At 70.8% G+C, this 114043-nt stretch carries 101 protein-coding genes, 2 tRNA genes, 3 rRNA genes, 2 pseudogenes and 1 riboswitch (1 of these 109 cut by a window edge); of the genes and pseudogenes, 31 read left to right on the top strand and 77 right to left on the bottom strand.

All coding sequences use genetic code 11. From position 1 onward, the window contains the following. The 4 genes from GE115_RS13650 to eno form a co-directional block, all read right to left on the bottom strand. Positions 1 to 626, bottom strand: the beginning of a protein-coding gene (locus GE115_RS13650; protein ID WP_312855174.1) for a S8 family serine peptidase. Its footprint begins 634 nt before the window's first position; 626 of the gene's 1260 nt are visible here — the first part of the coding sequence; the start codon lies at positions 624 to 626; the stop codon falls past the left edge of the window. Continuing rightward, positions 623 to 1153, bottom strand: coding sequence for a DUF501 domain-containing protein (locus GE115_RS13645; protein WP_153685330.1), 531 nt, complete (start codon positions 1151 to 1153; stop codon positions 623 to 625). The genes GE115_RS13650 and GE115_RS13645 overlap by 4 nt, the downstream gene beginning before the upstream one ends. After that, positions 1150 to 1824, bottom strand: coding sequence for an FtsB family cell division protein (locus tag GE115_RS13640; protein WP_153685329.1), 675 nt, complete (start codon positions 1822 to 1824; stop codon positions 1150 to 1152). The genes GE115_RS13645 and GE115_RS13640 overlap by 4 nt, the downstream gene beginning before the upstream one ends. Positions 1825 to 1906: 82 nt before the next feature. Next, positions 1907 to 3187 (bottom strand): phosphopyruvate hydratase, encoded by a 1281-nt coding sequence (gene eno / locus GE115_RS13635; protein ID WP_312855173.1) that lies wholly within the window; start codon positions 3185 to 3187, stop codon positions 1907 to 1909. 180 nt (positions 3188 to 3367) lie between these two features. On the opposite strand from eno, the gene GE115_RS13630 reads away from it, so the two are divergent. Beyond that, positions 3368 to 3601 carry a hypothetical protein gene (locus tag GE115_RS13630; RefSeq protein WP_153685327.1) on the top strand — a complete coding sequence of 78 codons (234 nt, stop codon included), beginning with the start codon at positions 3368 to 3370 and terminating at the stop codon, positions 3599 to 3601. Between the two features lie 22 nt (positions 3602 to 3623). Here GE115_RS13630 and hisS read toward each other — a convergent pair whose 3' ends face one another. From hisS to GE115_RS13615, 3 genes are all read right to left on the bottom strand, one after another. Continuing rightward, positions 3624 to 4913 (bottom strand): histidine--tRNA ligase, encoded by a 1290-nt coding sequence (gene hisS / locus GE115_RS13625; protein WP_153685326.1) that lies wholly within the window; start codon positions 4911 to 4913, stop codon positions 3624 to 3626. Positions 4914 to 4978: 65 nt separating this feature from the next. After that, complete coding sequence (locus GE115_RS13620) at positions 4979 to 5416, bottom strand: DUF6841 family protein (RefSeq protein ID WP_153685325.1); 438 nt, start codon at positions 5414 to 5416, stop codon at positions 4979 to 4981. A 67-nt stretch (positions 5417 to 5483) separates the two neighbouring features. Beyond that, a complete protein-coding gene (locus GE115_RS13615) occupies positions 5484 to 6188 on the bottom strand; it encodes a nucleoside triphosphate pyrophosphohydrolase (RefSeq protein ID WP_153685324.1) in 705 nt (234 codons plus the stop codon). Positions 6189 to 6330: 142 nt separating this feature from the next. Here GE115_RS13615 and nhaA point away from each other — a divergent pair, with 142 nt between their 5' ends. Together nhaA and GE115_RS13605 are read left to right on the top strand one after the other, a co-directional pair. Beyond that, positions 6331 to 7536, top strand: a complete 1206-nt coding sequence (nhaA, locus tag GE115_RS13610) for a Na+/H+ antiporter NhaA (RefSeq protein WP_153685323.1) — start codon at positions 6331 to 6333, stop codon at positions 7534 to 7536. Positions 7537 to 7561: 25 nt separating this feature from the next. After that, positions 7562 to 7855: a hypothetical protein gene (locus GE115_RS13605; RefSeq protein WP_153685322.1), complete on the top strand. Its 294-nt coding sequence runs from the start codon at positions 7562 to 7564 to the stop codon at positions 7853 to 7855. A gap of 39 nt (positions 7856 to 7894) precedes the next feature. Here the strand turns inward: GE115_RS13605 and mfd are convergent, their stop codons facing one another. Further along, on the bottom strand, positions 7895 to 11596 hold the full coding sequence (gene mfd / locus GE115_RS13600) for a transcription-repair coupling factor (RefSeq protein ID WP_312855172.1): 3702 nt from the start codon (positions 11594 to 11596) through the stop codon (positions 7895 to 7897). 83 nt (positions 11597 to 11679) lie between these two features. Here mfd and GE115_RS13595 point away from each other — a divergent pair, with 83 nt between their 5' ends. Further along, positions 11680 to 12393, top strand: a complete 714-nt coding sequence (locus GE115_RS13595) for an RNase H family protein (RefSeq protein ID WP_153685321.1) — start codon at positions 11680 to 11682, stop codon at positions 12391 to 12393. A 49-nt stretch (positions 12394 to 12442) separates the two neighbouring features. Here GE115_RS13595 and pth read toward each other — a convergent pair whose 3' ends face one another. The 3 genes from pth to GE115_RS13580 form a co-directional block, all read right to left on the bottom strand. Beyond that, positions 12443 to 13072 carry an aminoacyl-tRNA hydrolase gene (pth, locus tag GE115_RS13590; RefSeq protein WP_376765720.1) on the bottom strand — a complete coding sequence of 210 codons (630 nt, stop codon included), beginning with the start codon at positions 13070 to 13072 and terminating at the stop codon, positions 12443 to 12445. Positions 13073 to 13174: 102 nt separating this feature from the next. Further along, complete coding sequence (locus tag GE115_RS13585) at positions 13175 to 13813, bottom strand: 50S ribosomal protein L25/general stress protein Ctc (RefSeq protein WP_153685320.1); 639 nt, start codon at positions 13811 to 13813, stop codon at positions 13175 to 13177. Positions 13814 to 14054: 241 nt separating this feature from the next. Continuing rightward, positions 14055 to 14579: a gluconokinase gene (locus GE115_RS13580; protein ID WP_216648842.1), complete on the bottom strand. Its 525-nt coding sequence runs from the start codon at positions 14577 to 14579 to the stop codon at positions 14055 to 14057. A 96-nt stretch (positions 14580 to 14675) separates the two neighbouring features. Between GE115_RS13580 and gnd the strand changes: the two genes are divergently transcribed. From gnd to GE115_RS13560, 4 genes are all read left to right on the top strand, one after another. Next, positions 14676 to 16136, top strand: a complete 1461-nt coding sequence (gene gnd / locus GE115_RS13575; protein WP_312855171.1) for an NADP-dependent phosphogluconate dehydrogenase — start codon at positions 14676 to 14678, stop codon at positions 16134 to 16136. An 84-nt stretch (positions 16137 to 16220) separates the two neighbouring features. Beyond that, positions 16221 to 16574: a YidH family protein gene (locus tag GE115_RS13570; RefSeq protein ID WP_153685319.1), complete on the top strand. Its 354-nt coding sequence runs from the start codon at positions 16221 to 16223 to the stop codon at positions 16572 to 16574. After that, on the top strand, positions 16574 to 16912 hold the full coding sequence (locus GE115_RS13565; protein ID WP_153685318.1) for a DUF202 domain-containing protein: 339 nt from the start codon (positions 16574 to 16576) through the stop codon (positions 16910 to 16912). The genes GE115_RS13570 and GE115_RS13565 overlap by 1 nt, the downstream gene beginning before the upstream one ends. Before the next feature lie 10 nt (positions 16913 to 16922). After that, a complete protein-coding gene (locus tag GE115_RS13560; protein ID WP_153685317.1) occupies positions 16923 to 17294 on the top strand; it encodes a hypothetical protein in 372 nt (123 codons plus the stop codon). Between the two features lie 29 nt (positions 17295 to 17323). Here GE115_RS13560 and GE115_RS13555 read toward each other — a convergent pair whose 3' ends face one another. From GE115_RS13555 to GE115_RS13535, 5 genes are all read right to left on the bottom strand, one after another. Next, positions 17324 to 17800, bottom strand: coding sequence for a hypothetical protein (locus GE115_RS13555; RefSeq protein ID WP_153685316.1), 477 nt, complete (start codon positions 17798 to 17800; stop codon positions 17324 to 17326). Between the two features lie 3 nt (positions 17801 to 17803). Further along, positions 17804 to 19510, bottom strand: a complete 1707-nt coding sequence (locus tag GE115_RS13550; RefSeq protein ID WP_312855170.1) for a long-chain-fatty-acid--CoA ligase — start codon at positions 19508 to 19510, stop codon at positions 17804 to 17806. An 8-nt stretch (positions 19511 to 19518) separates the two neighbouring features. Continuing rightward, positions 19519 to 20496, bottom strand: coding sequence for a ribose-phosphate diphosphokinase (locus GE115_RS13545; protein ID WP_153685314.1), 978 nt, complete (start codon positions 20494 to 20496; stop codon positions 19519 to 19521). A 36-nt stretch (positions 20497 to 20532) separates the two neighbouring features. Then, entirely contained in the window at positions 20533 to 21978 is a 1446-nt protein-coding gene (gene glmU / locus GE115_RS13540; protein WP_153685313.1) for a bifunctional UDP-N-acetylglucosamine diphosphorylase/glucosamine-1-phosphate N-acetyltransferase GlmU, read from the bottom strand. Between the two features lies 1 nt (position 21979). Further along, positions 21980 to 22051: transfer RNA gene (locus tag GE115_RS13535), tRNA-Gln, on the bottom strand. 88 nt (positions 22052 to 22139) lie between these two features. On the opposite strand from GE115_RS13535, the gene GE115_RS13530 reads away from it, so the two are divergent. Together GE115_RS13530 and GE115_RS13525 are read left to right on the top strand one after the other, a co-directional pair. Next, a complete protein-coding gene (locus tag GE115_RS13530; RefSeq protein ID WP_312855169.1) occupies positions 22140 to 22631 on the top strand; it encodes a MarR family winged helix-turn-helix transcriptional regulator in 492 nt (163 codons plus the stop codon). Positions 22632 to 22823: 192 nt separating this feature from the next. After that, positions 22824 to 24215, top strand: coding sequence for an HNH endonuclease (locus tag GE115_RS13525; RefSeq protein ID WP_153685312.1), 1392 nt, complete (start codon positions 22824 to 22826; stop codon positions 24213 to 24215). Between the two features lie 200 nt (positions 24216 to 24415). Here the strand turns inward: GE115_RS13525 and GE115_RS13520 are convergent, their stop codons facing one another. The 11 genes from GE115_RS13520 to rsmI all read right to left on the bottom strand — a co-directional run bounded on the left by GE115_RS13520 (position 24416) and on the right by rsmI (position 36225). Further along, positions 24416 to 25075, bottom strand: a complete 660-nt coding sequence (locus GE115_RS13520; protein ID WP_153685311.1) for a methionine ABC transporter permease — start codon at positions 25073 to 25075, stop codon at positions 24416 to 24418. Further along, complete coding sequence (locus tag GE115_RS13515; RefSeq protein WP_153685310.1) at positions 25075 to 26103, bottom strand: methionine ABC transporter ATP-binding protein; 1029 nt, start codon at positions 26101 to 26103, stop codon at positions 25075 to 25077. The genes GE115_RS13520 and GE115_RS13515 overlap by 1 nt, the downstream gene beginning before the upstream one ends. A gap of 126 nt (positions 26104 to 26229) precedes the next feature. Continuing rightward, the gene (locus GE115_RS13510; RefSeq protein WP_153685309.1) at positions 26230 to 27138 is read right to left on the bottom strand and encodes a MetQ/NlpA family ABC transporter substrate-binding protein; all 909 of its coding nucleotides are present in this window, start codon (positions 27136 to 27138) and stop codon (positions 26230 to 26232) included. Between the two features lie 184 nt (positions 27139 to 27322). Further along, positions 27323 to 29179 (bottom strand): ABC-F family ATP-binding cassette domain-containing protein, encoded by a 1857-nt coding sequence (locus tag GE115_RS13505; protein WP_153685308.1) that lies wholly within the window; start codon positions 29177 to 29179, stop codon positions 27323 to 27325. 48 nt (positions 29180 to 29227) lie between these two features. Beyond that, positions 29228 to 30172: a 4-(cytidine 5'-diphospho)-2-C-methyl-D-erythritol kinase gene (locus GE115_RS13500; RefSeq protein WP_153685307.1), complete on the bottom strand. Its 945-nt coding sequence runs from the start codon at positions 30170 to 30172 to the stop codon at positions 29228 to 29230. Positions 30173 to 30200: 28 nt separating this feature from the next. Next, on the bottom strand, positions 30201 to 30752 hold the full coding sequence (locus GE115_RS13495; protein ID WP_153685306.1) for a hypothetical protein: 552 nt from the start codon (positions 30750 to 30752) through the stop codon (positions 30201 to 30203). Positions 30753 to 30776: 24 nt separating this feature from the next. After that, positions 30777 to 31649 (bottom strand): 16S rRNA (adenine(1518)-N(6)/adenine(1519)-N(6))-dimethyltransferase RsmA, encoded by an 873-nt coding sequence (gene rsmA / locus GE115_RS13490; RefSeq protein WP_312855168.1) that lies wholly within the window; start codon positions 31647 to 31649, stop codon positions 30777 to 30779. Next, positions 31630 to 32604, bottom strand: coding sequence for a TatD family hydrolase (locus tag GE115_RS13485; RefSeq protein ID WP_376765719.1), 975 nt, complete (start codon positions 32602 to 32604; stop codon positions 31630 to 31632). The genes rsmA and GE115_RS13485 overlap by 20 nt, the downstream gene beginning before the upstream one ends. Beyond that, positions 32601 to 34160 (bottom strand): methionine--tRNA ligase, encoded by a 1560-nt coding sequence (gene metG / locus GE115_RS13480; RefSeq protein ID WP_153685304.1) that lies wholly within the window; start codon positions 34158 to 34160, stop codon positions 32601 to 32603. The genes GE115_RS13485 and metG overlap by 4 nt, the downstream gene beginning before the upstream one ends. 43 nt (positions 34161 to 34203) lie before the next feature. Next, complete coding sequence (locus tag GE115_RS13475) at positions 34204 to 35292, bottom strand: NADP-dependent oxidoreductase (protein ID WP_153685303.1); 1089 nt, start codon at positions 35290 to 35292, stop codon at positions 34204 to 34206. 111 nt (positions 35293 to 35403) lie between these two features. After that, on the bottom strand, positions 35404 to 36225 hold the full coding sequence (rsmI, locus tag GE115_RS13470) for a 16S rRNA (cytidine(1402)-2'-O)-methyltransferase (RefSeq protein ID WP_153685302.1): 822 nt from the start codon (positions 36223 to 36225) through the stop codon (positions 35404 to 35406). Positions 36226 to 36254: 29 nt separating this feature from the next. On the opposite strand from rsmI, the gene GE115_RS13465 reads away from it, so the two are divergent. Next, the gene (locus GE115_RS13465; protein ID WP_153685301.1) at positions 36255 to 37904 is read left to right on the top strand and encodes a dolichyl-phosphate-mannose--protein mannosyltransferase; all 1650 of its coding nucleotides are present in this window, start codon (positions 36255 to 36257) and stop codon (positions 37902 to 37904) included. A gap of 14 nt (positions 37905 to 37918) precedes the next feature. Here GE115_RS13465 and GE115_RS13460 read toward each other — a convergent pair whose 3' ends face one another. The 6 genes from GE115_RS13460 to GE115_RS13435 all read right to left on the bottom strand — a co-directional run bounded on the left by GE115_RS13460 (position 37919) and on the right by GE115_RS13435 (position 41512). Continuing rightward, on the bottom strand, positions 37919 to 38887 hold the full coding sequence (locus GE115_RS13460) for an NAD(P)-dependent alcohol dehydrogenase (RefSeq protein WP_153685300.1): 969 nt from the start codon (positions 38885 to 38887) through the stop codon (positions 37919 to 37921). Beyond that, complete coding sequence (locus tag GE115_RS13455; protein ID WP_153685299.1) at positions 38884 to 39939, bottom strand: NAD(P)-dependent alcohol dehydrogenase; 1056 nt, start codon at positions 39937 to 39939, stop codon at positions 38884 to 38886. Before GE115_RS13455 ends, GE115_RS13460 begins: the two co-directional genes overlap by 4 nt. Positions 39940 to 39952: 13 nt before the next feature. After that, on the bottom strand, positions 39953 to 40171 hold the full coding sequence (locus GE115_RS13450; protein ID WP_312855167.1) for a helix-turn-helix transcriptional regulator: 219 nt from the start codon (positions 40169 to 40171) through the stop codon (positions 39953 to 39955). Next, the gene (locus GE115_RS13445; RefSeq protein ID WP_216648841.1) at positions 40165 to 40632 is read right to left on the bottom strand and encodes a hypothetical protein; all 468 of its coding nucleotides are present in this window, start codon (positions 40630 to 40632) and stop codon (positions 40165 to 40167) included. The genes GE115_RS13450 and GE115_RS13445 overlap by 7 nt, the downstream gene beginning before the upstream one ends. Before the next feature lie 113 nt (positions 40633 to 40745). Next, positions 40746 to 41075, bottom strand: coding sequence for a DMT family transporter (locus GE115_RS13440; RefSeq protein ID WP_153685298.1), 330 nt, complete (start codon positions 41073 to 41075; stop codon positions 40746 to 40748). Between the two features lie 16 nt (positions 41076 to 41091). Then, a riboswitch (guanidine-III (ykkC-III) riboswitch) is annotated at positions 41092 to 41159 on the bottom strand. Between the two features lie 41 nt (positions 41160 to 41200). Then, positions 41201 to 41512 (bottom strand): antibiotic biosynthesis monooxygenase family protein, encoded by a 312-nt coding sequence (locus GE115_RS13435; RefSeq protein WP_153685297.1) that lies wholly within the window; start codon positions 41510 to 41512, stop codon positions 41201 to 41203. 84 nt (positions 41513 to 41596) lie between these two features. Here GE115_RS13435 and GE115_RS13430 point away from each other — a divergent pair, with 84 nt between their 5' ends. The 4 genes from GE115_RS13430 (at position 41597) to GE115_RS13415 (ending at position 45281) form a co-directional block, all read left to right on the top strand. Next, complete coding sequence (locus GE115_RS13430) at positions 41597 to 42157, top strand: cysteine hydrolase family protein (protein ID WP_153685296.1); 561 nt, start codon at positions 41597 to 41599, stop codon at positions 42155 to 42157. Between the two features lie 33 nt (positions 42158 to 42190). After that, positions 42191 to 43303 (top strand): DUF4232 domain-containing protein, encoded by a 1113-nt coding sequence (locus GE115_RS13425; RefSeq protein WP_153685295.1) that lies wholly within the window; start codon positions 42191 to 42193, stop codon positions 43301 to 43303. Between the two features lie 77 nt (positions 43304 to 43380). Next, positions 43381 to 44676 (top strand): O-acetylhomoserine aminocarboxypropyltransferase/cysteine synthase family protein, encoded by a 1296-nt coding sequence (locus GE115_RS13420; protein ID WP_153685294.1) that lies wholly within the window; start codon positions 43381 to 43383, stop codon positions 44674 to 44676. Next, positions 44673 to 45281, top strand: coding sequence for a CoA-binding protein (locus tag GE115_RS13415; protein ID WP_153685293.1), 609 nt, complete (start codon positions 44673 to 44675; stop codon positions 45279 to 45281). Before GE115_RS13420 ends, GE115_RS13415 begins: the two co-directional genes overlap by 4 nt. Here the strand turns inward: GE115_RS13415 and GE115_RS13410 are convergent. Beyond that, positions 45256 to 45852, bottom strand: a complete 597-nt coding sequence (locus tag GE115_RS13410; protein WP_153685292.1) for a GNAT family N-acetyltransferase — start codon at positions 45850 to 45852, stop codon at positions 45256 to 45258. The two genes, GE115_RS13415 and GE115_RS13410, sit on opposite strands and share 26 nt — an antisense overlap. A gap of 148 nt (positions 45853 to 46000) precedes the next feature. On the opposite strand from GE115_RS13410, the gene GE115_RS13405 reads away from it, so the two are divergent. Next, complete coding sequence (locus GE115_RS13405) at positions 46001 to 47389, top strand: L-serine ammonia-lyase (protein WP_312855166.1); 1389 nt, start codon at positions 46001 to 46003, stop codon at positions 47387 to 47389. Positions 47390 to 47422: 33 nt separating this feature from the next. Here GE115_RS13405 and GE115_RS13400 read toward each other — a convergent pair whose 3' ends face one another. From GE115_RS13400 to GE115_RS13390, 3 genes are all read right to left on the bottom strand, one after another. Next, positions 47423 to 47956: a rhodanese-like domain-containing protein gene (locus tag GE115_RS13400; protein ID WP_153685290.1), complete on the bottom strand. Its 534-nt coding sequence runs from the start codon at positions 47954 to 47956 to the stop codon at positions 47423 to 47425. A 126-nt stretch (positions 47957 to 48082) separates the two neighbouring features. After that, on the bottom strand, positions 48083 to 49399 hold the full coding sequence (locus tag GE115_RS13395; protein ID WP_153685289.1) for a M18 family aminopeptidase: 1317 nt from the start codon (positions 49397 to 49399) through the stop codon (positions 48083 to 48085). Between the two features lie 59 nt (positions 49400 to 49458). Then, positions 49459 to 50397: a DnaJ domain-containing protein gene (locus GE115_RS13390; protein WP_153685288.1), complete on the bottom strand. Its 939-nt coding sequence runs from the start codon at positions 50395 to 50397 to the stop codon at positions 49459 to 49461. Between the two features lie 193 nt (positions 50398 to 50590). Here GE115_RS13390 and GE115_RS19375 point away from each other — a divergent pair. After that, positions 50591 to 51020, top strand: a pseudogene (locus GE115_RS19375) (DUF1761 domain-containing protein). A 13-nt stretch (positions 51021 to 51033) separates the two neighbouring features. Here the strand turns inward: GE115_RS19375 and GE115_RS13380 are convergent. Beyond that, positions 51034 to 52689: a DUF7059 domain-containing protein gene (locus tag GE115_RS13380; protein WP_153685287.1), complete on the bottom strand. Its 1656-nt coding sequence runs from the start codon at positions 52687 to 52689 to the stop codon at positions 51034 to 51036. A gap of 165 nt (positions 52690 to 52854) precedes the next feature. Between GE115_RS13380 and GE115_RS13375 the strand changes: the two genes are divergently transcribed. After that, positions 52855 to 53187 carry a hypothetical protein gene (locus tag GE115_RS13375; RefSeq protein ID WP_153685286.1) on the top strand — a complete coding sequence of 111 codons (333 nt, stop codon included), beginning with the start codon at positions 52855 to 52857 and terminating at the stop codon, positions 53185 to 53187. Here the strand turns inward: GE115_RS13375 and pnuC are convergent. From pnuC to GE115_RS13355, 4 genes are all read right to left on the bottom strand, one after another. After that, positions 53171 to 53842, bottom strand: coding sequence for a nicotinamide riboside transporter PnuC (gene pnuC / locus GE115_RS13370; protein WP_312855164.1), 672 nt, complete (start codon positions 53840 to 53842; stop codon positions 53171 to 53173). The two genes, GE115_RS13375 and pnuC, sit on opposite strands and share 17 nt — an antisense overlap. Beyond that, positions 53839 to 55725 (bottom strand): thioredoxin domain-containing protein, encoded by a 1887-nt coding sequence (locus tag GE115_RS13365; RefSeq protein WP_153685285.1) that lies wholly within the window; start codon positions 55723 to 55725, stop codon positions 53839 to 53841. The genes pnuC and GE115_RS13365 overlap by 4 nt, the downstream gene beginning before the upstream one ends. Beyond that, positions 55698 to 55940 carry an aggregation-promoting factor C-terminal-like domain-containing protein gene (locus GE115_RS19380; RefSeq protein ID WP_446678401.1) on the bottom strand — a complete coding sequence of 81 codons (243 nt, stop codon included), beginning with the start codon at positions 55938 to 55940 and terminating at the stop codon, positions 55698 to 55700. Before GE115_RS19380 ends, GE115_RS13365 begins: the two co-directional genes overlap by 28 nt. Positions 55941 to 56789: 849 nt before the next feature. Continuing rightward, positions 56790 to 58631 (bottom strand): cation:proton antiporter, encoded by a 1842-nt coding sequence (locus GE115_RS13355; RefSeq protein ID WP_312855163.1) that lies wholly within the window; start codon positions 58629 to 58631, stop codon positions 56790 to 56792. Positions 58632 to 58745: 114 nt separating this feature from the next. Between GE115_RS13355 and msrB the strand changes: the two genes are divergently transcribed. From msrB to GE115_RS13340, 3 genes are all read left to right on the top strand, one after another. Continuing rightward, the gene (msrB, locus tag GE115_RS13350) at positions 58746 to 59222 is read left to right on the top strand and encodes a peptide-methionine (R)-S-oxide reductase MsrB (protein WP_216648845.1); all 477 of its coding nucleotides are present in this window, start codon (positions 58746 to 58748) and stop codon (positions 59220 to 59222) included. A gap of 1 nt (position 59223) precedes the next feature. Continuing rightward, positions 59224 to 59775: a peptide-methionine (S)-S-oxide reductase MsrA gene (gene msrA / locus GE115_RS13345; RefSeq protein WP_153685283.1), complete on the top strand. Its 552-nt coding sequence runs from the start codon at positions 59224 to 59226 to the stop codon at positions 59773 to 59775. A gap of 74 nt (positions 59776 to 59849) precedes the next feature. Further along, positions 59850 to 60416, top strand: a complete 567-nt coding sequence (locus GE115_RS13340) for a flavin reductase family protein (protein ID WP_312855162.1) — start codon at positions 59850 to 59852, stop codon at positions 60414 to 60416. A 38-nt stretch (positions 60417 to 60454) separates the two neighbouring features. On the opposite strand, the gene GE115_RS13335 is transcribed toward GE115_RS13340, so the two are convergent. Next, entirely contained in the window at positions 60455 to 62824 is a 2370-nt protein-coding gene (locus GE115_RS13335; protein ID WP_153685282.1) for an arylsulfatase, read from the bottom strand. 153 nt (positions 62825 to 62977) lie between these two features. On the opposite strand from GE115_RS13335, the gene GE115_RS13330 reads away from it, so the two are divergent. From GE115_RS13330 to GE115_RS13320, 3 genes are all read left to right on the top strand, one after another. Beyond that, a complete protein-coding gene (locus GE115_RS13330; protein WP_216648839.1) occupies positions 62978 to 63892 on the top strand; it encodes an NAD-dependent epimerase/dehydratase family protein in 915 nt (304 codons plus the stop codon). A 70-nt stretch (positions 63893 to 63962) separates the two neighbouring features. After that, positions 63963 to 64481 (top strand): macro domain-containing protein, encoded by a 519-nt coding sequence (locus GE115_RS13325; protein ID WP_153685281.1) that lies wholly within the window; start codon positions 63963 to 63965, stop codon positions 64479 to 64481. A gap of 506 nt (positions 64482 to 64987) precedes the next feature. Beyond that, a complete protein-coding gene (locus tag GE115_RS13320) occupies positions 64988 to 65191 on the top strand; it encodes a cold-shock protein (protein WP_153685280.1) in 204 nt (67 codons plus the stop codon). 52 nt (positions 65192 to 65243) lie between these two features. Here GE115_RS13320 and GE115_RS13315 read toward each other — a convergent pair whose 3' ends face one another. Further along, positions 65244 to 66356, bottom strand: coding sequence for a sensor histidine kinase (locus tag GE115_RS13315; protein ID WP_153685279.1), 1113 nt, complete (start codon positions 66354 to 66356; stop codon positions 65244 to 65246). A gap of 14 nt (positions 66357 to 66370) precedes the next feature. Continuing rightward, the gene (locus GE115_RS13310) at positions 66371 to 67102 is read right to left on the bottom strand and encodes a response regulator transcription factor (RefSeq protein WP_153685278.1); all 732 of its coding nucleotides are present in this window, start codon (positions 67100 to 67102) and stop codon (positions 66371 to 66373) included. Positions 67103 to 67189: 87 nt separating this feature from the next. Between GE115_RS13310 and GE115_RS13305 the strand changes: the two genes are divergently transcribed. Continuing rightward, positions 67190 to 67825, top strand: a complete 636-nt coding sequence (locus GE115_RS13305; protein WP_153685277.1) for a M15 family metallopeptidase — start codon at positions 67190 to 67192, stop codon at positions 67823 to 67825. Next, on the top strand, positions 67822 to 68328 hold the full coding sequence (locus GE115_RS13300) for a VanZ family protein (protein WP_312855161.1): 507 nt from the start codon (positions 67822 to 67824) through the stop codon (positions 68326 to 68328). The genes GE115_RS13305 and GE115_RS13300 overlap by 4 nt, the downstream gene beginning before the upstream one ends. Here GE115_RS13300 and GE115_RS13295 read toward each other — a convergent pair. From GE115_RS13295 to GE115_RS13285, 3 genes are all read right to left on the bottom strand, one after another. Then, complete coding sequence (locus GE115_RS13295; RefSeq protein WP_153685276.1) at positions 68283 to 69698, bottom strand: APC family permease; 1416 nt, start codon at positions 69696 to 69698, stop codon at positions 68283 to 68285. The two genes, GE115_RS13300 and GE115_RS13295, sit on opposite strands and share 46 nt — an antisense overlap. Before the next feature lie 66 nt (positions 69699 to 69764). Beyond that, complete coding sequence (locus tag GE115_RS13290) at positions 69765 to 72926, bottom strand: hypothetical protein (protein ID WP_153685275.1); 3162 nt, start codon at positions 72924 to 72926, stop codon at positions 69765 to 69767. 173 nt (positions 72927 to 73099) lie between these two features. Then, positions 73100 to 74971: an alkyl/aryl-sulfatase gene (locus GE115_RS13285; RefSeq protein ID WP_153685274.1), complete on the bottom strand. Its 1872-nt coding sequence runs from the start codon at positions 74969 to 74971 to the stop codon at positions 73100 to 73102. A gap of 108 nt (positions 74972 to 75079) precedes the next feature. Here GE115_RS13285 and GE115_RS13280 point away from each other — a divergent pair. After that, positions 75080 to 76059 (top strand): annotated as a pseudogene (locus tag GE115_RS13280) (epimerase). A 202-nt stretch (positions 76060 to 76261) separates the two neighbouring features. Here the strand turns inward: GE115_RS13280 and GE115_RS13275 are convergent. The 6 genes from GE115_RS13275 to GE115_RS13250 form a co-directional block, all read right to left on the bottom strand. Then, a complete protein-coding gene (locus tag GE115_RS13275) occupies positions 76262 to 77512 on the bottom strand; it encodes a Wadjet anti-phage system protein JetD domain-containing protein (RefSeq protein ID WP_153685273.1) in 1251 nt (416 codons plus the stop codon). After that, positions 77509 to 80904, bottom strand: coding sequence for an ATP-binding protein (locus tag GE115_RS13270; protein ID WP_153685272.1), 3396 nt, complete (start codon positions 80902 to 80904; stop codon positions 77509 to 77511). Before GE115_RS13270 ends, GE115_RS13275 begins: the two co-directional genes overlap by 4 nt. Before the next feature lie 2 nt (positions 80905 to 80906). Further along, entirely contained in the window at positions 80907 to 81692 is a 786-nt protein-coding gene (locus GE115_RS13265) for a DUF4194 domain-containing protein (RefSeq protein WP_153685271.1), read from the bottom strand. Then, positions 81685 to 83238: a DUF3375 domain-containing protein gene (locus tag GE115_RS13260; RefSeq protein ID WP_153685270.1), complete on the bottom strand. Its 1554-nt coding sequence runs from the start codon at positions 83236 to 83238 to the stop codon at positions 81685 to 81687. Before GE115_RS13260 ends, GE115_RS13265 begins: the two co-directional genes overlap by 8 nt. 696 nt (positions 83239 to 83934) lie before the next feature. Further along, complete coding sequence (locus tag GE115_RS13255) at positions 83935 to 84174, bottom strand: helix-turn-helix transcriptional regulator (protein WP_172979920.1); 240 nt, start codon at positions 84172 to 84174, stop codon at positions 83935 to 83937. Between the two features lie 187 nt (positions 84175 to 84361). Beyond that, a tRNA-Pro gene (locus GE115_RS13250) sits at positions 84362 to 84438 on the bottom strand. A gap of 225 nt (positions 84439 to 84663) precedes the next feature. Between GE115_RS13250 and GE115_RS13245 the strand changes: the two genes are divergently transcribed. Continuing rightward, the gene (locus tag GE115_RS13245) at positions 84664 to 86418 is read left to right on the top strand and encodes a pyruvate dehydrogenase (protein ID WP_312855160.1); all 1755 of its coding nucleotides are present in this window, start codon (positions 84664 to 84666) and stop codon (positions 86416 to 86418) included. 75 nt (positions 86419 to 86493) lie between these two features. Then, the gene (locus tag GE115_RS13240) at positions 86494 to 87948 is read left to right on the top strand and encodes an MFS transporter (RefSeq protein ID WP_376765718.1); all 1455 of its coding nucleotides are present in this window, start codon (positions 86494 to 86496) and stop codon (positions 87946 to 87948) included. A 38-nt stretch (positions 87949 to 87986) separates the two neighbouring features. Here GE115_RS13240 and GE115_RS13235 read toward each other — a convergent pair whose 3' ends face one another. Beyond that, positions 87987 to 88724 carry a hypothetical protein gene (locus GE115_RS13235; protein WP_312855159.1) on the bottom strand — a complete coding sequence of 246 codons (738 nt, stop codon included), beginning with the start codon at positions 88722 to 88724 and terminating at the stop codon, positions 87987 to 87989. Beyond that, entirely contained in the window at positions 88721 to 89200 is a 480-nt protein-coding gene (locus GE115_RS13230) for a MarR family winged helix-turn-helix transcriptional regulator (protein ID WP_153685267.1), read from the bottom strand. The genes GE115_RS13235 and GE115_RS13230 overlap by 4 nt, the downstream gene beginning before the upstream one ends. Positions 89201 to 89306: 106 nt before the next feature. Here GE115_RS13230 and GE115_RS13225 point away from each other — a divergent pair, with 106 nt between their 5' ends. Beyond that, positions 89307 to 89930, top strand: a complete 624-nt coding sequence (locus tag GE115_RS13225) for a GNAT family N-acetyltransferase (RefSeq protein WP_172979918.1) — start codon at positions 89307 to 89309, stop codon at positions 89928 to 89930. 54 nt (positions 89931 to 89984) lie between these two features. On the opposite strand, the gene GE115_RS13220 is transcribed toward GE115_RS13225, so the two are convergent. The 18 genes from GE115_RS13220 to GE115_RS13135 form a co-directional block, all read right to left on the bottom strand. Next, the gene (locus GE115_RS13220; RefSeq protein WP_246190790.1) at positions 89985 to 90644 is read right to left on the bottom strand and encodes a DUF4166 domain-containing protein; all 660 of its coding nucleotides are present in this window, start codon (positions 90642 to 90644) and stop codon (positions 89985 to 89987) included. Positions 90645 to 90727: 83 nt separating this feature from the next. Then, on the bottom strand, positions 90728 to 91339 hold the full coding sequence (locus tag GE115_RS13215) for an SRPBCC family protein (protein ID WP_312855158.1): 612 nt from the start codon (positions 91337 to 91339) through the stop codon (positions 90728 to 90730). A 10-nt stretch (positions 91340 to 91349) separates the two neighbouring features. Then, on the bottom strand, positions 91350 to 92861 hold the full coding sequence (der, locus tag GE115_RS13210) for a ribosome biogenesis GTPase Der (RefSeq protein ID WP_153685264.1): 1512 nt from the start codon (positions 92859 to 92861) through the stop codon (positions 91350 to 91352). 64 nt (positions 92862 to 92925) lie between these two features. Further along, the gene (cmk, locus tag GE115_RS13205; protein WP_153685263.1) at positions 92926 to 93618 is read right to left on the bottom strand and encodes a (d)CMP kinase; all 693 of its coding nucleotides are present in this window, start codon (positions 93616 to 93618) and stop codon (positions 92926 to 92928) included. Beyond that, the gene (locus GE115_RS13200) at positions 93615 to 94754 is read right to left on the bottom strand and encodes a prephenate dehydrogenase (protein ID WP_153685382.1); all 1140 of its coding nucleotides are present in this window, start codon (positions 94752 to 94754) and stop codon (positions 93615 to 93617) included. The genes cmk and GE115_RS13200 overlap by 4 nt, the downstream gene beginning before the upstream one ends. Continuing rightward, the gene (locus GE115_RS13195; RefSeq protein WP_246190795.1) at positions 94699 to 95487 is read right to left on the bottom strand and encodes a pseudouridine synthase; all 789 of its coding nucleotides are present in this window, start codon (positions 95485 to 95487) and stop codon (positions 94699 to 94701) included. The genes GE115_RS13200 and GE115_RS13195 overlap by 56 nt, the downstream gene beginning before the upstream one ends. Positions 95488 to 95611: 124 nt before the next feature. Then, a complete protein-coding gene (gene scpB / locus GE115_RS13190) occupies positions 95612 to 96379 on the bottom strand; it encodes an SMC-Scp complex subunit ScpB (protein WP_153685261.1) in 768 nt (255 codons plus the stop codon). Further along, positions 96366 to 97178, bottom strand: a complete 813-nt coding sequence (locus tag GE115_RS13185) for a segregation and condensation protein A (protein WP_312855156.1) — start codon at positions 97176 to 97178, stop codon at positions 96366 to 96368. The genes scpB and GE115_RS13185 overlap by 14 nt, the downstream gene beginning before the upstream one ends. Before the next feature lie 22 nt (positions 97179 to 97200). Further along, a complete protein-coding gene (locus tag GE115_RS13180; RefSeq protein ID WP_153685380.1) occupies positions 97201 to 98076 on the bottom strand; it encodes a ParA family protein in 876 nt (291 codons plus the stop codon). Between the two features lie 51 nt (positions 98077 to 98127). Beyond that, positions 98128 to 99075, bottom strand: coding sequence for a site-specific tyrosine recombinase XerD (xerD, locus tag GE115_RS13175; RefSeq protein WP_153685260.1), 948 nt, complete (start codon positions 99073 to 99075; stop codon positions 98128 to 98130). A 23-nt stretch (positions 99076 to 99098) separates the two neighbouring features. Further along, entirely contained in the window at positions 99099 to 99830 is a 732-nt protein-coding gene (locus GE115_RS13170; protein ID WP_153685259.1) for an NUDIX domain-containing protein, read from the bottom strand. Next, positions 99827 to 101602, bottom strand: a complete 1776-nt coding sequence (pyrG, locus tag GE115_RS13165; protein ID WP_153685258.1) for a CTP synthase — start codon at positions 101600 to 101602, stop codon at positions 99827 to 99829. Before pyrG ends, GE115_RS13170 begins: the two co-directional genes overlap by 4 nt. 20 nt (positions 101603 to 101622) lie before the next feature. Beyond that, positions 101623 to 103335 carry a DNA repair protein RecN gene (recN, locus tag GE115_RS13160; RefSeq protein ID WP_153685257.1) on the bottom strand — a complete coding sequence of 571 codons (1713 nt, stop codon included), beginning with the start codon at positions 103333 to 103335 and terminating at the stop codon, positions 101623 to 101625. Positions 103336 to 103342: 7 nt separating this feature from the next. Then, entirely contained in the window at positions 103343 to 104257 is a 915-nt protein-coding gene (locus GE115_RS13155; RefSeq protein WP_153685256.1) for an NAD kinase, read from the bottom strand. Further along, on the bottom strand, positions 104254 to 105063 hold the full coding sequence (locus GE115_RS13150) for a TlyA family RNA methyltransferase (protein ID WP_153685255.1): 810 nt from the start codon (positions 105061 to 105063) through the stop codon (positions 104254 to 104256). Before GE115_RS13150 ends, GE115_RS13155 begins: the two co-directional genes overlap by 4 nt. A gap of 1 nt (position 105064) precedes the next feature. Next, the gene (locus GE115_RS13145; RefSeq protein ID WP_153685254.1) at positions 105065 to 105283 is read right to left on the bottom strand and encodes a hypothetical protein; all 219 of its coding nucleotides are present in this window, start codon (positions 105281 to 105283) and stop codon (positions 105065 to 105067) included. Positions 105284 to 105361: 78 nt separating this feature from the next. Beyond that, the gene (locus GE115_RS13140; protein WP_153685253.1) at positions 105362 to 106387 is read right to left on the bottom strand and encodes an HAD-IIA family hydrolase; all 1026 of its coding nucleotides are present in this window, start codon (positions 106385 to 106387) and stop codon (positions 105362 to 105364) included. Beyond that, entirely contained in the window at positions 106362 to 107834 is a 1473-nt protein-coding gene (locus GE115_RS13135) for a hypothetical protein (protein ID WP_153685252.1), read from the bottom strand. Before GE115_RS13135 ends, GE115_RS13140 begins: the two co-directional genes overlap by 26 nt. A gap of 172 nt (positions 107835 to 108006) precedes the next feature. Between GE115_RS13135 and GE115_RS13130 the strand changes: the two genes are divergently transcribed. Then, complete coding sequence (locus GE115_RS13130; RefSeq protein ID WP_153685251.1) at positions 108007 to 108342, top strand: hypothetical protein; 336 nt, start codon at positions 108007 to 108009, stop codon at positions 108340 to 108342. A 20-nt stretch (positions 108343 to 108362) separates the two neighbouring features. On the opposite strand, the gene rrf is transcribed toward GE115_RS13130, so the two are convergent. From rrf to GE115_RS13115, 3 genes are all read right to left on the bottom strand, one after another. Continuing rightward, positions 108363 to 108479 (bottom strand): 5S ribosomal RNA (rrf, locus tag GE115_RS13125). 214 nt (positions 108480 to 108693) lie between these two features. Beyond that, a 23S ribosomal RNA gene (locus tag GE115_RS13120) occupies positions 108694 to 111797 on the bottom strand. Between the two features lie 466 nt (positions 111798 to 112263). Further along, positions 112264 to 113794, bottom strand: a 16S ribosomal RNA gene (locus GE115_RS13115). The 16S, 23S and 5S rRNA genes sit together here, the layout of an rRNA operon. Positions 113795 to 114043: the final 249 nt, after the last annotated feature.

Here is a 114043-nt window from a genome sequence, read left to right as displayed (position 1 = left end):
GGGGCCCCGACCTCGGTCGTGCCGCTCCCCCGGTTGCCGGCGGCCGCGACGACCACCACGTCGTTCTCGAACGCGTGCATGAACGCCGCGTCCCAGCTCTCGGGCCAGTCGCGGGTGTTGCGCGTGAGCGACATGTTGATGACGTCGGCGCCGTTGTCGACGGCCCACGTGATCGCCTGCGCGATCTGGTCGTCGTTCGAGATCGCGGCGCCCGTGTCGGTTCCGAACGCGACCGACGCGGAGAGCAGGGATGCCTCGGGCGCCACCCCCAGCACGCCGTCGCCGGGGGCGCTGCCGCGGCCCGCGAGCAATGAAGCGACCATGGTGCCGTGCTGGTCGTCGACCCCGACCGGCGTCTGGCCGTCGGGCGTGCCGATGCCCGAGGCATCCGTGCCGCCGACGACGACCCCGCGCAGTTCGGCGACGTTGCCGTTCACGCCGGTGTCGATCACCGCGACCTTGACGCCCGAGCCGCGGCTCGTGTTCCACGCGGTGGTGAAGCCGTACTCGGTGAGCCAGTACTGGCGGTCGCGGACGAGGTCGGCGTGCGCGGGCGCCGTGCCGAGCGCGAGCAGCGCGACCGTCGCGGCGACGGTCGCGACCACGCGCGCGGCACTCCGCCTCACGCGGTCGGCTCCTCGTCGACGCCGTAGTCGGGGCACTGGCACACGTCGGGGCTCCAGCTCGATCGCTCGAGCGCGAGGTCGCCGATGGGATTCTCGCCCGGACCCGCGGCCAGCGCGTGAGCCGCGAGAGCGTGCAGGCACTTCACGCGCGTCGGCATGCCGCCCGCCGAGACGCCCGCGATCTCGTCGACATGGCCGAATTGCTCGCGATCGGCGAGGTAGTCGGCGTGCGCGCGCCGGTAGGCATCGGCGACCTCGGCATCGGCGGCGAGCAGCTCGGTGCACTCGACCATGACCTGCGCGGCTTCGAGGTAGCTCATCGCCGCGGTGGCGACGGGGTGGCTCAGGTAGTAGAACGTGGGGAACGGCGTGCCGTCGGACAGCCGCGGCTTCGTCGAGACCACGGTCGGCGCACCGCACGCGCAGCGCGCGGCGATGCCGACGACATCGCGCGCCGGGCGGCCCAGCTGCGCCGACACGATGCGGATGTCGCGCTCGGTCACGGGCTCGAACGGCGGGCGCGTCATCGGCCGGCTCCCGCGGCGTCGGGTGCGAGCCCCGCCGTCATCACGGAGGTGAGCAGGGTGCGCATCCAGTCGCCCTTCGTCTCGGTGACCTCGGCCGACACCGCTGCGCCGCTCTCCGCCTTGGCGGCCTCGGTGCGGTCGTCGATCACGAGGTAGCTGACCTCTCCGGGCAGCACGTAGGAGAGGCGCTCGCGCGCCTGCGTGATGATGTACGTGTCGTCGTTCCAGCGTTCGCGCTGGTCGCGGAGGTCCTGCAGGCCGGCCTCCTGGGCGGAGACCGCGGCCCGCAGTTCCGCGATGTGGCGCCGCTGCTCGGCGAACGAGGCGATGGTGGGCGCCAGCACCACGACCGCGAGCACCAGCACGCCGATCATGATGAGCGAGAAGCCCGAGAACCGGATGCCGCTGAGCCAGCCCGCGCGGGCGGCTCGGGCGTCGTGCTCGGCGGGATTCGAGGGCTTCGAAGACCTCGGTGATTTGACGGGCTTCGCGGATGCGGCGGTCTTCGGGGGCTTCTTCGCGGCGGCCGACTTCGCGGATGCGCCGGCCTTCGCCGGGGTCGACTTCGCCGACTCGGCGCCCGCTGCCGGCTTCGCCGCGGCCGCGCTCGCCTTCGACTTCGGAGCCGCGGGACGCGAGGGGTCGGACGGACGCCGGGGTGCCGCACTCATCTCGCCTCCTCCGCTCGTCGGTCCGGGACGACGAACGGGGATGGCCCACAGGCCACCCCCGTCCGCCCTGCTTCGTGCGGGGTTACGCCGTGAAGCGAGGGAACGCGGAGCGGCCCGCGTACACCGCGGCGTCGCCGAGCTCTTCTTCAATCCTCAGAAGCTGATTGTACTTGGCGACCCGCTCGCTCCGGGCGGGCGCGCCCGTCTTGATCTGGCCGCAGTCCGTCGCGACCGCGAGGTCGGCGATCGTCGTGTCCTCGGTCTCGCCGGAGCGGTGCGAGAGCACGGCGGTGTAGCCGGCGCGCTGCGCGAGCTTGACGGCGTCGAGGGTCTCGGTCAGCGTGCCGATCTGGTTGACCTTCACGAGGATCGAGTTGCCGGCGTGACGCGCGATGCCGTCGGCGAGGCGCTTCGGGTTGGTGACGAACAGGTCGTCGCCGACGAGCTGGAGCTTCGTGCCGAGCGAGGCGGTGAGCTCGGCCCAACCCTCCCAGTCGTCCTCGGCCAGGGGGTCCTCGATGGAGATGAGCGGGTACGCCTCGGCGAGCTCGGCGTAGTACGCGTTCATCTCGGCCGAGGTGCGGTCCTCGCCCTCGAACCGGTAGACGCCGTTCTCGAAGAACTCGGTCGCGGCCACGTCGAGGCCGAGCGCGATGTCGGTGCCGAGCGTGAAGCCGGCCTTGCCGATCGCCTCGGAGATGAAGTCGAGCGCGTCGCGGTTCGAGGCGAAGTCGGGGGCGAAGCCGCCCTCGTCGCCGAGGCCGGTCGAGAGGCCCTTGGCCTTCAGCAGGCTCTTGAGCGCGTGGTAGGTCTCGACGCCCCAGCGCAGGCCCTCGGAGTAGGTCGGCGCGCCGATCGGCAGGACCATGAACTCCTGGATGTCGACGCCGGTGTCGGCGTGCGCGCCGCCGTTGATGATGTTCATCATCGGCACGGGCAGCACGTGGGCGTTCGGGCCGCCGAGGTAGCGGAACAGCGGCAGGTCGGCCGAGTCGGCCGCGGCCTTCGCCACGGCGAGCGAGACGCCGAGGATGGCGTTGGCGCCGAGGCGGCTCTTGTTCTCGGTGCCGTCGGCCTCGATGAGGGCGGCGTCGACGAGCCGCTGGTCGGCGGCGTCGAGGTCTTCGATGGCCGGGCCGAGGTCGTCGAGCACGGCGTCGACGGCCTTCTGCACGCCCTTGCCGAGGTAGCGGTCGCTGTCGCCGTCGCGCAGCTCGTACGCCTCGAACGCACCGGTCGACGCGCCCGAGGGCACCGCGGCCCGTGCGAGCGATCCGTCGTCCAGCAGGACCTCGACCTCGACGGTCGGGTTGCCGCGCGAGTCGAGAATCTCGCGAGCGCCTACAGCTTCGATGAATGCCACAGTGAACTCCTCTGTGATGGGAATGGCTTTCGGACGACTCCGTCGTGATCCGCAGGCAAGTCTAGGGGTGCTCCGCCGCCGCCCGCGTCCTCGCGTCAACCCCCTGTCGCGGCGCCCGCGCCGTGCGTAGCGTCGGCCTCGGGTCGCGCGACCGCGGGCCCGCAGAGGATGGAGGGACCCATGTCGGATCGACTCACGCCCGACGGCGAGTACACGGACGCCGATATCCCCGGCGAGCCCGAGACCGTGCCGCCGCTGACCGAGGGCGAGTACACCGATTCCGAGCTCCCGGTCGACGCCGTGGTGCCGAAGGACGACGACGTGGACGTCGAGGAGGTCGACGTCGAGTTCGTCGAGGTCGAGGATCCGGGGCTCGACCCGGGCGGTCCGGGCGACACCGGCCTGCGGCGCTGATCGGTCGCCGAGTTCGCGGAGCTCAGGCGCCGAGTTCGCGGAACGCCAGGCTCGAGGCATCCGTCGTCGCGGCGGTGACGGTCGCGAACGCATCGAACCCGTCGGCCGTCACGCGGTCGAGCAGGGCGCGCAGGTTCTTCACGCGCCGCTCGAGTCGCACGCGGGCTCCGGATGCCACGAGCTCGGCCTTGAGGGCGAGCAGGGCGCCGTGCGGCACGTCGGCGTCGTGCACGAGCACGAGCGCGCGCGGTCGCTCGCCCTCGGCCTCGCCGAGCAGGTCGACGATGCGCTCGAAGCCGATGGAGAACCCGCAGGCCGGCACCTCGCGGCCGAGGAACCGGCCGACCATGTGGTCGTACCGGCCGCCGCCGCCGAGCGAGTACCCGAAGTCGGGGTGCGCGATCTCGAAGATCGTGCCGGTGTAGTAGCCCATGCCGCGCACGAGCGTCGGGTCGAACTCGATCGCCGCGCCGGGCAGCGCCTCGCGCAGCGCGAGGAGGTCGCGGTACGCCCCGAGGTCGAGCCAGGTCGGCGGCGGCGCACTCGCCCCGGTCGGCGACGACTGGCGATCGTCCAAGTGCCAGTCGGCCGCGGCGAGCGCGCGCAGCTCGGCCGCGACATCCGAACCGCCGTCGACGATGCCGAGCTCGCGGAGTTCCGCGGCGACCCCGTCGGGGCCGATCTTGTCGAGCTTGTCGATGGTGATCAGCGCGCGTTCCCGGAGTTCCTCCGCCACGCCCCACGAGGCCAGGATCCCGGCGAGGATGCGCCGGTCGTTGATGCGGATGACGCAGCCCGCGAGTCCGAGCTCATCGAGGGCGGCGACCGTCGCGGTCAGCAGTTCGAGCTCGGCGAGCGCTCCGGACTCGCCGATGATGTCGATGTCGCACTGCACGAACTGCCGGTAGCGGCCCTTCTGGGGGCGCTCCGCACGCCAGACCGGCGCGATCTGGATCGCGCGGAACACCGGCGGAAGCGCGGCCTGGTGCGTCGCGTAGAACCGGGCGAGCGGCACGGTCAGGTCGTAGCGCAGGCCGAGATCGGCCAGCGACAGCGCATCGCCGGATGCCGCGGCCGAGGCCAGGTCGTCGCTCGTGAGGCCGCGTCGCATCACGGCGAACGCGAGCTTCTCGTTGTCGCCGCCGAGGCCCGCGTGCAGGCGCGACGCGTCCTCCATGACCGGCGTCTCGATCTCGTCGAAGCCGTGCGAGCGGTACACCCGACGGATGACGCCGAGCGCGTGCTCGCGCCGGGCCTTCTCAGCGGGGAGGAAGTCGCGCATGCCGCGCGGCGGGGTGACGGAAGCGGCCATGCCGACCATTCTTCCAGTCCCGCGCGGCCGCGCCGTGCGCAGCGCGTGCTCGCCTGCGCGCACAGTCAGCTCGGCAGGTCGACGCCCTTCCGCCGTGCGAGATCGGCGAGCTGCTCGGCGTCGTCGATGCCGAACGAGAATCGCGCCGTGAGTTCGCCGTCCGCGTCCTGGAGGTAGTACTCGTAGTCGCTCCGGCTCATCCGCTCCCCCGCGTCGTCGAGGAAGTGCCAGCGCACCCGGAGGCGCGTGGTCCGGTCGGTGAGGGCGACCGACTCGAGCACGTCGAACTCGACACCGGCGAGCCCGAGGGCGCGGTACAGCGGGTACGACGACTCGAGACCCGCCACGAGCTCGTCGTCGCTGCCGAGCGCGCCGCCGAAGTCGTCGGTGAGCAGGGCCCGGGGCGGACCCCAGAGCGCGGCGCTCGCCCGGGCGTCGAACGCGGCGAGCAAGCCTCCGTAGCGGCGGAGGAAGTCGTGGATGCGGGATTCGTCGATGGCCATGCCGCGACGCTACGCCGAGGCCGACGGCTCCGGCAGGGGTTGCGGCGGGCGCGCACCCGGCCTCGCGTCAGTCCGTGCGGCCGGCGCCGGCCCGTCCGCGGTCCTCGACGGCGCGGACGTCGGCCTGGAACCCGCGGATCGCGCCGCGCAGCGCGCGTTCGGCGTCGAGGCCCCGCGCCCGGGCGGCAGCGACGACGGCGAGCAGCTCGGCACCGAGCGCCTCCTCGTCGTCGACCTGCGCGACGAGGCCGGCGGCCATGGCCGAGGCATCCGGTGCCACGCCCGCCTTCTCGGCCTTGCCGATCACCTTGTCGGCGAGCGCGAGCGCGGGCATCCCGGCCGGTACCCCGTCGAGCACGCTCGTGCGGTGCGGCTTCTCGTCGGCCTTGAGGTCCTCCCAGAACGCGACGACGTCGGCCGCCGTCTGCGCCTCGCGGTCGCCGAAGACGTGCGGATGCCGCGACACCATCTTCGCCGTCATGTGGCGCGCGACGTCGTCGATGTCGAACGGCTCGCCGTCGGTGTGCGCCGCGAGGTCGGCGTGGAAGAGCACCTGGTAGAGCACGTCGCCGAGCTCCTCGATCATCTCGGCGCGGTCGCCCGACTCGATCGCCTCGACGAGCTCCCAGCACTCCTCGACGAGGTAGCGCACGAGGCTCTCGTGGGTCTGCTCCGCGTCCCAGGGGCATCCGCCCGGCGCACGCAACCGTGCGACCATCGCGACCAGTTCCTCGAGGCCCTCGTGGGTGCGTGGCGCGGTGTGCTCGCTCATGCGCCCAGCCTAGGCACGCCACCGGCTCGGCATGGGTGCCCGATAGGATTCCGTGAGGAGTGCCGGGAAGTCTGGTCGGCCGACGCGAGTCGTCGCCATCGAACGCGCCGCGCACACGCGCCGTCGCCGACAGGGGAACCGTATGCACCTGCTCCGCTCCGAACGCCTCTCGGCCGTCCTGCTGCTCATCGCGGCCGCGCTCGGCCTCCTCCTCGCGAACCTGCCCTTCGGGCCGGCGCTCGTCGACCTCAAGAACGCCCACCTCGACCTGCCGGCGCTCGGACTCGACCTCTCCGTCGGCCACTGGGTCAGCGACGGCCTGCTCGCGATCTTCTTCTTCATCGTCGCGGTCGAACTCAAGCGCGAGCTCGTCATCGGCGAGCTCAACTCGCTCTCGAAGGCGCTGCTGCCCGCCATCGCGGCGCTCGGCGGGGTGATCGTGCCCGCGCTGATCTTCCTCGCGTTCACCTTCGGCACCGACACCGCGAACGGCTGGCCCATTCCGACGGCCACCGACATCGCGTTCGCGCTCGGCATCCTCGCGGTCTTCGGTCGCTGGCTGCCGATGCGGGTCCGGGTGTTCCTGCTCGCGCTCGCCGTCATCGACGACCTCATCGCGATCCTGCTGATCGCCTTCTTCTTCACGACGGACGCCGACCTCGCGGCGCTCGGCTTCGCGACGATCGCGATCGCGCTGTTCGGCGCGGTGAGCCGCGTGATGAAGCCGCGCTCGGCGTGGATCCTCGCGCGCAAGCCGCAGTGGCCGATCATCGTGGTGCTCGTCGTGCTCGCGGTGCTCGCGTGGTACTTCGTCTACCGGTCGGGGGTGCACGCGACCATCGCGGGCGTCGCGCTCGGCTTCGTGATGTCGCGGCGCCCCGGCGGACGGGCGGCGCACGCGCTCGAGCCGTGGTCGAACGGCGTCATCCTGCCGCTGTTCGCGCTGTCGGCGGCGATGGTCGCCGTGCCGCAGGTGCGGCCGAGCGAGCTCGACCCCGCGTTCTGGGGGATCCTCGTGGGGCTGCCGGTCGGGAAGATCATCGGTATCACCCTGATCGGCGTGCTCTCGATGCTCGTCGTGCGCCGCAGGTCCGGCGCGACGCCCCTGACTCCCGTCGACCTGCTCGTGATCGGAGCACTCGGCGGCGTCGGCTTCACCGTGTCGCTGCTCATGAACGAGCTCGCCTACGCCGGCCAGCGCGAGGTCGCCGACGAGGGCACCCTCGCCGTGCTGCTCGGCTCGGGCATCGCCATCGTGGTCTCGGCGATCGCCGTCAGCCTGCGCTCGCGGTGGTACCGCGAGCAGCGTCGCTCGCGCGAGGGCGTGGGCGGCGCGTTCTCGCGCTGATGCGCGGCGTGGAACACTGGAGCACGTGCCGACGACCGAACCCGCCAGCCGACACCTGACCGCCGAGCTCCAGCTCGTCCGCCACCGAGGCGTGCGAAAGGCGCTGCACCTCGTCGTCCTCACCCTCGGTGAGGCCACCGGCCTCAGCGGCCCCTCCGTCGCCGACCTCGTGGTCGCGCGGCGTGACAGCGGGCTGCCCGTGATCCGCACGAAGGCAGGCTCGCTCGACGAGGCCGACGCACTCCTGCGCACGATCAACGCGGACCTCGACCGGTTCAGCGTCGAGGAGTTCCTCGCCGAGTGGGGACACCTGGGCTGAGCCGGCGGCGCGCGAGCGCAGGCGGCCGGGCAGCCGCGTTCAGCGCGCGGATGCCCCCGTCGCCGTGCCGGGCGCCGGCTGCTCGGGCTCGGCGGGGGCCGCGGGCGGCTCGACCGGGAAGATCGCGGTGAGCAGGCGCGACACCCACTCGATGAGGTCGGCGTCGCCGGGGGCCTCGCCGCCAGGGGTCGGGAACGGCACGAGGATCACGTCGTTCTGCGCGAACAGCTTCGACCCGGGATACAGCCGCTCGAGCCGGACGCGTCGCGAGTCGGGGATCTTCGCGGGCGCGATGCGGAGCTTCGTGCCCGTGGCGATGAGGTCGCTGAGCCCCGCGAGCTGCGCCTGGCGGCGCAGCCGCGAGATCGACACGAGATGCTCGACCGGCTCGGGCGGCTCGCCGTACCGGTCGACGAGCTCCTCGACGACGAGGTCGATCTGCTCGTCCTTCGCGGCGGGGCCGCTCGCGGCCGACAGCTTCTGGTACGCCTCGAGGCGCAGCCGCTCGCTGCCGATGTACTCCTCGGGGAGGTGCGCGTCGACGGGCAGTTCGAGGCGCAGCTCGGTCTGGCCCTCGGCGACCTCGCCGCGGAACGCCGAGACGGCCTCGCCGATCATGCGCAGGTACAGGTCGAACCCGACACCCGCGATGTGGCCGGCCTGTTCAGCGCCGAGCAGGTTGCCCGCGCCGCGGATCTCGAGGTCTTTGAGGGCGATCTGCATGCCGCCGCCGAGCTCGTTGTTCGTGGCGATGGTCGAGAGCCGGTCGTGCGCCGTCTCGGAGAGCGGCTTCGCCGGGTCGTAGAGGAAGTACGCGTAGGCGCGTTCGCGGCCTCGGCCGACACGGCCGCGCAGCTGGTGCAGCTGCGAGAGCCCGTACTTGTCGGCCCGGTCGATGATGATCGTGTTCGCGTTCGAGATGTCGAGCCCGGTCTCGATGATCGTCGTCGAGACGAGCACGTCGTACTTGCGCTCCCAGTAGTCGTTCACGATCTGCTCGAGCACGTGTTCGTTGAGTTGCCCGTGCGCGACGGCGATGCGGGCCTCGGGCACGAGCTCGGCGATCTGCGCCGCGACGCGGTTGATCGACGACACGCGGTTGTGCACGAAGAACACCTGGCCCTCGCGCAGCATCTCGCGGCGGATCGCGGCGGCGACCTGCTGCTCGGTGTACGGGCCGACGTAGGTGAGGATCGGGTGGCGGTCTTCGGGCGGCGTCGCGAGCGTCGACATCTCGCGGATGCCGGTGACGGCCATCTCGAGCGTGCGCGGGATGGGGGTGGCGCTCATGGCCAGGATGTCGACGTTGGTCTTCAGTTTCTTGAGCTGGTCCTTGTGCTCGACGCCGAAGCGCTGCTCCTCGTCGATGATGAGCAGCCCCAGGTCTTTGAACCTGACCTGCTCCGTGAGGATGCGGTGCGTGCCGATGAGCATGTCGACCGTGCCGTCGGCGAGGCCCGCGACCGTCTCTCGCACCTCTTTGTCGGTCTGGAACCGGCTGAGCGCGCGCACGTGCACCGGGAAGCCGGCGTAGCGCTCGGAGAACGTCTCGAGGTGCTGCTTGACGAGGAGGGTCGTCGGCACGAGCATCGCGACCTGCTTGCCGTCTTGGATCGCCTTGAACGCGGCGCGCACCGCGACCTCGGTCTTACCGAAGCCCACGTCGCCCGCCAGGAGGCGGTCCATGGGGATCGGCCGCTCCATGTCGGCCTTCACCTCGTCGATGGTCTGCAGCTGGTCGTGCGTCTCGGCGTACGGGAACGCCTCTTCGAGCTCGTGCTGCCACGGCGTGTCGGGGCCGAACGCGTGACCCTTCGCGGCCATGCGCGCCGAGTACAGCTTGACGAGCTCGACCGCGATATCGCGCACGGCCTTGCGCGCCCGCCCCTTGGCCTGCGCCCAGTCGCTGCCGCCCATCTTCGACAGCGACGGCGCCTCGCCGCCGACGTACCGCGAGAGCAGGTCGAGCTGGTCCATCGGCACGAACAGCCGGTCGCCGGCCTGGCCGCGCTTCGAGGGCGCGTACTCGAGCACGAGGTACTCGCGCACGGCGGTCGGTGCCTGCGCGATGCCGGCGGTGCGGCTCGGGCCCTTAGGGCGGGTGCCGGTCGCGACCTCGCGCTGCACCATCTCGACGAATTTGCCGATGCCGTGCGTCTGGTGCACGACGAAGTCGCCGGCCTTCAGCTGCAGCGGGTCGACGACGTTGCGCCGGCGGGTCGCGAGTTTCTTGCCCTGCCGCGCGTCGTACCCGGCGCTGCGGCCGTAGAACTCGGCCTCGGAGATGAGCCCGAGCTTGACCTCGGGCACCTCGAACCCGCGTGCGGCGTCGGCCTGCACGAGGTAGGCGACGCCCGGTTCGAGCTCGGCCGGCACGTCGTCGACGATGCGGCCGGCGAGGCCGTGCTCGGCGAGCACGTCGCGCGCGCGTTCGACGAGGCCGATGCCCGCGGCGGCCATGACGAGGCTCCAGCCGTCGCCCAGCCGCTGCGCGACGTGCTGCACGGCACCGTCGACGTTGCCCTGGAAGCTCGGCATGGCGGACGCCGCGACCCGGACGTACGAGCCGTCGGGCCCGGCGTCGGCGGCCGCGTCCTCAGCGGCCTCGCCCGCGTCGAACGCCGACAGGGTCCACCAGACCCGCTGCGGATCCGGCTGGCCGGGGGCGCTGAAGAGCACCGCCTCGCGGAGCTCGCGAACCGTCAGGAAGTCGCCCGCGGCCAGGTCGATCGGCGCCTCGGCGCCGAGCGTCGCCGCGCTCCACGCGGCGCCCAGGAACTCGCGGTTCGTCTCGCCGAGGCTCGCCGCACGGCTCGCGACGCGTTCGGGCTCCACGACGGCGACCGCCGCGCCGACCGGCAGGTAGTGCGCGACCGAAACGAGCCGGTCGAGCAGGGCGGGTGCGAGGGATTCCATGCCCTCGACGGGAATGCCCTCGCCGAGCTTCTCGAGCATGCCCGCGAGCGTCGGGAACTCGTGGCGCATCTCTCGTGCGCGCTGGCGCACGCCGGGGGTCAGCAGCAGCTCACGGCTCGGCGCGAGCCTGACCCGTTCGACGGCGTCGGGCAGCGACCGCTGGTCGGCGACCGAGAACGCCCGCAGCTCTTCGACCTCGTCGCCGAAGAACTCGACGCGGACGGGGTGGTCGGCCGTGGGCGGGAACACGTCGAGGATGCCGCCGCGCACGGCGAACTCGCCGCGACGCGACACCATGTCGACCCGCGCGTAGGCGAGGTCGACGAGCTGCTCGGCGATGCGCGCGAGGTCGTAGCCGCGGCCGCCGGGCACGAGCTCGATCGGCACGAGGTCGCCGAGGTTGTCGGCCAGCGGCTGCAGCGCCGCCCGCACCGACGCGACGACGACGAGCGGATGCCTCGGCCCCTGCTGCTCGGACCACTCGCGCATGCGGCGGAGCGCGTGGAGCCGGCGGCCCACGGTCTCGGCCGACGGGCTCAGCCGCTCGTGCGGCAGCGTCTCCCACGCGGGGAACTCGAGGAGCTCGGCGTCGGGCAGATACGGGGCGAGCGCCGCGCGCAGGGCGTCGCCCTCGCGGCTCGTGGGCGTGACGACGAGCAGCGCCGGCGCGAGGCCCGCGGCGGCACGTCGCTCGAGGAGCCCGGCGAGCAGCACCGGGTCGATTCCCGTCGGCGCGGAGAAGTCGGCGTTGCGCTGCGCCTCGGCGAGCGCCCGGTCGACCGTCTCGGCGCGCGACAGCGCGGTGGAAAGACCCTGCAGACTCACCGGAGCAGTCTACGCGCCGCCGCCGACACGGCCGGCGCCGGTAGCATGGGCGCCGCATCCCGCCCACGCCGAGAGGACCCTGCATGATCATCGCCGCCGCCGACGGATCCGCGCTCGGCAATCCCGGCCCCGCCGGCTGGGCCTGGTACGTCGACGAGGAATGCTGGGCCGCGGGCGGCTGGAAGCGCGCCACGAACAACCAGGGCGAGCTGAAGGCCGTGCTCGAGCTGTTCCGCGCCACCGCACACCTCGACGACGAACTGCTCGTGCAGTGCGACAGCCAGTACGTCATCAACTGCATCACGAAGTGGATGGCCGGGTGGAAGCGCAAGGGATGGCGCCGGGCCGACGGCAAGCCCGTGCTGAACCGCGACCTCCTCGAGGAGCTCGACGAGGCGATCGCCGGCCGCCGCTACCGCTTCGAATGGGTGCGCGGCCACGCCGGGCACCCGGCGAACGAGGCCGCCGACCTGCGCGCCCGCGCGGTCGCGACCGCCTACCAGCAGGGGCTCGCCATTCCGGCCGGCCCCGGCTGGACGGGCGGCTGCGAGGAAGCGCCCGCCTCGCCCGAAGCATCCGTCTCCCCCGAGGCAGCCGTCTCGCTCGCGGCGCCCTCGCCCGTGGCAGCCGCAGCCGACGACCGCGCCGACGACGCGACGCTCTTCGACTTCGACGACCCGGCCGCCGACTGGCTCACCATGACGCTCGAGCTGACGACCGAGGAGCACACGCGCCTCCTCGAGCGCGCGCGCGAGGCCGGCCGATCGCCCGAGGAGTTCCTGCGCGGCCTGATCTGAAGGCGGGGCGGCCTGGTCGGCCGCACCTGGGCGCCGACGGGCCCGACGCTCAGCTCGGCGCGTGGAACTTCTGCTGCGCGGCGACGAGGCCCTGCTCGACGACCGCCTCGACGGCGTCCGCGGCATCCGACAGCAGCATCGGCAGAGACTGCCGCTCGGCGCCCGCGAAGTCCTTGAGCACGTAGTCGGCGGGATCCTGGCGCCCGGGCGGACGCCCGATGCCGACCCGCACGCGCGTGAAGTCGGGCGATCCCGTCGCCTTCTGGATGTCGCGCAGCCCGTTGTGGCCGCCGTGGCCGCCGCCGGCCTTCAGCCGGATGGTGTCGAACGGGATGTCGAGCTCGTCGTGCACGACGAGCAGCCGGTCGGTGCCGAGCGAGTAGAACTTCAGCAGCGCCGACACCGGGCCGCCCGAGGTGTTCATGTACGTGTTCGGCTTCGCGAGCACGAGCTTCGGCCCACCGGGTCGCACGAAGCCCTCGGCCACTCGCGACGGCGTCTTGTGGGTCTTGAACGTCGCCCCGATGCGCGACGCGAGTTCGTCGAGCACCATCTGGCCGACGTTGTGCCGGTTGCCGGCGTACTGCGCACCGGGGTTGCCGAGGCCGACCACGAGCCAGGTGTTGTCGGGCACGGCCTCGTCCTTCCGGCGGTGCAGGAGGCGGTCGATGAGGTTCACGGATGCCTCCGGGCGATGGGTGGGTGGAAACGGCGGAGGGCCCGCGGCCCCGCGATCCGAGCGTACCCGGATACGGCGCCGCGAGCCCTCGCGGAACCGGCCTTACTCGGCCGACTCGCCGGCGGCCTCCTCGGCGGGCGCCTCTGCGCCGGCCTCGGTCTCGGCCTCGGCTTCGGTCTCGGGCTCCTCGCCCAGGTCGACCTTCTGCGGCGTGTGCACGTTGACGACGAGCGCCTCGGCGTCGCCCACGAGCGTCGCGCCCTTGGGCAGCTCGACGGCGCCGGCGTGGATCTGCGTGCCCTCCTCGAGGCCCTCGACCGAGACGACCACGTTCTCGGGGATGTGCGTGGCCTCGACCTCGAGGGTCAGGGTGTGCGCGTCGAGGTCGGCGATCGTGCCGGCGACGGGCTCGCCCTCGAGGTGCACGGGCACCTCGACCTGGACCTTCTCGCCCTTCTTGATGACGATGAGGTCGATGTGCTCGATGACCTGGTGCACCGGGTCCTTCTGCACGTCCTTGACCAGCGCGAGCTGGCTCTTGCCCTCGACCTGGAGGTCGAGCACCGCGTTGGCCTTGCGGATGAGCAGGGCGGTCTCGTGCGCGGGCAGCGTCACGTGCTTGGGCTCGGTGCCGTGACCGTAGATCACCGCGGGGATCTTGCCGGCGGCGCGGAGCTTGCGCGCCGCACCCTTGCCGAACGACTCGCGCAGCTGCGCGTCGATCTTGTTGTCCTCGTCCATGTCGGACCTCCTTCAGGGCTCACCGGCCCGGTTGCTGGTATCAGTCGCTTCAACTCGAACGCGCGGTATGAGCGCTACGTGAGGAACAGCCGGGAGCCGTTCACCGCGTCGATCACGGATGCCCCGCCGAACGCACGGCGCCCGGCGCGAGGCATCCCTCGCCGAAGTATCGAGGGTCAAGTGTACCCGATGCCGGCGCGGCGTCAGGCCCGGCCCCGGGCGGCGGGGCCGTCGCCCGTCGTCAGCCGTGCTCGACGGGCGACGCCAGCCGCCGGCGCACCTCGTCGACGATCTCGGCCGGCGTGCGCCGCACGTCGACCCGGAACCCGTGCTCGTCGGGCTCGAGCGGCTCGAGCACGTCGAACTGCGACGCGAGGAGGCTCGTCGGCATGTACTCGTGGACCCGGCCGCGCTGGCGCTCGGCGATGAGGTCGGAGCCGCCGTCGAGGTGCACGAACACGGTGGTCGGCGCGAGCGCGGCGATGCGGTCGCGGTAGGTGCGCTTGAGTGCCGAGCAGGCGACCACGATCGGATGCCCCGCCGCCAGCTCGTCGGCGATGCGGCGGGCGATCGTGTCGAGCCAGGGCGCGCGATCCTCGTCGTCGAGCGGCACGCCGGCGGCCATCTTCTCGCGGTTCGCGGCCGGGTGCAGGTCGTCGCCGTCGATGAACTCCACGCCGAACTCCCCGGCGAGCTTCGACCCCGTGGTGGACTTGCCCGAACCGGACACGCCCATGACGACCAGGGGGACCTCGATGGCACTCATGCGCCCACTCTCGCATCCTCACCGCAACACCGCGCAACCGTGAGCCCCTCACGACTACGCTGAGTGACATCCCTTCCCAGTTCCGAGGAGCTCGCTGTGCCTGAATCCGCATCCGCCAACATCGGGGTCGTCGGCCTCGCCGTCATGGGTTCGAACCTCGCCCGCAACCTCGCCAGCCGGGAGGGCAACACGGTCGCCGTGTTCAACCGCTCGCCCGAGCGCACGCGCACGCTCGTCGAGGAGCACCCCGAGGCCGGATTCATCGCCGCGGAGAGCTACGACGAGTTCGTCGCCTCGCTCGCGAAGCCGCGCACGGCGATCATCATGGTGCAGGCCGGCAAGGGCACCGACGCGGTCATCTCCGAGCTCGCGAGCCGGTTCGAGCCGGGCGACATCATCGTCGACGGCGGCAACGCGCTGTTCACCGACACCATCCGCCGCGAGCGCGAGGTGCGCGAGACGGGCATCAACTTCGTCGGCGCCGGCATCTCGGGCGGCGAGGAGGGCGCGCTGAACGGCCCGTCGATCATGCCCGGCGGCTCCGACGAGTCGTGGATCACGCTCGGCCCGATCCTGAAGTCGATCGCCGCGGTCGCCGAGGGCGAGCCCTGCGTCACCCACGTCGGCCACGACGGCGCCGGCCACTTCGTCAAGATGATCCACAACGGCATCGAGTACGCCGACATGCAGCTCATCGCCGAGGCCTACGACCTCATCCGCCGCGGCACCGGCAAGTCGCCGGCCGAGATCGCCGAGGTCTTCGCCGAGTGGAACCGCGGTGAGCTCGAGAGCTACCTCATCGAGATCACCGCCGAGGTCCTGAAGCAGGTCGACGCCTCGACCGGAGAGCCCCTCGTCGACGTCATCCTCGACGAGGCCGGCTCGAAGGGCACCGGCGTCTGGACCGTGCAGACCGCGCTCGCGCTCGGCACCCCCGTCTCGAACATCGCCGAGGCCGTCTTCGCGCGCGGCCTCTCGTCGCACCCCGAGCAGCGGGCGGCGGCCAAGGGCCTCGCCGGCCCCGACGAGGCCGAGCGCATCCCCGCCGACCAGGTCGACGCCTTCATCGAGGACGTGCGCCTCGCCCTGTACGCGTCGAAGATCGTCGCGTACTCGCAGGGCTTCGACGCGATCCGCGCTGGTGCGGCCGAATACGACTGGAACATCGACCTCGGTGCGATCTCGAAGATCTGGCGCGGCGGATGCATCATCCGCGCGCAGTTCCTCAACCGCATCGCCGACGCCTACGACGAGAACCCGAACCTCGACCTGCTGCTCTCGGCGCCGTACTTCGCCGAGGCGTTCACGCGCGCCCAGGCGGCGTGGCGGCGCGTCGTCGTGCGCTCGGTCGAGGCCGGCATCCCGGCGCCCGCGTTCTCGTCGTCGCTCGCCTATTACGACGGCCTGCGCGCCGACCGCCTGCCCGCCGCCCTCGTGCAGGGCCAGCGCGACTTCTTCGGCGCGCACACCTACAAGCGCATCGACAAGGAGGGCGTGTTCCACACCCTCTGGTCGGGCGACCACACCGAGATCGAGACCACGCCCTCGTCGCACTGAACCCGGGCCGAGACCGTCGAGGGGCGGGCGGGCATCGCTCGCCCGCCCGCCCCTCGGGCTAGGATTCCCCGCGAGGAGGTGCGCATGGCGGAGCCGAAATGGCGGACCGAGGGCGAAGACCCCGACTACCGGTTCACGCTCGCCAACGAGCGCACCTTCCTGGCGTGGATCCGCACCGCGCTGGCCCTGCTCGCCGGAGGGGTGCTGCTGCACGAGTTCGCCCCCGAGATCGGGCCGCGCGTCGCGGTCGTCGTGCTTTCGGTCGCGCTCGCCGTCGTGTCGGCGGTGCTCGGCACGGTCGCTTACACGCGCTGGCGGGGCAACGAGATCGCCATGCGCCACGGCCGCCCGCTGCCGTTCAGCTGGGTGCTGCCGGTGCTGTCGGGCGTGTGCCTGCTGACCGCCGCCGTGCTCGCCGTGTTCCTCGTCCTGCCCTGATGTCGCCGTATCGCATCGCGGCCGACGCGGATCCCGGGCTCCAGCCGCAGCGCACGGCCCTGTCGTGGACCCGAACCGCCCTGGTGATCGCCGTCAACGCCCTGCTCGCGCTGCGGTCGGGCCTCATCCACGGGGAGCCCTGGCTCGTCGGGGTGGGCGTGGCCCTGTTCGCCGCGGGCGCGGCGGTCGTCGCGATCGGCACGGTCCGCCGTCGGCAACTCTCCGGCGACACCCTCGACATCACACCCCCGCCCGGGGCCATCGCGGGGGTCGCCGCGGCGACCGTGCTGGCCGCTATGGCGGGCGTCGCCTCGATCCTCGTGGCTACGGCGTCGTGAGGATGGCATCGTGACCGGCCTGCCCCCCGAACTCGCCCCCGGCGGCCCCGACGACGGCGACGCCGGCTCCGTGTACGGCGAACGCCGGCGGCGGGTCATCCGATGGGTCGTCGTGATCGCGCTCGCGGCGATGGTGCTGCCGCTCGTGCTCTCGCTGATGTCGGTCGCGCAGAGCTCGGCGGTCAACGCCTGCCGGGTCACGGTCGCCCGCTTCGACGACGAGGCGGTCGGCGCGCGCGCATCGTTCGAGCTGTTCGGCCCGGGCGGGCCGGGCTGGCTCTGCTACGCGGAGCGTCCGAGCGGTGGCGACCGCCTGCTCGCGAACCTCGGACTGATCCCGAGCGCCCCGCACGTGCTCATGCCCGACGAACGCCCGGCCTGAGGCCGGCCGGCGGCGCCTTCGCGAGGCGCCTACTCGTCGGGGAACACGCGCTTGTAGGTTCGCCCGTCGGGCAATTCGACCGTCTCGGCGCGCATCAGCCCGCGCGCGACGCGCTGGTAGATCGCCTGCGGCGTCACGCCGAGCTCCTTCGCCGCCTCGGCCACCGAGCGCCCGGGCAGGTCGGTCGGCCGGCTCGACGGCCGCTCGCGCTTGCGCCGCCGGCTCGCCTCGTGGCGCTCGGCGATGTCGGCGTCGTCGCCCGACCAGCGGTACTTCGCGGCCGAGGCGCTGAGGCCGGCGGCTTCGGCGATCGCGTCCCAGCCGGTGCCCTCGTCGAGCGCCTCGCGAACGGCCGCGAGCGCGGCCGGGTCGGCGTCGAGCGCGACCACGAGCGAGCGGATGCCACGCAGCCGGTCGAGCGGCGAGGCATCCGGCCCGCCCTCCTCGAGGGCCACGAGCCGCGCGAGCGCGTCGCGGGTCGCGGGTCCGAGGAAGCCGGGGTCCAAGGCTCAGCCGTTCAGGAGTCCGTTGCGCACCTCGCGGCGCAGCACCTTGCCGATGAGCGATCTCGGCAGGTCGTGGGCCTGCACGACGCGCTTGGGAACCTTGTACGCGGTGAGCACGTCGCGGGCGAAGGCGCGGATCGCCCCCTCGTCGAACGACGCGCCCTCGCGCAGCACCACGACGGCCACGACCTGCTCGCCCGAGTGCTCGTCGGGCAGGCCGACGACCGCCGCGTCCTCGACGTCGGCGTGCTGGCGCAGCGCCTCCTCGACCTCGCTGGGCGCGACGTTGAAGCCGCCCGTGATGATGAGTTCCTTGATGCGGTCGACAATTCGCACGAAGCCGGCGTCGTCGATCGAGACGATGTCGCCCGTGCGGAACCAGGGTGCGCCGCCGTCGGGGTCGGCCACGAAGACCGCCTCGGTCTCCTCGGGCTTCTTCCAGTACCCCGAGAACACCTGGGGTCCGCGAACGATCAGCTCGCCCTCGGCGCCGGGTGGGACATCCGTCATCGGATCGTCGGGATCGACGACGCGCGCCTCGGTCGACGGCAGCGGCAGGCCGACGGTGCCGGCGCGCCGGTTCGGCGCCACCGGGTTCGCCATCAGCACCGGCGAGCACTCCGAGAGGCCGTAGCCCTCGACCAGGTAGCCGCCCGTCGCGGCCTCCCATGGCTCGACGACCTCGGCAGACAGCGGCATGGCCCCCGAGATCGCGATCTCGATGCCCTCGAGTGAGACGCCGGCGGCCGCGGCCGCCTTCGTCAGCCGGTCGTAGATGGGCGGCACCGCCGGAAGGAACGTCGCCGGATGGCGCTTCACGACCTTCAGCACCAGGTCGGGCTCGAACTTCGGGAACAGCACGAGCCGCGCGCCCATGCTCATCGCGAACGTGAGGCACAGCGTCAGCCCGTACGCGTGGAACATCGGCAGCACGGCGTAGACGACCGCCGAACCGCGCGGCACCTGCGGCACCCACGCGCGCGCCTGCGCCGCGTTCACGAGCAGGTTGGCGTGCGTGAGCGCCGCACCCTTCGGGCTGCCGGTCGTACCGCTCGTGTACTGGATGAGCGCGACATCGGATGCCTCGGGCGCGATGATGTGCGGATCGATCGGCTGCGCCGAGGTGAGCTGCTCCCACTTCGTGGTGCCGCGCACGCTCGTCGTGAGGGCCGCACGGGACTCGCGGGCCTTCGCGATCGGCAGGCGCAGCGCGAAGCGCGTGGCGAACGGCATCGCCCGGGTGACGTCGACCGACACGATGGCCTGCACGGCGACGTCGTCCGGGAAGTCCTGGATCGTCTCGACCACCTTGTCCCACGCGATGACGACGCGGGCGCCGTGATCCTCGAACTGGTGACGGAGCTCCCGCGGCGTGTAGAGCGGATTGTGCTCGACCACGATGGCGCCGAGCCGCAGCACCGCGTAGAACGCGACGATGTGCTGCGGGCAGTTCGGCAGCACGAGGCCGACGGGGTCGCCCTTCTGCACGCCGAGGATGCGAAGTCCCTCGGCGACCCGCTCGATCTCAGCGCCGAGCTCGGCGTACGAGGTGGTGCGCCCGAAGAACTCGAGCGCGACGTGTTCGGGGTAGGTGTCGACCGATTCGCGGATCAGGTCGTAGAGCGATCCGGTGGGGTCGTCGAGGTCATGCGGCACGCCCTCCGCATAGCTCGCGAGCCACGGGCGGGGCGTCGTGATCGCGTCGCTCACGGCGTCGCCTACGCTGCTCCGTCGAACATGCTCGTGACCGAGCCGTCTTCGAAGACCTCGTGGATGGCGCGGGCCAGGAGCGGCGCGATCGGCAGGACGGTGAGGCGGTCCCAGCGTTTCTCCTCAGGGATCGGCAGGGTGTCGGTGACGACGACGCGGTCGATCACGTCGGACTGCAGGATCTCGGTGGCCGGGTTCGAGAACACGGCGTGCGTCGCCGCGACGACGACGCCGATCGCGCCGTTCGCCTTCAGCGCCTCTGCGGCCTTCACGATCGTGCGACCGGTGTCGATGAGGTCGTCGACGAGCAGGCACACGCGACCGTTCACGTCGCCGACGATCTCGTGCACCGAGACCTGGTTGGGCACCAGGGGGTCGCGGCGCTTGTGGATGATGGCCAGCGGCACGCCGAGCTTGTCGCTCCAGATGTCGGCCACGCGCACGCGGCCCATGTCGGGCGAGACGACGGTCAGCGTCGACGGGTCGAGCGAGTTCTTGAACTCCTCGAGCAGCACGGGCATCGCGAACAGGTGATCGACTGGCCCGTCGAAGAAGCCCTGGATCTGCGCGGCGTGCAGGTCGATCGACATGATGCGGTCGGCGCCGGCCGCCTTGTACAGGTCGGCGACGAGGCGGGCGGAGATCGGCTCGCGGCCGCGGCCCTTCTTGTCTTGGCGGGCGTACGGGTAGAACGGGGAGACCACCGTGATGCGCTTGGCGGACGCGCGCTTGAGCGCATCGATCATGATGAGCTGCTCCATGAGCCACTCGTTGATCGGCGACGTGTGCGACTGGATCACGAACGCGTCGGAACCGCGCACCGACTCGTCGTAGCGCGCGTAGATCTCGCCGTTCGCGAAGGTGCGCGCGTCGGTCGGCACGAGCTCGGAGCCCAGCTCCTCGGCGATCTCCGCGGCGAGCGCCGGGTGCGCACGCCCCGACACGAGGACGAGCCTCTTGGATCCGGTGGTTTCGATTCCCGACATGTGTGCTGTCCTTTTCCCACCGGCCCGCGCCTGGTGTCAGTCGAGGTCGGCTTGGTCTGCCTCGCCGGCCGCCTCGGCCGCTTCCGCGGCCGCGGTGCCCGGGCGATGCTGCCCGACCCAACCCTCGATGTTGCGCTGCGGCGCGACGTTCACCGCGAGTGCGCCGGCCGGGACGTCTTTTCGGACGACCGTGCCGGCGCCGGTGTACGCGCCGTCTCCAATCGTAACGGGCGCGACGAACACGCCGTGAGACCCGGTGCGCACGTGCGACCCGATGGTCGTGCGGTGCTTCGCCACGCCGTCGTAGTTCGCCGTGATCGATCCGGCGCCGACGTTGGAGCCGTCGCCGATCTCGGTGTCGCCGATGTACGACAGGTGCGGCACCTTGCTGCCGGCGCCGATGCTCGCGTTCTTCGTCTCGACGAAGGTGCCGATCTTGCCGTCGACGCCGAGCACGGTGCCCGGGCGCAGGTACGCGAACGGGCCGACCGAGGCCCCCTCGCCGATGACGGCGAGCGTGCCGTCGGTGCGCTTCACCTCGGCGTCGGCCCCGATCTCGCAGTCGACGAGGGTGGTGTCGGGCCCGATGATCGCCCCCGTCGCGACGGTGGTGGCGCCCTTCAGCTGCGTGCCGGGGCGGATCGTGACGTCGGGCTCGATGCGCACGGCGAGGTCGATCCAGGTCGTCGCCGGGTCTTCGACCGTCACTCCGTTCAGCTGCCAGCCGCGGATGATGAGCGCGTTCAGCCGCGCTGCCGTCTCGGACAGCTGCGCGCGGTCGTTGATGCCGGCGACCAGCCACGGCTCGGAGACCGGCAGCGCCGACACCTCGGAGCCCGCGGCCCGCAGCAGCCCGATCACGTCGGTGAGGTACTTCTCGCCCTGGGCGTTGTCGGTCGTGAGGTTCGCGAGCTGGTCGCGCAGCGCCGCCGCGCCGAACGCGTACACGCCGGCGTTGATCTCGTCGAGGGACAGCTCGTCGGCGGAGGCATCCTTCTGCTCGACGATGCGATCGAACGCGCCGTCGGCGGCGCGGACGATGCGCCCGTACCCGGTCGGGTCGGCGTAGTGCGCCGAGAGCACGGATGCCGCGACCCCGGTGTCGCGATGCTGCGCGACGAACTCCGCGAGCGTGTCGGCGTTCAGCAGGGGCACGTCGCCGTTGAGCACGAGCACCTCGCCGTCGAAGTCGTCGGCGAGCGCCTCGACCGCCAACTCGACCGCGCGGCCCGTGCCGGGCACGTCGTCCTGGTCGACGATGATCGCGCCCGGCAACTCGGTCTCGACCGCCGCGGCGACGAGGTCGCGCTCGTGGCGGACGACCGCGATCACACGCTCGGCGTCGAGCGCACGCGCGGTCGCGAGCACGTGCGCCACGATCGGGGCGCCGGCGAGGGGATGCAGCAGCTTCGGCACGGCGGACTTCATGCGAGTGCCCTGCCCCGCGGCGAGGACGACGATCGCGAGCTTCTCATCGGTCATGCTCCGCCACCAGGATTCGAACCTGGTCCTCACAGCTCCAAAGGCTGTCGTGCTGCCGTTACACCATGGCGGACCGCGCACGGATGACTCGCCGCGCGCGGCATCAAGTCTGCCACGACGCGTCACGTCGTTCAGGACGGCCGGGCGCCCATAATGATCAGGTGGCCGAAGCAGACGAGGTGGACCGGATCGTCGAGGACTGGGAGCGCGAGCGTCCCGACCTCGACTTCGCGCCGCTGCAGGTGCTCTCGCGCGTGGCCCGGCTCGCGAAGCACCTCGACCGCGCGCGGAAGCAGGCGTTCGAGCGGTCGGAGCTCGACTCCTGGGAGTTCGACGTGCTCTCGGCGCTGCGTCGCGCCGGCGCCCCGTACCGGCTCTCGCCGAAGGCGCTGCTGCAGCAGACCCTCGTCTCGAGCGGCACGATGACGAACCGCATCGACCGGCTCGTCGAGCGAGGGCTCGTGACCCGGCAGACGGATCCGAAGGACGGCCGGGGCATCCTCGTCGAGATGAGCGCCGCCGGCCTCACGCGCGTGGATGCCGCGATCACGCGGCTCGTCGACGCGGAGTCCGAGCTCCTGCAGAGTCTGCCTCCGGCGGAGCAGCGGCGGCTGTCGGCGCTGCTGCGCAAGCTCAGCCTCGGCTTCGACTGACTTCGGTCGAACAGCGGCGCGCGCCTGAATCGGAACTACCCGAGATCCCGAACGAGCTGACCGGCGTCGGCGAGGCGGGCAGCCACTGAGCGGCAGCCATGGCATGCCGGCCGCGACTGAGAAGGGTGACGAGATCGCGGCGAATCGCCTTCCCGGACTCGAACATACCTTCGAATCTTGGTAGGATGGGCTATGCCTTCGAGCCTCGCCCTCGCACCGCCGCCGGCCGGCATGACGCCGTCGCCCGAGGCCGCGCGCGAGGTTGCGCCATCGATGCCACGACGGGCCGAGCGGTCTTCGCTCGGCCCGTTGGCCCAGGCACGCGAGGGGCTGTCAGCCCTGGTCGACGCCTCCATCGAGGCTCAGCGTCTCGAGTCCATGCACGCGGCGATGCAGGTCGATCTCATCTACCTGACGGTGAGTCACGCCGTCCGCTGCGCCGATGCTTTCGTCGCTGCTTCCGCGTCGCCCGGTCGCCGGCACGAGCTGATCCGGAGAAGCGTCGTGGCCGAGCTGTCGGCGGCGCTGCGCGTGGCCGAGCGAACGATGCAGCGGCGCATCGACGACGCTTGGTCGCTCACGACGGAACTGCCGGCGACGTTGGCTGCGCTGCGAGCGGGCCATCTCACGCTCCAGCATGCGCGCGTCGTGATCGACCACACGCTCGACCTGCACGACGATCCGAGGCTCCGTGCCGAACTCGACGAGCGGCTGGCGTCGTTCGCCGAGACGACGACGCCGGCGCGATTGCGGGTCAAGGCCAGACGGTTGCGCGAACAACTGACGAGCGAATCGATCGCCGAGCGTCACAGTGCCGCACGTGACGGCCGCCGAGTCGAGCTCGAGCCCGCCGCCGATGGCATGGCCTGGCTGCATTGTCTGCTTCCCGCGGCCGACGCGCTGCGCATCACCGCACGCCTCGACGCCGCCGCGCACGCGTCGGCCGCCGATCAGCACGGCGACGCACCGCGACGCGGCGCCGACCAGACCCGCGCCGACCTCGCGCGCGACCTGCTGCTCTACGGCCGGTTGCCCGAAGGTGCAGATCTCGCCGAGGCGCTCGCGGCCGCTCGGGCGTCGGTGCACGTGACTGTGCCGGTGCTCACGCTCCTCGGCGACCCGGCGCCCGGAGATCTCGACGGCTACGGCCCGATCGACGCCGACACCGCCCGCCGGTTGGCCGCCGACGCGCCCTCGTTCGTGCGCCTGCTCACCCATCCGGTGACGGGAACCGTGCTCGACGTCGATCGCACGAGATATCGGCCACCGGCCGACCTCAAGCGCTGGCTCCAGGTGCGCGACGGCACCTGCCGGTTCCCGACCTGCGCGCGTCCTGCGGCCCGCAGCGACCTCGACCACACCGAGGATTGGGCGGACGGCAACCGCACGTCGCACGACAACCTGGCGCACTGTTGCCCGGCACATCACCACCTCAAGCACGAGACCGCCTGGTCGGTTCGGCAATCGGGCGCGGGCGTGCTCCGATGGCGCTCCCCCGCCGGCCGGGAGCACGTGACCCATCCGGCGCAGCAGGTGCCCGCCGGCAGACGCCTGACCCCGTACCCCGACCCGCCGCCGTTCTGATCGACGGGATCACGCCCGGCCACTGACCCGCATCAACCCTCGCGACTCGGGTCCACAGCGGCGTGTCGCACACGGCCACGCGCAGGCACCGGTCGTGAGACGGCTGCGCGCCTGAATTGCGGACCCGCACCTGCGACGGAAGCCCGCGGCGTGTGGTCTGCTGCCCGAGCCCCGAGCCGCCAGCCACGCAGTCCGACGCGCTAGCGCCGCAGCACCCGCCGCGCGAGCCAGTTGCCGAGGAACTGCAGGCCCTGCACGAAGATCACGATGAGCAGCAGCGCGGCCCAGGTGATCGCGGGCTCGAACTGCCGGTACCCGTAGACGAGCGCGAAGTTTCCGAGCCCGCCGCCGCCGATGAATCCGGCCATCGCGGTCATGTCGACGATCGCGACGAGCACGAACGTATAGCCGAGGATGAGGGGCCCGAGCGCCTCGGGGATGACGACGGTCCGCAGGATCCGGAACGGCCCGGCGCCCATCGCCCGAGCGGCCTCGACGACGCCGGGCGGCACCGTGATGAGGTTCTGCTCGACGATCCGGGCGATCGCGAACGACGACGCGATCGACAGCGAGAAGATGAGCGCGTTGTTGCCGATGCCGATGCCGATCACGTACCGCGCGAGCGGCTGCACCGCGGCGAGGAAGATGATGAACGGGATCGGCCGGAAGAAGTTGATCACGACGTTGACGACCGTGAACACGGCGCGGTTCGACAGCAGGCTGCCGGGCCGGGTCGCGTAGAGCACGATGCCGAGCAGGAGTCCGAAGAACCCGCCGATCAGCAGCGTGAGCGCCACCATGTACAGCGTCTCCGCTGCGGCGACCCAGAACTCGGGGCCCAGTTCGAGCAGGCGATCCATCAGCGGGCCTCCGTCACTTCCACGCGCGACCCGATCGTCGCGAGCGCCGCATCGATCGAGGCATCCGCCCCCCGGATCGCGAGCGTCAGGTGACCGAACGCGCGCCCCTGGATGTCGTTGATGCCGCCGTACACGAGCTCGAAGTCGAGCCCGGCGTTCGCGAGCTCGAGGAAGACCTGCGCCTGCGACGCGTCACCGTCGCGGAACGAGATCGTCACGATGCGGCCGGCGTGACGTTCACGCAGCACGGCGAGTTCGGCCGGCGACGGCACGCCCTTGACGACCGTCGACACGAACCGCTGCGACGACGGGTTCTGCGGGTCGGAGAACACGTCGAACACGTCGCCGTTCTCGATGACCCGGCCGGAGTCCATGACGGCGACCTTCGTCGCGATCGACTGGATCACGTCCATCTCGTGCGTGATCACGATGATCGTCACGCCGAACTCGCGGTTGACGCGCTTGAGGAGCTCGAGCACCTCGTGCGTCGTCTCGGGATCGAGGGCGCTCGTCGCCTCGTCGGCCAGCAGCAGCCGCGGCGAGGTCGCGAGCGCGCGCGCGATGCCGACGCGCTGCTTCTGGCCGCCCGAGAGCTGGTCGGGGTAGTTCCTGGCCTTGTCGGCGAGCCCGACGAACTCGAGCAGTTCGGCCACGCGCGCCGTGATCTCGGCCTTCGACCAGCCGGCCACCTGGAGCGGGTATGCGACGTTCGCGTGCACGGTCTTCGAGTCGAACAGGTTGAACTGCTGGAAGATCATGCCGATGCCGAGCCTGATGCCGCGCAACTCCCGCTCGGGCAGGCCGACGAGTTCGCGCCCGTCGATCGTGATGCTGCCCGAGCTCGCCGGCTCGAGCGCGTTGACCAGGCGTACCAGCGTCGACTTGCCGGCGCCGGAGTAGCCGATGATGCCGTACACGTCGCCGGGTTCGACCTCGAGCGTGACGTCGTCGACGGCGACGACCGCCCGCCCGCCCTTGGCCTGGGGCGGGTAGGTCTTGGTGACGTTCTTCAGGGCGACGAGCGCCATTCGGATGCTCCTTCGTTCACGCGGACCCGGCGCATGCGGGCTCCGCTCACGCACCGACGGGCGGTGGGACCGGAATCCGGCGCCCACCGCCCGCGTGCGACGATCGCTCGTCGAGCGATCGTCGGGTCAGCGCTTCGCGTCCTCGGTGTCGGACTGGACCTTGGCGAGCGAGTCGCGCAGGTCGGCGACGGGCGTCGCGACCGGCACGGCCGTGCCGCCGGATGCCTCGAGGAGGCCGGCCTGCACTTCGGGGTCGGTCTGGAAGATCTCGACGAGCTTCGCGTAGGTCTCGTTGTCCTGGTCTTCGGCGCGCGTCGCGAAGATGTTGACGTAGGGCAGCGCGTTCGGGTCCTCGGGGTCGTCCTGCGCGATGGCGTCCTCGAACGAGAGGCCCGCGTCGGCGACGAAGTCGTTGTTGATGATCGCGGCGGCGAGGTCGGGCAGCGAGGTCGGCGTGAGGGATGCCTCGAGCGCGGTGACCTTGACCTTCGACTTCGCCTCGTCGACGTCGGCGAGGTCGGAGAAGATCGTGCCGCCGCTCTTCAGCTCGATGAGGCCGGCCGACTGGAGCACGAGCAGGCCGCGGGCCTGGTTCGAGGCGTCGTTGGGCACGGCGACGGTCTCGCCCTCGGGGATGTCCTTCACCGAGTCGTACTTCGTCGAGTAGAGCCCGAGCGGGTAGATCGCGGTCGAGCCGATCGGGGTGAGGTCTTCGCCCGCTGACACGTTGTAGTCGGCGAGGTAGACGATGTGCTGGAACTGGTTGAGGTCGAGCTCGCCCTCGGTCGTCGCCGGGTTCGGCTGCGCGTAGTCGCCGAAGTCGACGATCTCGATGGTGATGCCCTCGTCGGCCGCCGCCTCCTCGAACGCCGCCCACTGGGGGTCGCCCTTGCCGACGACACCGATGCGCACGACGTCGTCGGAGCCCGAGGCATCCGACCCTCCGGCGGCGGGCGACGCGCACGCGGCGAGCGCGGCGACGAGCGGCACCACGGCGAGCGTGGCGATGAGTGACGTGGAACGGCGGCGTGACATGGGTGATTCCTCTCTCGGTGGCACCCCGTTCGGGCCGCTGGTCGGCGTATGAGGGCATGGCTGCGCCACTCGATGATGTCGGGTGGGGCGTCGATGCCGCGAACGCGGGTGCTCACTCACCATACGTGAAGAATCTGCGCCCCTCGGCACGCCGGGGTTACGTTCCGTCACAGATCCTTCGAGGTCAGCCCTCCAGGAGCTCGGAAACTTCGAGCCAGCGCGTTTCGAGGTCGGCCACGGATGCCTCGAGCCCCGCGAGCTCGTCACCGAGGACCCCGAGGCCCACGTAGTCGGACTGGTCGTGGCGCGCGAGCTTCTCGTGCTGCGCGCGGATGTCGGCCTGGAGCTTCTCCAGCTTGCGGTCGATCGCGGCGAGCTCCTTCTCGGCGGCGCGGCGGTCGGCACCCGCGAGGGCGGGCGCGGCCGCGGGGCCTGCGGTGCCGGGGTCTCGATACGCTCTTTCGTCACCACTCGACCGCCGGGTCGCTGCGGCGCCGGTTCGAGACCCCTCCCCCGCCCTGCGCAACTCGAGGTACTGGTCGACGCCGCCGGGCAGGTGGCGCAGGTGCCCGTCGAGGATCGCGTACTGCTGGTCGGTGACGCGCTCGAGCAGGTACCGGTCGTGGCTGACGACGAGGAGGGTGCCCGGCCAGGAGTCGAGCAGGTCCTCGATCGCGGCCAGCATGTCGGTGTCGAGGTCGTTCGTCGGCTCGTCGAGGATCAGCACGTTCGGCTCCTGCAGCAGGATGAGCAGCAGCTGGAGCCGCCGCTTCTGCCCACCCGAGAGCTGCTTGACGGGCGTCGCGAGCTGCTGGCTCGAGAAGCCGAGGCGCTCGAGCAGCTGCCCGGGCGTGAGTTCCACGGCCTTCGAGCCCGACCCGATCGTGTAGCTGCGCTGCTGGGCGGCGACGACCGCGCTGACGCGCTCGTCGGCCCACTCGGCGAGCTCGGCGAGCTCCTGGCTGAGCGTGGCGATGCGCACTGTCGAACCGCGCTTGACCCGACCGCTCGTCAGCTTCACCGCTCCGGTGACGAGGCCGAGCAGGGTCGACTTGCCCGCGCCGTTGACGCCCAGGATGCCCGTGCGCTCTCCCGGGGCGATGCGCCATTCGACGTCCCGCAGGACGGTCCGCGTGCCGCCCTCGGGGTGCGGGTACTCGACGCCGGTGCCGAGGAGGTCGACGACGTCCTTGCCGAGCCGGCTCACCGCGAGCCGGTTGAGCTCCACGGGGTCGCGCACGGGCGGCTCGTTCTCGATGAGCTGCGTCGCCGCGTCGATGCGGAACTTGGGCTTCGACGTGCGTGCCGGCGCGCCGCGGCGCAGCCACGCCAGCTCCTTGCGCATGAGGTTCTGGCGCTTCGCCTCGCTCGCTGCGGCCATGCGGTCGCGCTCGACGCGCTGCAGCACGTACGCCGCGTAGCCGCCCTCGAAGGGCTCGACGATGCCGTCGTGCACCTCCCACGTGTCGGTGCACACCTCGTCGAGGAACCACCGGTCGTGCGTCACCACCGCGAGGGCGCCCTGGCCCTGCGCCCAGCGCCGCTTCAGGTGCTGCGCGAGCCAGGCGATGCCCTCGACGTCGAGGTGGTTGGTCGGCTCGTCGAGGAACAGCACGTCCCAGTCGCCGACGAGCAGGGCCGCGAGCCCGACGCGCCGGCGCTGCCCGCCCGAGAGATCGCCCACGCGGCCCTGCCACGGCACGTCGGCGAGGAGCCCGCCGAGGATGTCGCGCACCTTCGGGTCGCCGGCCCAGACGTGCTCCTCGATGCCGCCGACGACCGCGTCGGCGACGAGGGTCGACGGTTCGACGGTGTCGGCCTGGTCGAGCATGCCGATGCGGATGCCGCGCCGCACGGTGACCCGCCCGGCATCGGGTTCGAGCCGGCCGGCGAGCAACTTCAGCAGGGTCGACTTGCCGTCGCCGTTGCGGCCGACGATGCCGACCCGGTCGCCCTCGTCGAGCCCGAGGGTCACCTCGTCGAAGACGGTGCGGGTCGGGAACTCGAGGTGCAGGCGCTCGGCGCCGAGGAGGTGTGCCATGACCGGACGAGCCTAGCCGTTCCGGCTGGGCGCACCCGGGCCCGGCTGCTACACCGACATGATGCGTGCGCCGTGCACGGGCCCGTGCGCGTGCACGGCCTTGATGCGTGCGGCCGACAGGGCGACCTGCAGCGCGATCGCCTCCTCGCTCGTCGCCGCGAGGAACGCGACCGTCGGCCCCGAGCCCGACACGATGCCGGCGAGTGCGCCCGCCTGCTCCCCCAGGTCGATGAGCTCCGCGAGCTCGGGGGCGAGCCGCACGGCGGCGACCTGCAAATCGTTGTGCAGTGCGCCGGCAAGTTGCGCGGCGTCGCCCGCGCGCAGCGCCTGCAGCACCGAGTGGTCGACGGCGGGCGGGCCGCCGGGCGCCGTCCAGGGGCCGGGCTCGCCGACGTGCTCGAGGCGCAGCGCGTCGAGCTCGCGGTAGACGGCGGGCGTCGAGAGCCCGTGCTCGGCGATCGCGAGCACCCAGTGGAACGAACCGGTCGCGAGCGCGGGGCTCAGCCGGTCGCCGCGCCCGGTGCCGATCGCCGTGCCGCCGGTGAGCGCGAAGGGCACGTCGGCCCCGAGCTTCGCGGCGAGCCCGTGCAGGTCGTCGCGCGACAGCGCGGTCCCCCAGAGCGCGTCGCACGCGACGAGCGTGGCCGCGGCATCCGCCGAGCCCCCGCCCATGCCGCCCGCGATCGGGACGTGCTTGGTGATCTCGAGTCGCGCGCCGCCGGGCACTCCCGCGGTGCGGGCGAGCAGCTTCGCGGCCTTGATCGCGAGGTTCGAGGAATCGGTGGGCAGGCCGCTCGTATCGACGGTGCCCGTGAACGAGACGGTGATGCGGTCGTCGGGCCAGACCCGCACGTCCTCGTACAGCGAGACCGCCTGGTACGCGGTCGCGACGTCGTGGTAGCCGTCGGCGCCGGCGTCGCCGACGCGCATGAAGAGGTTGATCTTGCCGGGCGCCCGAACGTGCACCGACTCGTCGGCCGCGGCGATGGTCATGCTTCCACGCTATCCGACACGGTCGCGGCTACCCGACACGCTCGAGCCACTCGCGAAGCTGCGCCTTCGACTCGGCCAGTTGCGACCCGTCGGGCATCCGCCCGCGGGTGAGCGAGATCGTCGCGCGGCCGTCGGCGCGCGGGCTCGCGGCGGCGAGCACGAACTCGCCGTCGTCGAGCGGGAAGCGCGCGGTCGGATGCTTCGCCGTGGTGTTCAGCGCGAGCGGCGGCGAGCCGAGCTCGCCCTCGACGACCGCGGCGAGCAGTTCGAGCGCCCGCACGGCGCGCAGGCCGACGGTCCGGGAGACGCTCGTCTCGAACGTGCCGTCCTGCCGCTGGCCGGGGGCCCGGATGCCCCGGGCCTGCTCGTACGACACCGTGACCGACTGCGCCCACCACGGATCGACGCCCTCGCCGACGAGCCATGCCGCGATCTCGCGGTGCGGCCATTCGGTGGCCTCCTGCTCGTCGAGCGCCGCGAACCATTCGTCGCGTTCGCGACCCGTCGCCTCGCGCACGGCATCGTCGCCCGCCTGCTCGGTCGACCCCGAAACCTGCGATCGCTGCCCGTCATCCCCCATCCGGCAACCGTAGCGCGGTGCGGGTCAGGCGCGCACGACCGCCCGGGAGATCCGGATGAAGTCGTCGATCGACAGCTGCTCGCCGCGCGCCTGCGGGTCGACGCCCGCTCGTTCGAGCACCTCGGTGGCCGCTGCCGAGCCGCCGAGCACGCCCGAGAGCGCCTGCCGCAGCATCTTGCGCCGCTGGCCGAATGCCGCGTCGACGATCTCGAACGTCGCCCGGCGCTCGGCCTCGTCGCCGGGCTGCTCGTGCCGCTCGAAGCCGACGAGCACGGAGTCGACGTTCGGCACGGGCCAGAACACCATCCGCGACACCTGGCCCGCGATGCGCCAGTCGCCGTACCAGGCGGCCTTGACGCTCGGGCCGCCGTAGACCTTCGAACCGGGGCCGGCCGCGAGCCGGTACCCGACCTCGGCCTGCACCATCACGATGCCCGACCGCAGCGACGGCACGTGCTCGAGCAGGTGCAGCAGCACCGGAACCGAGATGTTGTACGGCAGGTTCGCGACCAGCCGCACGGGCTCGCTCGGCAGGTCGACGACCTGCATCGCGTCCTCGTGGAGCACGGTGAGCTCGGTTCCGGGCTGCATGAGCGTCGCCGTGTGCGGCAGCTGCGCGGCGAGCCGGCCGTCGATCTCGACGGCGACGACGGAGGCCCCGGCCTCGAGCAGTCCGAGGGTCAGCGAGCCGAGCCCCGGTCCGATCTCGAGCACCGTCTCGCCGGCCTCGACGCCGGCGGTCTGCACGATGCGACGGACCGTGTTCGCGTCGTGCACGAAGTTCTGGCCGAGCTTCTTGGTCGGCGTGACGCCGAGCAGCTCGGCGAGGTCTCGGATCTCGGCAGGGCCGAGCAGCCTCGGCTGCGAGGGCGCGGGCTCAGCCTCGTGGCGATGCACCGTCGGGCCCACTCGCTTCGACGCCGCTGCCGGTGGCGGTGGCTGGCGCATCGCTGATCACGGGGTCATCCTGCCACGAGCCGTACACGCGAACGGTGTTCGACGCGAGGTCGGCGCAGAGTTCGTCGAGCGGGGCGTCCAGCACCTCGGCCATGAACCGCACCGTGACGGGCACGAGATAGGGCGCGTTCGGGCGACCGCGCAGCGGCGCGGGCGTCAGGTACGGGGCATCCGTCTCGACCAGGATCCGGTCGCGCGGCAGCACGCGCAGCGCCTCGCGCAGGTTCTCGGCGTTCTTGAACGTCACGTTGCCGGCGAACGAGCAGTACCACCCCTCGGATGCCGCGAGCCGGGCGAGCTCCGCACCGCCCGAGAAGCAGTGGAACACGGTGCGTTCGGGCGCGCCGACCCTCCTCAGGGTCGCCACGACGTCGTCGTGCGCGTCGCGGTCGTGGATCTGCAGCGCCAGCCCGTGGCGCTTCGCGATGTCGATGTGGGCCTCGAACGAGCGGAACTGCGCGGGCCGCCCCTCCTCGCCCGTGCGGTACCAGTCGAGCCCGGTCTCGCCGATCGCGCGCACGCGGGGTCGCGCCGCGAGCTCGTCGATGACGGCGAGCGCGTCGTCGAGGGCTCCGGATGCCTCGAGCCCCGGTGCCTCATTTGGGTGCAGCGCGACCGCCGCGAGCAGGCGCGGGTGCCGCTCGGCGACCTCGGCCGACCACCGGCTGGTCGCGAGATCGGTGCCGACCTGCACGGCGCCCGCGATGCCGACGGCGGCCGCGCGGTCGAGGTGCTCGTCGACCGAGAGCGGCAGCGCGCCGTCGGCGATCTCCAGGTGGGTGTGGTTGTCGTACACCGCGACCGGTAGCGCCTCGGGGGCCGGCGGGTAGTCGGCGGCGCCGCCGTCGCGCCCGTCGCTCCGGGTGCGCAGGTGCTCGGAGGGGGCCGCCGTCACTCGGCGACCTCGACGCGCGGGAACAGCGCCTCGAGCGCCGACACCCGTTCGCCGAGCGTCGCCTCGTGCGCACGGTCGATACGCTGGCCCTGCACGGTGCCGGGCGCGCCGAGCGCGGTCCACAGCTTCGCCGTCGCCTTGGGCAGCACCGGCGAGAGCAGCACGGCGAGCGTGCCGAGGCCGTGGTACGCCACGGCGAGCACGGTCTCGAGACGTTCGCGCTTCGCGGGATCCTTCGCCAACGACCACGGCTCCTCGGCCGTGAGGTAGCCGTTCAGCGCGTCGACGAGCTCCCACGCCGCAGCGATCGCCTCGTGCACCGCGAGCCGCTCGATCGCGGCCCACGAGTCCTCGGTCGCGCGGCGCTCGATGGCGGAGATCTCGAGGTCGGCCTCCGTGAGCGCGCCGGCGGACGGCACGACGCCCTCGCAGTAGCGCGTGACCATCGCGATCACGCGCGACGCGAGGTTGCCGAAGCCGTTCGCGAGCTCGGCCTGGTAGCGCGCGGCGAGGTCCTCCCATGAGAAGGAGCCGTCCTGGCCGAACGAGATCGCCGAGAGGAAGTAGTACCGGAACGCGTCGGAGCCGAAGACGTCGGTGATCTGCTCGGGCGCGATGCCCGTGAGCTTGGACTTCGACATCTTCTCGCCGCCCACGAGCAGCCAGCCGTGCCCGAAGACGCCGCGCGGCACCTCGAGCCCGGCGGCCATGAGCATGGCCGGCCAGATCACGGCGTGGAAGCGGAGGATGTCCTTGCCGACGATGTGCTGCGCGGGCCAGCGGCGGGCGAACTCCTCGTCGTCCTGTCCGTAGCCGACCGCGGTGATGTAGTTCAGCAGCGCGTCGAACCAGACGTAGACGACGTGGGTCTCGTCCCACGGCACCTTCACGCCCCAGTCGAAGGTCGACCGCGAGATCGACAGGTCGGCCAGGCCCGAGCGCACCCAGCCGAGCACCTCGTTGCGCGCCGACTCGGGCTGCACGAAGTCGGGCCGCTCCTCGTAGAGCGCGAGCAGGCGCTCGGCGAACGCCGACGTGCGGAAGAAGTAGTTCTTCTCGTGCAGCAGTTCGACCGGCTTCGAGTGGATGGCGCAGACGAGCTGGCCCTCGTACTCGCCGGTGCCGGCGACCAGCTCTGACTCCTGCTTGTACTCCTCGCAGCCGACGCAGTAGTAGCCCTCGTACTCGCCGGTGTAGATGTGGCCGTCGTCGTAGAGCTTCTGCAGGAACTTCTGCACGTTCTGCTCGTGCCGCGGCTCGGTCGTGCGGATGAAGTCGTCGTTGGCGACATCCACCGTTTCGAGGAGCGGGACCCACGCGTCGGCGACGAGCTTGTCGGCCCACTCCTGCGGGGTCACGCCGTTGGCCGTCGCGGTGCGCAGGATCTTCTGGCCGTGCTCGTCGGTGCCCGTGAGCGACCACGTGTCCTCGCCGGCCTGGCGGTGCCACCGGGCGATGACGTCGGCCGCCACCTCCGTGTAGGCGTGACCGATGTGGGGCACGTCGTTGACGTAGAAGATGGGCGTGGTGATGTAGAACGAGGAGCCGTCGGCCATGCCGACAATCCTACGGGCGCGCGAATGGGCGAGCCGCCGTATGTCACCCGTGCTCGCGGGCGTCCCGCTCCTCGCGGTGGCGCCGGCGCACGCTGCCGTCGCCGATCGCCGACGGAACGGCCTCCTCGACGCCGACATGCTCGTGCGGGGTGGGCACCCCGAGCGTGACGTCCTGCTCCTTGATCGCGGGCTCGCGCACGCGCTGCCCTGCGTACTCGACCGTTCGCACCCCGAGCACGATCTTGCCCGGCGCATCGCGCCGGTCGAGTGCGCGGTACGCGTCCACGACGTCGTCGAGCGAGAAGACGTCGGCGATCGGCAGCCGCACGCGCCGCGCCGCGACCTGCTGCGCCACCCGCGCGAGCAGGACCGGGTCGCCCGGCTCGACGAGGATCGCCCCGTGCTCGGCCACGGCGTCCCAATCGAGCGTCGTCAGGATGCGCGGCCCGGGCACGCCCAGTTCGATCGCGACGGATGCCTCGCCGCCGAGGAAGTCGAGGAAGGCGGTGACCGGCCTGCCGCCGGCCGCGAGCCGCACCCGCTCGGCGAGACCGGGCCCGTAGGCGAGCGGGATCACGCCGAACTGGCGCAGGAAGTCGAAGCGGGCGTCGGCGCTCGTGCCGATCACGGTGGCGCCGCGCAGCCGGGCGAACTGGGCGGCGAGGCATCCGACCCCGCCTGCCGCCGCGGTGATCACGACCGTGTCGTCGGGCGTGAGCCTGAGCCCCTCGACGGCCGACCACGCGGTCGTGCCGGCGATGTGCAGCGAGCCGGCGACCTCCCAGCCGACACCCGCCGGACGCGGCACGAGATCCGCCGCGCGCGCCACCGCGTGCGTGGCCTGTGCGCCGCCGTCGACGAAGCCCATCACCTCGTCGCCGCGCGAGAACGCGTCGACGCCGGGTCCGACCCCGGCGACGACGCCGGCGAGTTCGCGGCCGACGCCCGCCGGCAGGTCGACCGGCCAGCGGTCGGGATGCGAGCCGCGTCGCAGGACCGAGTCGACCGGGCTGAGCCCGGCGGCGAAGACCTCGACCAGCACCTCGCCCTGGCCGGGCTCGGGATCGGGGATCTCGACGACCTCGAGGACCTCGGGGCCGCCGTGGCGGGAGAACCTGACTGCTCGTGACATGTCGCACCTCCACCGCTGACGCGCGTGTGCGCCCATTGTCCCGCGAACGGGGGGATGCCGGGAACCCCTTGACGGGTCGACGGAGCGGACGCCCCGGTCCGAGTCGATTCCTCAGCCCTTGCGCGCCGCGAGCGCCGCCTCGTAGAGGTCCCGGCGCGAGAGTCCCGTCTCGGCGGCGACGAGCGCCGCGGCGTCCTTCAACCGGGTTCCCGACGCGGCGAGTTCCTGCACGCGCTCGAGCGCGGTCGCCGGGTCGGATGCCTCGGCCGACGCTCCCCCGACGACGATGCAGATCTCACCGCGCACCCCGTCTTCCGCCCAGCGGGCGAGTTCAGCGAGGGGGCCGCGGCGCACCTCCTCGTGCAGCTTCGTGAGCTCGCGGCACACCGCGGCGGGACGATCGGCGCCGAAGGCCTCGGCGAGCGCGGCGAGGCTCGCCGCGAGCCGCGTGGGCGCCTCGAAGAAGACGAGCGTGCGCCGGTCGCCCGCGAGTTCGACCAGCCGCCGATCGCGCTCCCCCGCCTTGCGCGGCAGGAACCCCTCGAAGGCGAACCGGTCGGTGGGCAGTCCCGAGACGGCGAGCGCGGTGACCACCGCCGAGGGACCGGGCACGACCGTCACGTCGACGCCGGCCGCGACCGCCGCCTGCACGAGCGGAAACCCCGGGTCGGACACCGTCGGCATGCCCGCGTCGGTGAGCAGCACGAGGTCCTCGTCGCGTGCGAGCGCGACGAGTTCGGCGGCCCTCTGCCGCTCGTTGTGCTCGTGCAGGGCGATCAGTCGCGGCCGGTTCGCGATGCCGAGTCCGGCGAGCAGGCGCTGCGTCACGCGCGTGTCCTCGGATGCCACGAGCCGCGCGTTCTCGAGCGTCTCGCGCAACCTCGCCGACGCGTCGCCGAGGTTGCCGATCGGTGTGGCGGCGAGGATGATCATGCGCTCCAGTCTGGCTTAGTGTGGGGCGCATGACTGCGGATCCGGCCACCGAGGCGCGCGAGCCCCAGGCTGGGTCCGACGCCGACGCCGACGCCGAACCCGCGCCCGAGGCGCCGCCCGAGGCATCCGAACCGCGCGGCACGCGTCTCGACGCCTGGTGGGCGGGCGTCCTCGCCGACCCGCGCCGCCGCGCGCTCTGGTACTGGGGCGGGCCGATCCTCGTCACGCTGCTCGCAGCGGCGCTGCGCTTCTGGGGTCTGGGGCATCCGCAGCAGGTCGTCTTCGACGAGACCTACTACGTGAAGGACGCGTGGACGCTCTGGCAGAACGGCTACGAGTCGACCTGGCCCGAGGGCAGCGACGAGGCCTTCGCCGACGGCGACTCGTCGGGCTTCAGCGACGACCCGAGCTACGTCGTGCATCCGCCGCTCGGCAAGTGGCTGATCGGCCTCGGCATGGCCGCGTTCGGCACCGGCGACGCGTTCTGGTGGCGCGCTTCGACGGCGCTCGCGGGCACCATCGCCGTCTTCGTCGTCACCATGCTCGCGCGCCGGTTCACCGGCACCACGGTCGTCGCCGTGATCGCGGGGCTCCTCTTCGCGGTCGACGGCAACGCGATCGTGATGTCGCGCGTCGCCCTGCTCGACAACTGGCTCATGCTCTGGTGCCTGCTCGGCGTGTGGTTCGTCGTGCTCGACCGCGACCGGTCGTGGCGGCTGCTCGAGCACCGGCTCGCCTCGGCGGCGGCTGAGGGCCGCGAGCCGGGTTACGGCCCGGCGCTCTGGGCACGGCTGTGGGTGTTCGCCGCCGGCGCGGCCTTCGGCGCGGCCACGGCCGTGAAGTGGTCGGGGCTCTGGTTCCTCGCGGCGTTCGGCCTGTACCTCGTGGTCGCCGACGCGCTCGCGCGTCGGCGTGCCGGCGTGCCGTTCTGGATCACGGGCGCGCTGCTCAAGCAGGCGCCGATCTCGTTCCTCCTGCTCGTGCCGGTCGCCGGCGCCGTCTACCTCGCCTCGTGGGCCGGGTGGATCCTCACCGACGGCGGGTACGCCAGGGACTGGGCCGACGACCCGGCGAACCGGGCATCCGGATTCTTCGAATGGGTGCCCCTGTGGGCCCAGAGCCTGTGGCACTACCACCAGTCGGCGTACTCGTTCCATATCGGCGTGCACGGCGACCATCCGTGGCAGTCGAACCCGCTCACGTGGTTGTTCATGATCCGCCCGACGAACATGTACTACCGCGACGTCGAGGGCTGCGGCGACACGTGCGCCGAGTCGATCATCGGCCTCGGCAACCCGCTGATCTGGTGGGCGGCCGCGGTCGCGGTGATCTACCTCGTCATCCGCCTGGTGCGCTTCCGCGAGTGGCAGGTCGGCGTCGTGCTGCTCGGCCTCGCGGCCGGGTACCTGCCGTGGCTCGGCTACCTCGACCGTACGGTGTTCCAGTTCTACTCGATCGTCTTCCAGCCCTACCTCGTGCTGGCCCTCGCCATCGCGATCGGGATCGTGCTGGGCCGCCGCGACGACGCGACCTGGCGGCGCGAACGCGGCATCGCGACGGTCGCGGTGTTCCTCGTCGGGGTGATCGCCGTGTCGGCGTGGTTCTACCCCATCTGGACCGGCATGCCGATCGACCCCGTGTTCCGCCGGCTGCACTTCTGGCTGCCGAGCTGGGGGTAGGCCGCCCAGCGCCCTCAGCGCACGGCGAGCACGAGCTTGCCGCGCACGTCGCCGGCCTCGAACCGGCGGGCGGCGTCGGCGGCGCGCTCGAGCGGGAACACCTCGTCGACCACCGGGCGCACCTCGCCCGCGTCGATGCGCCGCGCGAGCTCGGCGAGGTCGTCGCCGTCGCGCTTGGCCGCGAGCGGGCGCAGCCGCTGCGGCACGAACGGCGAGACGACGGATGCCGCGGCGATGCGCCCCATCGGGCCCAGGTTGCGGCCGCCGCGACCCGACGACAGCACGAGCGTGCCGCCCCGTTTCAGGGCTCGGCGGGTCCGGCCGAGCGGGTGGTCGGCGACCAGGTCGAACACGACGTCGTACCGACCCTCGTGCGCGGTGAAGTCGTCACGCGTGTGATCGATCACGTGGTCGGCGCCGAGTGCCCGGACGTGGTCGGCCTTCCAGCCGCGGCACACGCCCGTGACCTCGGCGCCCATGGCCTTCGCGAGTTGCACGACGAAACCGCCGACCCCGCCCGAGGCGCCGTTCACGAGCACGTGCTGCCCGGCGTCGAGCCCGGCCAGTCGCAGGCCCTGCAGCGCGGTGACGGCCGAGACCGGGACCGTGGCCGCGTGCACGGCGTCGATCGACCGCGGACGGGCCGCGACGTACTGCTCGGGCACCACGGCGTACTCGGCCCAGCCGCCCTGCTCCGACTCGGCGAAGACGGCATCTCCGACGGCGAACCCGGTCACGCCCTCGCCGACCGCGGCGACCTCGCCCGCTACATCCCGGCCGATCACCGGCTGCCGCGGCCGGCGCAGGCCGAACGCGAGTCGCACGAGGTGCGGTTCGCCGCGCATCACGAGCACGTCGCCCGCGCTCACCCCGACGGCCTCGACCCGGATCAGCACCTCGCCCGGCGCCGGCCGCGGCGTCTCGACCTCGGCGAGCGCGAGCCGTTCGGGTCCGCCGTAGCGCGGCAGCACGACGGCCCTCATGCGTCGGCGCTCCCGGCCCGCCGCAGCCCGAGGTCGCCCGCCGCGAGACGGGGATCCACCGCGAGACGGGGATCCACGGCGACCACGACCGTGCCCACTTTGCGCCCGGTGCCGGCGCGCCGGTGCGCTTCGACGATGTCGGCGAGCCCGTCGACCCGGTCGATGACGGGTGCGAACGCGCCTTCGGCGTGCAACTGCGGCAGCAGCGCCAGGTCGGCCCGCTTCGCGGCATCCGACCGGAGGCCCGTGAACGCGATCGCCGCACGCCGCCGCCCGAGCACGCGCGTGATCGGCATGAGCAGCAGCACCGAGGCGCTCGGCACCGTCGTCGCGTACACGCCGCGCGCGGCGAGCAGGCGTCGGCACCTGCGGAACGACGAACGGCCCACCGCGTCGAACACGAGGTCGAAGGGGCCCGGCAGGTCGGTGAATCGCTCGGCCGTGTAGTCGATCACGTGTGCCGCGCCGAGCGCGCGCACGAGCGCGACGTTCGGCGTGCTGGTCACCGCGGTGACCTCGGCACCCATCCAGCGCGCGAGCTGCACGGCGGCGGAGCCCACCGCGCCCGAGGCGCCGTTCACGAGCACCCGGGAGCCGGGCCGGACGCCGCCGACGTCGCGGAGGAACGGGAGTGCCGTCAGCAATCCGTCGAGCATCGCGACCGCCTCGACGTCGTCGACGCCGTCGGGCACGTGTTGCACGGCACCGTCGCCGGCGACGACCACGAGCTCGGCATGCGTCCCCGAGGCGACGCCCGTGACGCCGTGCACCCGGTCGCCGACCGCGAAGCCCGGCGCGCCGGCACCACCGGGGCACACCGCGTCGACGACGCCGGCGAAGTCGGTGCCGAGCACCGGCCGCCTCGGCCGCCGCAGCCCGGTGAAGAGCCGGGCGAACCAGGGCGAACCCGCCCGGAACGCGACGTCCGATGCCCCGACGCTCGTCGTGCGCACGCGCACCCGCATCTCGCCGGGGCCGGGCACGGGGTCGGGCCGTTCGGCGACGTGCACGACCTCCGGAGGGCCGTATCGTTCGACCACTGCTGCGAGCATGGGCCCGCTCCTCTCACTCGTCGGGGTACTGGAACACGTCGTCGAGCGGCACGCCGAACACGCGCGCGATCTGGAACGCGAGCTCGAGCGACGGCGAATACCGGCCCTGCTCGATCGCGATCACGGTCTGGCGGGTCACCCCGATGCGCGCCGCCAGGTCGGCCTGGGTCATCTCGCCCGCGGCGAACCGCAGGGACCGGATCGCGTTCGTGACGCGCGTCGGCTTCACCACGACTGGAACCCGCCCTGCCGGTAGGCCGCGAGCTTCGCGAACGACGAGAGCACGGCGGCGACGACGAAGCCGAGGTACAGCGTGTTCGCGACCCAGAAGCCGTCGAGGCCGAACCACGTGAGCACGAGCGCGCCGAGCGCGCCGATCGTGATGAACGAGCCGCCGATGCGTTCGCCCATGCGGTCGATCTCGGTGTCGCGCACGTCTCGTTCGCGCGTCTCGCTGGGTGAGACGATCTCGATGACGATGCGTCCGACGATGCCCGCGACGATCGCGCCGCCGATCGTCCACACCATCGGCCAGACGTAGTCGACCTCGTCGATCGGTGCGCCCATCAGGCGCGGGATCACGAGCGCCAGGTAGACGCCGTACCCGACGACCGCGATCGCCAGGAACGACCAGACGCCCTTCTCTTCGTACGACATCGCCGCCCTTCCCGTCAGGTCAAGAATTCTTGACATGCACAAGGTAAGCGATTCTCGACATCGCGTCAAGAATTATTTACATCAACGTCGATGATCCAACGGATGCCCCGGCCGGCGCCGCACGCAACAGCCGAGGTACGGCGCGCCCCCTAGTGGCCGGCGCCGCCGTCGACGAACTTCAGGCCCACCACGCAGCCCACGAGGCCGACGATGAGGGCGAGCTTGACCCACGAGACATCCGTTTCGCCCGTTATCATCGCCCAGACTACGGTGAGGGCCGCGCCGATGCCGACCCACACCGCGTACGCGGTGCCCGTGGAAATGTCGCGCATCGCCCATGCGAGCCCGCCCATCGACAGCGCGAGCGCGCCGAAGAAGACGACCGACGGCCAGAGCTTCGTGAAGCCCTCGGACTTGCCGAGCGCGGTGGCCCAGACGGCCTCGAGGATTCCGGAGACGATGAGGATGACCCACGCCATGACTGTTCACTCCCTGAGTGCCAGTCTTGTCGCGTTCCGGGTACTGGGTTCCCTCGTCCGGAGGCCGCCCTTCGACGACCTTGCGTCAAGGATACCGAGCCTGCCTGATCAGGCCCTGTGCACGATCAGGCCCTGTGCACCTCGGCGAAGTGCTCGACGACCGGGAACGGCTCGTAGAACTCGTGCAGCAGCGCCCGCCACTGCGCGTACTGCGGCGAACCGCGGAATCCGACCTCGTGCGCCTCGACCGACTCCCAGTGCACGAGCAGCAGGTACTCGTTCGGCGTCTCGAGCGATCGCGACAACCGGAGGTCGATGAAGCCGGGCATCGACGAGATGATCGTCTTCGCGTCGGCGAACGCCGCCTCGAACGCCGCCTCGCGGCCGGGGACGACGGGCAGGATCGCGTGCTCCAGGATCGGGTACCGGGTGGTCATCGGGCGAGCCTATCGGCAGGAACTCGTCGCACGCCGACCGACGACACCGGTGCCGCCCGCGCCGCGCAGGAGCAGGATGGTGCCATGGACCTCTCCCCCGACGCCGCCCTCATCGTCATCGACGTGCAGCAGGGCTTCGACGACCCCGCGTGGGGTCCCCGCGACAACCCCGATGCCGAGTCGAACATCGGCCGGCTGATCGAGGCGTGGGCGGATGCCTCGCGCCCCGTCGTGCTCGTGCGCCACGACTCGCGCGAGCCCGGTTCGACGCTCGCGCCCGGCGCACCGGGCAACGCCTTCAAGCCCGTCGTCGCCGGCGCCGCACACGAGCTGCTCGTCGCCAAGCACGTGAACTCCGCCTTCTACGGCGACCCCGACCTCGACGGATGGCTCCGTGCGCGGGGCATCCGTGAGCTCGTGGTGTGCGGCATCCAGACCAACATGTGCGTCGAGACGACCGCGCGCATGGGCGGCAACCTCGGCTACCGCGTGATCGTGCCGCTCGACGCGACGCACACCTTCGACCTCGAGGGGCCGGGCGGCCTGCGCCTGGCCGCCGGCGAACTCGCCCGGGCGACGGCGGTCAACCTCGCCGGCGGCGGCTTCGCCGAGGTCGTGACGACCGACACGGTGCTGGCCGGCTGACGCCCGGCGCCTTCGGCGCCATAGGCTGCCCGGATGCGCCCCTCCCGCGTCCTCGCCGTCGCCGTGCCCGCTCTCGTCGCCGTCGCGGCGTGGTTCGCGTCGGACGCGCTGTCGCAGCTCCCGCTGTCGACGCCGTCACCGACCATCTCGAAGGCGCTGCGCCTGGCCGCCCCGGCCACGATCCAGGCGCCGCTCGACGCCCCCGAGCCGTGGGGCGCATGGGTCGCCGCGGCGAGCGTGCTGGCGGTGGCCGGCGGGTACGCGTGCTTCGCGGCGGTGTTCCGCACCGGGCGGGGCGCCGCCGGATTCGCGGCCGGATGGCTCGCCGCCGTGCTGGCAGGCGTCGTCGCGGTCGGCATCCCGACCGGCGTGCAGGTGGCGGGCGCGGTGCTCGACCGGCAGCTCCAGGCCTTCCCGAGCGTCGAGGTCGTGGGGGCGGCGGCGTACTGGGGCGTCGTGTGGGGATGGATGCCAGCGCTCGCGGGTGCGCTGCTCGCCAGAGCCAGGGCAACCCCCGCGACGCGAGCGCCAGGCCGGGGCCGGGGCATCCTCATCGCGTCGTCCGCCACCATCGCCGTGCTGGGCCTCGGCGCACTCGCGATCGCGACGCCGCTCGCCCTCGAGGCGCAGCGGGCCGTCGACCAGGCGGTGATCGCGCAGTCCGAGCCGGCACCGCCCGAGCCAATCGGCGTGCCGATCCCCGAGATCGCGCCCGGCGACTGGCAGGTCGATCCCTCGTGGTGCACCGAGAACCAGCTCGATTTCTCGGCGTCGCGACCGGATGCCGCTGCCGGGCACCGCGGCATGCGGATCACCGCGACGAACACGAGCACCGCCCCCTGCGTCATCGAGGGATACCCCGATCTCGCCTTCAGCGATCCGGTCACGAACGGCTTCGAGACCCGCGTGCTGCACGGCGGCGGCATGCTGGCCGAGCCCGACGCCGGTCCCGTGCGCCTCGATGTCGCGCCCGGTGCCTCGGTCGTGGCCGACCTGTCGTGGCGCGCGCCGGCCCGCAGCGACCGCGACCCGGCCGGCTTCGTGCACGTGGCGGCGTACCCGGGCGCCGTCCGCCAGTTCGTGCAGGTCGACACCGACATCACGGGCGGCGAGCTCGAGGTCACCGCCTGGCGTGCGGCGGGCTGACTCCCAGCGCGTGGCGCGGATTGCCTCGTGTGACGGATGCGCGCCCCCCGGGCACCGGGCCTGACTAGCGTTGAGCCATGGCAGACCGCGAATACGGCTTCAAGACGCGTGCGATCCACGCGGGGAACATCCCCGACCAGGTGACGGGCGCCCGCGCCCTGCCGATCTACCAGACGAGCGCGTTCGTCTTCGACGACACGGCCGACGCGGCGGCCCGGTTCGCCCTGCAGAAGTACGGCAACATCTACTCGCGCCTCGCGAACCCGACGGTCGCGAGCTTCGAGGAGCGCGTCGCGAGCCTCGAGGGCGGCCTCGGCGCGGTGGCCACCGCGAGCGGACTGTCGGCGCAGTACATCACCTTCGCGTCGCTCGCCGGCGCGGGCGACCACCTCGTCGCCTCGGCGAACCTCTACGGCGGCTCGATCACGCAGCTCGACGTGACCCTGCGCCGCTTCGGCGTCGAGACCACGTTCGTGCGCTCGGCGAACGCCGAAGACTACGCGGCCGCCATCACCGACCGGACGAAGGCGCTCTTCGTCGAGACGATCGCGAACCCGTCGGGCGAGATCGCCGACCTCGAGGCGCTCGCCGACGTCGCGCGAGCCCACGGCATCCCGTTCATCGTCGACTCGACGATCGCGACGCCCTACCTCAACCGCCCGATCGAGTGGGGCGCCGACATCGTCACGCACTCGGCCACGAAGTTCCTGGGCGGCCACGGCACCACGCTCGGCGGCGTCGTCGTCGAGTCGGGCCGGTTCCACTGGCACTCCGACAAGTTCCCGCTGTTCGGCGAGCCGGTGCCCAGCTACGGCGGCCTGCAGTGGTCGGGCAACTTCGGCGAGTACGCGTTCCTCACGCGCCTGCGCGCCGAGCAGCTCCGCGACATCGGCCCGTCGCTGGCGCCGCACTCGGCGTTCCTGCTCGCACAGGGCGTCGAGACGCTGCCCTACCGCATCCAGGCGCACGTCGACAACGCGCGCAAGGTCGCCGAGTGGCTCGAGGCCGACCCGCGCATCGAGCGCGTGTGGTGGGCGGGGCTCGAGAACCACCCGCACTACGACCGCGCGCAGAAGTACCTGCCCAAGGGCCCGGGCTCGGTCTTCAGCTTCGAGGTCAAGGGCGGCCGCGCGGTCGGGCAGCAGCTGATCGAGTCGGTGAACCTCGCCAGCCACCTCGCGAACATCGGCGACGCGAAGACGCTGATCATCCACCCGGCCTCGACGACCCATGCGCAGCTCACCGAGCAGCAGCTCGTCGACGCGGGCGTGCTGCCGGGCGTCGTGCGGCTCTCGGTCGGCATCGAGGACGTCGACGACATCGTCTACGATCTCGACCAGGCCCTCGCGGCCGCGACAGGAGGCGCAGCATGACCGACACCCTGACGGCGGATGCCGCCGGCGCTCCCGCCGCCGACGACCTCGAGACGGTCCGCTTCGCGAACGGCCTGTCGTGCTCGCTGCCCGCGAGCTCGCCCCTCGCGAAGCTGCTGCACTCGCAGCGCACCTGGACCGGGCCCGATGCCCGCCAGCGCCTCGGCATCCTGCGTGCCGCGAAGTCGGTCGCGATCGTCGGCGCGTCGCCCAACCCGGCGCGCTCGAGCTACTTCGTGGCCACCTACCTGCAGCAGTCGAGCGACTACCGCCTCTACTTCGTGAACCCCAACGCGACCGAGATCCTCGGCGAGCCGGCCTATGCGAGCCTCACCGACCTGCCCGAGGTGCCCGACATCGTCGTGGTGTTCCGCCGCGGCTCCGACATCCCGCAGGTCATCGACGAGGTCGTGGCCGCCGGTGCCAAGACGATCTGGGTGCAGCTGGGCATCTGGAACGAGGAGGCCGCCTACGCCGGCGAGGAGAAGGGCCTCACCGTCGTCATGGACCGCTGCATCAAGGTCGAGCACGCCCGCTTCCACGGCGGACTGCACCTGCTCGGATTCGACACCGGCCAGATCAGCGCGCGCAAGACGCTGCGCTGAGCGCTGCTCCGGGTGCGGTCGGTTCGGATGCCCCGTCGCCACGGTCTTCGTCGGTGACGTCGCGCCCGTACCCCATCATGAGGAACCCCGACCCGTCGGCGCGTTCGAACCGGTACTCGCGCTCGTGCAGCCGCACGAATCCGAGCCGCTCGTAGAGCCGGTGCGCCGCGACCATGTCGGGCCCGGTGTTGAGCACGACGCGGCCGAGGCCGCGCTGCCGCGCGAGCGCGACCACGTGCTCGACGAGGATCTCGCCGATGCCGCGCCGCCGGGCGGCGTGCGCGACGCCCAGGAAGCGGAAGTCGAGTTCGCCCCCGCGCGCGACAGGTGACATCGTGCCGCCGGCCCTCGGCGTCGAGACCGTGCCGAGCAGCGTTCCATCGACCGCGTCGACCGCGACCCACACCTCGTGCCGCGCGGCCCGCTCGGCGACGGCCGTGATGTCGGCGCGGTACCCGTCGGCGAGTTCGAAGTCGCCGGCGTACGCCGCGAGCACGAGGTCGACGACGACTTCGGTCTCGTCGTCGTGCATGAGACGGACGCGGACGGGTGCGCGATCGGTTCCGGGCATCCGTCAAGCCTACGTCGGCCGCGCTGGGGGCCCGCTCAGCGGGCCATCCGGGCCGACTCCACCGATCGTGCGCCGTCGGCGCACGAGACGCAAGGAACCTGCGGCCGAACGGGGTAATCGTGCACGAGCCGACACGTACCCTTGAATGGTGACAGCGTTCGTCTCGGCCCTCGACCTGTTCTCGATCGGGATCGGCCCGTCGAGTTCGCACACCGTCGGCCCCATGCGAGCCGCCCGGGCCTTCGCCGACCGCCTCGCGGCCGAGGGCGTGCTCGACCGCGTCGCACGCGTGACCTGCTCGCTCTACGGATCCCTCGGCGCGACCGGCCTCGGCCACGGCACGCCCGACGCGGTGATCGCGGGTCTCGCGGGGCTGGCCCCGCACGACTGCGACCCCGACCTCGTGCGGGGCGCCTGGGACCGGCTGGGCGACGACGGCGCGCCGGTCCGGCTCGCCGGCACGCACGAGATCCGCATGCGCCGGGCGGATGTCTCGCTCGAGCCGCGCACCCGGCTGCCGGGGCACCCGAACGCGTTGACGCTCCAGGCCTGGGCCGACGGCGAGGCGCTTCCCATCCTCGAGGAGACCTACTACTCCGTGGGCGGCGGCTTCATCCGTCGCGACGGCGACGCGCCCGAGGCATCCGAGGCCCTGCGACACCCGCTGCCCTACTCGACCGCCGCCGAACTGCTCGACCTCTGCGACGCGCACGGCGTCTCGTTCTGCGACATCGCGAGGTACAACGAGGTCGCCGTGCACGGCGAGGCCGGCATCGACGCCGGGCTCGACGCGATCTGGGACGCGATGGCCGAGTGCGTCGCCCACGGACTCGAGACCGAGGGCACGCTGCCCGGGGGCCTCAAGGTCAAGCGCCGCGCTCCCGACGTGCGCCGCCGCCTCGAGGCGTACGACCACGATGAGCTCGAGAGCCCCGGCCACCGCGACACGTCGACCGAGTGGCTGCACGCCTTCGCCCTCGCCGTGAACGAAGAGAACGCGTCGGGCGGCCGTGTCGTGACCGCGCCGACCAACGGCGCCGCCGGCATCATCCCGGCGGTCGGCCACTACTACCTGCGGTTCGTGCCGGGCGCCGACCGCGCCGGCATCCGCCGGTTCCTGCTCACCGCGTCGGCGATCGCGAGCCTCGTGAAGCGCAACGCGTCGATCTCGGGGGCCGAGGGCGGATGCCAGGCCGAGGTCGGCTCGGCGTGCGCGATGGCCGCCGGCGCGCTGTGCGCGGTGCTCGGCGGCACCCCCCGGCAGGTCGAGAACGCCGCGGAGATCGCGATGGAGCACCACCTCGGCCTCACCTGCGACCCGGTCGGCGGCCTCGTGCAGGTGCCCTGCATCGAACGAAACGCCATCGCCTCGTCGACGGCCGTGTCGGCCGCGCGGCTGGCGCTGCACGGCGACGGCACGCATCTCGTCTCGCTCGACACGGTCATCGAGACGATGCGCCAGACCGGCCTCGACATGATGACGAAGTACAAGGAGACCAGCGAGGGCGGGCTCGCGGTCAACGTCATCGAGTGCTGACGGTCTCCGTCGCCGAAGGTCGAGCCGGTGACCTCAGCAGGCGCAGCTGATCGGGCCGTTCGGCGCGCCGCCGTCGGGCAGCGCCGCCGTCGACACATTGGTCAGCGGGTCCGCCACCGCCTGGGTGCGGCCCGATGCCGACTCGACGGGGAAGCCCTCGCGCACCCAGTACTCGAAGCCGCCGATCATCTCCTTGACCGGGTGCCCGAGCGACGCGAATTCGAGCGCCGCACGCGTCGCCCCGTTGCATCCGGGACCCCAGCAGTAGACGACGACCGGCGTGCCGGGCGCGACCGTCGCGGCCGCCTCGTCGCGGATGCGCCGGGTCGGCAGGTGCGTCGCACCGGGCACGCGGCCCTGCGCCCAGGAGGCGTCGTTGCGCGTGTCGATGAGCACGAAGCCGAGATCGTCGCGATCCGCCTCGCCCGACTCGACGCGCTGCAGCTCGGCCCAGACATCCGAGACATCCGTCTCGAAGCCGAGTCGCCCGCGGAAGTGGCGAACGGCCTCGTTGGCCGAGGCGACGTGTTCGAACAGCGAGCTGGTGACGGTGGCGGCATCGGTCATGAGCCGATCGTCGCAGCCGCGCGCGGGCGTCGGGTGCGGAATTCGGGTCAGGATGCCGCGAGATCGTGCCATTCCGCCGCCGCGCCTCCCGTGCTCGGCGTCGCAGCGGCTGGACCGCCGGACCGCTCAGTGCCCGGACAGGAACTCCTCGACGGCCCGGCCCAGGGCGACCAGGTCGTCGACGTGTGCGAGCTCTCGCGCCGAGTGCATCGACAGCAGCGGCACGCCGACGTCGACCGTGCGGATGCCAAGGCGAGTCGCCGAGATCGGGCCGATGGTCGAGCCGCACGGCACGGTGTTGTTCGACACGAACGGTTGGGTGCGCACACCGGCGCGCCGGCAGACGGCCTCCCACAGGGCGGAGCCCAGTGCATCGCTCGCGTAGCGCTGGTTCGCGTTGAGCTTCAGCAGCGGCCCTTCGCCGAAGAGCGGCCTCGTCACGGGGTCGTGCTTCTCGGCGTAGTTCGGATGCACCGCGTGCCCCGCGTCGGCCGACACGAGCCAGGATGCCGCGAAGGCTCGGCGTCGCTCCTCGTCGGTCGCCCCGAGGCCCGCGCCGACGCGGGCGAGCACGTCCTCGAGGAACGGCCCGGCCGCCCCCGAGCGCGACTCCGAACCGAGCTCCTCGTGGTCGAACGCGGCGAGCACGCTCACGTGCCCGGCCTCCTGCCATCGCTCGTCGTCGGCGGCCGCCTCGATGCCGACGAGCCCGGCGTAGACCGATGTGAGGTTGTCGAGCCGCCCCGACGCGAAGAACGCGCGGTCGCGGCCGAACCGCTCGGGCGGCGTGGTCGCTGCGACCAGCACGTCGAAGCCAGCGATCTCCGCGGCGTCGACACGACGACCCGAACCTGCGCCCGCGCCCGCGCCCGCGCACTCGGCGAGCAGTTCGAGCACGTCGCCCGGTTCCCCGGCCGCCCAGACGGGCTGCACGTGGCGCTGCCGATCGATCGTGAGCGCCTTGTTCGCCTCACGGTCCAGGTGCACGGCGAGCTGCGGGATTCGCAGCATCGGTCCCGTGCGCACGAGGTGCTCGGCGCCGTCGACCGTGACGATCCGGCCGGCGAGCTCGAGTTCGCGGTCGAGCCAGGAGTTCAGCAGCGGCCCGCCGTACACCTCGACCTGCGCTTGGCTGAACCCGGCCGCCTCGCTCGACGGCGTGGGCTTCAGCTTGAAACCGGGTGAATCGGTGTGGGCGCCCAGGATCCGGAACGGCGTGGTCGCGGTCGCGGCCGGCGGCTGCACCCACGCGATGACCGCGCCATCGCGCACGACGACCCGGCGACCGGGGCCGGTCGGCCACGCCTCGCGCTCGTCGAGCCGTTCGAATCCGGCAGCCTCCAGCCGGCGGGCGACCTCGGCCGCCGCGTGGTACGAGGAGGGCGACGCCTCGATGAAGCTCGCGAAGTCGGACACGTAGGCATCGGTCGTGGTGACGGGCATGCATCGACCCTATGCGAATCGCCGGAGGCGAACCGCGCACCGGCCTACGGGCACCGCCCCTACGCGAACCGCACCACGGCCTGCAGCCGCGCGCGCACCTCCATGACCTCGGTGCCGCCGAGGTGCGCACTGCCCGGCAGTCCGTCGCGGAGCGCGCTCACGAGGCGCGATCGGCGCACGAGCGCCACGGTCGCGCCGCGGAGGCTCCCGCCGACCTGCAGCGACTCGGCCGCGTGCTCATCGGGCACGACCACGACGAGCGCGGTGGGCTTCACCCGGGCGGCCCGGCCGATCGCCTTCGCCCGGGCCCCGAGGGCCCGGAACGGCCGCTCGCCGGCGAGTCCGTCGCCGATGAGCTCGCCGCGCTTGAACGAGACGGGGGCTCCCCAGTCCTCGGACTGGATCGCGAACAGCCCGGTGGGCCCCAGCACGAGGTGGTCCAGCTTGGGCGGCAGGCCGGGGCCCGCGGCATCCGTCGCGAGGTCGTGCCAGATCGTGTACGCGATGCCGAGGTTCGGCAGCGCGCGTGCCGTCGCCTCCTCGGCGAGCGCGTCGGCGAGGATGTGCCGGAGCTCGCGCGGGGCGCTGCGCACGAGCGCCGGATCGTACGGGTCGCCGAGTTCGACGCCGCGGCCGGCCCACTCGCGCACGAGGGTGAGGTACCGCTCGCGCGAGAAACCGCCCGGGTGCCCGTGCGACCGCGCCAACGGCCGCGAGTCGCGCCGCGGCCGGGGCGGTGCCGGCGCCCACGCCTCGCGCGTCGGCGCGCCGTCGGCGCCGAGGCCGCCGCGGCCGCGGTCGAACGCCGCGCGCGCGTCGGGCGTGCCGAGCAGCATCCAGGCTCGTTGCACCGCGTGGAACGCCGCCTCGCTGCCCCCCGTGTCGGGATGCGCCCGCCGCAGCGCCCGGCGGTACGCCAGGCGGAGGGTCGCCTCGTCGGCGTCGATGGAGACGCCGAGGATCTCGTACGGGGACTCGGAGAGCGGACTGTCGGGCATGGGCTCGCTTTCAGGATGCCCCAAGAGACTATCGGCGCGAACCGGGACCGCACCGCCAACCGACCGGGAACCACCTGCGCGTCGGGCGCCGCTCGCGGCGGCCCACGCCATGAAGACTGCTCGCCTCCCGTTCTCGAGGCATCCTCGCCGATAGACTCCGCTCAACGGCGCACTGCCGACGAGGAGGACTCGAATGTTCGTCGATGTCAACTACTGGGCCGTCGTGCTCGCGACCCTCTCGACCCTCGTGATCGGGTCCGTCTGGTACACGCCGAAGGTGTTCGGCACACGGTGGGCCGAACTCGCGAAGGTCGACCTCGAGAACACGAGCAATGCGGTCGGCGCGATCATCACGACCGTCATCGTCAGCTTCGTGAGCGCGTGGGTGCTGGCCATCGCCACGCAGACCTCGTGGCTCGCGTTCGAGGGAAACTACCTGCTCACCGGCGATCACGGTCGGCACGATGCTCTGGGCCGGCTTCACCGCGGCGCGCTTCATCACGCACGACGCGTTCGAGGGGCGGCCGCCGGCGCTCACCCTCATGAACATCACGCACGAGCTCGTCACGGTGCTCGTGATGGCGCTCATCATCGGAGTGTGGCCGCCCGCCGGCACGGTCTGAGCGAAGCGGCCGGTCACGCGGTCGGCAGCAGCATCCCGGCGCGCACGAGGCTCCGCACCTGCGGTGCGAGCTCGGCCCACAACGCGTCGGCATCGACGTCGAGCAGCCCCGCGATCGCGTCGCTGAGCACGCCGAGCGGCAGGTCGCCGTCGGCGGCACCGACCAGCGCGACGAGCGCGGTGCCGGCGTCGATCGCTCGCCCGAAGCCACCGCCCTGGCGCAGCAGGATGGCCGTCGGCGACTCGGCACCCGGCAGGTGGTGGCGCTCCTCGGTGACGTCGGGCGCCGCCACGGCGACGAGCGCGCGCAGGCCCTCGTCGTCGAGCGCGTCGACCAGGTCGGATGCCTCGAGCACCGCCTCGAGGTGGGCGCCGAGCCCGCCGGGGTTCGCGCCCGAGGCACCGTGCACGCGCTCGAGGCGGCGCATCCGCGGCGGTTCGCCGTCTACGGGCCGCCGGAGCAGGACGTACCCGAAGCCGACGCCCGCAACCCCGCGAGCGGCGAAGTCGTCGAGCCACGCGCCGTGCAGCGCCTCGAATCCGGCCGTTCCCGGCCTGGTGCCGCCATCGCGGATCCAGGTCTCGGCGTACTCGCTCGGGTCGAGCCGCTCGCGCTCGACGATCCAGTACTCGGCACCGATCGGATCGAGCCACCCCGCGACGCGGTCGAGCCCGCGATCTTCGTCATCGGCGCCGTCGGTCTCGGCCGGGATCTCCCAGTTCGCCAGGAACTGCGCGATGCCGCCGGGCTCGAGGTGCTCGAGGGCGCCCGTGAGCACCTCGCGCACGAGCGCGTCGCCGACGAGTCCGCCGTCGCGGTACTCGTAGGCGGGCACGTCGTCGCCGCGCGGCGTGATCACGAACGGCGGGTTCGACACGATCCGGTCGAACCGCTCACCCGCGACCGGTTCGTAGAGGCTCCCCAGCCGGAACTCGATCGTGTCGACGCCGTTCAGCCGTGCGGTGAACCGCGCGAACGCGAGCGCGCGTGCGGAGACGTCGGTCGCGACCACGCGCTCGCTGAACCGGGAGGCGTGCAGCGCCTGGATGCCGCTGCCCGTGCCGAGATCGAGCGTGCGCCGGGCCGACCGCTGCAGCAGGATGCCGCTCAGCGTGGTCGACGCGCCGCCCACCCCGAGCACGTGGTCCTCGGGCAGTGCTCCGCCCATCGCGAGCTCACCCGGGTCGGACGCGATCCACCACCGTCCCTCGCCGGCCGCGTCGGCGAACGCGTACGGTCGCAGGTCGACGAGCGGGCGCACGCGGGCGGCGGCATCGCCGGCCGCCCCCGTTTCGGATGCCACGAGCCCGAGCGCGAGCGCGCCGTCGAGCCCGAGCGCGGGCAGAGCCTCGTCGAGCGCGGCCGCGGGTTGCGGCATCCCGAGCAGGAACGCGCGCACGAGCGCAGCGAGGGGACGGTCGTCCGCCGGCACGTCCGCGAGGGCGCGAAGCGCCGGAACGCGATGTCCACGCGCGAGTGCGTCGCCCGGATGCGTCGACGCCGCGGCCGCGCGCCGCGACCACAGCGCCTCGATGCCCGGCACCGTGTAGCCGGCCGTCTCGAGGTCGGCGCGCAGACGTTCGACGAGCGACGCGGTCTCGCCGTCGGGCTCGTCCCGTGCCCACCTCGACGGGAAGACCGCGTGGTCACGCAGCGTCGATCCGGCCATTCGCGTCACCTCCGCCGCCATTCAACCAGTCCGAAGGGTGCTCCCGACCGTCGCGCGTCATCCGCCCGTCACGCGATGGACACCGGGAGACGCCCGCCGTAACCCCCGCGTCATACGTCACCCATAGGTTGGGTAGCATCGACACCAGCGAGAGGGGAGGTCTCGATGCCAGAGGCGACGACACTGGAACGGCTCCGCCAAGACGCCCGCGACGAGCTCGCCGCGCTCATCGAGTTGCGATGCCGGCTCGGTGAAGACCCGTGGGTCTTCCTCCCCGACATGCCCTCGGTCGATGAGCAGGTGGTCGCGACCCTTCGCGAGGAGCGGCTGCTCGCCGACCGCTGGAGCCTCGCTCGCGCTCGCGCGCACCACCCGACCGCGCGCAAGGGCGACGCCGAACGATTCGAGTACGAGATCCTGCGCGACATCGCGCTCGACCACCCCGAGCTCTCGACCGCGGTCTGGGCGATGCTCGATCGGCTCACCCCGCCCTGGTGATCTCGGCCGCTGCCGCCGAACGGCGCTGCACGCGCATCCAGGTGAGGAACCCGATGAACGTGAACACGCCGTAGAACGCGTAGAGGAGCGCCGACGCGTAGTAGCCCGCGCTGATCAGCAAGGGCACGCCGACGAGATCGACCGCGATCCAGATCAGCCAGAACTCGGTCCAGCCCTTCGCCATGCCCCATGTTGCGAGGAACGAGCCGACGAAGATCCAGGCGTCGGCCCACACCGGCTCGAACGAACCGAGCGCCCGGAAGATCGGCGTGAGCAGCAGCGTGCCGCCGATCATGCCGAGGCCGAGGGCGATCCGCACCTTCCAGCCGGCCCACCGCGGTTCCACCGCGTTGCCGTCGCTGCGACGGTGTCGCGCCCACGAGATCCAGCCGTAGATCGAGACGCCGATGAAGAGCAGCTGGCGACCGGCCTGCCCGAGGAGGTTGACGGGGTTGGGCGTGTCGAACACGGCGCCGAGGAAGACCGTGAACAGCAGGGCGTTGCCGATGATGCCGACGGGCCAGGCCCACACCCTTCGCCGGAGCCCGCCGAGTGCGCTCGCGAGGCCGAACCCGTTGCCGACGATCTCACGCCAGAGGATCTGCTGGTCGCCGATCGTGAGCGTGGCGTCGAAGAGCCACTCGAAGGGGTTCACCCGGCACCTTTCTCGAGGGCGCGCGCGTCGGCGACGGGCAGTGCGCAGACGAACGCCTCGCAACGATACGCCATCGCGCGACCGCCCCGGCTGGTGCGCGCTTCGAAGAGCTCGAATCCCGCGTCGGCGAAGGCGCGCGCCTGGCCGTCGGTCACGACCACGGCGACGGATGCCTCGGCCCGCCGGGTCGCGTCGACCAGCTCGGCGGCGGCGTCGTCGACGGCGGCCATGTCGGGCAGGACCGTCACGACCTGCACGAGCGGTGCCGCAAGTTCGGCCATCAACCGCAGTGCGCCGCCGAAGGCGATCGGGCGCTGCCGGGCGATCTCGGCGACGCCTGCCATCGCCTCGCGGGCGGCGTCGAGGTAGCGCGTGCCGGCACCGAGGGCGTGGAGCAGCCGGGCGGCCCGCGCGGTCGTGGTGAGCCCCGATGGTGCGGCGCCCTCGGCCGGGTCGGCCGGCATCGCGAGCCCGTGCGCCGCGAGCACCGGGTCCGCTCCGTCGGGCGCTTCGAACACCGCGCCGGAGCCCGCGGCAGCGGCAGCCGCGAGCGCCCGGTCGACGAGTCGCCGCGCCTGCACCGCCCACTCGACCTCGCCGGTTGCGATGGCGAGCTCGAGCAGGCCCTCGGCGAACATGCCGGTGTCCTCGAGCGCGGGCCGAGCCGCGGAGCGGACGCCGTCGCGCGACGCCCGTGCGAGCGCGCCCGGCCCTTCGACGTGTTCGGCGAGGAGCATGCGAGCCGCGTCGCGCGCCGAGTCGATCGCCCGCCGGCCGTCGTCGCCGCCGAGCGCGGTGCCCGAACGCGCGAGCGCACCGATGGCGAGCCCGTTCCAGCCGGTGAGCACCTTCTCGTCGAGCGCCGGCGGCGCGAGGTCGGCGCGAGCGGCCGCATCACGCCGGTAGTACCCGCCCTCGGAGCGTTCGCCGTCGATGATGCTCTCGGAGTCCTGCGCGCTCGCGAATCCGCCGGACGGCAGTCGCATCACGTCCAGGAGGAAGTGGATGAGGCCCCGCTGCAGGTCGCGGAGGAAGCCGTCGTCGGCATCGCGGGAAAGCTCCGCGGCGACGCCCAGCAGGAGCGCGTTGTCGGAGAGCATGCGCTCGTAGTGCGGCTCGGTCCAATCCGCTCGCGTCGCGTACCGGAAGAACCCGCCCTCGACCGGGTCGCGCAGGGCCGAGGCGCCCATGCGCCGCATCGTGCGCAGCGCCACCGCCCGAGAAGCGGGTCCGGTCTCGGCGAGGAACGCGAGCACCGGGGCGACGGGGAACTTCGGCGCGCCGCCGAAGCCGCCGTGCACGGGATCCTCCTCGGCTGCGAGGCGGCCGGCGATCTCCCGAAGCGCCTCCGCGTCGGGCAGGGGCTCCCCGTCGGGCATCACGGATGCCGCCGAGATCGCCTCGGCCACGGCGTCGGCGGTCTGCTCGAGCTCGCCTCGTCGCTGCCGCCAGGCCTCGGTCACCGCTCCGAGCACCTCGGCGAACGACGGCATGCCGGGAGCCGCGCGCGGTGGGAAGTACGTGCCGGCGTAGAACGCCCGCCCGCGCGGATCGGTGAAGACGGTGAGCGGCCAGCCGAGCTGCCGCGTGAAGGCGCTCGCGGCCGCGAGGTAACTGGAGTCGACGTCGGGGTGCTCTTCGCGATCGACCTTGATCGCGACGAATCCGGTGGAGAGGATGGCGGCGATCGCGGGATCGCTGAAGCTCTCACGGGCCATCACGTGGCACCAGTGACAGGTCGCGTACCCGATCGAGATGAGCACGGGCACGTCGCGTTCGGATGCCACGCGGAACGCCTCGGGTCCCCACGGGTACCAGTCGACGGGATTGTCGGCGTGGGCTCGCAGGTACGGGCTCACGGCGTCTGCCAGGCGTTCGGCCATGCATCCACGCTAGCCGTGACCGGTCCTCGTTGCGCCGAGAACCTCGACCGGTGAAATCGNCAGTCGGCGCCGGCGGTGGCCATCTTCGAGCCGGGCAGGGCCTGCGGGATGCCGTAGGCGCCGCTCGAGCCGTTGGAGGCGTAGACGTTCCAGCCGGACTCGTGGTTCCAGAGCTCGACGAGGCATCCGAACTGGTCGTCGCCCCAGCCGTACATCGACGCCATGAGGTCGCGCGCGATCGCCTGCGCGCCGCTCGGGTTGGCGGGACCGGACGGACGCGACGAGGTCGACGCCGACCCGGCGGAGGCCTCGGCGGCAGCTGCGGCCTCCTCGGCGGCCTTCGCCGCTGCGGCCGCGGCTGCGGCCGCCGCCTGCTCGGCCTGGACGCGGTCGAACTCGGCGACCTGTCCCTGCACGGACGCGGCCTGCTCGCTCGCCTGCTTGGCGAGCACGAAGACCCGCGACGGCGAGAGCCGCTCGTAGTCGTCGAGGTTCGCGACGGACGCGGCGAGCGCGGAGGCGTCGGCCTTGCCGTTCGCCGCGGAGAGCACGGCGCGTGCGGGCTCGAGCGTGTCCTCGGCGGCCTTGGCGGCACGTGCATCGAGGATCGCGCTGTGCGCCTCGGTCTGCGTGACGTCGGGATTGGCCGCGCTGGTCAGCGCGGCGGTCTCCGCGACGCGGTCGTTCTGCGCCGCGACGGCGGAGTCGACGGCGAAGCCGGTTCCGACGACGGCGCCGACGGCGACGACGGCGCCCGCGCTGAGCAGGAATCGGTTGCGCTGCCGTCGATCGAGCCGCGCCTGCGCACGGTCGCCGACGCGGCGGTCGGGGGTCTCGGGGGTGGGGGTGCTGGATTCGGGGGAAGTCAGGTTCTGCATAGATTCACATGCCGGGCGCACCGGTGCTGTCCGGAGGCTGGCGGGTCGGTGTCACTTTCGATGCTGGGCTCGCCGAGGCGAAGTCGACAGTCTGCACACGGTTTCTCCACGACTCCTCACCTTTCTCTGTGAAAGTCGTGTGCGCCGATGCGGCGAGGCGGAACGCCTGATATTCGCGAGGATGCCTCAGGCTGCGGCGCCGGCGTCGCCCTCGGCGCGCAGCTCGACCCGGATCTGGTCGGCGTCGAGGCGATCCAACGCCTCGGCGAGCATGGCCGAGCTGTACAGGCCGTCGTCGCGAGCGGCGAGCAGGGCCTCCCGCTGCGCGCTGATGATCTCGAGCCACAGCTCGTGCGGCTTCCGGCCGTCGCCGCCGTCGGCAGGGCCACCGCCGTCGACGTCGCCGGCCCGGTCGGCCCGCACGCGCTCGTCGACCTCGCGGAGCAGGCCCCTGATCGCGGCCCGTTCCTGCTCGATCGCGGCGGGGTCGATGGTCGCCGGCTTCACGAGCCGCACGAGCCACGGCAGCGTGCCTCCCTGCAGGATCAGCGAGATCGCCGCGACGAAGAAGGCGGCGAGCACGAGCAGCGACCTCGCGGGCGTCTCGGCGGGCAGCGTCTGCGCGGCCGCGAGCGTGACCGCGCCGCGCATGCCCGCCCACACGATCACGGTGCCCTCGCGCCATCCGAGCGGCACCGCGAGGAAGTAGTCCAGGTCGGCGACCTTGCGCCGGACCCTCGTGCGGAACCTGGCGACGCGCTCCACGCTCGGCGCGCGTGCGCCACGGCCCGGCGCGCCGGGCCCGCCACGGGCACGTGGCCCGCCTCGGCCACCGCGCCCGCCCGGCGGGCGGCCCGCGACGCGCTCCGCGATCTGTCTCGTCAACTGCTCGAGGTCCTTCGACTCGAGGCGGTCCTGCATGGCGGCGAGCCGCGGCTTCAGCGCGGCCGCGCGACGGGACCGGCGCGCGAACCAGGCGAGGGTCGGGAACACGTACGCGGCGCGCACGACGAGCACCGCGGCGAGCGCGAGCAGGGCCAGGAGCACCCCGTGGTGCACGCCGTACGCCTCGTTCGAGAGGTCGTCGAGGATGGCCGACATCTCGAGGCCCATGACGAGGAAGACGGCCCCCTCGAGCACGAGTTCGACGGTTCGCCAGGTCTGCACGTCGGAGACGCGGTGCTGGGGCGAGAGGCTGCGGATCGCGCCGCGGCCCGTGACGAGCCCGGCGACGACCGCAGCGACGAGTCCCGAGCCGCCGAGGGCCTCGGCCGGGAGGCTCGCGAGGAAGGGCACCGTGAGCGAGATGACCGTGTTCACCGTGGCATCCGTCACCCGGGCACGCAGCCACAGGTTGGCCTTGCCGACGACGTAGCCGAGCACGACGGCGACGGCGACCGCCCAGGCGAAGTCGCCCGCGACGCTCCAGAACGAGACGGATGCCGCGCCGGCGGCGATCGCGGAACGCAGCAGCACGAGCGCCGTGGCGTCGTTGAGCAGGCTCTCGCCCTCGAGCACAGTGACGATCCTCGGCGTCACGCCGACCCGCTTGACGATCGAGGTGGCCACCGCGTCGGTGGGGCTCACGATCGCGCCGAGGGCGATGCCTCCGGCGAGCCCGAGCCCGGGGACGACGAGCGAGAAGACCACGCCGAGCACGAGCGAGCTGATCACGACGAGGACGATCGAGAAGCCGCTGATCGCGCTGAACTCGCGCCGGAACTCCATCGAGGGCATCGCGACCGATGCGGAGTACAGCAGTGGCGGGAGCACGCCCGCGAGGATCCACTCGGGGTCGACGACGACGTCGGGCACGAACGGGAGGAAGCTGACGAGGACGCCGACGACCACGAGCAGCAGCGGCGCGGAGACGCCGAGGCGCGGACCGATCGCGGTGGCCCCGGCGATGCCGAGCAGGCCCAGCACGAGCACGACGAGCAGTTCCACGTCGTCCTCCCGCCTGCCGAGCGCTCCCCCGGTCGCCCGGCCCGCGCACCAGTCTGCACCGACCTGGCGCCCGAACGCCACGATGCGCTCACAGCGAACCCACAGCGGGCCGGCCGTATCGGCGGAACAGCCGCCCGCACCTCGCTGTTGTGCCGAGTGACGCAGCAGCCGGCTGCGTCGACCGAGGAGGATTCCGTGACCCACGACTACCGCACGACTCCCGAGGCGCTCGACCGCCTCACTCCCCTGCAGCGCAAGGTCACCCAGGACGACGCGACCGAGCCGGCGTTCCGCAACGAGTACTGGAACCATCACGAGGACGGCATCTACGTCGACGTGGTTTCGGGCCAACCGCTGTTCAGCTCGACCGACAAGTACGACAGCCGCTCGGGCTGGCCGAGCTTCACGCGTCCGATCGATGCGCACTCGCTGACCGAGAAGGTCGACCGCTCGCTCTTCATGAAGCGCGTCGAGGTGCGTTCGGCGGGAGCCGACAGCCATCTCGGTCACGTCTTCGACGACGGCCCGGCCGACGACGGCGGCCTGCGCTACTGCATCAACTCCGCCGCCCTGCGCTTCGTCCCGGTCGACCGGCTCGAGGCCGAGGGGTACGGCGAGTACCGGCGGCTCTTCGAGCGGTCCGACGACACCACGACTCCGAAGGAGCACTGACATGACCGAAACCGGAGCCATCACCGACGTCCCGGGCACCGAGACCGCCGTCCTCGCGGGCGGCTGCTTCTGGGGCATGCAGGACCTGATCCGCAAGCGGCCCGGCGTCGTGCAGACGCGCGTGGGCTACACCGGCGGGCAGAACGCGAACGCCACGTACCGCAACCACCCCGGCCACGCCGAGGCGATCGAGATCGTCTACGACCCCGAGCGCACGACGTACCGCGACCTGCTCGAGTTCTTCTTCCAGATCCACGACCCGAGCACCCTGAACCGGCAGGGCAACGACATCGGCACGAGCTACCGCTCGGCGATCTTCCCGACCAGCGACGAGCAGGAGCGCGTCGCGCGGGACACCATCGCAGACGTCGACGCCTCCGGCCTGTGGCCGGGCACGGTGGTCACGACGATCGAGCCCGCCGGCCCGTTCTGGGAGGCCGAGCCCGAGCACCAGGACTACCTGGAGCGCCTGCCGTGGGGGTACACCTGCCACTTCGCCCGAGCCGACTGGAAGCTGCCCCGCCGCGAGGCCGCCGGCGAGGCGACCGCCTGATCGACGAGTCGACGAGGTGACGAGCGGCCTGCCCACGACGTAGCGTGGGCAGGCCGCCGATCCGAGGAGCACGAGTGACCGAGTCCGACCCCACGCCGCCCAGCGCACCCACGCCTTCCGCCGATCCGACGCCGTCCACCGCGCCGACGCCGACTCCGGTGGGCGAGACGATGAAGCACGCGTTCCGGATGCATCCCGCCGGCATCGCGCTCATCGCCGCGGCCACCGCGACCGGGCCGGTCGGATTGACCGCGTCGAGCGTGGCATCCGTCGCGGTGGACCCGCCGGTGATCTCGTTCTCGGTCACCCGCGCGACCGGCACCGCCGGTGCGCTCCTCGCGACCCCGACGTTCGCCGTCAACTTCCTCGCGGTGCAGCACGCCGAACTGGCGCGGGTCTTCGCGCGGTCTGGTGCTCCCCGGTTCACGCCCGAGCAGGGATGGCGCCGCCTGCCGACCGGCGAGCCCTACCTGCCCGACGCGACCGCGGTGCTGCGATGCACGGCGATGGAGCGGGTGCCGGTCGGCAGTTCGACCCTCGTGCTCGCCCAGGTGCTCGAGGTGCGCCTCGGTGCGGATGCCCCGCCCCTGCTCTTCCGCGACCGCCGGTTCCTGCGACTGGATCCTGCCGTCGAACTCTGACCTGCGCCAGAGCGCCCGGGGCGCCTGGGCACGAGGCCTCACTGGCGCGCCATGGCGATCCGCATCCGCTCGTCGGGGTCGATGAAGTGGTCGTGGTCGTCGTCGCCGAGGTCGATCTGCACCCATTCGATGCGACCGGTGAAGCGGCTCGTGGCGGCCGTGTAGTCGGCGCTGACCGTCGTGCCCGACTCGTAGCCGATGTCGGTCGTCTCGTCGGCTGAGAACACCATGGCCTGGGTCGCCTCGACGCGGCCCGAACCGACCGGGTCGCCGTCGACGTACAGCGCGACGCCGCCGCCCTTGGCCAACCCGCCGCCGTCGTACGAGAACTCCATGCGCACCTGGTGCGATCCCGCGGCGACCGGTTCGTCGGCCCGCGTGGCGAAGGTGTGGATGCCGAGCACGTTGTAGAGGAAGGTCGCGCGCCCCTCGTGCAGGTAGAGGCTCCACCCGCCGAACCGCCCGCCCTGGGCGATCAGCACGCCGTTCGCACCCCCCTCGGGGATGTGCACCTCGGCGGTCACCGACCACGACTTGTTCTTGATGTTGACGACGCTGTTCTCGGACAGGCGTCCCATGCCGGGGAAGAACTGCTGCGAGGTGCCGTGCACCAGCGTCGGGCGACCGGCGATGTCGGCGTTCAGGCGGTCGGCCGTCCGGTCGTCGATCGGCAGCACCTGGTACTTCACCGCCTCGATGAGCCAGAGTCGCTGCAACTCGTGCAGGCGCTCGGGCTGCTCCCGCGAGAGGTCGCGCGCCTGGCTGAAGTCGCCGGCGGCGCCGTCGTAGAGCTCCCAGACATCGTCGTCGAACGCCGCGAGCGTGCCGCCGACCATCTCCCACGGCGTGCGATGCTTCGTGACCGCGCTCCAGCCCCGGTGGTAGATGCCGCGGTTGCCGAACATCTCGAAGTACTGCAGGTCGTGTCGCTCCGGGGCATCCGGTTCGTTGAACGAGTACCGCATCGAGGTGCCCTCCATCGGCGACTGCTGCACCCCGTTGACCATCGTGGGTTCGGGCAACCCCGCCACCTCGAGGATCGTCGGGGCGACGTCGATGCAGTGCGTGAACTGCGTGCGCAGCCCGCCCCGCTCCGTGATGCCGTTCGGCCAGTGCACGATGGTGCCGTTGCGGGTGCCGCCCCAGTGCGAGGCGACCTGCTTGGTCCACTGGAAGGGGGTGTCCATCGCCCACGCCCACCCGACGGCGTAGTGGTTGTACGACGACTCCGACCCGAGCTCGTCGAGCTTGGACCTCATGAACTCGGGCGTCTCGAGGGCGGCCATGCCGTTGAAGTTCGCCATCTCGTTGAAGGCGCCGTTGACGGTGCCCTCGGCGGATGCCCCGTTGTCGCCGATGATCACGTAGATGAGGGTGTCCTCCAGGATGCCGAGTTCGTCGATCGCCTCGAGGACCCGGCCGACGTGGTGGTCGGTGTGCTCGAGGAATCCCGCGTAGACCTCCATCTCGCGCTCGAGCACCGGCCTGAGCTCGTCGGGCATGTCGTCCCACGCCGGGATCTCGACGTGCCGGGGCGTCAACTCCGCGTCGGCGGGGACGACGCCGAGCTCCTTCTGGCGGGCGAAGGTCTTCTCGCGTTGCGCGTCCCAGCCGTCGGCGAACTCGCCGGCGTACCGGTCGGGCCACTCCTTCGGCACCTGGTGCGGCGCGTGCGTGGCGCCCGGCGCGAAGTACACGAAGAACGGCTTCTCGGGTGCGAGCGCCTTCTGCATGCGGATCCAGCCGATCGCATGGTCGGCGAGGTCTTCCGTCAGGTGATAGCCCTCGGCCGGCGTCTTCGGCGGTTCGACCGGCGTGGTCCCGTCGTACAGCGCCGGATCGTATTGGTTGTTCTCGCCGCCGATGAAGCCGTAGAACGTCTCGAATCCGCCGCCCGCCGACGGCCACGCGTCGAACGGCCCGACCGGCGAGGTCTGCCAGACGGGCACCTCGTGGCACTTGCCGAACTGCGCGGTCGAGTAGCCGTTGAGCTTGAGCGTCATCGCCAGCGGCGCCTTGGTGTTCGGGCGCAGCGAGCTGTTGCCAGGTGCCGAGGTCGCGGTCTCGGTGATGCTGCCCATGCCGACCGAGTGGTGGTTGCGACCCGTGAGCATCGCCTGTCGGGTCGGCGCGCACAGCGCCGTCGTGTGGAATCGGTTGTACTTCAGTCCGCCGGCGGCGAGCTTCTCGAAGTTCGGGGTCCGGCACGGACCCCCGAAGGCGCTCGACGCCCCGAAGCCGACGTCGTCGAGCAGCACGACCAGCACATTGGGAGCCCCATCCGGCGGGAGCAGGACCTCGATCGGCGGATACGACGTCTGCGGATCCTTGGCGTCGTACGTGGTCAGGCCCGGGGCCGGCCGATCAGGGATCGGCAGCATCGTTCGGGCATGGCGGTCTGGCTGCATGGTGTTCCTCCCCCGTGGTGGCGCTGCGATGCGCCCTCGGCACCAGTGTGGCCCTCGCGGCGACCGGGCGCACCATCCGATCCGAATGAACCCTCCGCGCGTGCGCGGCGGACTGGCTAGGCTCGTGCGGGGCGTGCGAAGGAGGTCGACCGGGTGAGGATCGCGGTCACGGGTGCGAGCGGGTTCATCGGCGGCGCGATCGCCACGGCACTGGCCGACGACGGGCACCGCGTGGTCGGTTACGGGCGCCGCCCCGTCGGGTGGTCGCATCCGTCGGGCACCTACCGGGTGTGGGACCTCGCGCGCGGGCCCTTGCGCGAGCCCGACCGGGTCGACGCGGTCGTGCACTGCGCGGGCCTCAGCGACCCGTGGGCCGGCTTCGAGCGGGCGCTGCTCGCGAACCGCGGCGGCACGCGCTCGGTGGTGCGCACGTTCCCCGGCCGGCGCATCGTGCACGTGTCGACGTCGGCGGTCTACGACGCGGCGTCCGCGAGTGTGCAGGTCGCGGAGGACGCGCGCATGCCCGAACGCCACCTCAGCGCGTACGCCGCGACCAAGGCCCTCGCCGAGGCCGAGCTCGGCGGGCGCGACGCGGTCATCCTGCGACCGCACCTCGTCTACGGACCGGGCGACCCCGCGCTGCTGCGGCGATTGCTCGCCGGCATCCGCGGCGGTCGCCTGCTGCTCCCGGCCGCCGCCGAGGTGCCGCACGCGCTCACGCACATCGACAACCTGGTCGACGCGGTTCGTCGCGCCGCCATCCCGTTCGGCCCTCGCGGCACGTTCAACGTGACGGATGCCTCGCCCGTGCTCCTCTCGGACGCCATCGGCGAACTCCTCGAACGCCGCCGCGTCGAGGCGCGCATCGTCGGCATTCCGACCCCGGCGGCGCTGCGCATCGCGCACGCGCTGGAACGGACGGCACGCCTGACGGGCACGCGTCCGGTGCTCACCAGGGACACCGTGAGCCGACTGGGGTACGAGCGCACGTTCGACCTCGCCGCGGCGCGCGAGCACCTCGACTACCGCCCGCGCGAGACGTCGTTCGAGGGTGCCGAGCACTGGTGAGCATGGGCACGCGCCACGCCGATCGCCGTGGGGCCTCGCTTCCGGCCCGCCGCACCGGCAGAATGGCGCCATGCCGAACGTGACCGCCGTGCTGGGCGACCTCGCCCAGCAGCACGTCGACGTCATCGTGAACGCGGCGAGTCGGGCCATGCGAGGCGGGGGCGGCGTCGACGGCGCCATCCACCGCGCCGGCGGCCCGGCGATCCTGCGCGACTGCATCGCGCGGTTCCCGCACGGGCTCGCCACCGGCGACGCCGGCTGGACGACGGCGGGCGACCTGCCGGCGCGATGGGTCGTGCACGCGGTCGGTCCCGACTTCACGGCGGGCCAGCGCGACCGGTCGCTGCTGGAGTCCTGCTACCGGCGGGCCCTCGAGGTCGCCGACGAACTGGATGCCACGAGCGTCGCCTTCCCGTTGATCAGCGCCGGCATCTACGGATGGCCCCGCGAGGACGCGATCGACGCCGCCGTCGACACGGTCACGACGACCCCGACGAGGGTCGCGGAGGTGCGCCTGGTCGCCAGGGATGCGGAGATCTTCGAGGCCATCCGGGCGGCGATCGAACGTCGCGAAGGAGCTTCGCGATGAGGGTGCGCAACTTCGGCCGGTCGTACGCTAGGCTGGGTGTCGGAGCATGCCGTGACGCCATCCCGCCAGGCTCTTCGCGCAGGACACATCCCGCAGCGACTTCGAACTTGAATAACCGACCGCCCAGTGACGCCCGGTCGCTTCCCCGAACGAATCGAATTCCCATCACCTCCGCAGTACCCGCTCTTCTCCCACCGAACACCCTCTGCTGGCAGCAGGCCGCCGACGACGTCCACGTCGCGACGATGCACGGCGAGTTCGCCGGCTACCTCTCCGCCGAAGACGGCACCCATCTGGTGCACGACCCCCACGGCATGCTCGTCGCGATCGCGACCACCGTGGAGAGCGCCCGCGCGGCGCTCGAATCCCATCACCTCGAGCCCGAGGCATCCGGCAGCGGTCGGAAGCACACGGCGACGGGTGCTCGCAATCGTCCGCGGCGACGCCGTCGTCGCGGCCACACGGATCACACCCGTGGTCCAAGACACAGAAGAAGGAATAACGTCATGGCCACTGGCACTGTCAAATGGTTCAACTCCGACAAGGGCTACGGATTCATCGCTCCCGACGACGGCAGCGCCGACGTGTTCGCGCACTTCAGCGCGATCGCCGGTAGCGGACACCGCAACCTCGAGGAGAACCAGAAGGTCGAGTTCGACACGGAGGCCGGTCAGAAGGGTCCCCAGGCGACCAACATCCGGCCGCTCTGAACTCGCTGAGCCTCGCAGGGCGCTGAGCCCTGCACGTGCGGGCCGGCACCGATCAACCGATCGGCGCCGGCCCGTTCCGCGTCTCCGGACGCACGCCCTCTGCCCCCACCGCGGCCGGCAGGCGCACGGCGACGCGGAGGCCGCCGCCTCGGCGCGGCGCGATCGACAGCGTCCCGTCGTGCGCCTGCGCGATGCTCTTGGCGATCGCCAACCCGAGCCCGACGCCGGCATGGTCGGTGCGGATGCGCTCGCCGCCGCGTTGGAACGGCTCGGTGAGCGTCGCGATCAGCTGCGGCGAGAGATCGGCGCCGGTGTTCTCGACGGTGAGCACCGCGGATGCCCCGTCGAGAGCGGTGCCGACCAGCACCGTGCCCCCTTCGGGCAGGTTGTGCACGATCGCGTTGTGCACGAGGTTCGTGGTCAACTGCAGGAGCAGGGCCGGCGATCCGATGACGGGCGCGACGTCGCCGGTCGTCTCGAGGGCCACCCCGCGGGCCTCGGCGATCGGCAGGAGCGTCTCCGCGGCCTCCTCGGCCAGCAACGACAGGTCGACGCGCTCGCGCGAGAACGCCCGCTGATCGGCGCGGCTGAGCACGAGCAGCGCCTCGGTCAGCTCGATCGCGCGCGCGTTGACGGCGTGGAGGCGGTCGAGCAGCTCGCCGGTCACGCCGTTCGGATCGTTTCGGGCGACCTCGAGGAGCGTCTGCGTGATCGCCAGCGGCGTGCGCAACTCGTGCGACGCGTTGGCGGCGAAGCGCTGCTGCTCGGCGACATGCGCCTCCAGCCGCGCGAGCATCGCGTCGAAACTGTCGGCGAGCTCGCGGAACTCGTCGTTCGGCCCCTCGAGCTCGATGCGGTACGACAGCGACCCCTTCGCGGCGCGGCGCGTGGCATCAGTGATGCGGGCGAGTGGCCGGAGCATCCGCCCCGCGAGCAGCCACCCGCCGGCGAGCCCGAGCACCAGCAGGGCGACCAGCGCCCAGCCCGCCGCCGGCGCGAACGCGCGGACCAGGTCGTCGCGCCCCGGGACGAACCCCTCGATCGTCTGGATCGCCCTGGCGGGCACGTACCGCAGCAGGAACAGCCACACCGCGGCGAGCAGGAGCACGCTCGCGAGCATCAGGAACCCCGCGTAGCTGAGCGTGAGCTTGAGCCGAGCGCTCATCCCGGGCGGTCTCGTCACGCGCGGCCCGGTTCGTGGGGTGATCGGTCGGTGTCGGTCGCGGCGTCGGGAGCGACGTCCTCGACTGCGCCGGGGTCGATGCGGTAGCCGACGCCCGGCACCGTGGTGATGAGCCACGGCTCGCCGAGCCGCTTGCGCAGCGCCGAGACCGTGATGCGCACGGCGTTGGTGAAGGGATCCGCGTTCTCGTCCCAGGCCCGCTCGAGCAGCTCCTCGGCGCTGATCACGCCGCCTTCGGCACCGACGAGCACCTCGAGCACGGCGAACTGCTTGCGGGTGAGCGCGACGTAGCGGCCGTCGCGGTACACCTCGCGGCGGAACGGATCGAGGCGCAGGCCCGCGATCTCGCGGACCGGCGGCCGGTGGTGGGCGCGACGGCGGTCGAGCGCTCGGAGCCGGAGCACGAGTTCGCGCAGCTCGAACGGCTTCGTGAGGTAGTCGTCGGCTCCGAGCTCGAAGCCAGACGCCTTGTCGTCGAGCCGGTCGGCGGCGGTGAGCATGAGGATCGGCATGCCGCTGCCCGACGCGACGATGCGCGCGGCGACCTCGTCGCCCGAAGGGCCGGGGATGTCGCGATCGAGCACCGCGAGGTCGTACGCGTTGATGCTGAGCAGCTCGAGCGCGGCGTCGCCGTCGCCGGCGAGGTCGGCGGCGATCGCCTCGAGCCGCAACCCGTCGCGGATGGCCTCCGCGAGGTACGGCTCGTCCTCGACGACCAGAACGCGCATGCCACCACCCTAGGAGCCCGGGTGTATCGCCGGCATATGCGAATCCGCATACGGGGTCGCAACGCGGCGCCCGATGGACTCGGTGACATGAGTCACCCGGCACCGCGAATCCCGTCCCGAACCCTGAGGCGCCTCGTCGCCGTCCTGTTCCTCGTCAACGTCGTGCTCCTCGGCATCGCCGTCTTCCAGTCGGCGGCCTGGGCGACGCGGCCGCTCGGCGCCGCCCCCGGCGAGCGCCTCGATGCGCTGCCGTCGCCCGACGGCGCCGTCACCGAGGCCGACGGTGCGATGCCCGAGGGCGTCGGCGCCTTCGACGACAGGTATCCCGGCATCGCGAACCTCGATGCGGCGCTGCGACAGGCGCTGCGCGATGCGACGGCGGATGCCTCGGCCGACGGCCTCTCGCTCGAGGTCACCAGCGGCTGGCGCTCCCCCGAGTACCAGGAGCAGTTGCTGCGCGAGGCGGTCGCCGAGTACGGCTCGGCCGATGAGGCGGCACGGTGGGTCGCGACCGCGGAGACCTCCGCCCACGTGTCGGGCACCGCGGTCGACGTCGGACCGGTCGACGGATGGCTGTGGCTGTCGCAGCACGGCTTCGAATACGGGCTGTGCCAGGTCTACGGCAACGAGCCGTGGCACTTCGAGCTGCGCCCCGAGGCGGTCGACGGCGGATGCCCGGCGGGCTACGCCGATCCCACGGAAGATCCGAGGATGCAGCCGTGACCCGCGTCGTGGACGCTCCGCCCCCGGTCGGCCGGCCCGTGCAGGACCGGTGGCGCGGCGTGCTCATGGCCGCGCTGGTGGCGCTGTTCGCCGGGTACCTCGTGCTGCTCGCATGGGCGGTGCTGTGGAAGCTGCACCTGCCCGACCCCGGCGGTGATCTGCGCGCCGTCAAGCTGGTCCCGTTCGTGCCGACCGCCGACGCGGGGGCCAGCGCCGTCCGCGAGGTCATCGCAAACGTCGGGCTGTTCGTGCCGTTCGGCCTGTACCTCGGCGTGTTCGCGCCGGCCTGGCGGTGGTGGCGGCGGGCCGGCGTGTTCGCGGCCTCGAGCCTGGCGCTCGAGGTCGTGCAGTTCGTCTTCGGCCTCGGCATCTCCGACGTCACGGACGTGGTGGCGAACACCGCCGGGGGCCTGATCGGGACGGGACTGCTCGCCGTGACGAGCCGCCGGTCGCGTCCTCAGGCGCCACCCCGTCGGGCGCGATGCCGTCGCGACCTCGTGTAGAGGCGCTCGGCGATCCAGAGCACGACGCCGATGCCGAGCAGCGCGAGCGCGATGCCGTACTGCCCGGCGGGTCGGCCCGAGGTCCAGGGGAAGACGAGGAACAGGCAGGTGATCGCGCCGATGACGGGCAGCACGACGGGCGTGCGGAAGTGGTCGTGGTCGACCGGCTGGCGTCGCAGCACCAGCACCGCCACGTTGACGACCGCGAACACCGTGAGCAGCAGGAGGGACGTCGTGCCGCCGAGCAACGCCACGATGGAGCCCTCCGCGTCGAGCGAGACGTACACGATGAGCCCGAGCGCGAGCGCGCTCGTGAAGAGGATCGCCGCCCACGGCGTGCGCCGCTTCGGCGCGACCTTCGCGAGGAAGGGCGGCAGCACCTGCTGCCGGCTCATGCCGTAGAGCAGTCGGCTGGCCATCATCATGTTGATTAGGGCGGTGTTGGCCACGGCGAACATCGAGATGAACGGCAGCAGGTCGTTGATCGGGAACCCGGGCGCGGCCGCCTCGACCGCGGTCACGAGCGGCGTCTCGCTGCCGACGAGGTCGCCGATGGGCACGAGCGCGACCACGGTGATCGACACGAGCACGTAGACGACCGCCGCGATGCCGAGTCCGGTCAGCATCATCCTCGGGAAGATGCGGCTGGGTTCCTTCGTCTCCTCCGCCATGTTGACCGAGTCCTCGAAGCCGACCATCGCGAAGAAGGCGAGCGAGGTCGCCGTGCTGACGGCGAGCAGCACGTTCTTGTCGTCGGGCGTCTCGAAGGCGACGACGCGCGACCAGTCGGCGTTGCCGCCGGAGATCGCCCACATGCCGATGAGGATGACCAAGAGCAGCCCCGAGAGCTCGACGAGCGTGAGGCAGACGTTGAGCCAGACGCTCTCGCTCACGCCGCGGAGGTTCACCAGCATCACCAACACGATGAACGCGAGCGCGACGAACATCGTCGTCAGGGTGTCATCCGGGATGCCGAACGCGACCGCGAGGTTCGCGGCGAACGCGCGCGAGGCCGTCGATGCCGACGTGATGCCCGACGTCATGACGATGAAGCAGACGATGAAGGTGAAGAAGTGGATGCCGAAGGCCTTGTGCGTGTAGAGCGCGGCGCCCGCGGCCTGCGGGTACTTGGTGACGAGTTCGAGGTAGGAGAACGCGGTCACCGTCGCGACGGCGAACGCGAGCAGGAAGGGCAGCCAGGCGGCACCGCCGACCTCGGCGGCGACCTGGCCCGTGAGCGCGTAGATGCCCGTGCCGAGGATGTCGCCCACGATGAACAGGAGCAGCAGTCCCGGGCCGAGCACCCGCTTGAGTTCCGGCTGTTCCGGCTCCGCGGTCTTCACGACCTGCGTCCACGACGGATCACTCATCTCGGCCCCCTTCGCCCCCGAGGCCAGCCGACCACATCCGGCGCGCCACAGCAAGCGTCAGCCGATTCACCGAGTGGATGCCCCGCCGCCCGACGTTCCCCCGGCGCCGCCGCCACGCCCGGCCGCTGCCTTCGCTGCCGCCGCCGAGCGGGCCTCGATGCGCTGCTCGAGTCGGCGCAGCGACGCCATCGCCTCCTCGTAGCGCCGGAAGGCATCGGTCCGCGCGCTCCGGGTGAACCGGCTCCCCCGGGCCGATGGAGCCAGGGCTTCGCGGCCGGCCACGACGAGCTCCCGGTGCGCGGCACGCGCCCGGTCTCGCGCGGCGGGAAGCATCCGGGCGTCGTGCAGCACCGCGGTTGCGACATCCTGTCCGTGGACGCGGGCGTCGATCTCCTCGATGAGCATCTCGTAGTCGCGGTGCGCCCGGGTGTGCGCATCCAGGGCCTCCCGGTAGCGCGCTCGCGCGTCGAGCAGCAGACGGTTGTTCGGCGGGAGCTCGAGTCCGTCGATGAACCGGAGGCGGCGCTCGGCGATGCCGAGTTCGTTCACCCGGATCTCCGCGAGGTCGTAGATCCGCTCGCGGGCGTCGCGGTTCGAGCCGAACACGCTGTCGTGGAACGCCGCCGCCTCGGCGTGACGCACGTCCCCCGCTCGGAACGACTCCGCGGGCCGCGCGCCGGTCTGCGCCTCCCACGCCGCCTTCACGGTCTGCGCGTCGAAGTGCCGGAGCACGTCGTCGGCGCCGGCGCGCGCACGCACCTCGGCGTACGTCGCGCCGGGCATCGTGCGCTCGAGATGCAGGCGCGCGATGCGGAACCACTGCCGCGCGTGCCGCGCCTCGTGCGCGATCGTGTCGCAGGCGAGCGCGAACTGCTCGGGGGACGGATCCCGCTGCGACACGAGCGCGCGGTTGATCTGCAGCTCCCACGCCGAGGCCGGGAACCTGCCGAACTGATCGGGCCGCGGATTGTTCAGGTGATTCGGGATGAGCGGCGGCGCACCCGAAGCGGTGAGCTGGCGATTGGCGATCTCCAGCAGGGCGTCGAACCGCGCCTCGGCGCTCATGCCGCGGTAGCGGTCGTACAGGGGCACGAACTCCGCGGCGAGCGCGCGCGCCTCCGGACTGAGGCTTTCGACGACGCGTGCGGCGTCCCGGCCACCCGGGCCCGTCGTCGCCTTCGGCGACCGCGTCGACGCGGGCGCCGCGACGAGGCGTACGTCGGTCTGGCGGGCCCATCCGGGGGACTTCGCGTCGAGGTATCCGGTGGCGTGCTCCACCTGCTGCACCGCCTCGTCGCCGGCGAAGCGCACCTCGATCTGCCGGCCACCTCCCGAGTCGGCGATCACGACGTCTCCGCCGAACAGCGCGCCGGCGTTCTGGGCGAGCTGCTCGCGATGCGCCTCGAACCGCGCGATGAGCGCCTGTCGCTCGGGCAGCGGCAGGTTCGCGCCGAGGCCGGTTCCGCCATGCAGCTCGGCGTGGAGCCTCGGCCATCCGCCGGCTTCCGCGAGCAGCGAGCGCACGGCGACCTCCGAGAGCCGTCCGGCCGGCACCTTGGCTCCCCCGGCCGCCGTGCCGGCGGAGCCCGGTGCGTCGGCCGCGGGGAGTCCGGCTCCGGCCCTCCGCGTGGCATCCCCGCCCCGGATCTCGGGGATCGTGACCGCCGGCCCGCGCGACCCGCCGCGCCACGCGTCGTACTCCTTCGCGACGCGGCTGTTGACGCGTGCGAGGCCGAGGTCCATGGCGACGTTCTGCACCACGCCGTCGACGATGAGGTCGGCGAACTCGCTCGCGTTCTTCGGCAGTGCCTTGCCCTCCGCGATGGCCTTGAGGGCCGTCTCGGTTGCGGTCAGGTAGACCGACGACGTGCCGGCGGCCATCGCGCTGGCGGTGAGTTCGGCGAGCTTCGTGCCCGCGAGGTCGGGGATGCGGTCGATGCGCGCCTTGATCGCGACCTGGAAGCGGGCCTGCAGCCCGCCGCCGAGATAGGTCATCACGGCGCTCACGCCGGCGGCCTGCACGAGGCTCGCGAGTCCGAGGCTCGCGCGCTGGCCGTAGTGCATCTCCGCGGCGCGGCCGAGCCCCTCCTGGGCGAAGGTGTAGCCGCCGGCGACGAGCGCCGAGCCGGTGAGTCCCAACCCGCCCGAGGCGATGCCGGCGGCGATGGTGCCGGCCGTCTTCAGGCGGTTGAGCCACTTCACCGCAGTCCCCGCGCCCGTCATGACCCGGTTCTCGTAGGCCGAGAACCGCTTGGCCGCCTCTGCCGTGGACTGCTCGGCCATCGCGATGAGCGGCACCGCGAGCTCGTACTTGCGCTCGCGCAGGAGCGGCCACGCACGTTCGATGAGCTGACGCGGTCCGTCCCAGATCCGGATCGACGGATAGGCCGCGCTCCCCTCGCCGAGCGCCTCGGAGATGTGTCGGATGGCCCCGAAGCCGATGCGCTTGGCGTTGATCGCGCTCCGCTCGACGTGCATGGGCTGGAGCTCGTGCCAGACCTGGGTGGTCTCCCTCAGCGCCTCCCGCAGCTTCACGAGCTCCTCCCGGTCGGCGACGCGTCGTGCGTACTCCTCCGGGTAGTCGTTGCGCAGGTCGTCGGCGGTCACGAAGCCCTTCGTCTTGTGCACGATGCCGGGCATCGGGTGCTGCCCGAGCGCCTCGCCGGGTGCGGGGCGCAGGCTCAGCTCGAGCGGGCGCTTCGTGATCTGCTCGACCGCCCACTGCCGGAATTCGGTCTCGGCCTTCGCATCCCATTCCGGCGGCTCGTGCACGTCGTCGGCGAGCAGCAGCCGGACGTCGACCGCGAGATGCTCGTTCGGCTTCGGCGGCACGGCGCGCAGCAGCCGCCGCCGCTCCTCGAGGTAGTCGGGATGCTGCTCGCGGACGGTGCCGTAATAGGCGAAGTCGTCCCACAGCCGCCGCAGCCGGAAGTCGACGTGCCAGGAGATGGTGTAGTGGTCGACCACCCGCTGCCACTGCTCGAGCTGGGCCGTCGTGAGGGCGCCGAGCAGCGCCGGGTAGCGTGCCTGCAACGCGGGCCGGATGTCGGGGCCACCGGTCGGGATCGGTTCGCGCGCGTGCCGACCTGCGAGCGAGTCGGGCCCTTGGTCGCGCTGGAGGTGCGCCGTGACGGCGTGGTTGCCCGCGTCGCGCTGCAGGTCGATGACGTCGTCGGCCTGCAGGCGCCATGCTGGTCTGCCCGGCGACGGCGCGCGCACACGCGGCACGGCACGCCTTGCCGGCTTCGGCGGTCGCGTGCCGCGCGCCCTGCGCTCGCCTCGCTCGTGGATCGGTGCTCCTCGTGGTTCCCCTGAGCCTCCATCACCGCTCGCGCGGCTCGCCGCGGCGAGCGCATTCGCGCCGCGAACGGGGCACCGATCGTCGCCCGAGTGGGCAGCTCCTACGGGAGCACGATCTCGAATGCGGGGTCGCCGGGGTTCAGCACGCCGAACAGCTGCCGCAGCACGCCGAGCTCTCCGGTCGCGTCGAGCCCGTCGGAGTCGAGATCGCCGCCCGCGAGGCGGATGAGTCGCGCCTTCTCGAGGGTGAGATGCAGCGCGGCGTCGGGCTCGGGTTCGCGTTCGACGTACACGAGGACTCCGTTGCGGAGGGTGAGGTGGAAGCTCCGCCCGAGGTCGCTCACCGTCACGTCGAACGCGAGGTCGAGGTCCCAGGCCTTCGGGCCGTCGACGGTGATGGCGATGGCGTCGAACACCTGCTCGGGCGTGAGTTGCGCGAGGATGGCCGGCGCGTTCGTCACGGTCGGCGTGCCGAAGTTGCCGCCGCGCAGCTCGGTCGCTCCGGACAGGAAGAAGTTGCGCCACGTGCCGTTCTCGGCTCCGTAGCCGAGTTGCTCGAGGGTGTCGGCGTAGAGCGCCTTCACGGCCTCGTTGCCGGCGTCGACGAAGACCGCGTGGTCGAGCAGGGTCGCCGCCCACCGGAAGTCGCCCGCCTCGTACGCGGCGCGCGCGACCTCGAGGACGCGGTCGACACCGCCGATGGCGTCGACGTAGCGTTCCGCGAGGGCGGCCGGCGGGTGCGGCCACAGGCGGGCCGGGTTGCCGTCGAACCAGCCCATGTATCGCTGGTAGATCGCCTTCACGTTGTGGCTGACCGAGCCGTAGTAGCCGCGCGCGTGCCACGCGTTCTCGAGTGCCGGCGGGAGCTGGATCACCTCGGCGATCTCGACCCCGGTCAGACCCTGGTTGAGCATGCGCAACGTCTGGTCGTGCAGGTAGGCATACAGGTCGCGCTGCAGGCCGAGGAATCGGACGATCTCGGCATTGCCCCAGGTCGGCCAGTGGTGCGACGCGAAGACCACCTGGGCCCGGTCGCCGTACCGCTCGATCGCCTCGGTCAGGTACTGCGACCAGACGTGCGGGTCGCGAACGACGGCGCCGCGCAGCGTGAGCAGGTTGTGCAGCGTGTGCGTGGCGTTCTCGGCCATGCACAGCGCCTCGTAGCGCGGGATGTAGAAGTGCATCTCGGTCGGCGCCTCGGTGCCGGGCGCCATCTGGAACTCGAACTCGACGCCGTCGATGGTGTGCGTCTCGCCCGTCGTCGTGATCTCCAGCGTCGGCGGCAGCAGCGTCGCCTCACCCGTCGAGGTCGTCTGCCCGAGGCCGGCGCCCACGGCGCCCCTCGGACCCCTGGCGAGCGCGGCGCCGTACATGTAGCCGGCGCGACGACCCATTGCGGTACCGGCGTAGACGTTCTCGGCGACCGCGTGCTCGACCAGGCCCTCGGGGGCGATGATCTGCACGTCACCGGCATCGACCTGCTGTTGCGTGACGATGCCCTGCACGCCGCCGAAGTGGTCGATGTGCGAGTGCGTGTGGATGACGGCCACGATCGGCCGGTCGCCTCTATGCTCGCGGTACAGCGCCGCCGCGGCGGCCGCGGTCTCCTTCGAGATGAGCGGATCGACGACGATCACGCCCGAGTCGCCCTCGATGAACGACATCACCGAGAGGTCGAGCCCTCGAACCTGGTACAGCCCGGGTACGACCTCGAACAGGCCGTGCTTCGCGACGAGCCGGCTCTGCCGCCAGAGGCTCGGGTTCACCGAGCCGGGCGCGTCTCCGTCGATGAAGTCGTACGTCGAGGCATCCCAGACCACTTCACCGCTCGCGTCGAGGATCTTCGGGTCGTCGAGCGACGCGATGAACCCCCGATCGGCGGCGGCGAAGTCCGCGTCGTCGTCGAACGGCAGTCGGGCCGTGAGCTCCTCGTGCGCGGCGATGATCGCGTCGGTCGGTTCCTGATCGGTCATGCGTCGTCTCCCCCTCTGACGGGCCGGTGCCCTCCAGCCAGTCTGTCGAAGGCCTCGCGGCAAGACAACCGGCATCGGCCAGGTGGCGATGCTGGCTAGGCTGCACGCATGCCCCAGCCACGCCCGCCGGTAGCCGTCGTCGCGGGCGCGAGCGGGTTCGTCGGCACGCGATCGTGCGAGCGCTCGCCGACGACGGGTATGACGTGCGCCGGATCGGACGCACCGAAGACGTCACGTGGCAGGATGCCGCGGGCATCGCCCGAGCCGTCGACGGCTCGGCCATGCTGGTGAACCTGTCCGGCAAGTCGGTGAACTGCCGGTACACAACGGCGAACCGGAACGAGATCCTGCGTTCGAGGATCGACACCACGCGGGCGCTTCGCGAGGCCGTCGAAGGGGCCGACGAACCTCCAGCCGTCTGGTTCAACGCCTCCACCGCGACCATTTACCGCCACGCCATGGACCGCCCCAATTCTGAGGCCGACGGCGAGTTCGGCGACGGATTCTCGGTCGACGTCGCGCGCAACTGGGAGCGGCAGTTCTTCGCCGGCGACCTGCCCGGCACGCGACGCGTCGCGCTCCGCATGGCGATCGTGCTGGGCGACGGACCCGCCACGAACGCGTTGATCACGCTCGCGCGGCTGGGTCTCGGGGGCCCGCAGATCGACGGCCCCTGGTTCCCGCACCGCCGGTACCGCGGCATCGGGCCGTCGCCGACCGGCAGCGCCAGCGCCGGATGGCATCGCACGCGCGGGTTCCAGAAGTTCAGCTGGATCCACATCGACGATGTCGTCGGCGCCATCCGCTTCCTTCGCGACCGCGAGGACATCTCGGGGCCCGTCAACCTCGCGAGCCCGAACCCGAGCGACAACCGCACCCTGATGCGATTGCTGCGCGACCTCGAGGGCATGCCCGTGGGTCTGCCCGCCTGGCGCTGGATGCTCGAGCCCGCGATGTGGGTGCTCCGCACGGAACCCGAGCTCGTGCTCAAGAGCCGGTGGGTGCTGCCCGGGACCCTCACGGCGGCGGGTTTCGCGTTCGAGCACCCCGAGCTTCTGGGGGCTCTCGACGAGCTGACCGCCCACTGAGAAGCGGCCATCCCTCCTCGTGGAGAAACAGCCGCTGATCAGTATTTTCGGTCGGGCTGACAGGATTTGAACCTGCGACCCCTTGGAGGATCAAGCCCGTCTCGGGATGCCTCCGGATGTCTCGGAAACTCGCGGATTCCCTCGTAGTGACAGGGAACCGGGCGGTTCATTGGCTCCAATCTACCGAGTCGATCCTGGACACTCACGGTTGATTTCGGTGGGAACGCGGTGGGAATCGGTCAGTCGGCTCGATCGACTCCAGCGGGTGGCCCAGTGCCCATTTCGCTCGGCGCGAGCGAACCGACTGCACCGCTTCATAGGCGAGCCCCAGCGGAATGCGTTCTTGCTCCACTCGACGATGTCCCATGTGCTCGGCATCGAGGACACGGAGATACATCTCGCGTTCGTCGTCATGGAGCTTGCCCACGGTTTTCGGATCGCCGGGGAGGATGAGCTTGCCGTACTGGTCGTAGTCGGTGCCGAACTCCTCGTATGTCACGTATGTCGTCGGGTCCATGAGGATCGAGTCGATGTCGCGGTCGAAGTCAATCCGGTACCCATCGAGGATCTCGAAGCCGTCGCGGTCGATATCGCCCCAGTACACGACCACGGGCGCGTCGCGCAGCCAGGGGAATGCCGCGGGCGTCTTGCCGCCTTTGCCGACGCCCTCGACCGAGATGCCGCGGGCGAGCGGTGGAAAGTGGATCGCGGTGTCCTTGTTCTCCGAGATGACGACGACCTCGGGCCGGTACGCCGGCGCGAACGCGTCGCCGACCGTCGCCGAGTCGTGGATCCGCGCGCCCGAGGCCCGGTGGTCGGGGTCGAGGTACGTGAAGTGGATGCGTGGCGGATGAGCGGGCAGGAGGCCCAGGTCCGCCAGACCCGTGAGCGCCTGCACCCCGGCCCGATGGGACTGGAGCCATTTCGCATGGACGCCGGGGATCGGGACTTGGCGCGGCGTGACCCCGAGCGCTGCGCGGGAGAAGTCCTGCAGATACCAGCCGGTCACGACGAGCAGCAGCTCGAAGTCGACGTCCGAGTACGAGTCGAGCAGTCGCAGGGTCCGGCCGAGATCGGATGCGTCCGCGTGCCGTTCACGCAGAATGCTGAGCCGCTCCCTCGCGCGCGCGAGCCGGGCCGACCACCCTTCGCCGGCGATCGCTGCGGCGTGGTCGATGGAGTCCACCCGTGCGTGCGTGGGCACCGCCTGCATCGAACCGCCCTGGGCCTCGCGCCGCTCGTAGTCGAGCTCGATCCGCGCTACGCGCGCCCAGTCCTGCAGGTGGACGGTCCTCGCGTGAACGCTCGCGTAGTCGCGGCGTAGCGTGGTTGCATCGAGGCGTCCGAGCGGGAACGCGTGCGGGAATACGACCTCGTCGCCCACCAGGTGTAGCTGCCACTTTCCTGCCAGCCGCCGCTGGATGTCCACGACGAGCGCATCGGGGGACTTCATGCCGCGCCCTCGTCAGCGGGCGCCTCGCGCAGATCCCGGACGTACGAATAGCCGCTGTCGTTCTTCGTGACGCTCAGGAGCAGGCCCATGTAGGGCTCGAGGGCGGTCACCTTGTCCAGGGGCGCACCGATGATGAGCTGGAACCCGAGGTCCTGCCACGCCTTGACCGCGCGGCCGGCGAACTCGCTGTCGGACTTGACGAAGCCCTCGTCGAGGAAAACCGGGGCGAACCTGGGTCGGGAGCGGGACTCGTCGCCGAGCTGGTAGCGCAGCGCGGCGCCGACGATGAACGCCACGAGCTCCTGCGTCTCCCCGCCGGACTTGTCGCCGAGCGAGTCGTAGGTGGCGACCTCGCGATGGTTGGCGTCGAGGCAGACCGCGGTGATGACCACGTGCTGGCGCACGTCGAGGTAGCGGTCTCGCTGCGACGTCGAGGACTTGGTGTGGCCTTCGGGGACGCTGATCCGGGTCATGAACTCGCGCAGCCTCTTGAACCGGGTCTCCACCTGCTGGTCGCTGAGCTCCATCGCGAGCCCGGACGAGAGCTCACGGAGCCCGCGTCGGAAGACGCTCAGCTCCTCGCTCTGCAGCCGGCGGAGCTTGATCTGCAGGATGCCTTTCCCGCCGAACGGCAGGGTCTCCAGGATCCGGTTGATCGGCAGGAGCCGGTCCTCGATGTCTTCGAGCGCGGTGTCGAACGCGTCGTTCAGACGCAGCAGGTCGTCGCTGGACCAGGCGGCGAACTCGCGCCGCCACCGGTCCCGGCGCTCGTGCAGTCCTTCGGCCTGGATGCGGTCGAGGATTTCTCGGTAGCCGTCGACGGAGGCGATCGTGATGCCGATGTTGTGCTCGGTCCAGTGCCGCTTGTACGACTCGAACATGCTCTCCATCGCGTTGACGGCGCTCTTGGCGGCGCGGTGAGCGGCGACAGCCTCTTCACCGAGACGCTTCCGAAGCGCGCGCATGTTGCCGGGGAAGGCCGCGAGGTCGGTCGTGTCCCAGTTACCCGCGAACAGTTCGTCGAGGTAGTGCTGCTGTGCCTCCGTAACGATCGCGGTCTGCACAGCGACGATGGCGTCGACGGCGTCCTGGGCGTCATCCTGCTGGGTGACGAGGTCCCCGTGCTTCTTCTCGAGCTCGGCGAGACGGTTCGCCTCGAGCACCCGATCCCGGTTCGCCTGCTCGTGCAGCGGGGTGATGCGTTCCTCTTCGGCCTCTAGGGCGTCGAGGGTGGTGTTAGCCTCGCGGAGCCGGCGGATCTCGTCCTCGAGCTCGGCGATTCGCCGGTCGATGCCGAGATGGTCGATCGTGGCCCACGCGACGTCCTGGACGTGGACGTGGGCGTCCTTCTGCTGACGGGAGTCCGCCAGGCGCCGCGTGAGTTCGGCGATCCGCGCGCGCACCGCGGTGATCTCGGGCTCGAGCTCGGCGAGCTGCGTCTCGATGTCGGCGAGCCGACGCTTGTTGGAGAAGCCGATGATGGGGCCATCGCTGGATTCACCGTGAGCACCCTTGTCGCCGTTGCGCGTCTGCCCCGACGGTGTGACGCGCGGACCGGGGCCGCTGAGCCCCGCCGAGTTTGTGACGCAGAGGTGGTCGATACCAGTGCCGCCCACCCGGTCCTGGACCCAGCGTGAGAACGGCGAGTCCTTGAAGGCGAGCTTCCCGGAGATGTGATCGGGGTCGCCTTGCCAGTCCTCGTGGTCGGCGAGACTGACCGCCTCGAATCGGATGCGAGGGCGGATCGACACCCCGTCGATCGACGCCGACAGCCGGTCGCGGGTGCGGCGGTCGACCAGCACGGTACGGGCGACGCCGCCGAGGGTGGTCTCGACCGCCTTGCGCCAGTGCTCCTCACCGGGGAGCACGTCGATAAGCTCGGCGACGAAGGGCAGGTCGTCCATCGGGTCGAGTCCGGCGGCCTGGGCCATCTTCACCCTCGCGTCGTGCAGCCGTTGCGGGACCATGCCGCTGCTGCGGTCCTTGAGCGACTTCTGCTCGTCGAGGAGGCCGACCTGCCGGTTCACCAGCGGGGACAACTCCTTCTCGCGCACGACCTCCACGTCGGCCGTCAACTCGGCTTCCCTCGCCTCGTAGCCGGCAAGGAACTGCGCGGCGGCGGCCCGTGCCTCAGCGAACTGCTCCGCGGTCTCGGGCACGACCAGGCCGATGGCTTCGGTGCGCGTCTGGAACCTGATGTTGGCGGCGTAGATGTCATCGCGGCTGTCCTGGAGACCGGCGATGTCGGCCTTGCGCGCGTCGATCGCGTCGCCGCCGTTGTCGCGCTTCTCGTCGGCGATCTCGCTGAGACGCTTCTTGTACCGGTGCTCGTCGGCCTTGGCCGTGGCGAACTTCGCGCTGGCGGAGGCGTGCTCTGCACGATTCCCGGCGACCGCGGCGTCCAGGAGTTCGCGCTCGGTGCGCAGCCGCCACAGCTGGAACGGCGAGGGACCCGTCTCGTCGGCGCCGAACTGCCGGATGAGCAGTTCCCTCGCCTCGGCGTCGGCGTGCTCCTGTTGGAGTCCCGGCAGGCGCTTCAGCGTGTTGACCTTGTCCGCCGCGTCCACCATCTTCAGGTAGGAACCCTCGAGGTCGGCGAAGTGCTCGAGCGCGCTGTCGGCCGCCTGGTAGGTGATCGGCTTCTCGAGGACCATCGTCTTGTACAGCCCGTCGACCCGCTTAACCTGCATCCCGGCCTGGACGCGGGCCAGCAGCCGCATCGCCTGACGGCCGCCGTCACCGCCGCCGATGCCCAAGCGCGTGTGGATGGTGTCCTCGAACTCCCAGAAGGTGTGCAGCGGGGTCAGGCCCGGCAGAGCCGCCTTAAGGGCGCGCTTGTCGAAGCGTCCCGCCGCCAGCGGCTCAAGGCGGGCGAGGTCGAGGTAGCCCTCGTAGACCGCGAACGTGGTGGTGACGTCGCCGTTGACCTTGGCGCCGGCCTTCACGAAGTACATCCGCACGACGGTGTACCGCCGTCCGTCGTCGTTGATAAAGGTCGCACCCAGGGCACCCCAGGTGGGAACTCCATCGCGCCCGCGGAGTACCTGGTCGCGCATCTCCGCCGAGCCGTCGATGCTCAGTGAATCCATCTTGCCGCGCAGGTAGGTCAGCAGGTTGCGCTGGTCGGCCGAGCGCGCGCGCCCGCCGGCGTCGTTGGAAGCCCCGTTGAACGGCGTGTCCGACGGCATCATCAGCGCGAGATAGGCGTCGAGCACGGTCGATTTCCCGGTTCCCGAGGCCCCCGAGAACAGCGTCGATCCGGGCGAGAACTCGACGGCGTAGTGCCCGTGGAAACCGCCCCAGTTCACGAGCTGGAGTGTCTCGATCCGCCACTGGGCGTGGTCGAGGTTGGTCGCCGGTTGCGCGGGGACCACCAGATCGAGTGTTGTCATCGTCACTTCTCCTCGAGGTCGAACTGCAGATCGAGCTGATCGTCGTGGGCTGTCTCATCGGGATCGTCGGGCACCGGGGGTTCGGTGCCGTTCTGGATCATCAACCAGGTCCACAGCGCCCGGAGCTTCTCGATCGGGAGCAGGACCTCGATGATCGGTGAGATCCGGAACCGCTCGGGGTCGGCGGTCTTCAGCAGCACGCCCGAGGCCCGCAGGCTGTCGAGTGCCTTCTCGGCGCGTTTGCGGTCCATGGCGCGGTGGGTCGAGTGCTCTGGACGCTGGTCGGACACCTCGTCGAGCAGTGCCTGGCGATCAACGAACACCACGTCCTCGCCTTCCTGGCGCTGGGCGAAGAACCGCTGCCGCAGGAAGGCCATCACGATGGTCTCCTCCTTCGTGTGCGATGCGTCTCGGAGCAGCGACGGGAGCGTCTCTCCGGTCTCGTTGGCGGCCTGTCTCTTGAACGCGATCTGGTAGTCGCGGTCGACCTCGAGCTCGAGGAACAGCTCGTTGAGCCGGCTTCGGATGAGCGCCGGGTCGGCGAGCAGGACCGCCCAGTGCTCGGGGTACCGTTCCGCGGAGATGTAGCGATGCTTGAGCAGCGCGTGGAGGCACCGCCGCTGCTCGGGGTAGAGCGTGCTGGTGTCCCCTTCGAACATCGCGAGACTCTGCTGGTCCGGCTCCTCGTCCTCGCCGTCGAAGACCTCGTCGTCCTCGCCAGCGTTGAAGCCGCCTTCGAACGCGTTCGTGTCGAAGACCTCGTCTTCTTCGCCGGTCAGGTCAATCATGGGGGTCTCCCTCGGTCGGGGTGGTCTGGGTGGGGGCGGTCTGGGCCGCTGGGATCACAGCGACCGGCATGAGGAACCGGCGGGTGCTGCCGTCCGGGCGCACGGCCGACACCAGTTCTCGTTCGGACGGGTCGATGTCCGCGCCCATCCGGGTGAACAGGTGCAGCAGCCCGAACAGCTCGACCGGGCGACGGAGCCCGGCGGGCAACTCCGCGAAGAGCCGCGCCGCGGACTCCAGATCACCGGACGCGATCCTGGCGTCGATCTCGCGCCGGAGCTGCTTCAAGGAGGGTCCGCCTTGCTTGAGGATGTCCTCCAGCGACAGTCGCGCCGGCGCTGCGCCGGACACATCCTCGAGCGGCTCTGGGACTCGCTCGCTCTCCGGGTCGAAGGTGCGGAAGCGGAGCATGTCGATCTCCATGCCGGACGGGATGAGCTCGACGTCGACGTGATCGCGCGGGCGGGCCGTCTGCATCCAGGTCCGCAGCTCCCGGTCGATGCCGCGGAGTACTTCGTCGAGCTCGCGGTTGCGGATGTGGTCGTAGCTCTCGATGTGCTCGCGTAGCGTGGCGGAGAGCCGCTGTCGCTGACCGAGGACGTCGGAGATGCCCCGACGGATGACATCGACCGCCGAACGAAGCTGGCGCTGCTCGTCCGGCAGCAGCGTCCCCGCCCAGGGGTGGGCGAGGATCGCTTCGAGGTCAGTCCGGAGGCTCGTCAGCCAGTCCCGCTTGCGAAGCAGCTCGAGCGCACCGGTGAAAGCGCGTCCCTCGGGCGTGGATGTCAGCAGGTTCGCCGACTGCTCGAGGTAATTGTCCACCACCTCACCGACAGGGCGCTCCTCTTCGCGAAACTTCTGCGTGATCGTGCGGTGCATGTCACGCACCGACTCCTCGACCCTGCGGAAATCCGATGGGAGCCCGTCGAGCTCGCGGAGGACGTTCGAGAACTGCTCCGTCAGTTCCGTCTCCGAGGCGTCGGGCAGCTCGCCACCGGAGTCCAGCCGGTCGTACTCGGCCTGCAGGCGAGCGATCTCTTCGGCAAGGCGGCGCTTGCGCTCCTCGAGATCCGGGTTCGCGGCCAGGGCCGCGTCGGAGACGACTCGGCGCATCGTCTCGATGCGAGACAGCGAAACGTTCAGCTGGGTACGCGTCGCGCGGGTGACGTAGTCGAGTGCCTGCCTCGCATCCCCGGTGAGCTGATAGGTCTCCTGACCTCGACCAGGGTCGCGATAAAGCCAACGCTCACGAACCCACTGCATCGCGAGGGACTTGCCGTTACCGACGGGGACCGTGTAGCCGGCGATTCGCAATTCGTCGAGCATCGCCTCGATGACGGTGTGGAATCGTTCTACCGGGATGGGCTGTGCGTCGTCAGGGAACGCGGCGGAGAGGAGCGGCATCGCAACTACCGCGGACTTGCGGTCGAGCAGCTTCAGCGTCGGCGTGTTGAGCGCCGCTTCGATGCGGGCGACGTCGCCCTCGATACCTGTTGTCATGCGTGCCGCTTCGCTGTGGTCCGGGCCGCGGCATTCGCCGGTGACCACGCGGGCGGACCCGATTCGAGCGAGGGGTCGTGCTTCCCGTCAATGAGGGCGGCGATACGCCGACTGAGGGTCTCCCTCGACAGGTTGTCCGGGATCCACCAGCCACGTGAGTTCCTAGTGTCATCGCCGAGCGCACCGAGACGCGACCAACGTCGGACAGTGTCGGGGTGTACGCCAAGGCGTTCCGCCACGAAACCACGGAGGCTGATCATGTTCGAGGTCATGGCGGACAACGTATGTACACGGGCCAGACTCGTGCAACCGTGACCAACTCCGCTCCCAGTAGATAGGGACATCCGCGAGACGGCGCGACAGGCCGTCTGCAACGCTCCTAACCACCCACTAACCGCGTGTGCGCGGTTTTGGTGGCATACCTGCCTTGAGAGAAATCACCCCCGTACTGGGGGAGTCCGGCGCTATGTTCGCCCCTTCGCGGCGTGCGTGAAGGAATTAATGTCCTCGACGTGGGCGCTCGAGTTCTTGGCCCAGGCGATCGCCGAAATACCCGCTCTCCGCCGCCTTCGCACTATCGCCCGTGGCCTGCACCATCCGTGTGCGCCCGTCCCAGTCCCGAAACCGAGTGCGCGCCTCGAACCTGCCGGACGGCATCGCCCGGGTCGTGATGTCTCCGAACGTGCCGATCGACAGTCGTGGCCGGTCCATCTCAGCTCACCACCGTTCGCTGCGTCGGCGCGGCTATGCGGATTCGCGCTGCTCGGCGACCCACGCCCGCACATCTGCGACGGCGAACTTCAGGTGCTTGCCGAAGCGGTACGCCGCCGGGCCCTTCCCATGGGTCCGCCAGTCGTACACGGTCGAGACCGGCACGCCGAGGTAGGCCGCCAACTCGGTGATGCCCATCAGGCGGTCGAGCCCCCAGCCATCGACAGAAGCGGAAGCGGGAGCCGAAACAGAAACGATCTGCGATTCGTTCATGATGTCCATGACCCGTAGGTGCGCCCGCGGCGCCGCGGCGACCACAGTCGACCGGGAGTATCCGCCCCCCTGCCGTACGGCAATTCGGGGCTGATCCTCAACGGGGCGAAAACGATGGGTTTTCGATGGGAGGATCAAATCTCTTAACCTCAAAAGTCCCGGAAACCCTTGAGTTTCCGGGACTTTCTGGTCGGGCTGACAGGATTTGAACCTGCGACCCCTTGACCCCCAGTCAAGTGCGCTACCAAGCTGCGCCACAGCCCGATGCCACCGGCGTTTCCGTCGAAGACAACTTGACCATCATAGCGGCATCCGGGAGGGTGCTCGTGCACACCCGCGGCGCACGAGACCTGCGGGCTCGTGGGGATCTCGTCGTCCCAGATGGACGACGAGGCACGGCGCACCCCGTTCCCGGCTCTCTGCAGCGCTCGACGCCGGGCGCGCCCACCGCAAGACTGGAGGCACGCACGCCGTTCGGAGGGGGAAACCGTGGCTCGAACCATCGCCGACCAACTCGTCGCCCAGCTCATCGATGCCGGGGTCGATCACATCTACGGCATCGTCGGGGATTCGCTGAACCCGATCGTCGATGCCGTTCGCCGATCAGGTGGCGCGGCGAAGGGGGGCATCGACTGGATCCACGTGCGCAACGAAGAGGCGGCGGCATTCATGGCCGCGGCCGAGGCGCAGCTGACCGGCCGACTCGCGGTCTGCGCGGGAAGTTGCGGGCCGGGCAACCTGCACCTCATCAACGGCCTGTACGACGCGCAGCGTTCGAAGGCGCCGGTGCTCGCGATCGCGAGCCACATTCCGAGCAGCCAGATCGGATCGGGATACTTCCAGGAGACGCATCCGGAACGTCTCTTCGTCGAGTGCTCCGAGTACTGCGAGCTGATCTCGACGGCGGCGCAGTCGCCGCGGGTCGTGAACGCGGCGATGCGGCACGCGATCGCGGGGCCCGGCGTGGGCGTGGTCGTGCTGTCGGGCGATATCGCCGAGTTCGAGGCATCCGATTCGTTCCCGTCTCTCGTGCCGACCGAGCGACCGGCGCTCGTTCCCGCCGAAGCCGACGTGCAGCGCCTCGCCGAGGCGATCGATCGCGCGAAGACGGTCGCGATCTTCGCCGGTGCGGGCGTCGAGGGTGCCCACGACGAGGTCGTCGCGCTCGCCGAGCGCATCAAGGCTCCGGTCGGGCACACGCTGCGCGGCAAGCAGTGGATCCAGTGGGACAATCCGTACGACGTCGGCATGACGGGCCTCCTGGGCTACGGCGCCGCGCACGCCGGCATGCACGACGCCGACCTGCTGCTCCTGCTCGGCACCGACTTCCCGTACGAGCAGTTCCTCCCGGATCCGTCGAAGGTCGTCATCGCGCAGGTCGACTCGGATGCCTCGCATCTCGGCCGTCGCGTCAGCGTCGCGCATCCCGTGCACGGTGATGTGAAGGCCGCGGTCGAACGGCTCACGTTCCTCGTCGCCGAGAAGTCGGACCGGCGGTTCCTCGATCGCACCCTGAAGAAGCACGACAAGCTCCTCTCGTCGGTCGTCGGCACGTACACCGAGGTCGGCACGAAGGCGCCCATCCATCCGGAGTTCGCGATCACCGTGATCGACGAGGCCGCGGCGTCCGACGCGATCTTCACGGCCGACACCGGCATGGGCAACGTCTGGCAGGCGCGGTACGTGACGCCCACGCCGCAGCGACGGCTCATCGGATCGTTCATCCACGGGTCGATGGCGAACGCGCTCCCCCATGCGATCGGCGCGCAGGTCGCCCACCCCGGGCGTCAGGTCGTCGCGATCGCCGGTGATGGCGGGCTGTCGATGCTGCTGGGCGAACTCATCACCGCGGCAGCCTACGACCTGCCGGTGAAGGTGTTCGTGTTCGACAACTCGACGCTCGGGCTCGTGAAACTCGAGATGCTGGTCGACGGGTTCCCCGACTACGGCGTCGACGTGCCGAATGTCGACTTCGCCGGGATCGCGCGAGCCATCGGATTCCACTCGGTGCGCATCGAGGACCCGAAGGACCTGCGCGACGCCGTCGACGCGGCGTTCGCGCACCGGGGCCCGGCACTCGTGGACATCGTGACCGACCCGCTCGCGCTGTCGTTGCCGCCGGCGATCACCGGCGACCAGGTGAAGGGATTCGCGTTGGCCATGTCGAAGATCGTGCTGCACGGCGGGGCCGCGGAGGCCGTCGCCATGGCACGATCCAACATCCGGCACGTGCGCGGGCTCTGATCGACCGTCGGGCGGAGGCGCACGAGTTCGGCACGCCTCGGAATAGTGAGCCGACGCGCGGAGGTTGGCACTGAGGTGAATCCACCCGCACCCGCCGCAGACGTCGGTATAGGCTTCCGTTCCGAGCGCGGGCCCGTGCTCATCGCGCTCATGCTGACGACGGGGCTCATCGCCATCGACGCGACGATCCTCGCGACGGCGGTGCCGTCGGTGGTCGCCGACCTGGGCGAGTTCGACCAGTTCCCGTGGCTGTTCTCGGTGTACCTGCTCGCGCAGACGGTGTCGGTGCCGATCTACTCGAAGCTCGCTGACACGTTCGGGCGTAAGCCGATCGTGCTCATCGGCGTCGGCCTCTTCCTCGTCGGTTCGATCCTCTGCGCGTTCGCGTGGAGCATGACCGCGCTGATCGTGTTCCGCGTCATCCAGGGGCTCGGCGCGGGTGCTGCGGCTCCCATGACCATGACGATCGTGGGCGACCTGTACACCGTCGCCGAGCGCGCGAAGGTGCAGGGCTACATCGCGAGCGTGTGGGCGATCTCGTCGGTCGTCGGCCCCGCGCTCGGCGGCGTGTTCGCCCAGTTCGCCTCGTGGCACTGGATCTTCATCGTGAACATCCCGCTGTGCCTGATCGCGGGCTGGGCGCTCGTGCGCTTCTACCACGAGCGCGTCGAGCGGCGCCGCCACCGCATCGACTACCCGGGCGCGGCATTGCTGACGATCGGCCTGACCGCGCTGATGCTCGGCCTCCTCGAGGGCGGCAACGCGTGGGCGTGGGGGTCGCTGCAGAGCATCGGATGCTTCGCCGTCGGTGCACTGGCCCTCGCCGGGTTCGTCATGGTGGAGCGCCGCGCCGCCGAGCCCGTGCTCGACCTCGCGATCTTCCGGCGCCGCCTGATCGCGTCGACGACGCTCGTGTCGCTCGGTGTGGGCGCGCTGCTCACGGGCGTCACGAGCTTCGTGCCGAGCTACCTCGAGACATCCATCGGCGTGGTGCCGCTGCTCTCGGGGCTCGCGGTCGCCGCGCTCACGCTCGGGTGGCCGCTCTCGGCGTCGCTGTCGGGGCGGCTGTTCCTGCGCATCGGCTTCCGTTCGACCGCCGTGATCGGCTCGACGATCGCCCTCGTCGGCGCCGTCGCCCTCGTGGTGGTGACCCCGTTCCCGAGCCCGTGGCTCGTGGCGGGCGTCGCGTTCGTGATGGGATTCGGGCTCGGCTGGGTCGCCGCGCCCACGCTCATCGCGGCGCAGGCCTCGGTCGAGTGGAACGAGCGCGGCGTCGTGACCGGGACGAACGCGTTCGCACGCTCGGCCGGGTCGGCGCTGGGCGTCGCGGCGTTCGGCTCGATCGCCAACAACGTGATCGCCGCGAACGGCGGCGAGCCGACACCTGACTCGATCATCCCGGCGTCGGCCGCCGTGTTCATCGCGACGGCCGTGATCGCCGTGCTGATGCTCGCCGCTGCCGCGTGGATGCCGCGCGATCGGGTGCAGTCTCCCGCCGCGGCGGCACAGCCGGCCCCCGACGCGGCCTGAGCAGGCGGGCCCGGTGGGCCCTGCTCACTCGGCGTGGCTCACTCCGCGTACGCGCCGAGATGCCGGCGTGCTGCGGCGAGGAATCCCTTCGGGTCGTCGGTCCACAGCCGCACGCGCGTGACTGCTTGCACGCCGCCCTTCGGCGGGCGGCCCGGAAGCCGCACCGGCGTCGGTCGTTCGAGCTCGATCTCGATGTTGGTCTCGTCCTGCATCCGCAGGCTCAGCGTGCGGCCGGGGCGTGCGCCGCTCACTTCGGCGGGGGCCTGCCCGGACCACGAGGCTTCGGGCGCGGCATCCATCACCCCGTCGTCGGCGAATCTCGGCGACTTGGGCTCGTCGACGCGGCGGTCGATCGCGATCGACGCGATCTCGCTCCAGGAGAGCGGCACGTCGATCTCGAGCCCCTCGCGAACCCGGATGCCCTCGGGCCCGACGGTGTGCGGCCGGGTGAGGAACGCCGCGAGCAGGCCGACCATCCAGGTGAGACCCCAGATGCCCAGGACGAGCAGCCCGATGCGCACCGCTGGCCACCGGTGCACGATGAGGTCGATGATCGGGATCTCGACCGCCGACAGCACGATGAAGATGACCAGGATCGTCAGCACCGGCCGGTGGTAGCTGAAACCGCTGCCGCCGATCGGGATGGCCGGGCGCCGGGCGATCAGTCGTCCGATGCTGGCGTAGATCCGCAGCTCCACGCGCAGCGCGCGCAGCGCGAAGTCGCCGAGCCGCCGCCAGACGGATGCCCCGTCGACGCGCTCTTCGACGGCGGTCACGACGCTTCCTCCGAGGCGGCGAGCGTCGCCTCCGCGCGGCGGGCCTCGTCGGCGGCCACCAGTTCGCCGAGCCGGTCGGCGATCGCCTCGAGACCGCGCTCGAAGGCCTCGCGGTCGGCCGGTCGCACCGCGGCCAGCAGCGTCGCGGAGAGCTCGGCATGGTCGCGCTGCATGCCGGCCATGAACGTCGCCGCCGACTCCGTGAGCTCGACGATCGTGGCCCGTCGATCGGTCGGGTGCGGCGTGCGCCGCACGTACCCGGACGCCTCGAGCGCGTCGACGAGTCCGGTGACGTTGCGAGGGCTCACCTCGAGAAGCGCCGCCAGCGCCTGCTGGGTCGACGGGCCCGTCGCCGCGAGCACCCAGAGCACCCTGGTGCGGGCGGTCGTCAGCGGCGTGCCCTCGAAGGCGTTCAAGAGGTCCTTCCGGAAGAGCTCGCTGATGAGCAGGAGCCGGTCGAGCACGGTCGGTTGCATATGGTGATGGTACTACATCGTTACCTTTGTTCATCATTCCGTCCGGTGCCGGTGCGAACGCACGGCTGCGCGAGCGATGTCGGCCGCCCGCAGTACGTTGGGAGGCATGGCAGGCCAGACCACCGACCGCCCCGCGCTGCGCATCGTCCCGGCGGCCGAGGCGCCCTTCGCCGACGTCGAGACCGTGTTCGGCACCCGTGGTGACCCGGCCACCTGCTGGTGCCAGTGGTACAAGATCCCCGGTCCTGACTGGCGATCGGTCGGCGTCGACGACCTGCGCGCCCGACTCGAGGCGCAGCTCACCGCGCCTGGCGCAGGGCCCGGTCTGCTCGCCTACTCCGGCGAAGAGCCCGTCGGATGGTGCGCCGTCGAGCCGCGCGCGAACCTGCCGCGGCTGCGCCGCAGCCGAACCGTCAAGAGCGGCACGGCGCACGGCGACCTCGACGATCCCGGTGTCTGGGCCGTGTCGTGCTTCGTGGTGCCGCGCGCGCATCGCGGGCTCGGCGTCGGCTCCGAACTCGCTCGTGCGGCCATCGCGTTCGCACATTCGAACGGTGCCGCCGTACTCGAGGCGTACGCTGTCGACCCGACCGCGAAGGCCAAGCCGAGCGCGGCCGAACTCTTCCCCGGCACCGTCTCGATGTTCGCCGCGGCCGGATTCGCCGAGGTTGCGCGGCCCTCGCCCACGCGGGTGGTCATGCAGGTGGAGTTCGCCGGCGCGGCGCGATAGCCGACGCCAATCGACGGCACCGGCACCGCACCGCACCGCACCGCACTACGACGCTCAGTACCGTGGTTCGTGCCGGCGCGGCAGCAGCCGCTCGGGCACCTCGCCCGAGGCATCCGGGAACTCGCACGTGAACCAGCCCTCGTACCCGAACAGGAACCCGAAGCGGCGATTGCGCACCTCGAGCCGCACCCGGTAGACGCCGGCCTCGTCGTCGTACGACTCGCGCAGCTCGGCGTACCCCGAGGCGACCATCGGGAAGCGGAAGTCGATCCAGCCCTCGCGAAAGCGCTGCTCCCCCGATCGCAGCCGCAGCGACCCATCGGGCTCCGCCGCGAGGTCGAGGTCGACGGCGAGGTGCTGGTGGGTGCCGAGGTAGTCGACGACGCGCGAGGTCGAAGGGTCGAGCACCATGGTCGCGTCGAACCGGCTCGGCCGGCTCCGGCCCCCGACGCGGTACTCGCGCACGAACGTGACGGTCTCCCGGCCGAACGGGTCGAGGTAGGCGTGGTTCTCGATCGTGAACGGCACATCGGCGCCGACATCGGGCACGAGGATGTTGCGCAGCCGCCCGACCTGCAGGAATGGGACCGTCCACCACGGCCCGCGGCGGATGCGCGTCATCTCGCCGCGGCCCACGCATGCGTAGCCGGCGTCGAGCGCGACGCCGAATCGGCGCTGCAGCATCGGATGCAGGCGTTCGAAGTCGTCCCCCATCGCCCGACGGAACACGGATGCCACGGCTCCCGCACCGGGCGCATCACGAGCGCCAACCCCGCCGCCCGACCCGTTCGCCCCGCTCATGGCGCCTTCAGCGCAGCGAGCGTCGCGGGCGCGTCGGCGAACGCACCACGTTCGGGCGGCGTCGTGCGGCATCGGGACGCGCGCGGTCGTGCGGGTCGCCAGATCGCGAGTACGGATGCCACGCCCCACCGCTCCGGCGACTCGCCCGTCTCCGCCCAGATGCGCAGCCGGTCGAAGCTCCACGCGGTCATCCAGACGACGAGGGGTCGCAGCACTCGGTCGGCGAGCCGGCCGAATCCCGGCTCGTAGTCGTACCCCGTGCTGAACCGCACGCCTCCCGGCTCCGGCACGTAGCGCCAGTAGCCGCGACCGTGCCGGAGCGGCGACCACGGGTCATCCGTGTCGAATCGCAGCGCCGATGTGCGCACGCCGTCGGCACGCACGCGCTCGCCGATCGTGGTGCCGGTCCCCCGAATCACATGTAGCCCGAGCGACCGCTCGTAGGTGAAGGCGTGGCCGCCGCCGGGGAGATCGCGCTCCGGCGTGATCCGAGAGAAGCGCAGATCCCACCGCACGTGCTCGCCCGGATCCTGCGTCAGCCGCCACAGCGTCTCGAGGTCGCAGCGCACGTATGCCTCGACGTAGACGCCGCCGCGGCCCCGACTCACCGCTTTCGGCTCACCGACGCTGGCGGCGCTCGCGCACGCGCATGTTCAGCACGATCGGGCTGCCCTGGAAGCCGTAGATCTCGCGCAGGCGCCGCTGGATGAACCGGCGGTAGCCCGGGTCGAGGAATCCGGTCGTGAACAGCACGAACGTCGGCGGCCGCGTGGCCGCCTGGGTGCCGAACAGGATCCGGGGCTGCTTGCCGCCGCGCACGGGGTGCGGGTGCTCCTGCGTGAGCTCGGTGAGGAAGGCGTTGAACTTCCCGGTCGGGATGCGCGTGTCCCACGAGTCGAGCGCCGTCTCGAGGGCGGGCACGAGCTTCTCGAGGTGGCGTCCGGTGCGCGCCGAGATGTTGACCCGCGGGGCCCAGGCGACGTGGTGCAGGTCCTGCTCGATCTCGCGCTCGAGGTAGCGGCGACGATCGTCGTCGAGCTGGTCCCACTTGTTGTAGGCGATGACCAGCGCGCGCCCCGACTCGAGCACGAGGTCGATGATGCGCACGTCCTGCTCGGAGATCGTCTCGGTCACGTCGATGAGGACGACCGCGACCTCGGCCTTCTCGAGGGCGGCCTGCGTGCGCAGCGTCGCGTAGAAATCGGCGCCGTGCTGCAGGTGCACGCGGCGGCGGATGCCGGCCGTGTCGACGAACCGCCAGATGCGGCCGCCCAGTTCGATCTGCTCGTCGACCGGGTCGCGCGTGGTGCCGGCGAGCTCGTTCACGACGACGCGCTCCTCGCCCGCGGCCTTGTTCAGCAGTGAGCTCTTGCCGACGTTGGGCCGACCGAGGATCGCCACGCGCCGGGGCCCGCCGACCTCCTGCTTCGCGACGGCCGAAACCTGCGGGAGCACCTTGAAGACCTGGTCGAGCAGGTCGGCCACGCCGCGGCCGTGCAGCGCGGAGACCGGGTACGGCTCGCCGAGGCCGAGGTTCCAGAGCGCCGTGGCCTCGGGCTCCTGGCGCGAGTCGTCGACCTTGTTGGCGACGAGGAAGACGGGCTTGTTCGTCTTGCGCAGCAGGCGCACGACGTGCTCGTCGGTCGCGGTCGCGCCGACCATGGCGTCGACGACGAACAGCACGACGTCGCAGAGGTCGATCGCGACCTCGGCCTGCGCGGCGACCGAGGCGTCGATGCCCTTGGCGTCGGGCTCCCAACCGCCGGTGTCGACGAGGGTGAACCGACGGTCGAGCCATTCGCCCTTGTACGACACGCGGTCGCGCGTCACGCCGGGGGTGTCCTCGACGACCGCCTCGCGGCGGCCGAGGATGCGGTTCACGAGCGCCGACTTGCCGACGTTCGGGCGACCGACGATCGCGATGACCGGGAGCGCCGGAAGGTAGGTGATGCCCTCCTCGCCCTCCTCGGCGTGCTCGAGCAGGTCGAGGTCCTCCTCGTCGAGCTCGTAGTCGTCGAGGCCGGTGCGCAGGGCCGCCGCGCGCTGCTCGGCGAGTTGCTCGTCGACGTCGGCGAGTCGCTCGGCGAGGTTGTCCTCGGGGGCGTCGAACTCGTCGTCGCGGTCGGTCATGGGTGTCTCCTCAAGCTCGTCGGGGCGTCTTCCGCGGCGTTGCCGCGCGATCGCCCCCGTCTATTCAACCAGTGACCGGCTGGGAGTCCCGGATGACGCCGATCACGGCCGCGACCGTGGCGTCGAAGTCGAGGTCGCTGGAGTCCACGGTGGTGACCCCGTCGGCCGCGGTCATGAACTCGACGACCTTCGAGTCGGCCTCGTCGCGGGCGCGGAGCTGCGCGCCCGTGGCGGCGGCATCCCGCCCGCCGAGCTCCGCCGCGCGACGCGACATCCGCACCTCCTCGCTGGCGGTGAGCAGGATCCGCACCGGCGCGTCGGGCGCGACCACCGTCGTGATGTCGCGACCCTCGACGACGATGCCGCCGCGGTGCTCGGCCGCGATGATCGAGCGGAACAGCTCGATCAGGTGCCGGCGAACGTCGGGGACGCGCGCGACGCGGCTCACGACCGCGGAGATGCCGGGGTCGCGGATCGCCTCGGTCACGTCGGTGCCGCCGACGCGGACGCGATACCCGGCCGGGTCGGTGCCGATGCCGTAGTCGAAGCTGTCGAGGCAGGCGATGACGGATGCCTCGTCGTCGAGGTCGACGCCCGAGGCCTCGGCGTGCCACGCCAGCGCCCGGTACGCGGCACCGGTGTCGAGGAAGCCCCAGCCGAGCTCGCGCGCGACCTGCTTCGACACGCTCGACTTGCCGCTGCCGGCGGGCCCGTCGAGGGCCACGACGAAGGGGTACACCACGTCCACGTTGTTCATCCTGCGATCCGCCAGCCGCGTTCGGCCAGCTCGTTCGTGAGTCGATCGGCCGCCTCGGGGAGCACCTGGATCTCCGCGAGGCCGACCTGGCGTCCGGGCGAGTGCTCGAGCCTGAGATCTTCGAGGTTCACGCCGATCTCGCCGATCTCGGCGAGCAGGCGCGCGAGCTGTCCGGGGCGGTCGTCGACCATGACGGTCACCGTCGTGAAGCGCTTGTCGGTGCCGTGCTTGCCCGGCAACCGCTCGACCCCGGTGTTGCCACCGCTGAGCTCCTCGGCGACGCGCCGGCGGGCACCCGGCGCGGCCGGGTCGGCCAGCGCGTCGATGAACCGGTCGAGGTCGTCGCGGTAGGCGACGAGGATGTCGCGCACGGATGCCGCGTTCGCCCCGAGGATCTGCACCCAGAGGTCGGGGTCGCTCGCCGCGATGCGGGTCACGTCGCGCACGCCCTGCCCGGCGAGGCCGAGTGCTGCGTTTGGCGCGTCGATGAAGCGACGGGCCATGAGGCTCGCGATCACCTGCGGCACGTGGGAGATGAGCGCCACGCCGCGGTCGTGCGCGTCGGGCGTCATCTCGACGAGCGTCGCACCGAGGTCGAGGATGAGGTCGTCGATCGCGCTCGCGCGCCGGTAACTGATGTCGTCGTGTGCGGCGACGACCCAGGGTCGGCCCACGAAGAGGTCGGCGCGTGCCGCGAGCGGGCCGCCGCGCTCGCGCCCGGCGAGCGGATGCGAGCCGATGTAGCGTCCGACATCGGCTCCCGCCGCCACGAGGTCGGCGAGGATGCCGGCCTTCACGCTCGCGACATCCGTCACGATCGCGTCGGGGAACGCCGCGAGCTCGTCGGCGATCACGCGAGCGGTGACATCGGGCGGCACCGCGACGACGATCAGCTCCGGCGCGTCGCCCGGGAGCTCGGAGCGCCCGGCCCCGAGGTCGATCGCGATGGCCACGTGCGTGGGCGAGGCATCCGCGAGGATCACGTCGATGCCGCGCGAGCGGAGCCCCAGCGCGACGCTCGTGCCGAGCAGGCCCGCACCGACGACGCGGACGGGCCCCGCGAGGCGTGACTCGACCACGTCAGTCCTTCCGTTCGGTGCCGGCCTCGTGCTCGGTTGCGTCGTGCTCGGCGGCATCGTGCTTGGCGGCATCGGCGGCCCGCGCGATGGTCAGCAGCCGGCCGCGTTCGATCTTAGTCAGCTCGCGCAGCTCGCCCGACCGGAGCGTGCCGAGGTTCAGCGGCCCGAACTGGCGGCGCACGAGGTCGACGACCGGGTGCCCGACCGCGTCGAGCATGCGCCGCACGATCCGGTTCCGCCCCGAGTGCAGGGTCACCTCGACCATGCTGTGCGCGGAGTCCTCCTGCGCCTGCAGCAGCTTGCCGCGATCGATCGCGATCGGGCCGTCGTCGAGCTCGATGCCCTGCTTCAGCTGCTGCAGCGTCTGCGGGGTCAGCCGCCCCTTGACCTTCGCGATGTAGGTCTTCTCGACGCCGAACGATGGGTGCGAGAGCACGTGCGCGAGCTCGCCGTCGTTCGTCAGCAGGAGCAGGCCGCTGGTCTCGGCATCGAGCCTGCCGACGTTGAAGACGCGCTCCTCGAGTCGGTCGGTGAAGCGCGTGAGGTCGGGCCGGCCTCCCTCGTCGCGCATCGACGACACCACGCCGCGCGGCTTGTTCAGCACGTAGTACCGCTTGGCGGCGTCGAGCTGCACCGCGACGCCGTCGACCGACACCTGGTCGGTCGCGGGATCGACGCGCGATCCGAGTTCGGTGACGACCCGGCCGTTGACCTGGATGCGGCCCTCGACGATGTACTGCTCGACGACGCGACGCGACGCGACGCCCGCCGCGGCGAGCACCTTCTGCAGGCGCTCGCCGTCGGTGCGCTGCCCGGGAGGCGGCCCGCCGAGCCTCGGTTCTCCGGCCGGCGTGTCGGCGCCCGTGGGCTGGCGGTTCTCGGCGTCGTGGCGGTCCGGTGTTCCGGCCGCGCGATCATGCTCGGTCAAGGTCGAATCCCTCCTGGCCGTCGTCGAGCAACGGCGAGATGTGCGGCAGTTCCTCGATGGAGTTGATGCCGAGGTTGGTGAGCAGCAGGTCGGTCGTGCCGTAGAGGATCGCCCCGGTCTCCGCGTCGGTGTCGACCTCGGTGACGAGCCCGCGCCCGAGCAGCGTGCGCACGACCGAGTCGACGTTCACCGCTCGGATCGAGGCGACCTGCGACCGCGAGATCGGCTGCTTGTAGGCGATCACGGCGAGCGTCTCGAGCGCGGCCTGCGAGAGTTTCGTCGAGGTCTGCGTGAGCACGAAGTCCGCCACCAGCGCGTCGTATTCGGTTCGAACGTAGAACCGCCAGCCACCGCCGACCTCGCGCAGTTCGAATCCGCGACGGATGCCCCCGCCTGCCGGCGACGCGGCCGCCGCGTCGGTGCGGGGCTCCCCCGAGGTGCCCGTGCCGTCGTAGTCGGCGACGAGCCTCGAGATGGCCGCACGAACCTCGGCGACGGGTCGTGCGACCGCCGCGGCGAGAGCGACGACGCCGACCGGCTCGTCGGAGACGAACAGGATCGCCTCGATCGCCCGGTCGAGGTCGAGGTGCGGCTGGCCCGGCACGTCGAGCGGTGTCGCGACCGAGAGCTCGGGTGCGTCGGTGGCCTCGGGTGCGTCGGCAGGGCCGGGTGCGTCGGCAGGGCCGGGTGCGTCGGCAGGGTCTGGCGCCGCGGCATCCGCCTGCTCGTGCGCGTGCGTCTCATTCGTCGTCATAGTCGGCTCCCAGGCTGTCGAGTCGGTCGTCGTCCCAGTGCTCGGCGGCCCATCGCAACGTGAGCTCGCCGAGCGGCTCGAGCTGTTCGAAGCCGATCGCCGCATGGCGGTAGAGCTCGAGCACCGCGAGGAATCGCGCGACCACGACGCCGCGCTGCTCGATGCCCGCGATCAGCTGGCGGAACGTCACGGGGTCGCCCCGGCGCAGCACCGCGACGACCTGCGCGGCCTGCTCGCGGATCGACACGAGCGGCGCGTGCAGGTGGTCGAGCCCGACCACCGGGATCTCGCGGGGCGTGAATGCGAGCGTCGCGAGCGCGGCGAAGTCCTCGGCCGTGAGGGTCCAGCGCAGTTCGGGTGCGCGCTGGCGGAACCGCTCCTCGAGCTTCACGGTGCGCGCGTGGCGGGAGGCCTCGGCTTCGAGGTGGCCGGCGAACCAGCGCGACGCCTCCTTGAACGCGCGGTACTGCAGCAGCCGCGCGAACAGCAGGTCTCGCGCCTCGAGCAGCGCGACGTCTTCCGCGTCGACGAGCTCGCCCTGCGGCAGCAGCCCCACGACCTTCAGGTCGAGCAGCGTGGCCGCGACGACGAGGAACTCCGAAGCCTGGTCGAGCTCCTCGTCGGAATCGAGGCCCTTCAGGTACGAGATGAACTCGTCGGTGACCTTCGAGAGCGAGACCTCGGTGATGTCGAGCTCGTGCTTCGCGATCAGCGACAGCAAGAGGTCGAACGGCCCCTCGAAGTTCGTGAGCGCGACGCGGAAGCCCGGTTCGGATGCCCCGTCCGGGGCATCCGCCACGACCGACCCGACCGGCTTCGGTTCAGGCGACCGCGCCACGGAAGACCAGTTCCCTGGCGAGCTGCCGGTACGCCTTCGACGCCTGGTGCTCTGGTGCGAACTCGGTAATCGGCGTCGCCGCGACGGTCGCGTCGGGGAACTTCACGGTGCGGGTGATGACGGTCTCGAGCACCTTGTCGCCGAAGGCGTCGACGACGCGCTCGAGCACCTCGCGCGAGTGCAGCGTGCGCGCGTCGTACATCGTCGCGAGGATGCCGTCGAGCTCGATGGCCGGGTTGAGCCGGTCGCGCACCTTGTCGATCGTCTCGATGAGGAGGGCGACGCCGCGCAGGGCGAAGTACTCGCACTCGAGCGGGATGACCACGCCGTGGCTCGCCGTGAGCGCGTTCACGGTCAGCAACCCGAGCGAGGGCTGGCAGTCGATCAGGATGACGTCGTAGTCGCCGGCGACGCGGCGCAGCACGCTCGCGAGGATCTGCTCGCGAGCCACCTCGGTGACCAGGTGCACCTCAGCGGCCGAGAGGTCGATGTTCGCGGGGATGACGTCGAGACCCTCGACGCTCGTGCGCTGGATCGCGTCGGCCGGGTCGATGCCGCGCGAGAGCAGCAGGTCGTAGATCGTCGGCACGTCGTGGGTCTTCACCCCGAGCCCCGCGGAGAGTGCGCCCTGCGGGTCGAAGTCGACCGCCAGCACCCGGCGGCCGTATTCGGCGAGCGTCGCGCCGAGGTTGATCGTGGTCGTCGTCTTGCCGACGCCGCCCTTCTGGTTGCAGAGGGCGATGATGCGAGCGGGGCCGTGCGAGGCGAGCGGAGCGGGCTCGGCGAACTCGCGAAGCGGCCGACCGGTCGGACCGAGCTCGGGATCCAGCGAGGTGACGCCGTCCGCCGGGTCCTGCATGTGGTCGGTCACGTGCGAATCATCTCCTTCGGGCCGCGGGCTCGCTCGATTCTAGCGAGCACGTGGGTGGGCTTGCGTGTACATCTCCCGGAGTGTATCGGCGGTGACCAGCGTGTAAATCTGCGTCGTCGCGACCGACGAGTGACCGAGCAGCTCCTGCACGACGCGCACGTCGGCGCCGCCTTCGAGCAGGTGCGTCGCGAACGAGTGGCGCAGCGTGTGCGGCGAGACGGATGCCTCGATCCCCGCCCGCTCGGCCGCCCGGGTGATCGCCTCCCAGGCCGCCTGGCGGCTCAGCCGGCCGCCGCGGACGCCCAGGAACAGCGCCGGCGTGGCGTGACCCCGCGCCGAAAGCAGCGGGCGCGCCCGCACGAGGTACGCGTCGAGCGCGGCCCTCGCGTAGCGGCCGACCGGCACGATGCGCTGCTTGCCGCCCTTGCCGAACAGGCGCACCACCTCGTCGTCGACGAGGTCGTCGACGTTCAGGCCGACCGCCTCGGAGACCCGGGCGCCGGTGGCGTAGAGCAGTTCGAGCAGGGCCTTGTCGCGCAGGTCCGCCGGTTCCTCGCCGTCGGTGGCGGCGAGGAGCGCCTCGACCGCCGAGACCGGGATCGCCTTCGGCAGGCGGGTCGGCAGCTTCGGCGGCGCGACATCGCGCGCGACATCGGTCTCGAGGCGTCCCTCCTCGAGGAGGAACCGGTGCAGGCCTCGCACCGCCGAGAGCACCCGCGCGATCGACGCCGTGGCGAGCGGGGGCCGGCGTTCGGTCGCGAGGAACCGGACGAAGTCGGCGAGGTGCGACTCGGTCACGGCCGCGGGCCCGGGGATGCCCCGCTCCTCGAGGAAGGCGGCGTAGATGCCGAGGTCGCGCGTGTACGAGGCCACGGTGTTGCGGGCCAGGCCGCGCTCGACCGCGAGGTGCCGCAGGTAGTCGTCAACCCCGCGCCCGTCGAGGTCGCGCCCGTCGATGTCGCTCCCGCCGGCCTCGCGCCCGCTCATCGCCGAGTCCGCGTTCCGCCTCGTCAGCGGCCGTCGCCGCGCGGCCACGGGCGACCGGTCCACGGTGCGTCGGCCGCACCCAGCGTCGACCAGCCGCGCGAACGCCCCGCCTGCGCGGCGAGCACGGCGACAGCCAGCGGCGCGTTCTGCACGCGGCGTTCGAGCACCGCGTCGACGGCCTCGTCGAGCGGAACCCATCGGCTGAGCATGTCGGCCTCTTCGTCTTCGCGGGCGAAGACCTCGTCGGCGTCGGCCAGGCCCCGGGCCAGGTAGATGCGGATCGACTCGTTGTTGCCGCCCGGCGACGTGAAGATGTCGGCCAGCACGGCCCAATCGGCGGCGACGAGGTCGGCCTCCTCGGCGAGCTCTCGCCGCGCGGCATCGAGCGGGTCCTCGCCGTCGACGTCGAGCAGGCCCGCGGGGATCTCCCAGTCGCGGTGCCCGATCGGATGCCGGTACTGGCGGATCAGGAAGACCCGGTCGTCGTCGTCGAGCGCGAGCACGCCGACGGCGCCCGGATGCTCGACGAAATCGCGCGTGATCTGCGCCTCGCCGTACTGCACGACCTCGCGACGGACGTCCCACACGCGGCCGACGAAGACGCGCTCGCTCGAGAGCACCTCGGGGTCGAACCGCTCGTCGACGAGTCCGTCCGGCTCGGCCGATGCCGTCGGGCCAGCCCCTGCGCCGAGCACTCCGTCGCTCGCGGGCCCGTTCGCCGCGTATGCGCCGGAGGCATCCGTCGCCGTCGTCATGCGCTCTGCACGTCGTCGAAGAGCAGGCTCGCCTGCTGGCGCTCGAGCGCTGCGGCGACGAGTCCGCGGAACAGCGGGTGCGCCGCGTTCGGGCGGCTGCGCAGTTCGGGGTGGGCCTGCGTGCCGATGTAGAAGGGGTGCACCTCGCGCGGCAGCTCGACGAACTCGACGAGGTTGCGGTCGGGCGAGAGGCCCGAGAACACGAGGCCGGCGGCGGCGATCTGGTCGCGGAAGCCGTTGTTCACCTCGTACCGGTGGCGGTGGCGCTCGGAGATCTCGGAGGCGCCGTAGAGGTCGGCCGCGAGCGAGCCGTCGCCGAGCTTCGCCGGGTAGAGGCCGAGGCGCATGGTGCCGCCGAGGTCGCCGCCCGCGATGATCTCGACCTGCTCCTCCATGGTCGCGATGACCGGGAACTGCGTGTCGGGGTCGAACTCGCTCGACGAAGCACCCGCGAGACCCACGACGTTGCGCGCGTACTCGATGACCATGCACTGCAGGCCGAGGCAGAGGCCGAGCACGGGGATGCCGTTCTCACGCGCGAAGCGCAGTGCCCCGAGCTTGCCCTCGATGCCGCGCACGCCGAAGCCGCCCGGCACGCAGATGCCGTCGAGGTCGGCGAGGTGCTTCTGCGCACCCTCGGGCGTGCGGCACTCGTCGGAGGGGATCCACTCGATCCGCACCTTCGCCTCGTTCGCGAAGCCGCCGGCACGCAGCGCCTCGGTCACCGACAGGTAGGCGTCGGGCAGGTCGATGTACTTGCCGACGAGACCGATCGTGACCTCGTGCTTGGGCTCGTGCACGACGCCCAGCAGCTCGCTCCAGCCCGACCAGTCGACGTCGTCGGCCTTCGCCCCGAGCCCGAGCGAGTCGATGATGTACGCGTCGAGGCCCTGGTCGTGCAGCATCGTCGGGATGTCGTAGATCGACGGCACGTCGACCGCGTTGACCACGGCCTGCTCGTCGACGTCGCACATGAGCGCGATCTTGCGCTTGTTCGACTCGGTGACCGGCCGGTCGCTGCGCAGCACGAGCGCGTCGGGCTGGATGCCGATCGATCGGAGGGCGGCCACCGAGTGCTGGGTGGGCTTGGTCTTCTGTTCGCCCGACGCGCCCATGAACGGCACCAGCGAGACATGCACGAAGAACACGTTCTTGCGGCCGAGCTCGTGCCGCACCTGGCGGGCCGACTCGATGAACGGCTGCGATTCGATGTCACCGACCGTGCCGCCGATCTCGGTGATGATCACGTCGGGCTTGGGCGACTCGGAGGCCTGCAGGCGCATGCGCCGCTTGATCTCGTCGGTGATGTGCGGAATCACCTGCACGGTGTCGCCCAGGTATTCGCCGCGGCGCTCCTTCGCGATGACCGTCGAGTAGATCTGGCCGGTGGTGACGTTCGCGGCCTGCGAGAGGTTGATGTCGAGGAAGCGCTCGTAGTGCCCGATGTCGAGGTCGGTCTCCGCGCCGTCGTCGGTGACGAACACCTCGCCGTGCTGGAACGGATTCATCGTCCCGGGGTCGACGTTCAGGTATGGGTCGAGCTTCTGCATGACGACCCGGAGCCCCCGGGCGGTCAGCAGGTTGCCGAGGCTCGCGGCCGTGAGGCCCTTGCCCAACGAAGAAACGACACCCCCGGTGACGAAGATGTGCTTCGTCTCGTCGATCGAGGATGCCGTGTTCTGAATGTCTGCGCCGCGTTCTACCACCACGGGCTTATAGCCTAACCCACGTTCCTGCGAACCATCCCCGAGTCGATCCACGCTCTCCCCCATCCGCCGGATCCCCGGCATGCTCACGCGGCTCGGTCGGCCGCGATCTCCAGCAACTCCCTCGCGTGGGCGAGCCCGCTCGCCGAGTCGGCGAGGCCCGACAGCAGGCGCGCCATCTCCGCCTCGCGTTCGGCGCCGTCGAGCTGGCGCACGCTCGACGCCGTGACCTGGCCGTCGGTGCCCTTGACGACGCTCAGGTGGTTCGTCGCGAACGCGGCGACCTGCGCGAGGTGCGTCACGACGATGACCTGCGAGCGTTCCGCGAGCCGGGCGAGCCGCCGGCCGATCTCGATCGCCGCCGCGCCGCCGACGCCGGCGTCGACCTCGTCGAACACGAAGGTCGGCACCGGATCGGTGCCGGCGATGACGACCTCGATCGCGAGCATGACGCGTGAGAGCTCGCCGCCGGATGCCCCGCGCGACACGGACCGCGGCTCAGCGCCAGGGTGCGGACGCAGCAGGATCGACACGGCGTCGCGGCCGTGCGCGGCCGGTTCGGCGGCCGGTTCGACCACGACCGTGAGCTGCGCGTCGGGCATCGCGAGGGCCGCGAGCTCGGCGGTGACCGCCGCGGCGAGCCGCCCCGCGGCGTCGGTACGCAGCTCGGTCACGCGGGTCGCGAGGCGGTCGACCTCGGCTTCGAGACCGGCGACGGATGCCTCGAGCGCCTCGATGCGCTCGTCGTCGCCGTCGAGTTCGATGAGCCGCAGGCCGCCGTTCGCACGGAAGGCAAGCACGTCGTCGAGCGAGGCGCCGTGACGCCGGATGAGCGCGGTGAGCAGGGCCCGGCGCTCCTGGACGACCTGCAGTTCACGCGCGCCGTCGGCGTCGAGGCCCGTGAGGTAGCCCGACAGCTCGGCCGCGGCATCGGCGAGCAGGAATCCCGCGTTCGCGAGGGCCTCGACGATCGGGGCGAGCGCCGCATCGTGCGGCGCGACACGCTCGACGTGGCGGCGAGCGCTCTCGACGAGGGTCACCGCGTCGGGCGAGTCGTCGACCGGGGACTCGGCCGACACCAGTTCGTGCGCCTGCGCGGCCGCGAGCCGGAGGTCTTCGAGGTTGCTCAGCCGGTCGGCGCGTTCCTGCAGCTCGACGTCTTCGCCGGGTTGCGGGTCGGCGGCCTCGAGTTCGTCGAGCGCCTCGCGCAGCTCGTCGGCCTCGCGCGCGCGGTCGTCGTGCTCCTGGCGGAGCCGCTCGAGCTCGCGGGCGTCGTCGCGCCACGCGTGGAACGCCGTGCGGTACTCGGCGAGCAGCGTCTGGAGTTCGGCGCCGGCGAATCGGTCGAGCGCCTCGCGCTGAGCGACCGCCGAGCGCAGGCGCTGCTGGTCGGCCTGGCCGTGCACGACCACGAGGTCGTCGCCGAGTTCCGAGAGCACGCCGACGGGCGCGCTGCGACCGCCTACGACAGCCCGGCTGCGGCCCTCGGCCGAAACCGACCGGCCGAGCAGCAGTTCGCCCGCCTCGATGTCGCCCCCGGCCTCGGCGACACGCTCGGCGACACGCTCGGCGACGGACGACTCGGGGTCGACGAGCCAGCGCCCCTCGACCCAGGCCTGCTTCGCTCCGGAGCGCACAGCTCCCGCGTCGGCGCGAGCGCCGAGCAGCAGGCCGAGCGCCGTGACGACCATGGTCTTGCCCGCACCCGTCTCGCCGGTCACCGCGGTGAACCCGGGGCCCAGCGGAAGGACGGCCTCGGCGATGACGCCGAGGTCGCGGATGCCGATCTCTTCGATCATCGTCGCCTCACTCGCGCCCGACCGGGCCGCGCCACCCGGAGACGGGCAGGTCGAACTTGTTGACCAGTCGGTCGGTGAACGGCGCCTCGTGCAGGCGCGCAAGGCGCACCGGATGCGACGACCGCCGCACGATGACCCTCGCCCCGGGCGGCAGGTCGAACATGCGACGGCCGTCGCACCACAGCACGGCCGCGGCCTCGGTCCGCTGGAGCACCTCGACCGCGAGCGATGACTCGGGGCCGACGACGAGCGGCCGGGCGAACAGCGCGTGCGCGCTGAGCGGCACCAGCAGCAGCGCCTCGAGGCTCGGCCAGACGACCGGGCCGCCCGCCGAGAACGAGTAGGCGGTCGAGCCCGTCGGCGTCGACATGACCACCCCGTCGCATCCGAACGACGACAGCGGCCGCCGGTCGACCTCGATCACGACCTCGAGCATGCGCTCGCGCTCGGCCTTCTCGACCGTCGCCTCGTTCAGCGCCCAGCTCTCGTAGACCACCTCGGCGCCGGACTTCACGCGCACGGCGAGCGTCATGCGCTCCTCGACCGTGTAGTCGCGCGCGAGCGCCCGGCTGACGGTGTAGCCGAGGTCATCCCGCTCGCTCTCGGCGAGGAACCCGACGTGCCCGAGGTTCACGCCGAGCAGTGGGGCGGCGTGCTCGCGCATGAGCTCGGCCGCGCGAAGGATCGTGCCGTCGCCGCCGAGCACGATGATGAGCTCGATCTCACCGGGATCGATCGACTCGAACCGCCGCACCCGGCCGTTCAACTCGGGGACGAACGCGTGCACGTCGTCCCAGTGCTCGGTCGCGATCACCGGGACGGCGCCGGCCTCGAGCAGCTGCGCGCACACCGCGCCGGTGGCCTCGAGCGCGGTACTGCGCCCGGTGTGCGCGACGACGAGGAAGTGCCGGGCGTCGGTCATGGCTGCCCACCTCTCGTCAGTTGCTCGACTCGACCCGTCCATTCTGACGGATCGGACCCGGCCGAGGCGGTCAGGTGCACGAGATACTCGTGATTCCCGTGGCCCCCGGCAATCGGGGAGGAGCGGACGCCGGCGATGCCCAGGCCCAGGTCGAACGCCGCCCAGAGCACGCCCATGACCGCGTCGTCGCGCAGGGCCGGGTCCCGCACGACGCCCTCCCGGACGCCGCCGCGCCCGACTTCGAACTGCGGCTTGACGAGCAGCACGAACTCGGCGCCGGGCGCGGCGGTCGCGACCAGCGCGGGCAGCACGGTCGTCAGCGAGATGAACGACAGGTCGGCCGTGACGAGCGTTGGCCGCTCATCGACGCCCGTGAGCCGCGCGAGCTCACCGGCGTCGAGATGACGCACGTTGCACCCCTCGACGACCACCAGCCCCTCGGCTCCGCGCAGCGTCTCGGCGAGCTGCCCGTGCCCGACATCGACGGCGAGCACGTTGCGGGCGCCCCGCTCGAGGAGCACCTGGGTGAAGCCGCCCGTCGACGCGCCCGCGTCGAGGACCACGCGGTCGGCAGGGTCGACCTCGAACCCGTCGAGCGCGGCGATGAGCTTGTGCGCGGCACGGCTCACGTAGTGATCGGATGCCGCGACGTCGAGGCGTGCATCGTCGGAGACCCGATGCGAGGCCTTCACGACCGGTCGCCCGTCGACCGACACGGCGCCCGACGCGATGAGCGCAGCCGCGTGGGTGCGCGAGCGCGCGAGCCCGCGGTCGGCCAGCGCGGCGTCGAGCCGCTGCTCGCCCATGTCAGGCGTCGCCGCGCGCGGGATCGGAGCGTTCGAGCTCGTCGCGCAGGCGGTCGGCGGCGGCCTGGTAGCGCGGCGCACGCTCGGCGAGCGGAAGCGACTCGATCGACGCCGCCTCACCCGCCGGGCCGGCGTGCACGTCGACCGCGTCGTGGGCCATCGGCTCGGCGGTGCCGTTCGGCGCTTCGAGACCCTCGGGCGCGTCGGATGAGTCGTGCATGCCTCAACGGTACCCGCAGCCGCCGACGCGGCATCCCTCAACGGGCCGATCCGCGGACCGCCCCGTCGACGTTCAGCCTCAGCTGTACAGCTGGGCGGGCACCTGCAACGCGTGGATCGGTCGCCCCGACTCCCAGATCGACGCGCACGCCGCACGCAGGAGGTCGAGCTCGTCGTCGCCCTCTGCGGCGATCAGGACATCCGCCCCGTCGATGCGCACCTTCGAACGCCCCACCCGGAACCCGTCGCGGATGCGCTCGACCACCGGGTACGGCTCGTGCAGCCCTCGCAGGTCGCGGAGGATGAAATCGGGCCGATGGGATGCCTCGGCGGCGAGCAGCTGCTTCGCCCGGTCGATGCCCGTGAGCACGACCGCCGAGGCCATGCCCGCGCGGTTCGCACCGAGGATGTCGGTGTCGAGCCGGTCGCCGACGACGAGCGGGCGCTCCGCGCCGAACCTGCGCCGGGCCTCGTCGAAGATGGGCGTCTCGGGCTTGCCGGCGACCACGGGGAACCGCCCGACCGCCGTGTGCACCGCCGAGACGAGCGTGCCGTTGCCGGGCGCGATCCCGCGCGCGACGGGGATCGTCCAGTCCATGTTCGTCGCGATCCACGGGATGCCGGATTCATCGGCGAACCCGCCCTTGTTCAGCGCGAACGCGGCCTCGGCGAGCTGGGTCCAGCCGACGTCGGGCGCGAACCCCTGCACCACCGCCGCCGGATCGTCGTCCGCCGAGCGCGTGACGCGGAACCCTCGCCGCTCGAGCTCGGTGACGATGCCCTCGCCGCCGACGACGAGCACGAGCGCGCCCGCCGGCACGCGTTCGGCCAGCAGGTGCATCGCCGCCTGCGGTGATGTCACGACATCGGCCGCCTCCACCGCGAGACCCAACTCCGCGAGGTGACGAGCGACGGATGCATCGCTTCGCGACGCGTTGTTGGTGATGTATCCGACCGCCCGGCCGCTCTTCGCGCGGTTCAGGCTGTCGACGGCATACGGGATCGCCTCCGCGCCGCGGTAGACGACGCCATCGAGGTCGGCGAGCACCGCATCGACTCCCTCGAGCGGTGCCGCCGCCTCAGTCCTGGTCCGGAACAGGCCCATCGGCCCCGTCCTCGTCAGCCGGCCCTGCGGCAGGCTCCGCGACCGGGCTTGCGGCGTTCGCGGGGTCGGTTTCGGCGAGCAGCGCCGCGACCTCCGGCTCGATCGCGTCGGCAGGGTCGCCGTCTCCTGCGCGGGCTGCCTCGCCCGAGGCCGCGTCGGCGGTTCCCGCCACGGGCGGCGCGTCGGCGGCCGCAGCGTCGCGAGCGGTTCGCCGGGCGGGCGTCGCCGGCTCGGTGTCGCCGGACTCGTCCAAGTCGTACACCTCGAAGACCTCGGCGTCAGCAGGGCCCGCGAGGGCCGCTTCAGCACGCTCGGCCCGCGCGCGCCACGTCTCGGCGTCGGCGATGCGGCCGAGTTCTTCGAGCACCTCCGCGTAAGCCGCGAACAGTGCCGGGCTGTAGCTGAACGCGACGTTCGGGTCGAGCTGCGGGATCTCGAGCTCGCCGAGTGCGAGGTCCGGCTGGCCGAGATCGAGCCGCGCGCCCGACATGGCGATCGCGAGCGCGACCTGGACGGCGGGCGGCAGCGAGTCACGCTCGACCGAGCGCCCGAGCTCGAGCGCGCGATCGGGCCGACCGACGCCGCGTTCGCTGTCGACCATGAGCGGAAGCTGGTCATTGCTTCCGGAGATGCGACGGTACGTGCGCAGCTCGCGCAGTGCGAGCGCGAAATCCCCCGTCTCGTAGGCCGTGAGCGCCAGCGTCTCGCGCACCACGGCTACTCGGCCGGCGCGACGGGATGCCGCGAGCGCGTGCTGATGGGCCCGTTCCGGGTCGTCGTCGAGGAACGTGGCCGCGGCCACGAGGTGACGCGCGACCCAGTCGGAGTTCTCCTTGCTCAGGGTCTTGAGCTCGGCGCGTGCGCCGCGATCGAGATCGCGCGGCTCGATCTCGTCGGGGACGAACGGGTCGTCGTGCCGAGGCCGGTCGAGACCCGCAGGCGCGCCCGCATACTCGCGAGGGGGGCGTGACGCGCCCGGTGAACGCCGGTCGTAGCCGCGATCGGAGCCACCGGATCGCCCGCCGGCGCGGTCGCCGTCACGCTTCTCCCACGGCTTCCCGCCGTCGCGGCGCGGCGCAGAACCGCGGTCGCCGTCACGCTTCTCCCACGGCTTCTCGCCGTCGGGGCGCGGCGCAGACCCGCGGTCGCCGTCACGCTTCTCCCACGGCTTCTCGCCGTCGGGGCGCGGCGCAGACCCGCGGTCGCCGTCACGCTTCTCCCACGGCCTCCCGCCGTCGCGGCGCGGCGCTGAACTGCGGTCGCCGTCACGCTGCTCCCACGGCTTCCCGCCGTCACGGCGCGGCGCGGCATCGCGCCCACGGTCGCCCTGACGACCACCGGAACCCGCGCCGCCGTAACCGGATCGCGACCCTCCGCTCCCGCTCCTCGGACGGTCGGCGCGCTTGGCGCGGTCCTCGCCGTTCGGGCCCTGGCTGGAATCGGTCACGTACTCATCCTGTCGATGTGGTGTTCGTCTGTGGACCCGGTCGGTCCGGTCGACTCAACGGTACTGCGAGCACTTCGGAAGCACCCGTTAACGAGAAAATGGCCACCCGCCTGCGTTCGCAATTGAACGCGGTGGGTGGCCATTCCTCNAGAGCCGCCCAACGCTCATCGGCGTGGTGCGGCTCTTCACGTTAACCAAGAAGAGCCGCCCAACGCTCATCGGCGTGGTGCGGCTCTTCACGTTCACCAAGAAGAGCCGCCCAACGCTCATCGGCGTGGTGCGGCTCTTCACGTTCACCAAGAAGAGCCGCCCAACGCTCATCGGCGTGGTGCGGCTCTTCACGTTCACCAAGAAGAGCCGCCCAACGCTCATCGGCGTGGTGCGGCTCTTCGCGTTAAACCAAGAAGAGCCGCCCAACTTTGGGCGGCTCTTCTCGAATGAATGTCCGGCGGTGTCCTACTCTCCCACAGGGTCGCCCCTGCAGTACCATCGGCGCTGCGAGTCTTAGCTTCCGGGTTCGNAATGAATGTCCGGCGGTGTCCTACTCTCCCACAGGGTCGCCCCTGCAGTACCATCGGCGCTGCGAGTCTTAGCTTCCGGGTTCGGAATGTGTCCGGGCGTTTCCCTCGCGCTATGGCCGCCGAAACTCTAGTACCAAACACGCCTGTTGGGGTGGTTGGTGGTCTCGGTGTCCGCTTCCACGCCTGGCCCGTGTTGTTCGGGGTGGGTGGTGCGGGTTCGTTGTTGAGTTGTGTTGTTTGGGTTTCCGTCTGTTGGGAACCACAGAGTGGACGCGAGCAATCTCGGGGCCACGCACACGGCCTTTACTTGAATGAGTTCAAATCGTGTGTGTGTAGTGATTGTCAAGTTATCGGCTTATTAGTACCGGTCAGCTGCACAAGTCTTTCGTCCTTGCTTCCACACCCGGCCTATCAACCCAGTCGTCTACTGGGAGCCTCTCCCCCGAAGGGATGGAAATCTCATCTCGAGGCCGGCTTCCCGCTTAGATGCTTTCAGCGGTTATCCATTCCGAACGTAGCTAACCAGCGGTGCTCCTGGCGGAACAACTGGCACACCAGAGGTTCGTCCAACCCGGTCCTCTCGTACTAGGGTCAGATCCTCTCAAATTTCCTACGCGCGCAGCGGATAGGGACCGAACTGTCTCACGACGTTCTAAACCCAGCTCGCGTACCGCTTTAATGGGCGAACAGCCCAACCCTTGGGACCTACTCCAGCCCCAGGATGCGACGAGCCGACATCGAGGTGCCAAACCATGCCGTCGATATGGACTCTTGGGCAAGATCAGCCTGTTATCCCCGAGGTACCTTTTATCCGTTGAGCGACAGCGCTTCCACAAGCCACTGCCGGATCACTAGTCCCGACTTTCGTCCCTGCTCGACCTGTCAGTCTCACAGTCAAGCTCCCTTGTGCACTTACACTCGCCACCTGATTGCCAACCAGGTTGAGGGAACCTTTGGGCGCCTCCGTTACTTTTTGGGAGGCAACCGCCCCAGTTAAACTACCCACCAGGCACTGTCCCTGAACCGGATCACGGTTCGAAGTTAGACATCCAGAGTGACCAGAGTGGTATTTCAACAATGACTCCACGAACACTGGCGTGCCCGCTTCAAAGTCTCCCACCTATCCTACACAAGCCACACCGAACACCAATACCAAGCTGTAGTAAAGGTCACGGGGTCTTTCCGTCCTGCTGCGCGTAACGAGCATCTTTACTCGTAATGCAATTTCGCCGAGTTCGCGGTTGAGACAGCTGGGAAGTCGTTACGCCATTCGTGCAGGTCGGAACTTACCCGACAAGGAATTTCGCTACCTTAGGATGGTTATAGTTACCACCGCCGTTTACTGGGGCTTAACTTCTCAGCTTCGCTCCGAAGAGCTAACCGTTCCGCTTAACCTTCCAGCACCGGGCAGGCGTCAGTCCGTATACATCGTCTTGCGACTTGGCACGGACCTGTGTTTTTAGTAAACAGTCGCTTCCCACTGGTCTCTGCGGCCATCCACGCTGCCCCGGGCAAGCCGGTTCACGCTTCAGGCCCCCCTTCTCCCGAAGTTACGGGGGCATTTTGCCGAGTTCCTTAACCACGATTCTCTCGATCTCCTTGGTATTCTCTACCTGACCACCTGAGTCGGTTTGGGGTACGGGCGGCTGGAACCTCGCGTCGATGCTTTTCTCGGCAGCATAGGATCACCCACTTTTCATCCGCATCGCGTCTCAGCCATCATGAGCGACGGATTTGCCTATCGCTCGGCCTACACGCTTGCCCCGGGTCAACCATCGCCCGGGCTGGGCTACCTTCCTGCGTCACACCTGTTAATACGCTCACTCCACCAGATGGGGTCGCATGCCGCCACACGATCGTCCCCGAAGGGATCCACGTGTCTTGGGATGCTTAGCACTCCTGGTTTCGTGTGGGCGGTTCTTCGCCGGTACGGGAATATCAACCCGTTGTCCATCGACTACGCCTGTCGGCCTCGCCTTAGGTCCCGACTTACCCAGGGCAGATTAGCTTGACCCTGGAACCCTTGGTCTTCCGGAGGACGGGTTTCTCACCCGTCTTTCGCTACTCATGCCTGCATTCTCACTCGTGTGCCGTCCACGGCTGGATCACTCCGCCGCTTCACCCGGCACACGACGCTCTCCTACCCATCCACACGACTGGACCACGAAGGCCTATCGATTGTATGAATGCCACGACTTCGGTGGCGTGCTTGAGCCCCGTTACATTGTCGGCGCGGAATCACTTGACCAGTGAGCTATTACGCACTCTTTCAAGGGTGGCTGCTTCTAAGCCAACCTCCTGGTTGTCTGTGCAACTCCACATCCTTTCCCACTTAGCACGCGCTTAGGGACCTTAGTCGGTGGTCTGGGTTGTTTCCCTCTCGACGATGAAGCTTATCCCCCACCGTCTCACTGCTGCGCTCTCACTTACCGGCATTCGGAGTTTGGCTGACGTCAGTAACCTGTTGGGGCCCATCGGCCATCCAGTAGCTCTACCTCCGGCAAGAAACACGCAACGCTGCACCTAAATGCATTTCGGAGAGAACCAGCTATCACGAAGTTTGATTGGCCTTTCACCCCTATCCACAGCTCATCCCCTCCATTTTCAACTGAAGTGGGTTCGGTCCTCCACGACGTCTTACCGTCGCTTCAACCTGGCCATGGATAGATCACTTCGCTTCGGGTCTAGGACCTGCGACTGAATCGCCCTATTCAGACTCGCTTTCGCTACGGCTACCCCACACGGGTTAACCTCGCCACAGATCGCTAACTCGCAGGCTCATTCTTCAAAAGGCACGCTGTCACCCCTACAAGGAGGCTCCAACGGTTTGTAAGCAAACGGTTTCAGGTACTATTTCACTCCCCTCCCGGGGTACTTTTCACCTTTCCCTCACGGTACTTGTCCGCTATCGGTCATCTGGGAGTATTTAGGCTTACCAGGTGGTCCTGGCAGATTCACACGGGATTTCTCGGGCCCCGTGCTACTTGGGATACCTCTCCGGGCTGCACAGCATTTCGGCTACGGGACTCGCACCCACTCCGGTCCGGCTTTCAATCCGGTTCGCCTATACCATGCACGTCACCGTGGTCGACCGGCAGATCGACCCGAAAGGTCCCACAACCCCGACCATGCAACCCCTGCCGGGTATCACACATGACCGGTTTGGCCTGTTCCGCGTTCGCTCGCCACTACTTACGGAATCACGGTTGTTTTCTCTTCCTGTGGGTACTGAGATGTTTCACTTCCCCACGTTCCCTCTACCCGCCCTATATATTCAGGCGGGAGTCACCAGGTCACCCAAAGGGCCTGGCGGGGTTTCCCCATTCGGAAATCCTCGGATCACAGCTCGTTTATCAACTCCCCGAGGCTTATCGCAGATTACGACGTCCTTCTTCGGCTCCAGATGCCAAGGCATCCACCGTTTGCTCTTAGAAACTTGAAATCACATGAGTTCGATCGAATTCGTGCAACACCCAAGGGTGCTGCGAAATTGACCAGTGAATACGCCAAACCAGCACACCCGAAGGCATGCCACCTGGCGACTCACCTATGTGACCAACCCCCAAAAGAGGGTTGATCTAAGATGCTCGCGTCCACTATGTAGTTCTCAACAGACGGCCAGAACCCCCACACCCGACAACCAAAACGGTCATCCTCGGTGAAGGTCTGAAGAGTCCAAACCAGCCCCCGCCACAAGACGAGGACCTGCGTCCGGTCCCTCAGGACCCAACAGCGTGCACGCACCCAACCCGCCGACCCCGATCGTTCCAACCACCCGAAGATGGCGTACTGAACCAGAACCCTTGGCCTGGATGCCTATGTCAATGTTCCACCCATGAGCTGCCAGCAGGGAACGTATGCCCCTGATCTGGCATGCCTGGACCACCGAAGTGGCCAGTGCTCCTTAGAAAGGAGGTGATCCAGCCGCACCTTCCGGTACGGCTACCTTGTTACGACTTAGTCCTAATCACCGATCCCACCTTCGACGGCTCCCTCCACAAGGGTTAGGCCACCGGCTTCGGGTGTTACCGACTTTCATGACTTGACGGGCGGTGTGTACAAGGCCCGGGAACGTATTCACCGCAGCGTTGCTGATCTGCGATTACTAGCGACTCCGACTTCATGAGGTCGAGTTGCAGACCTCAATCCGAACTGAGACCGGCTTTTTGGGATTCGCTCCGCCTTACGACATCGCAGCCCTTTGTACCGGCCATTGTAGCATGCGTGAAGCCCAAGACATAAGGGGCATGATGATTTGACGTCATCCCCACCTTCCTCCGAGTTGACCCCGGCAGTCTCACATGAGTTCCCACCATGACGTGCTGGCAACATGCGACGAGGGTTGCGCTCGTTGCGGGACTTAACCCAACATCTCACGACACGAGCTGACGACAACCATGCACCACCTGTTCACGAGTGTCCAAAGAGTTGACCATTTCTGGCCCGTTCTCGTGTATGTCAAGCCTTGGTAAGGTTCTTCGCGTTGCATCGAATTAATCCGCATGCTCCGCCGCTTGTGCGGGCCCCCGTCAATTCCTTTGAGTTTTAGCCTTGCGGCCGTACTCCCCAGGCGGGGCGCTTAATGCGTTAGCTACGACACGGAAACCGTGGAAAGGTCCCCACATCTAGCGCCCAACGTTTACGGCGTGGACTACCAGGGTATCTAATCCTGTTCGCTCCCCACGCTTTCGCTCCTCAGCGTCAGTTACGGCCCAGAGAACTGCCTTCGCCATCGGTGTTCCTCCTGATATCTGCGCATTCCACCGCTACACCAGGAATTCCATTCTCCCCTACCGCACTCAAGTCTGCCCGTACCCACTGCAGGCTAGAGGTTGAGCCTCTAGTTTTCACAGCAGACGCGACAAACCGCCTACGAGCTCTTTACGCCCAATAATTCCGGACAACGCTCGGACCCTACGTATTACCGCGGCTGCTGGCACGTAGTTAGCCGGTCCTTTTTCTGCAAGTACCGTCAAGGAGCAAGCTCCCCTTCTTCCTTACTAAAAGCGGTTTACAACCCGAAGGCCGTCATCCCGCACGCGGCGTTGCTGCATCAGGCTTTCGCCCATTGTGCAATATTCCCCACTGCTGCCTCCCGTAGGAGTCTGGGCCGTGTCTCAGTCCCAGTGTGGCCGGTCACCCTCTCAGGCCGGCTACCCGTCGACGCCTTGGTGAGCCGTTACCTCACCAACAAGCTGATAGGCCGCGAGTCCATCCCAGACCGAAAAACTTTCCACCCGAAACGATGCCGTTCCAGGTCCTATCCGGTATTAGCTCCGATTTCTCGGGGTTATCCCAGAGTCCAGGGCAGGTTACTCACGTGTTACTCACCCGTTCGCCACTAATCCCCAAGAGCAAGCTCCCAGTTCATCGTTCGACTTGCATGTGTTAAGCACGCCGCCAGCGTTCGTCCTGAGCCAGGATCAAACTCTCCAAAAAAAATGGTTCCCAACACCCCAAAAGGTGTCGAGGAGTTCGTTCACTGACAGAGAAACAACTGACTACTTAGAATCAAATTGTCCATCAATCAAAGGAATCCATACCCACCCCAAAAGAGGTGAGCTGGGGTTCAATAAATTGGCATTGAACATAGTGCACGCTGTTGAGTTCTCAAGAAACGGACGCACCTGAACCAGACAACCCGCAAACCGCAGGCCCGAACTTCAGGGCAACCTGTCAACCATACCA

It is taken from the genome of Agromyces agglutinans, assembly GCF_009647605.1.
In the GTDB taxonomy this organism is placed as follows: Bacteria; Actinomycetota; Actinomycetes; order Actinomycetales; family Microbacteriaceae; genus Agromyces; species Agromyces agglutinans.
This window is presented reverse-complemented; position numbering and strand designations above follow the sequence as displayed.

What these genes read in the sequence shown, in the direction of transcription:
- GE115_RS13645 (WP_153685330.1), bottom strand. Translation starts at nt 1,153, where the DNA reads ATGACGCGCCCGCCGTTCGAGCCCGTGACCGAGCGCGACATCCGCATC.
- GE115_RS13640 (WP_153685329.1), bottom strand. Translation starts at nt 1,824, where the DNA reads ATGAGTGCGGCACCCCGGCGTCCGTCCGACCCCTCGCGTCCCGCGGCT.
- GE115_RS13630 (WP_153685327.1), top strand. Translation starts at nt 3,368, where the DNA reads ATGTCGGATCGACTCACGCCCGACGGCGAGTACACGGACGCCGATATC.
- hisS (WP_153685326.1), bottom strand. Translation starts at nt 4,913, where the DNA reads ATGGCCGCTTCCGTCACCCCGCCGCGCGGCATGCGCGACTTCCTCCCC.
- GE115_RS13620 (WP_153685325.1), bottom strand. Translation starts at nt 5,416, where the DNA reads ATGGCCATCGACGAATCCCGCATCCACGACTTCCTCCGCCGCTACGGA.
- GE115_RS13615 (WP_153685324.1), bottom strand. Translation starts at nt 6,188, where the DNA reads ATGAGCGAGCACACCGCGCCACGCACCCACGAGGGCCTCGAGGAACTG.
- nhaA (WP_153685323.1), top strand. Translation starts at nt 6,331, where the DNA reads ATGCACCTGCTCCGCTCCGAACGCCTCTCGGCCGTCCTGCTGCTCATC.
- GE115_RS13595 (WP_153685321.1), top strand. Translation starts at nt 11,680, where the DNA reads ATGATCATCGCCGCCGCCGACGGATCCGCGCTCGGCAATCCCGGCCCC.
- GE115_RS13585 (WP_153685320.1), bottom strand. Translation starts at nt 13,813, where the DNA reads ATGGACGAGGACAACAAGATCGACGCGCAGCTGCGCGAGTCGTTCGGC.
- GE115_RS13580 (WP_216648842.1), bottom strand. Translation starts at nt 14,579, where the DNA reads ATGAGTGCCATCGAGGTCCCCCTGGTCGTCATGGGCGTGTCCGGTTCG.
- GE115_RS13570 (WP_153685319.1), top strand. Translation starts at nt 16,221, where the DNA reads ATGGCGGAGCCGAAATGGCGGACCGAGGGCGAAGACCCCGACTACCGG.
- GE115_RS13565 (WP_153685318.1), top strand. Translation starts at nt 16,574, where the DNA reads ATGTCGCCGTATCGCATCGCGGCCGACGCGGATCCCGGGCTCCAGCCG.
- GE115_RS13545 (WP_153685314.1), bottom strand. Translation starts at nt 20,496, where the DNA reads ATGTCGGGAATCGAAACCACCGGATCCAAGAGGCTCGTCCTCGTGTCG.
- glmU (WP_153685313.1), bottom strand. Translation starts at nt 21,978, where the DNA reads ATGACCGATGAGAAGCTCGCGATCGTCGTCCTCGCCGCGGGGCAGGGC.
- GE115_RS13525 (WP_153685312.1), top strand. Translation starts at nt 22,824, where the DNA reads ATGCCTTCGAGCCTCGCCCTCGCACCGCCGCCGGCCGGCATGACGCCG.
- GE115_RS13520 (WP_153685311.1), bottom strand. Translation starts at nt 25,075, where the DNA reads ATGGATCGCCTGCTCGAACTGGGCCCCGAGTTCTGGGTCGCCGCAGCG.
- GE115_RS13515 (WP_153685310.1), bottom strand. Translation starts at nt 26,103, where the DNA reads ATGGCGCTCGTCGCCCTGAAGAACGTCACCAAGACCTACCCGCCCCAG.
- GE115_RS13510 (WP_153685309.1), bottom strand. Translation starts at nt 27,138, where the DNA reads ATGTCACGCCGCCGTTCCACGTCACTCATCGCCACGCTCGCCGTGGTG.
- GE115_RS13505 (WP_153685308.1), bottom strand. Translation starts at nt 29,179, where the DNA reads ATGGCACACCTCCTCGGCGCCGAGCGCCTGCACCTCGAGTTCCCGACC.
- GE115_RS13500 (WP_153685307.1), bottom strand. Translation starts at nt 30,172, where the DNA reads ATGACCATCGCCGCGGCCGACGAGTCGGTGCACGTTCGGGCGCCCGGC.
- GE115_RS13495 (WP_153685306.1), bottom strand. Translation starts at nt 30,752, where the DNA reads ATGGGGGATGACGGGCAGCGATCGCAGGTTTCGGGGTCGACCGAGCAG.
- metG (WP_153685304.1), bottom strand. Translation starts at nt 34,160, where the DNA reads ATGGCCGACGGCTCCTCGTTCTACATCACCACGCCCATCTTCTACGTC.
- GE115_RS13475 (WP_153685303.1), bottom strand. Translation starts at nt 35,292, where the DNA reads ATGTCACGAGCAGTCAGGTTCTCCCGCCACGGCGGCCCCGAGGTCCTC.
- rsmI (WP_153685302.1), bottom strand. Translation starts at nt 36,225, where the DNA reads ATGATCATCCTCGCCGCCACACCGATCGGCAACCTCGGCGACGCGTCG.
- GE115_RS13465 (WP_153685301.1), top strand. Translation starts at nt 36,255, where the DNA reads ATGACTGCGGATCCGGCCACCGAGGCGCGCGAGCCCCAGGCTGGGTCC.
- GE115_RS13460 (WP_153685300.1), bottom strand. Translation starts at nt 38,887, where the DNA reads ATGAGGGCCGTCGTGCTGCCGCGCTACGGCGGACCCGAACGGCTCGCG.
- GE115_RS13455 (WP_153685299.1), bottom strand. Translation starts at nt 39,939, where the DNA reads ATGCTCGCAGCAGTGGTCGAACGATACGGCCCTCCGGAGGTCGTGCAC.
- GE115_RS13445 (WP_216648841.1), bottom strand. Translation starts at nt 40,632, where the DNA reads ATGTCAAGAATTCTTGACCTGACGGGAAGGGCGGCGATGTCGTACGAA.
- GE115_RS13440 (WP_153685298.1), bottom strand. Translation starts at nt 41,075, where the DNA reads ATGGCGTGGGTCATCCTCATCGTCTCCGGAATCCTCGAGGCCGTCTGG.
- GE115_RS13435 (WP_153685297.1), bottom strand. Translation starts at nt 41,512, where the DNA reads ATGACCACCCGGTACCCGATCCTGGAGCACGCGATCCTGCCCGTCGTC.
- GE115_RS13430 (WP_153685296.1), top strand. Translation starts at nt 41,597, where the DNA reads ATGGACCTCTCCCCCGACGCCGCCCTCATCGTCATCGACGTGCAGCAG.
- GE115_RS13425 (WP_153685295.1), top strand. Translation starts at nt 42,191, where the DNA reads ATGCGCCCCTCCCGCGTCCTCGCCGTCGCCGTGCCCGCTCTCGTCGCC.
- GE115_RS13420 (WP_153685294.1), top strand. Translation starts at nt 43,381, where the DNA reads ATGGCAGACCGCGAATACGGCTTCAAGACGCGTGCGATCCACGCGGGG.
- GE115_RS13415 (WP_153685293.1), top strand. Translation starts at nt 44,673, where the DNA reads ATGACCGACACCCTGACGGCGGATGCCGCCGGCGCTCCCGCCGCCGAC.
- GE115_RS13410 (WP_153685292.1), bottom strand. Translation starts at nt 45,852, where the DNA reads ATGCCCGGAACCGATCGCGCACCCGTCCGCGTCCGTCTCATGCACGAC.
- GE115_RS13400 (WP_153685290.1), bottom strand. Translation starts at nt 47,956, where the DNA reads ATGACCGATGCCGCCACCGTCACCAGCTCGCTGTTCGAACACGTCGCC.
- GE115_RS13395 (WP_153685289.1), bottom strand. Translation starts at nt 49,399, where the DNA reads ATGCCCGTCACCACGACCGATGCCTACGTGTCCGACTTCGCGAGCTTC.
- GE115_RS13390 (WP_153685288.1), bottom strand. Translation starts at nt 50,397, where the DNA reads ATGCCCGACAGTCCGCTCTCCGAGTCCCCGTACGAGATCCTCGGCGTC.
- GE115_RS13380 (WP_153685287.1), bottom strand. Translation starts at nt 52,689, where the DNA reads ATGGCCGGATCGACGCTGCGTGACCACGCGGTCTTCCCGTCGAGGTGG.
- GE115_RS13375 (WP_153685286.1), top strand. Translation starts at nt 52,855, where the DNA reads ATGCCAGAGGCGACGACACTGGAACGGCTCCGCCAAGACGCCCGCGAC.
- GE115_RS13365 (WP_153685285.1), bottom strand. Translation starts at nt 55,725, where the DNA reads ATGGCCGAACGCCTGGCAGACGCCGTGAGCCCGTACCTGCGAGCCCAC.
- msrA (WP_153685283.1), top strand. Translation starts at nt 59,224, where the DNA reads ATGACCGAAACCGGAGCCATCACCGACGTCCCGGGCACCGAGACCGCC.
- GE115_RS13335 (WP_153685282.1), bottom strand. Translation starts at nt 62,824, where the DNA reads ATGCAGCCAGACCGCCATGCCCGAACGATGCTGCCGATCCCTGATCGG.
- GE115_RS13325 (WP_153685281.1), top strand. Translation starts at nt 63,963, where the DNA reads ATGCCGAACGTGACCGCCGTGCTGGGCGACCTCGCCCAGCAGCACGTC.
- GE115_RS13320 (WP_153685280.1), top strand. Translation starts at nt 64,988, where the DNA reads ATGGCCACTGGCACTGTCAAATGGTTCAACTCCGACAAGGGCTACGGA.
- GE115_RS13315 (WP_153685279.1), bottom strand. Translation starts at nt 66,356, where the DNA reads ATGAGCGCTCGGCTCAAGCTCACGCTCAGCTACGCGGGGTTCCTGATG.
- GE115_RS13310 (WP_153685278.1), bottom strand. Translation starts at nt 67,102, where the DNA reads ATGCGCGTTCTGGTCGTCGAGGACGAGCCGTACCTCGCGGAGGCCATC.
- GE115_RS13305 (WP_153685277.1), top strand. Translation starts at nt 67,190, where the DNA reads ATGAGTCACCCGGCACCGCGAATCCCGTCCCGAACCCTGAGGCGCCTC.
- GE115_RS13295 (WP_153685276.1), bottom strand. Translation starts at nt 69,698, where the DNA reads ATGAGTGATCCGTCGTGGACGCAGGTCGTGAAGACCGCGGAGCCGGAA.
- GE115_RS13285 (WP_153685274.1), bottom strand. Translation starts at nt 74,971, where the DNA reads ATGACCGATCAGGAACCGACCGACGCGATCATCGCCGCGCACGAGGAG.
- GE115_RS13275 (WP_153685273.1), bottom strand. Translation starts at nt 77,512, where the DNA reads ATGAAGTCCCCCGATGCGCTCGTCGTGGACATCCAGCGGCGGCTGGCA.
- GE115_RS13270 (WP_153685272.1), bottom strand. Translation starts at nt 80,904, where the DNA reads ATGACAACACTCGATCTGGTGGTCCCCGCGCAACCGGCGACCAACCTC.
- GE115_RS13265 (WP_153685271.1), bottom strand. Translation starts at nt 81,692, where the DNA reads ATGATTGACCTGACCGGCGAAGAAGACGAGGTCTTCGACACGAACGCG.
- GE115_RS13255 (WP_172979920.1), bottom strand. Translation starts at nt 84,174, where the DNA reads ATGAACGAATCGCAGATCGTTTCTGTTTCGGCTCCCGCTTCCGCTTCT.
- GE115_RS13230 (WP_153685267.1), bottom strand. Translation starts at nt 89,200, where the DNA reads ATGCAACCGACCGTGCTCGACCGGCTCCTGCTCATCAGCGAGCTCTTC.
- GE115_RS13225 (WP_172979918.1), top strand. Translation starts at nt 89,307, where the DNA reads ATGGCAGGCCAGACCACCGACCGCCCCGCGCTGCGCATCGTCCCGGCG.
- GE115_RS13220 (WP_246190790.1), bottom strand. Translation starts at nt 90,644, where the DNA reads ATGGGGGACGACTTCGAACGCCTGCATCCGATGCTGCAGCGCCGATTC.
- der (WP_153685264.1), bottom strand. Translation starts at nt 92,861, where the DNA reads ATGACCGACCGCGACGACGAGTTCGACGCCCCCGAGGACAACCTCGCC.
- cmk (WP_153685263.1), bottom strand. Translation starts at nt 93,618, where the DNA reads ATGAACAACGTGGACGTGGTGTACCCCTTCGTCGTGGCCCTCGACGGG.
- GE115_RS13200 (WP_153685382.1), bottom strand. Translation starts at nt 94,754, where the DNA reads ATGCCGCCGAGCACGACGCAACCGAGCACGAGGCCGGCACCGAACGGA.
- scpB (WP_153685261.1), bottom strand. Translation starts at nt 96,379, where the DNA reads ATGACGACGAATGAGACGCACGCGCACGAGCAGGCGGATGCCGCGGCG.
- GE115_RS13180 (WP_153685380.1), bottom strand. Translation starts at nt 98,076, where the DNA reads ATGCAGGACCCGGCGGACGGCGTCACCTCGCTGGATCCCGAGCTCGGT.
- xerD (WP_153685260.1), bottom strand. Translation starts at nt 99,075, where the DNA reads ATGAGCGGGCGCGAGGCCGGCGGGAGCGACATCGACGGGCGCGACCTC.
- GE115_RS13170 (WP_153685259.1), bottom strand. Translation starts at nt 99,830, where the DNA reads ATGACGACGGCGACGGATGCCTCCGGCGCATACGCGGCGAACGGGCCC.
- pyrG (WP_153685258.1), bottom strand. Translation starts at nt 101,602, where the DNA reads ATGGGGGAGAGCGTGGATCGACTCGGGGATGGTTCGCAGGAACGTGGG.
- recN (WP_153685257.1), bottom strand. Translation starts at nt 103,335, where the DNA reads ATGATCGAAGAGATCGGCATCCGCGACCTCGGCGTCATCGCCGAGGCC.
- GE115_RS13155 (WP_153685256.1), bottom strand. Translation starts at nt 104,257, where the DNA reads ATGACCGACGCCCGGCACTTCCTCGTCGTCGCGCACACCGGGCGCAGT.
- GE115_RS13150 (WP_153685255.1), bottom strand. Translation starts at nt 105,063, where the DNA reads ATGGGCGAGCAGCGGCTCGACGCCGCGCTGGCCGACCGCGGGCTCGCG.
- GE115_RS13145 (WP_153685254.1), bottom strand. Translation starts at nt 105,283, where the DNA reads ATGCACGACTCATCCGACGCGCCCGAGGGTCTCGAAGCGCCGAACGGC.
- GE115_RS13140 (WP_153685253.1), bottom strand. Translation starts at nt 106,387, where the DNA reads ATGGGCCTGTTCCGGACCAGGACTGAGGCGGCGGCACCGCTCGAGGGA.